This window comes from Escherichia sp. MOD1-EC5950, assembly GCF_002965345.1.
In the GTDB taxonomy this organism is placed as follows: domain Bacteria; phylum Pseudomonadota; class Gammaproteobacteria; order Enterobacterales; family Enterobacteriaceae; genus Escherichia; species Escherichia marmotae.
Genome location: NZ_PTSR01000016.1, coordinates 1 through 98,825, shown reverse-complemented (window position 1 = coordinate 98,825; position 98,825 = coordinate 1). Strand labels below are relative to the sequence as shown.

The window sequence follows — 98,825 nt, the reverse complement described above, 5'->3', positions numbered from 1 at the left end:
AGTGGTGGCGCATTATAGGGAGTTATTCCGGCCTGACAAGAGGAAATTTAAAATAATTTTCCGAATGCGTGTTTTTTATTCTTTATGCTTATTTCATCATCGGTTTGTTGGTTAAATGGGCGATTTCTCGGGCAAAATTCGCTACCTGTTCCCAATCGGTATAGACAACTTCTTTGCGCGTATCCGTTTCTCCGCCAGACATCTTCATAATCAGCTTGATCATAAAGCGGTCGTACCAACGGTAGCGTGGATAACGCAGCGCCCCAGCGATAACCGCGCAGCGATCGGGACGCCATTGTGAGTTCATCAAAAACTTCCGCGCGTAGCTGTTGGTCTGCACAGTACGCTTCTCCGGTTTGCGCGCCACCAGGTTCACCGAGTAAAAGGCGCTCGGCATGGAGTTCAGGCGTGTGGCATGCGTTTTGACAAACTCCTGGAACGCAGAATGGTAATGACCGTAGCGAATAGATGCACCAATTACCACGCAGTCGTAGTTTTCCCATTCTGGTTCTTCGGTGCGATGCAAGTTGACAACATCCGCCTGGCTCCCCAGTTCTTTCAATTCCGAAGCCAGATACGAGGCAATCTCGCGCGTTTGTCCATCCCTTGTTGAGAAAAGAATTAATGTTTTCACGTATTACTCCATCATTCACGCCAGAAAGTCGGGGTAAAGAGCACCAGCAATGTAAAGACCTCGAGACGACCAAATAGCATATTGGCAATCAGGATCCATTTAGCCACCGGATTCATGCTGGTAAAGTTATCAGCAACCACACCAAGCCCTGGCCCCAGGTTATTCAATGTCGCAACAACCGACGCAAAGGCAGAAAAGTCATCCACGCCAGTGGCGATAATCGCCAGCATACTGACAATAAAAACTAACGCATAAGCAGAGAAGAATCCCCACACGGCTTCAAGGATGCGTTCCGGCAATGCGCGGTTCCCTAGCTTAATGCTATAAACAGCATTCGGATGCACCAGACGTTTCAGCTCACGGTTCCCCTGTTTGAACAACAGCAGAATGCGGATCACTTTCAGGCCACCGCCCGTTGACCCGGCGCAACCACCGATAAATGCAGAGCACAACAGTAGTACCGGCAAAAAGAGCGGCCAGCGGGCAATGCTGTCGGTCGTAAACCCGGCGGTCGTCGCCATCGACACTACCTGGAAAAATGCCTGGTTAATCGTCATCAGCGCCGAACTGTAGACATTATGAAACCACAGTACGAGTGTACAAATAACCACCAGCGTAAACTGTACGCCGATAAACATGCGAAATTCCGGATCGCGCCAGTAAACCTTCAGACTACGCCCACTTAACAGCGAGAAGTGCAGACCGTAGTTACAGCCGGAGATCAGCAAGAAAATAGCAATAATAGTGTTAATGGTCGGGCTATCGAAATAGCCAACACTAGCATCATGTGTCGAGAAACCACCAATAGCGATTGTCGCAAAGCTATGACCGATGGCATCAAAGGCATCCATTCCAGCAAACCACAGCGCCAGCGCACAGGCGACGGTCAACAGAACATAAATCAACCACAAAGTTTTTGCCGTTTCCGCAATACGCGGGCGCATTTTGTTATCTTTCAGCGGGCCGGGCATTTCCGCGCGATAGAGCTGCATTCCACCTACACCGAGAATAGGCAGTATCGCGACTGCTAACACGATGATCCCCATCCCGCCAAACCATTGCAGCATCTGGCGATAAAAGAGGATGGCATGAGGGAGTGAGTCCAACCCCACCAGCGTCGTTGCGCCTGTGGTGGTCAGACCGGAGAAGGATTCAAAAAACGCATCTGTAATGGTGAGGTTCGGGCTTTCCGAGAAGATAAAAGGGAGCGCACCGACACTACCCAGCACGGTCCAGAACAGCACCACAATCAGAAACCCTTCGCGGGATTTCAGCTCGCCCTTCTCTTTACGGTTCGGCCACCACAGCATGGAGCCAATCGCGAGGGCGACAAAAAAGGTCTGGGTAAATGCGCGGCCCGCCCCATCCCGGTAGATGAGCGCTACCAGCCCAGGGATAATCATGGTCCCTGAAAATAAGATGACCAGTAGTCCAACGATTCGGGTTATGGCGCGAAAATGCATCTCTGCCGCTTCCTTAGTTCTGCAAAATGAAGTGGGGATTATTCTTCAATCGCTAACAATTGCAATGAACCACGGCTAAAATCCGCCAGCTTTGCGGAAAATTCAGCCACTTTCGCCGCCGGAAGCGCCACCCGCAGCAGAACGAATGCCTGATAATCGCTGGTAATAACTTTGCCGTCACACTGCCCCAGCAACGCTTCAATACCGGTTAACTGACTATATTCACATTGCAAAGTATATTCGGTTAATGGCGTCTTGCGTTGGGTCGTTAGCTGGCGCAGTGCCTGATTCACGCCGCCGCCATAAGCTTTCACTAACCCACCGGTGCCCAGCAATATGCCGCCGTAGTAGCGCACCACCACGGCGGTAATTTCCCCGACGCCGCTGCCCATCAGTTGGGCGAGCATCGGTTTACCTGCCGTTCCCGCCGGTTCACCGTCATCGGAGAAGCCCAGTTGTTGTGAATCGTCAGGCGCCCCCGCCACCCACGCCACGCAATGGTGGCGAGCATCGGGGTGTTCTGCCCGTACTGATTCAACAAACGCTTTCGCCGCCTCGACGCCATCGGTATGTGCCAACAGCGTAATGAAGCGGCTTTTTTTGATCTCTTCAACGACCGTGACCGGTGCCGCAGGAATTAACCAGCTTTCCATCACGCCAGCTTCAAATCCCGGGTCATGTTTTCCACGTTATTTTCGTGGATCACCACGTTGTCTTCGATACGAATGCCGCCGAACGGTTTCAGTGCTTCAATTTTCTGCCAGTTGAAGTGTTTGCTGAACTGCCCTTCACGCCACGGAGCCAGCAGCGATTCGATGAAGTAGATACCCGGTTCGATGGTTAACACCATCCCCGGCTGGAGAATACGAGTGCAGCGCAGGTACGGATATTTTGCCGGTGCCGCGAGATGCGTACCACTATCATCCTGCATAAAACCGGCTACGTCATGCACCTGCAGGCCAAGCGGATGCCCGATACCGTGCGGCATAAACGGCCCGGTAAGATCGTTTTCGACCATCGCTTCTTCACTCATATCAGTGATGATTTGGTGTTTACGCAACAGTTTAGCGATGCGCTGATGGAACTGGATGTGGTAATCCACATAGCTGACACCCGCCTTCATGGTGGCGATCAGCGCCAGTTGTTCATCATTAACGTCTTTCACCAGTTGCGCATAGTCATTGTCGCTTTTTGCCGACCAGGTACGAGTCAGGTCAGCCGCATAGCCGTTATATTCGGCCCCGGCGTCCAGCAGGAAGCTGCGCATCTCTTCCGGCGCCTGATGATCCAGTTTGGTGTAATGCAACACCGCAGCATGTTCGTTAAGCGCCACAATGTTGCTGTAAGGTACGTCGGTATCACGATGGCCGGTCGCGGTCAGGTAGGCGATGTTGATATCGAACTCGCTCATACCGGAACGGAAGGCTTCTTCTGCCGCGCGATGACCATTGACCGCCATTTTCTGCGCTTCACGCATACAGGTCAGTTCGTACTCGGTTTTGAAAGAACGGTAGTAATGCAGGTAGTCAATGACCCCTTTCGGGTTGATGTTGCTGGCCTCAATGCCCAGTTGCAGCGCACGTTCCGGCACCGGACCAATATAACCGATATTGCCGCGCGCGGCAGGCAGTTGGCTACCAATACCATCAGCTTTCGGCAGCGCGATCACTTCCACATCTTCAGTCCAGAAGGAGGTCGGCAGCGGTTCGACGTTGTGCCAGTAATCAACCGGCAGATAAAACCACAGTTTCGGTTTGTTCACGCCATCCACCAGCAACCAGCAGTTTGGCACCTGAGTTACCGGCACCCATGCTTTGAATTGCGGGTTCACTTTAAACGGATAGGGATGATCGTCGAGAAAAACGTTGAACAGCTCGCCAGAGTGAATAAGTAATGCATCCAGCTTGAAGCGCGCCAGCGCATCGCGAGTCCGTTCTTGCAAGGTAGCTATATGATTTTTATAAAGCGAGGCCAGTGATTCCATTTTTTACCCTTCTGTTTTTTGACCTTAAGTCTCCGCATCTTAGCACAACGTTCATACAGAGCGTGATTTCTGCCGAGCGTGATCAGAACGGCATTTCTTTAATCTTTTATTTGCATATTTTTAACATAAAACACACACTTCAAGCCATCTGGTACGACCAGATCACCTTGCGGATTCAGGAGACTGACATGCTTTACAAAGGCGACACCCTGTACCTTGACTGGCTGGAAGATGGCATTGCCGAACTGGTGTTCGATGCCCCAGGCTCAGTTAATAAACTCGACACTGCAACCGTCGCCAGCCTCGGTGAGGCCATCGGCGTGCTGGAACAACAATCAGATTTAAAAGGGCTGCTGCTGCGTTCGAACAAAGCAGCCTTTATCGTCGGTGCTGATATCACCGAATTTTTATCGCTGTTTCTCGTTCCGGAAGAACAATTAAGCCAGTGGCTGCATTTTGCCAATAGCGTGTTTAATCGACTGGAAGACCTGCCGGTGCCGACCATTGCCGCGGTCAACGGCTACGCGCTGGGCGGTGGCTGCGAATGCGTGCTGGCGACCGATTATCGTCTGGCGACGCCGGATCTGCGTATCGGGTTGCCGGAAACCAAACTTGGCATCATGCCGGGCTTTGGCGGCTCCGTGCGTATGCCACGAATGCTGGGCGCTGACAGTGCGCTGGAAATCATTGCCGCCGGTAAAGATGTCGGGGCCGAACAGGCGCTGAAAATCGGTCTGGTTGATGGCGTAGTCAAAGCAGAAAAACTACTTGAAGGCGCGATGGCAATTTTACGCCAGGCCATTAACGGCGACCTCGACTGGAAAGCGAAACGTCAGCCGAAGCTGGAACCGCTGAAACTTAGCAAGATTGAAGCCACCATGAGCTTCACCATCGCTAAAGGGATGGTCGCACAAACAGCGGGGAAACATTACCCGGCCCCCATCACCGCAGTAAAAACCATTGAAGCCGCCGCCCGTTTTGGTCGTGAAGAAGCCTTAAACCTGGAAAACAAAAGCTTTGTTCCGCTGGCGCACACCAAAGAAGCCCGCGCACTGGTCGGCATTTTCCTTAACGATCAATATGTAAAAGGCAAAGCGAAAAAACTTACCCAAGACGTTGAAACACCGAAACAGGCCGCTGTACTGGGTGCGGGCATTATGGGGGGCGGCATTGCTTACCAGTCCGCGTGGAAAGGCGTGCCGGTTGTCATGAAAGATATCAACGACAAGTCGTTAACCCTCGGCATGACCGAAGCCGCGAAACTGCTGAACAAGCAGCTTGAGCGCGGCAAGATCGATGGTCTGAAACTGGCTGGCGTGATCTCCACGATTCACCCAACGCTCGACTACGCCGGGTTTGACCGCGTGGATATTGTGGTAGAAGCGGTTGTTGAAAACCCGAAAGTGAAAAAAGCCGTGCTGGCAGAAACTGAGCAGAAAGTACGTCCGGATACCGTGCTGGCTTCTAACACTTCAACCATTCCTATCAGCGAACTGGCCAACGCGCTGGAACGCCCGGAAAATTTCTGCGGGATGCACTTCTTTAACCCGGTGCACCGGATGCCGTTGGTAGAAATTATTCGCGGTGAGAAAAGCTCCGACGAAACCATCGCAAAAGTTGTCGCCTGGGCAAGCAAGATGGGCAAGACGCCGATCGTAGTTAACGACTGCCCGGGCTTCTTCGTTAACCGCGTGCTGTTCCCGTACTTCGCTGGTTTCAGCCAGTTACTACGTGACGGCGCGGATTTCCGCAAGATCGACAAGGTGATGGAAAAACAGTTTGGCTGGCCGATGGGTCCGGCATACCTGCTGGATGTCGTGGGGATTGATACCGCGCATCACGCCCAGGCAGTGATGGCAGCGGGCTTCCCGCAGCGGATGCAAAAAGATTATCGCGACGCCATCGATTCATTGTTTGATGCCAACCGCTTTGGTCAGAAGAATTGCCTCGGTTTCTGGCGCTATAAAGAAGACAGCAAAGGCAAGCCGAAGAAAGAAGAAGATTCCGCCGTTGACGGCCTGCTGGCAGAAGTCAGCCAGCCAAAGCGTGATTTCAGCGAGGAAGAGATTATCGCCCGCATGATGATCCCGATGGTCAACGAAGTGGTGCGCTGCCTGGAAGAAGGCATTATCGCCACTCCGGCAGAAGCGGATATGGCGCTGGTCTACGGCCTGGGCTTCCCTCCGTTCCACGGCGGCGCGTTCCGCTGGCTGGACACCCTCGGCAGCGCGAAATATCTCGATATGGCGCAGCAATATCAGCACCTCGGCCCACTGTATGAAGTGCCGGAAGGTCTGCGTAATAAAGCGCGCCATAACGAACCATACTATCCCCCGGTTGAGCCAGCCCGTCCGGTTGGCGACCTGAAAACGGCTTAAGGAGTCACAATGGAACAGGTTGTCATTGTCGATGCAATTCGCACCCCGATGGGCCGTTCGAAGGGCGGTGCTTTTCGTCACGTGCGCGCGGAAGACCTCTCCGCTCATTTAATGCGTAGTCTACTGGCGCGTAATCCGGCGCTGGAAGCAGCGGCTCTCGACGATATTTACTGGGGTTGTGTGCAGCAAACGCTGGAGCAGGGTTTCAACATCGCCCGTAACGCGGCGCTGTTGGCAGAAGTGCCGCATTCCGTCCCGGCGGTTACCGTCAATCGCTTGTGTGGTTCATCCATGCAGGCATTGCACGACGCGGCACGAATGATCATGACTGGCGATGCGCAGGCATGTCTGGTCGGCGGTGTGGAACATATGGGTCATGTACCAATGAGCCACGGTGTCGATTTTCACCCAGGTCTTAGCCGCAATGTTGCCAAAGCGGCGGGCCTGATGGGCTTAACGGCAGAAATGCTGGCGCGTATGCACGGTATCAGCCGTGAAATGCAGGATGCCTTTGCCGCACGGTCACACGCTCGTGCCTGGGCCGCCACGCAGTCGGGCGCATTTAAAAATGAAATCATCCCGACAGGTGGTCACGATGCCGACGGTGTACTGAAGCAGTTTAATTACGACGAAGTGATTCGCCCGGAAACCACCGTGGAAGCCCTCGCCACGCTACGTCCGGCGTTCGATCCAGTCAGCGGTACGGTAACGGCGGGCACGTCTTCTGCGCTTTCCGATGGTGCTGCAGCCATGCTGGTGATGAGTGAAAGCCGCGCCCGTGAATTAGGTCTTAAGCCACGCGCCCGCGTGCGTTCGATGGCGGTTGTCGGTTGTGACCCGTCGATTATGGGTTACGGCCCGGTTCCGGCCTCGAAGCTGGCGCTGAAAAAAGCGGGGCTTTCTGCCAGCGATATCGGCGTGTTTGAAATGAATGAAGCCTTTGCCGCGCAGATCCTGCCGTGTATTAAAGATCTGGGGCTGATGGAGCAGATTGACGAGAAGATCAACCTCAACGGTGGCGCGATCGCACTGGGTCATCCGCTGGGCTGTTCCGGTGCGCGTATCAGCACCACGCTGCTGAATCTGATGGAACGCAAAGATGCCCAGTTTGGTCTGGCGACGATGTGTATCGGTCTGGGCCAGGGCATTGCGACGGTGTTTGAGCGGGTTTAAACACTTGCCGGATGCGGCGTGAACGCCTTATCCGGCCTACGGTTCAGGACTCTTTGTAGGCCGGATAAGACGCGACATAGAGTAATGCCACTGAATAAAGCTTTAGTTGCCGTTTTTCCCGCCTGTCAGGGGCGGGTTTTTTAACCCTTAGATAAACGCAAACGCATCGCCAAACAGGCGATCTTCCCGCGCATTACGCTCATTGCAGAACAGGTCTCGGGCGATTTTCGCCATCTCAAAACGTCCAGCGATATAGATATCATGCTCTGCTAACGTACCGTGATCCTGCAACACCGCCGTTAATACCGTACCGGTACGCCCTCGCCAACCCGCTTCCGGCTGTTCAACCACCGGCACCACTTGTAAACCAGGATGCTTAAGCGAAAGCGCCTCAAGCTCAGAAAGATCGTACAGATGTTGCTGCTCACGCCCGCCCCAGTAAATAGTGATATTACGATTGGGATTACGCGCCAGCGCCGTCAGCAAAATAGAACGGGCATAAGAGAAGCCCGTGCCGCCGGCAATAAGAATCATTGGACGCTCTTCATCATCGCGCAGCCAGGCTTCACCGTGGGGGATATCGACTACGATTTGATGATCTTTAAGGATGCGGTCCATGACAGCTTTCGCGTAAAGATTGATTTCAGAAGCACCGATATGCAACTCGATAAATCCTTTTTCATCAGGCGTTGAGGCCATTGAAAATGGGCGTTTATCGCGCTCGTCCATCACTACCATCAAATACTGACCTGCACGGAATGAAAAGGCCGCATCTGGCACGATTCGAACACGGTATACGGTATCCGTGATAGCTTCTACCGAGGTCACTTTACAGCTTAAGGTTGTCATGCGCTTTCTCTGTCGGATCAATAAATAGGGCAAAACAAACGCGCATCAGGCGCTTTTACCGTTGTTAAAGATGGCCAGTTCATCCCAGATTGCGTCAATATGCGCAACAACATCCGGATCTTTTTTGATAGGACGCCCCCACTCACGCTGGGTTTCCCCTGGCCATTTATTCGTGGCATCCAGCCCCATTTTTGAACCCAGCCCGGAAACAGGCGAGGCAAAGTCCAGATAATCAATAGGCGTATTTTCAACCAGCACCGTATCCCGCGCCGGGTCCATGCGGGTAGTAATCGCCCAAATCACATCGTTCCAGTCGCGTGCGTTGACATCATCATCGCAGACGATCACAAATTTAGTGTACATAAACTGACGTAAGAACGACCAGACGCCCATCATGACGCGCTTTGCGTGTCCAGCGTACTGTTTTTTGATCGTCACTACCGCCAGTCGATAAGAGCAGCCCTCCGGCGGCAGATAAAAATCAACAATTTCCGGGAACTGTTTTTGCAGAATCGGCACGAACACTTCGTTCAGCGCCACGCCCAACACCGCAGGTTCATCTGGCGGACGACCGGTATAGGTGGAGTGGTAAATCGCATCTTCACGCTGGGTAATGTGCGTTACGGTAAAGACAGGGAAGCTATCAACTTCATTATAGTAACCCGTGTGGTCACCATATGGGCCTTCTGCAGCCATCTCACCCGGGTCGATATACCCTTCCAGCACGATTTCTGCACTGGCAGGTACTTCGAGGTCATTAGAAATGCACTTCACCACTTCGGTTTTGGTGCCACGTAACAATCCGGCAAAGGCGTATTCCGACAACGTATCCGGCACTGGCGTCACCGCGCCGAGAATCGTCGCAGGATCAGCCCCCAGAGCAACAGAGATCGGAAAACGTTCACCCGGATGCGCCGCGCACCACTCCTGATAATCCAGCGCACCGCCGCGGTGCGACAGCCAGCGCATAATCAGCTTGTTTTTACCAATCAACTGCTGGCGATAAATGCCAAGATTTTGCCGCTCTTTGTGCGGCCCCCGCGTCACCGTCAACCCCCAGGTAATCAACGGAGCAGCATCTTCCGGCCAGCAGGTCATAATGGGAATGCGGTTGAGATCGACATCATCACCAGAAACAATTTTTTGCTGACAGGGCGCACCACGTAACCGTTTCGTCGGCATGTTCAACACCTGCTTAAACTGCGGCAGCTTATCAAACAGATCGCGAAAGCCTTTTGGCGGCTCCGGTTCTTTCAGAAACGCTAATAATTTACCGACTTCCCGCAACGCCGAAACATCCTCTTGCCCCATACCCATAGCGACACGTTTCGGCGTACCAAACAGGTTGCACAGCACCGGCATTGAATAACCTTTAGGATTTTCAAACAACAGCGCAGGTCCACCGGCACGCAATGTGCGGTCGGCTATTTCAGTCATTTCCAGATGCGGATCCACCGGGAGCGTGATACGTTTTAGCTCACCCTGCTGTTCAAGCAAGGTCAGGAAGTCGCGTAAATCGTTATATTTCATGGCGTCCATTGTAGCCTCTTAATCTGCGCACATTATACGGCGTTCATCTTTACGATGCTGTAAATTTGTTAAATTAGCGTGAACTCAGGCGGTATAACGCAAACCCGGGAATATAATTAACTTAACGCATCGCTTTTGCTATTCTTGCGCCCCGATTAAACGGATAAGAGTCATTATGCAATCCTGGTATTTACTGTACTGCAAGCGCGGGCAACTCCAACGTGCCCAGGAACACCTCGAAAGACAGGCGGTTAATTGCCTGGCGCCGATGATCACCCTGGAAAAAATCGTACGAGGCAAACGTACTGCAGTCAGTGAGCCATTGTTCCCCAACTACCTGTTTGTGGAATTTGATCCAGAAGTGATTCATACCACCACCATCAACGCCACTCGGGGTGTCAGCCACTTTGTCCGTTTTGGCGCATCGCCAGCGATAGTCCCATCGGCGGTGATTCATCAGTTATCGGTGTATAAACCGAAAGACATTGTCGATCCGGCAACGCCATATCCAGGTGATAAGGTGATTATTACCGAAGGTGCTTTCGAAGGTTTTCAGGCCATTTTCACCGAACCCGACGGTGAGGCACGCTCTATGCTCTTGCTTAATCTTATCAATAAAGAGATTAAGCACAGTGTGAAGAACACCGAGTTCCGCAAACTCTAGAACGCAATCCCAAATAACTTTTTGACATTGGCATCCGTGGTGGCAGCCAGCCATGCGGCATCTTCCCCACGCCAGTGCGCAATACGTTGCAAAATATGGGGCAAACAGGCTGGCTCGTTGCGCCGGGAGGATGGCTTCGGCGTGAGATCGCGCGGGAGCAAATACGGTGCATCAGTTTCAATCAGTAGTTTATCTGCCGGAATCAACGGCAACAGTTCTCGCAGTTCCAGTCCGCGTCGTTCATCGCAAACCCAACCAGTAATGCCAATATAAATGCCTCGCGCCACACATGCCTGCATCTCTTCGCGTGTGCCAGTAAAACAGTGCAACACCGCGCCAGGTAGTTTATCCAGCCACGGCTCCAGCAATGTAATAAACCGCTCATGGGCATCGCGACAGTGCATAAACACCGGCATGTTTAATTCTGCGGCAATACGCAACTGGGCAACAAAGGCACGTTCCTGTTCTTCTGGCGTAGAAAAGTTGCGGTTAAAGTCGAGGCCACACTCACCCATCGCCACCACTTCTGGCTGCGAGGCCAGCTCCACAAGCACTTCTTCTGTTGCATCTTGCCACTGGCTGCTGTCGTGAGGATGCACGCCTGCCGTTGACCAACAGTGCAGATACTGACGCGCCAGTTTTTGCGCCTGTTGGCTTTCGTGCAGGTTAGTACCGGTGATGAGTAGCCCATCAACACCCGCAGCAAAAGCGCGTGCCACAACATCATCGCGGTCTTTCGCAAATTGCGAACTGGTCAAATTAACGCCGATATCAAACATCCTGCTCTCCATATGACAACCGCCCTGACGGGCGGTTGAATTTATTCTTCAGTTTTTTCGCTTTCTGCTTCAGCGTCGTTTTCTTCTTCCCGGTTTCGGCCTTTACCAACGTAAAAGCGTGAGAAGAAGACACCGATTTCAAACAGGCAGTACATCGGGATCGCCAGCAGCGTTTGCGAGAAGACATCCGGCGGCGTCAGTAGCATCCCGACAACAAATGCGCCAACCAGCACATACGGGCGTTTTTTGCGTAAGTCTTCTGGAGAGGTAATCCCCATCCAGCACAGCAGCACAATTGCCACCGGTACTTCGAAGGAGACGCCAAACGCCATAAACAACGCCATAACGAAGCTTAAGTAGCTGGCGATGTCGGTGGACACCTGTACCCCTTCTGGCGCGGTATTGGCAAGGAAGCCAAATGCCAGCGGGAAGACCACAAAATAGGCAAACGCCATACCGATATAAAACAGCAGAGAGCTGGAAACCAGCAACGGCACCACCAGACGACGTTCGTGCTTATACAGCGCGGGAGCGATAAACGCCCACACCTGATAGAGAATCACCGGCGCTGACAGAATCAGCGACACCATAAAGGTCAACTTGATCGGCGTAAAGAACGGCGAGGCCACGTCGGTGGCGATCATCGTTGAACCTTGCGGCAACTGCTTGATCAACGGCGCGGATACCAGGTGATAGATATCATTGGCGAAATAGACCAGGCACAGAAATATCACGATCACCGCGATAATGCAGTTCAGCAGACGCTTACGCAGCTCAATCAGATGCGTGATAAGCGGTTGAGTATCTTCTACAGACATGTTTACGGTTTATCACTCGATGAAGGGGAAGATGCAGCGGTTTTCGGTTCAGCGTCCGCAGCAGGTTTTACCACCGGCTCTGGCGTGGCTTCTGGCTTCTGTTCCGGCGAACTGGCCTGAGTTTCCGCAGCGGCAGGCGTGACGCCTTCATGCGCAGCCTCATTGTCTTTCACCACCGGGTTATGGATGGTGTGCGCTTCATCACTCACCTTTTCAGGATCGTTTGCGACGTAGGAACGTTTCATCGACTCCGCGGCCTGGCGCAGTTCATCCATCGACGCTTTCAGTTCGGGTGTCAGGTTAGTGAGACTCGCCTTTTCAACCTTTTTCAGGCTGTCCTGAAACTCCTGGAGTTTTAACTCCTGGGTCAGTTCGTTCTGCACCGTTGTCGCCAGTGAACGCAACGCACGAATCCAGCCCGCTACCGTTTTTACCGCCACAGGCAGTCGTTGCGGCCCCAGAACGACGAGGCCGATGATGAATACCAATAGCAGTTCGCTAAAACCGATATCAAACACGGATTACACCTGCTCTTTATCGTGGCGCTTCGCGTCTTCTGTTTTAGCCTGTTCCTGGTTCGTATCCGCCTGCTTATCGACGATAGTTTTCGCAGTAAAATCAGCATCCTGACTGGTTTTATCCTGCTTTGGTTCATCATCGCTCATTGCTTTTTTAAAGCCTTTGATCGACGCACCAAGATCGGAACCGATGGAGCCGAGCTTTTTGGTGCCAAAAAGCAGTACAACGATGACGGCAATAATCAATAACTGCCAAATACTGATACCACCCATACATGTTCCTCTGTGGTAGATGATGATTAAACAAGGCCGCATTATACGTTACACGGCCCGCCTTGAGCGATGAAAAAATCAGCGTGTTTTGCGCCAACCGACAAACCAGGCGCTCAGCCCCCCCGCCATTAACCAGGCGGGCATCAACCCAAATTCAGGTCGACTGACCAACAAGAATGTGCCACTTAATACTAATGTCGCACCAATTCCGAGAAAATAACGGGATTGTCCCTGACGCACATGATTCGACTGTAACTCGCGCGCAATCTTATCAACACTGTGCTGTAAATACTTGCCCTGGCGCAAACTGTCATAAACCAATTCAGGCAGTTCTGGCATTTTTTCGATCCAGAACGGCGCTTTTTCCTTAAAGGCTCTCACCAGCGCAGGAATACCAACCTGATCTTTAATCCACGATTCAAGGAAGGGTTTTGCAGTTTTCCATAAATCGAGCTGTGGATAAAGTTGCCGTCCAACGCCTTCGATATAGAGCAACGTTTTCTGAAGTAACACCAGTTGCGGCTGCACTTCCATGTTGAATCGACGCGCCGTATTAAACAGATTTAACAGCACATGTCCAAACGAAATTTCCGCCAGCGGTTTTTCAAAGATAGGCTCGCACACGGTACGAATGGCAAATTCAAAATCTTCCACGTTGGTATCTGGCGGCACCCAGCCTGAATCAACGTGCAACTCCGCCACTTTGCGATAGTCACGGTTAAAGAAGGCGATAAAGTTTTCCGCCAGATAGCGTTTATCTTCTTTGTTTAGCGAGCCAACAATCCCGCAATCAATACCGATATACTTCGGGTTTTCCGGGTGTTCGAAGCTTACGAAGATGTTGCCTGGGTGCATGTCGGCATGGAAAAAACTGTCACGGAAGACCTGAGTAAAAAACACCTGCACGCCGCGTTCCGCCAGCAATTTCATGTTGGTGCCGTTTTTCTCCAGCGCCGCGACATCAGAAACCGGAATGCCGTAGATGCGCTCCATCACCATCATCCCTTCGCTGCAATAGTCAGGGTAAACTTCCGGAATGTAGAGCATCGGGCTGTTTTCAAAATTGCGCCGCAACTGGATTGCGTTAGCGGACTCCCGCAACAAATTCAGTTCGTCGATCAACGTTTTCTCGTACTCGCGAACCACTTCAGTTGGGCGCAGACGACGTCCATCCGGCAGTAAGCGCGGCACCCAGCGGGCGAGACGATAAATAAGTTTCAGATCCGCTTTAATAACCGGCAAAATATCCGGGCGGATAACTTTAATCACCACCTCTTTGCCATTCGATTTCAGCCGCGCAGTATGTACCTGCGCAACGGAAGCCGATGCCAGGGGCGTAATGTCAAAATCATCAAACCACGCTTCCACCGGCAAGCCGCCCATCGCCGCTTCAATTTGTGCTTTCGCCAGTTTGCCATCAAACGGTGCGACTTTGTCCTGCAATAACGCCAGTTGGTCGGCAATATTCGGCGGGAAAAGATCGCGGCGGGTCGATAACATCTGCCCAAACTTGATCCATACAGGACCCAGTTCTTGCAGCGCCAGTCGTAGCCGCTCGCCTAATGGTTTATCTTTATGCCGATTCGGCATCCAGAACAATGAGTATCGCCATAACCGCAGCGGCAAAGTGATACGCATTTTAGGAATCAGTTCATCAAGTCCGTAGCTTAAAAAAGTGCGAATGATGAAATACAGGCGCCGTACTTCACCTGGCGTCATTAAACTGCCTCCAGTTTTTCCAGCCGTTTGGTTAGCGCATCAACGGCACGTTCAACGGCGGCTGTCTCTTCCGCAAACCAGGCCACTTCAAGCGGACCTGGCGCCATACGCCACTCTTCGGTAATTGCTTCAGCCACATAACGTTGCTGGCGTTTAATACCGTGATGCAGGAACTTCGCGCCACCACGCAGGGCTTTGCTGATGCCTTCGGCAGCGATATCACCAGTATAAGGAGCCAGCAGCTCCGCTGGGTCAAACTCCGCGAGATCTGCCAGTGCAACGAAGTTCTGTACTACCTGAATATCGCCCTGCACTTCCAGCTCGCCGCTGCGGATTAACGCGGCAAGCTGCTGGCGATCGCGGAGTTTCGGTAACACGCTGGCATAAGCAATGACGGTACAATCAGCATCACCCGCCCATTCTCCCAGAACATCGACCTGACGTTCGCTAAATACCAAAATCAGCGAGGTCGAAAAGCCTTTTACCTCTATGCGCAATACTTTGCCCAACAGACGCGAGCGGGCAGTTTTCAGCGCGGGTGAGCGATACAGGAAGGTGTTGAGCAGACTTTCTATTCCTGCCGTCACTAAAGGTTTAAAAGGCATAGTCGTACTCCTGTCAGAACTTATAACCACGGTGCAGCGCCACAACGCCAGCCGTCAGGTTGTAATAATCGACACTTTCGAATCCGGCATCTTGCATCATGGCTTTCAGGGTATCCTGATCGGGATGCATACGGATGGATTCTGCCAGATAACGGTAGCTGTCGGCGTCATTCGCCACCAGCGAGCCAATACGCGGCAACACATGGAAGGAGTAAGCGTCATAAGCTTTGCTTAGCGGCTCGATAATCGGCTTCGAGAACTCAAGCACCAGCAGACGACCGCCGGGTTTCAGCACGCGATACATCGAACGCAGCGCTTTATCTTTGTCAGTGACGTTACGCAGACCAAACGAAATGGTGATGCAATCAAAGGTGTTATCCGGGAACGGTAGAGCCTCGGCATTTGCCTGAACATACTCAACGTTGCCAATCACGCCGATATTACGCAGCTTCTCGCGCCCCATTTTGAGCATGGATTCATTGATATCAGCGAGGACCACTTTGCCAGTTTCACCGACCAGGCGGGAGAATTTCGCCGTCAGATCGCCAGTGCCGCCAGCCAGATCCAGCACGGTCTGCCCACGGCGTACGCCGCTACAATCGATCGTGAATCGCTTCCACAAACGATGAATACCAAAGGACATCAAATCGTTCATGACATCGTATTTCGATGCCACGGAATGGAAAACGTGGGCGACCATGTCCGCTTTTTGTTCCTTCGCGACGGTCTGAAAACCAAAGTGCGTCGTTTCTTGTGACTTATCCACCATCTCAATGCCTGCTCATCAAAAAATTGTTCCAGAAGTGTAACAGATTGGGCGTCGTTGCCCTAGATTTCTACCCGGCTTAGCTACCCCTAATGGGCTAACGCGATTGCTGATTATATTCATCATCACGTTGATAAGCTTCACCATTCGGCTGCTCCGGAACCGACCGCAATCGGTACTCTTCGTCCTGGCTTACCGCCTGATCGGCCAAATCCGGATTAATCTCGCGTTTAATTTCTACCCCTAAACCACGAAACGCTTCTGCCTGCGCCAGCACATTTCCGCGACCTGAAGAAAGTTTTTTCATCGCCTGGCGATAGTTATCCTGCGCTTTATCCAGACTTTGACCAATCGCAGACATATCATCAACAAACAGGCGCATTTTGTCGTACAGCTTGCTGGCACGATCAGCGATTTGCTGAGCGTTACGGCTTTGATGCTCATAACGCCACAGGTTGGCGATAGTACGCAACGCCACCAGCAGCGTGGTGGGGCTAACCAGCATAATATTGTTTTTCAACGCTTCGGTGATTAGCTCCGGCTGCCTGTCCAGCGCCAGTAAGAATGCCGGTTCGACGGGGATAAACATCAGCACGTAATCCAGGGTTCTTAGCCCCGGAAGCTGCTGATAATCTTTACGCCCCAACAAGCGGATATGGTTACGCACCGACGCGATATGTTCCTGCAATGCGCTTTCGCGGGTGTAGTCGTCTTCCGCATTGAAGTAGCGTTCATACGCGACCAGCGTCATTTTGGCGTCGATAACCACATCTTTCCCCTGTGGTAAGCGCACGATGACATCTGGTTGCATCCGCGAGCGGGCGTCATTTTCGATGCTGACCTGGGTTTCATATTCATACCCCTCACGCAACCCGGAAGCCTCCAGTACTCGCGTTAATACCACTTCGCCCCAGTTACCCTGGGTTTTATTGTCGCCTTTTAGCGCCCGTGTCAGGTTGATTGCTTCCTGGGCCATTTGGGCGTTGAGTTGTTGGAGATTGCGAATTTCGTGGGTCAGGGTATGGCGTTCTTGTGCTTCTTTACCAAAACTGTCCTGAACCTGACGGCGAAAACCATCCAGTTGTTCACGCAGCGGCGACAAAAGGCTGTTCAGACTCTGGCGATTTTGTTCATCAACCCGGCGATTGCTGTGTTCAAAAATACGGTTAGCGAGGTTTTCAAACTGCTCGCTTAAACGCTGTTCGCTGTTGATCATCTGGCGAATTTTATCGTCAGCATGTTGCTGTGCGGCTTCCATCCGCGTGGTCACTTCACGCAGATCGGCCTCCAGCGAGGCGTTAATACTTTGCAGGCTGCGCACTTCGTTATTGAGTAGTTCACACTCTTCACGCCAGTGCTCACTTTGGGTAATTTGTTGTTTTGCCGCACTTAACTCCGCAACCATCTCTTCACGTTCGGCTAGTTGCTCGGCTTTTTGCTGTGCATGTTGATAACTGGCAAACAGCCAGCCGATGGCCACACTGACCAGTGCAATAATGGCATAAACAATGATTGAGAAATCCACAAAGCCTCCTGACGCAACAACTTACCCGCACAAAATAGAATTGTGCTGTACAAACGTCCAGTTGGAAAGGCATTTCCTGCGAGGCGCTACGCAAAAATACAAAAGGCCGAACGTATCGGCCTTCAGACAGGAGAAGAGAATTACAGCAGACGACGCGCCGCTTCCACCACGATTTTCACCGCATGGCTTTCGGTTTGTTTCATCGTCTCAGCATTCGGGATCTCTTGCTGGGTGCGGTTAACAATAACGCCAGCTACCATACCGGCACGCAGGCCCTGGCTTGCACACATGGTCAGCAGAGTTGCAGATTCCATCTCATAATTCATTACGCCCATCGCCTGCCACTCTTCCATAGAGCCTTTAAAGTGACGGACTACACGGCCAGAATAAGTGTCGTAACGTTCCTGGCCCGGGTAGAAAGTGTCAGAAGAGGCAGTCACACCCACGTGAGTGGTTGCACCAATAGACTTCGCTGCTTCAACCAGCGCGGTAGTACATTCGAAATCAGCCACTGCCGGGAATTCCAGCGGTGCGAAATGCAGGCTCGCGCCATCCAGACGAACAGACGCCGTAGTAACCAGTACATCACCAACATTAATATGCGGCTGAATAGCGCCAGTCGTACCGATACGCAGGAAAGTGCGAATGCCAAGCTGTGCCAGTTCTTCAACGGCAATAGAAGTCGACGGACCACCGATACCGGTAGAACAAACGATAACAGGTTTACCATCCAGCTCTGCACGCCAGGTGGTGAATTCGCGGTGAGATGCCAGTTTAACCGGCTTATCCATTAGCGCGGCGATCTTTTCCACACGATCCGGGTCGCCAGGAACGATGGCTAGCGTAGCCCCTTGTAAATCGTTTTTAGTGAGGCCGAGATGAAAAACATCAGACTTGGACATATACAACTCCTCTGTGAATCGGTTTAGTCAGAAGAAGCAAAAAGATACTTTACCGAAGGGATTAACATTTTTTCGTGATAATCATCACTATGATGCAAATGTGTTGCATACATTTACTCATCAAAAGTGACTTAAATCACATAATTTGCTCTTAAGTCAGTAAGGCTGCTTAAAAGATGAGCCATTTGAGGCAATGTGAATTGTTGCATGCTGACTATAGTTAACATTGCGCAAAATTTTCATAAGGGTACGGAGAATCCCATGACAACAACACAACAATCCGGATTTGCACCTGCTGCATCACCCCTCGCCTCAACAATTGTTCATACCCCGGACGATACGATTGTGGCAGGGTTCACCTCTATCCCTTCACAAGGGGATAACATGCCTGCTTATCATGCTCGTCCAAAGCAGAGCGATGGCCCACTACCTGTGGTCATTGTAGTGCAGGAAATTTTTGGTGTGCATGAACATATCCGCGACATTTGTCGCCGTCTGGCGCTGGAGGGGTATCTGGCTATCGCACCAGAACTTTACTTCCGCGAAGGCGATCCGAATGATTTCACCGACATCCCGACGCTGTTAAGTGGTCTGGTAGAAAAAGTACCTGACTCACAGGTGCTTGCCGATCTCGATCACGTCGCCAGTTGGGCGTCACGCAATGGCGGTGATGTGCATCGCTTAATGATCACTGGATTTTGCTGGGGTGGGCGAATCGCCTGGCTGTATGCCGCACATAACCCGCAACTGAAAGCGGCGGTGGCGTGGTATGGCAAACTGACGGGCGACAAAACATTAAATTCACCGAAACAGCCTGTTGATATCGCGACTGACCTTAATGCCCCGGTTCTCGGGTTGTACGGCGGTCAGGATAACAGCATTCCGCAGGAGAGCGTTGAAACCATGCGCCAGGCGCTGCGGGCAGCGAACGCGAAAGCGGAGATTATCGTTTACCCGGATGCCGGACATGCATTCAACGCCGATTATCGCCCGAGCTATCATGCCGAGTCTGCGCAAGACGGCTGGCAGCGAATGCTGGAATGGTTTACGCAGTATGGTGTTAAAAAGTAACGCCATTGCCGCTAAATCTGATGATTAAGCTCACACAATTTCAACGATTTTTTTAATCTCAAAAACATACAGCATCAAAAAATTTGTTGCTGTATGCCACTATTTGACCCCCTTCACATTCGTCATCACACCACCTGCTGAATGCAAAAATTTCGTTGCTGTGCGGCAAACTTTTTTCCTGTTTTATACCGCTTTTCTCCTGAATACTCGCTCTCAGAACAACCGGATCGTTTAAACATCAGACAGGAGATTTACCATGACGCAATCCATTTTTCAGGCCCAACCCTTTGAATTACCTTTTGATCCGTGTACGACTGCACTGGTCATGATCGACATGCAGCGTGACTTTGTCGAGGCAGGAGGCTTCGGTGAGGCATTGGGTAATGATGTTTCGCTGGTTCGCACGGCTATCGCGCCATGTACAGAGGTGCTGGCAGCCGCACGTCAAAAAGGAATTATGGTTATTCATACCCGTGAAGGCCATCGCGCTGACTTAAGCGACTGCCCACCAGCCAAACTGACACGCGGTGGTAAAACCTTTATTGGTGAACCAGGACCGATGGGACGCATTCTGGTCAGAGGTGAAGCAGGTCATGACATCATTCCTGAACTGTACCCGGTAGCAGGCGAACCGGTGATTGATAAACCTGGCAAAGGCGCTTTTTATCAAACCGACTTACATCTGATTTTGCAAAACCACGGTATCAAGACGCTGATTGTTTGTGGTGTGACTACCGAAGTTTGCGTAACCACCACCGTGCGCGAAGCAAATGACCGTGGCTATGAATGCATCATCCCGGAAGATTGTGTTGGCTCCTATTTCCCGGAATTCCAGAAATACGCCCTGGAAATGATCAAAGCACAAGGTGCCATTTTCGGTTGGGTGACTGATTCCAAAGCCATTATTGCAGGTCTGGAAGGCTAACACCGATGGTACAGGTTACGCTTTGCGCATCGTCGTTGGGGTATCTTTTTCCGCGGAATGAAACGCAAAATTTACGTCTGCATAGTGCTTTTAAGCATGCGGTAAATCTGTCTTCAGAAGCGGGAACATTCATCACCCTGCTGTGTGCGCAAACGTATCTGAATCTCCCTGATGCCGCCAGAGTCATCCTGCCTGAGCGTTGGGACTGGCGAAGAGAGATCGCCCGTTCAGATCCTGTTCAGTTAACCCCTGGCTTGCTACAAACACCTCGCTTTTACGTGGTGCTTCATAACACAACACTCTGGCAGCCGCCATTTGTGGGGGGAATGTTGACACTTGAGGCGTTCCCTTTGGTTTTACAGCACTACCCAACAATGGCATCGCAACGGCTTTTATTTTGTCTGGAGCATAACGTTCAAAGCACATTGCACCTGCCGGATAGCCTCATGCACGAGGGATTAGAGATTATGGAACATCCAGATGCGCTGGAACGCCAGGTGCCACAACTGATCGGCTTTGGCAAAGGCTTAACGCCCGATGGTGATGACTATTTGCTGGGCTATCTGGCGGCGCTCTGGTTATGGCAACTACCTGCACCACTTGCCGATCATCAATACCGGTTGCAGCAGGCAATTAACCAACATGCACACAACACCACGGATATTAGTCGTCATTATCTGGAGCGTGCACTTCAGGGACATTTTTCAGAACCGATTTGCCAGTTACTCGCACAACTGGTTGGGGGCGCATCGGCAATGACCATCGCATCTTGTGCTGAACGGGTCATGCAATTTGGCGCAACGTCAGGAGTGGACTGCCTTGCAGGAATGCTGCATGGCTTTCGAACCCTGAACACCATGAATTGATTTCAACCTTTTCTCCCGTAGCCCGTTTATGGCGCTACACGGGGATGCTTTGCCCGAATTTTGCTATCGGGCGGAATGAAACAGGCATAACAGCATGAAAGTTAAATATAAAGTTTTCAGCAATCTTTATCAGGACTCAGTGTCTCTGATGCAGATTTCCGCGCAAATCAGCAAGTTGCCCGGTATTCAACAGGCCTCGGTCGTCATGGGAACGCCCAATAATCTCGAACAATTGCGCGATGCGGGTCTGGGCGACGAAATCAACGCCAGCCCCAATGATTTAGTGATCGCGGTTATGGGTGAAGAAGAGATTTGCAATGAAGCACTGGTGCTGGCCCAACAACGTCTGACCAGCAAGCCTGATGATGAAACGGATAGTGGCATTAAAACACCGGAAAAGGTCAGTCTGGAAATGGCACTGGAAGCCGAACCCGAAGCCAACCTGGCACTCATTTCTGTACCGGGAGACTACGCCGCCGCCGAAGCGATTAAAGCGTTAAACCTCGGAATGAACGTGATGATGTTCAGCGATAACGTCAGTATCGAGCAGGAAAAATCCATCAAAACTCTAGCCCGGGAACGTCAGCGCATCGTAATGGGGCCGGACTGTGGAACCGCCATTGTTAACGGAATTCCGTTAGGCTTCGCCAATGTGGTGAAACGCGGAGCAATTGGTGTTATCGGTGCATCCGGCACCGGGTTACAGGAAGTGACTTGCCGAATCGACCGGCTCGGAGCAGGCATTTCTCAGGCTCTGGGAACAGGTGGGCATGATCTCCATGAAGAGATTGGTGGAATATCGATGCTCTTTGCTTTAGATGCACTGGCGCAAGATGATGAAACGCGCGTGATTGTGCTGATTTCAAAACCGCCGTCACCCATCGTTGCCCAAAATATTCTGGAGCGTGCCGAGGCTTGTGGAAAACCCGTGGTAGTGAATTTCCTCGGTGCAAATCCGCACGATCTGGCACGCCCCAATATCACCGCTGCCACCACGCTGGCCAGCGCTGCGGATATCGCCGTGGCGTTGCTAAATGCTCAGCCTCTTCCGGCTGTTGAGACAGAGGTTTCCTCTGCCGACCTCGCAATGTTAGAACACGCCAGCCAACATCTGTCAGCCCATCGCCAGGCGATACGCGGAGTTTTCGCCGGAGGAACCTTCTGTTACGAAGCGCAACTTATCTGCCAACAAAAGGGATTCAGCGCAGCCTCCAATACGCCAGTTGCGGGTAATCGCACACTGGCAAATATCTGGCAAAGCGAAGAACACACGCTGATCGATATGGGCGACGATGATTTCACCCGTGGCAAACCGCATCCAATGATCGACCCGACTCTGCGCAATCAACGTCTGCTCAACGAACTCAACGACTCACACACTGCCGTCGTGTTATTCGACCTGGTACTTGGTTATGGCGCTTCCGCTATGCCTGCCAGCGAATTACTGGAGCAACTTTCACACATCAACATGAATAACGCACCGTTGCTGATTGCGCACGTTTGCGGAACAGAAGCTGATCCACAAGTACGCAGCCAACAGATAAGTGCGCTGCAAAACGCAGGCGTCATCATCGCCGGCAGTAATGCACAGGCGGCGCTATGGGCCAGCACCGTTGCGCAGACTCAGTTGCAGAAAAAGGGGCTAAACGCATGAACACCTTATTTAATCAGCCTTTGAAGGTCGTGAACGCGGGACTACACAGTTTTGCTGACAATATTCAACACGCCGGGGGAAGCGCAATTGCCCTCAACTGGCAGCCACCAGCACAAGGCGATATTGACGCTGGATTGGATCTGGCATCGTTGCTACGTCATCCACTGGTAGAAAATGCCAACCAAATCGCCATGACACGTTATCTCGAAGCACAACCTGTGCTGGTGGATGTCATGCTCGCTAAAGAGGCCATTCCAGCAATGGCTGAACAAAAACGTATTTTGCACTCTGGTCCGCCGATTGCCTGGGAAGAGATGTGTGGTCCGGTAAAAGGAGCGATTATTGGTGCCATGCTGTACGAAGGTTGGGCCACCAACCAGCAAGATGCAGAAAACCAGATAACCGCAGGCGATATCGACCTTGCCCCTTGTCATCATTATCACGCGGTTGGCCCAATGGCAGGCATCATCAGCCCGTCAATGCCGTTATGGGTGGTAGAAAACAAAACCAACGGCCACCGTACTTTTAGCAATTTCAATGAAGGTCTGGGTAAGGTTCTCCGTTTTGGTGCCAATAACGACGAAGTTCTCAATCGTCTGGCCTGGATGCGCGATGAGCTGGCTCCGGCAATGAAAGCAGCAATCGCACAACACGGCGAGCTGGAACTCAAGCCATTAATGGCGCAGGCGCTGCATATGGGGGATGAAGTTCATAATCGCAATGCCGCTGCTACCGGTTTGCTGATTAAGCGTCTTCTTCCGGCATTGCTGGCCAGCTCTCTTCCACAAGAACATATCCAGCGCGCCGTGGCATTTATCACCAGTAACGATCACTTCTTCCTTAATCTGTCGATGGCTGCCTGCAAAGCGATGATGGATGCCGCCGCCAATGTACCGTTCAGTTCAATGGTTACGGTAATGGCGCGTAACGGGGTGAATTTTGGTATTCGGCTTTCCGGTACTGGCGATCGCTGGTTCCAGGCTCCCGCCAATGCAGTTGAAGGTCTGTTCTTCCCCGGATTTGGCGTTGACGACGCCGCTGCTGACCTGGGCGATAGCGCAATTACCGAAACCGCAGGTGTGGGTGGCTTCGCGATGGCGTCATCTCCGGCGATCGTCAAATTTGTGGGAGGCCCCCCTGCCGATGCCACCAATAACAGCCGCCGGATGCAGGCAATCACCCTCGGCGGCAATCCCGCATTTACACTTCCGGCTCTCAATTTTGCCCCCACCGCAGCAGGGATTGATGCGCGTAAAGTGACCGACCGCGGCATTTTACCGGTCATCAATACGGGTATCGCCCACAAACAAGCGGGGGTCGGGCAAATTGGTGCCGGGATCACCACTGCGCCAATGGCCTGTTTTGTCGCCGCTGTACGTGCACTGGCTGAGATCGTCGCAAAGGAGAATCATCATGGTTAAGCCTCTGGCTGTTGTCGCGGTTGGCGGCAATGCGCTCATCCAAGACGATCAGCACAATAGTATCCCCGATCAATATGTTGCAGTGATGGAAAGCGTGCAGCATATCGTTGATATGGTTGAAGCCGGATGGGATCTGGTGCTAACCCACGGTAATGGGCCGCAGGTGGGCTTTATTCTGCACCGCTCAGAACTTGCCAGTAACGAAGTTTCTCCGGTTCCGCTTGATTACGCCGTGGGTGATACACAAGGTGCTATTGGCTACATGTTCCAGAAGGCACTGCATAACGAACTGGCTCGCCGTGGCATAAACAAACCGGTAATTGCGCTGGTGACACAAACGCGAGTCAACCCACATGACGATGCTTTCACCAGCCCCAGTAAACCGATTGGCGCATTTCTCGATGAAGTAACGGCTCAACAACGCCAACAACAACTCGGCTGGACTCTGATGGAGGATGCCGGGCGCGGATGGCGGCGTACGGTTCCCTCTCCTGCGCCACTGGAAATTATTGAACATGGCACCATCGCTCATCTGGTGCGCCAGGGATATCTAGTCATTGCCTGCGGCGGTGGTGGTATTCCGGTGGTGCGAGACGGGCAACAACTGAAAGGTGTGGAAGCTGTGATCGATAAAGATCTGGCCTCCGCGCTGCTCGCCAGTCAGTTGGCCGCGGATCTACTGGTGATCCCCACCGGTGTAGAAAAAGTGGCGATTAACTTTGGTACACCACAACAACAGTGGCTCGATGCTATCAGCGTTGCCGAAGCACAAACGCTGTTGCGGGAAGGTCAATTTGGTATCGGCAGTATGCAACCAAAAGTGGAAGCCATTGTTGATTTCATCAATACCAGCCTGCAACAAGGCAAACAGGCCAGCGGCCTGATTACTTCACCGCAAACCATAAAAGCAGCCCTTTCGCATCAGAGCGGCACATGGATAACCCTTTAATTCTCTGGAGAACTCAATGACTACAACACTTTTAGCCGTTAACGGAACGCTGATGCGCGGCCTGGAACTCAACCCAAATATGCAAAAAGCGGGCGGCATTTTTGTCCGTGAAGACCGAACTGACGCCCATTACCGGTTGTGGAGTATTGACGATCGCCATCCGGGAATGATTCGCGTGAATGAAGGGGGAACACACGTCGACGTAGAAATTTGGCAACTGCCACTGGCCAGTTTTGCCGCTCTATTAATGAGCGAACCTGCCGGACTGGCAATTGGCAAAATCAAACTTGCCGATGGTAGCGAAGTGCTGGGCGTACTGGCAGAAAACTGGCTGACCGAAGGCCAACGGGAAATTACAGAACTGGGTAGCTGGCGCAAATACACCGGGCATTTTCATACTGTGTAACGCGCATTTATAAAGGGAACATACTATGCGTAAAAAAGAAGAGAATCTGAATACGGCATCAGGATTGCGTATTGCCATGATTTTGCTGGGTATTGCCGTCACACCTGTGCTGTTGTCATCCTCAAGCCTCGGCAATCAACTTTCCAGCGGCAGTTTAATTAGCGTCGTATTGTTAGGCGGCGTCATTCTGACCTTACTTTCTACCATCACCATTAGCGTTGGAGAAAAAGCCCGCCTGCCAACGTATGGCATTGTGAAATATTCGTTTGGCGAAAAAGGGGCCATTGCCATTAACATTTTGATGGCGATAAGTCTGTTCGGCTGGATTGCCGTTACCGCCAATATGTTTGGTCATTCGGTACATGACTTACTGGCCCAGCATGGGCTGGAAGTTCCACTGGCACTGTTAGTGGCGCTTGGTTGTGTCATTTTTGTCGCCTCTACGGCATTTGGTTTTGCCGTTCTGGGAAAAATTGCCCAGATTGCCGTGCCGGTTATCGCGCTGGTGCTGTGTTACATCCTCTATGTGGCAACCCATACCGAAGTAGCAGCACCAGCAGCGATAGTGGAGATGAATACGGGTGTCGCCGTTTCCACCGTTGTTGGTACGATTATTGTACTGGTTGCCACACTGCCTGATTTCGGTAGCTTTGTGCATAACCGCAAACATGCGCTGATTGCCGCAGGCGTGACGTTTCTGGTTGCCTACCCTCTGCTCTACTGGGCGGGTGCAACGCCGAGCGCCATTAGCGGTCAGGGATCTTTACTGGGTGCAATGGCGGTATTCGGTGCGGTTCTGCCCGCGGCGCTGTTATTGATTTTCGCCTGCGTCACCGGTAACGCGGGCAATATGTTCCAGGGCACGCTGGTGGTTTCCACGCTGCTTACCCGCTTTCCAAAATGGCAGATTACCGTGGCGCTGGGTATCCTTTCCGCCATCGTAGGCAGTCTGGATATTATGGCGTGGTTTATTCCGTTTCTGCTGTTCCTCGGTATCGCCACGCCACCCGTTGCCGGAATTTATATCGCTGACTTTTTCCTTTATCGCCGTAATGGCTATCAAGAGTCAGTATTAGCCCAGGAGTCACAGATTAAAGTGCTGACATTCGCAGCCTGGATCATAGGCGCTGCGGTTGGCTTTATGACGGTAAAAGGCTTATTCACCCTGACGACGATCCCTTCGGTGGACTCTATTCTGGTGGCATGCATCGCGTATGCGATTCTCAGTCGGGTAAGTCAACACCGCTAATTCCTGGGTATACTCAAGCAATGATTACGGCTGAATCTGGAGTGATTCAGCCACTTTACCACTGACCAGGGAGCCTTATGTTCATCTCAGATGAAACGCTTCGTGTTATTCATCTGGTCGCCAGACACCAGAGCATTACCACCGCAGCCGAGCAGTTAAATAAAGTTCCTTCCGCCATCAGCTACACCATTAAGAAAGCGGAAGAGAGTCTGGGCGTTGAACTGTTCATTCGTAAGGGACGCTATATTGAATTATCTCCGGCCGGGAGTTACTTCATCGAACATAGCAAAACTATTCTGGGCGACCTGGAAGCATTAAAGCGCAACACAGTGCTGATTCACGATGGTATTGAACGTGAACTGACAATTGCGGTGAACAATATTATTCCTGGTGATTTGCTGGTGGCATTCATTCGAGATTTTGAACGGCAATTCACATCAACAACACTGACGGTAGATCTTGAGGTATACAACGGCTGCTGGGATGCGCTGTACAGTAAGCGTGCCGATCTGGTCTACGGTGCTCCTCATGCAGTGCCAAGCAGTGAAGGCATCATTAGCGAACCGGTCGGACAAATGGAATGGGATTTTGTCGTCAGCCCACTCCACCCACTGGCAGCGAAGCGGCATCCATTAGAAAACAGTGAATTGCGTCATTATCCGGCGGTTTGTATCCGCGATACCTCCGTTAATTTCCCCCCGATGCAAGCCTGGCTACTGGAAGGACAAAAACCCATTTTTGTTCCTGACTTCACTACGGCAATCGCCTTAATAGAACAAAACGTCGGTATTGGTTATATTCCACATCATCTGGCATTGCCGTTATTAAATAGCGGTAAATTACTGAAAAAGCCGATGCGCGAACATAAACACGCCACCAAGTTATTTCTTGCCGCTCGTTCCGATGGTATGGGCAAAGCCTGTCAGTGGTGCATTGAGTATTTAAGAAATCCGCAATTAATTTTCTGCTCCTGAAGATCCACTTAATACCAGGCACACATAGCAAAATGGCTTCCAGTGCTGGAAGCCATCATCGTACTGCAATTTACAGTGACTCGTTAATACTCATCACCCCCGACGCAAATTCTGCGCCGCCTGCACCATGTTCGCCAGTGCCGCGCGGGTTTCTGGCCAACCACGCGTTTTCAGGCCGCAGTCCGGGTTGACCCACAGGCGCTCTGCCGGAATACGTTGTGCCGCTTTCTTCAGCAGGGATTCAATCCATTCCACGCTCGGTACGTTTGGCGAGTGAATGTCATAGACGCCAGGACCGATTTCATTCGGATAATCAAACTCTTCAAACGACTCCAGCAACTCCATGTCGGAACGCGAGGTTTCAATGGTAATGACGTCTGCGTCCAGCGCCGCAATCGAATCCATGATGTCGTTGAACTCGCAATAACACATATGGGTGTGAATTTGCGTTTCATCCTTCGCCACGGCGGCGTTGATACGGAAGGCCTCTACGCCCCACTGGAGATAGGCATCCCAGTCGCTGCGACGTAGCGGTAAACCTTCGCGCAGTGCCGGTTCGTCAATCTGGATGATGCCAATTCCAGCGGCTTCCAGATCCGCCACTTCATCACGCAGCGCCAAAGCGATCTGTTTAGCGATGGTTTCACGGCTGACATCTTCACGCGGGAACGACCAGCAGAGAATCGTCACCGGCCCCGTCAGCATCCCTTTCACCGGTTTGTCAGTCAGCGATTGCGCATACTTTGCCCACTCAACGGTAATCGGCGCCGGACGGCTAACGTCACCAATGACAATCGGCGGCTTAACGCAGCGGGAACCGTAGCTCTGTACCCAACCGTTTTGTGTGAAGACAAAACCGTCGAGATGCTCGCCAAAGTATTCCACCATGTCGTTACGTTCAGCTTCGCCGTGCACCAGCACATCCAGTCCCAAACGTTCCTGCTCAACAATGGCCTGCTTGATATGTTCCGCAATACCCGTGCGGTAGTTGTTGGCGTCAAGATTGCCCTTTTTGAAATCCAAACGCAGGGTACGAATTTCCGTGGTTTGCGGGAAGGAACCAATCGTGGTGGTCGGCCATGCGGGCAGTTTAAAACGCGCACGCTGGGCTTCAGCACGCACTTCATAGACATTCGCACGCTGACTGTCCTGGGCGGTAATGGCTGCCAGACGTTTTTCTACCGCCGGATTATGTACGCGGGTTGAGTGACGGCGCGCCTGAATCGGTGCGCTCCACTCTGCCAGAGCTGCCGTGTCACCACTGTTCAACGCATCGCGTAGCAGTGCCAGTTCATGACATTTTTGCAGGGCGAAGGCAAACCAGCTTTTCACTTCTGCATCAAGGCGCGTTTCCACGCTCAGGTCGATAGGGCTATGAAGCAGTGAGCAGGAAGATGCCACCCATAAATCACGTTTACCGACAATGTCCTTAATTTGCGCATATTTCTCGGTGAGATCGGCGCGCCAGACGTTACGACCATTGACCAGTCCGGCAGACAGCAGCCAGTCAGAAGGCAGGCGCTTGTGTAGTTCTGCTACATCATCTTTGCCATGTACGAGGTCGACATGCAGACCCTGAACAGGCAGCGCAGTAATCGTGTCGAGGTTCGGTGTTACGCCTTCAAAATAGGTGGTCAACAGCAGTTTCACCTGCCCCTGCAGTGCATCGTAAGCAGGTTTATACGCGTCCAGCCACGCCTGCGGCAGTTCCAGTACCAGCGCCGGTTCGTCGATCTGTACCCACTCAATGCCACGTTTTGCCAGTTCCGCCAGAACTTGCTGATAAACCGGCAGAATGTCATTCAGCAGACTCAGGCGATCAAACTGTTCACCTTTCACTTTACCCAGCCACAGGTAGGTGACCGGTCCCAGTAGCACAGGTTTCACCTTGTGACCCAGCGCCTGCGCCTCATCCACTTCATCCAGCAACTGCGTCCAGGTCAGTTTGAATTGCTGCCCTTTAACGAACTCCGGCACCATGTAGTGATAGTTGGTGTTAAACCATTTGGTCATTTCCGCCGCCGCCGCAGGTTCGCCAGTTGGCGCACGTCCACGACCAATACGGAAAAGGGTGTCGATATCTACAGAACCATCTTTGTTCTGATGACGCGCCGGAACGTTACCCAGCAACAGGCTGGTGGTCAGAACATGATCGTACCAGGCAAAGTCGCCCACCGGCAGCAAGTCGATACCGGCCTGCTTTTGTTGATCCCAGTGACGGGCACGCAATTCACGCCCCACCGCCAGTAATTCTTCACGCGTGGAGTTCCCCGCCCAATAACTTTCTTGTGCTTTTTTCAGCTCGCGACGCAGGCCAACGCGAGGAAAACCGAGGGTGTGATTAAGAATTGTCATTATATGCCCCTTATGGAATTTTTAGTATTTAGACGTCCAGATGTTTACACATCCATAATTGGCGGTTACTGTATATTCCTCAAGCGCAAATTATTCATGCCGAAGTGAAGGACTTTCATGATCGAAGTAAAACACCTGAAAACGCTACAAGCGTTGCGGAACTGCGGCTCGCTCGCAGCCGCTGCGGCGACGTTGCATCAGACGCAATCCGCCCTGTCTCACCAGTTTAGCGATCTGGAACAACGTCTTGGCTTCCGGCTATTTGTGCGTAAAAGCCAGCCGCTACGCTTTACGCCGCAGGGAGAAATCCTGTTACAACTGGCAAACCAGGTACTGCCGCAAATCAGTCAGGCACTGCAAGCCTGCAATGAACCGCAGCAGACTCGCCTGCGTATCGCCATCGAATGTCATAGCTGTATTCAGTGGCTGACGCCCGCGTTAGAAAACTTTCATAAGAACTGGCCGCAGGTCGAGACGGATTTTAAATCGGGCGTAACCTTTGACCCGCAGCCCGCGTTGCAACAGGGCGAGCTGGATCTGGTGATGACATCCGATATTCTGCCGCGCAGTGGCCTGCATTACTCGCCAATGTTCGATTATGAAGTGCGTCTGGTGTTAGCACCTGACCATCCACTGGCTGCGAAAACGCGGATCACGCCGGAAGATCTCGCCAGCGAGACGCTGTTAATTTATCCGGTGCAGCGTAGCCGACTGGATGTCTGGCGGCATTTTCTTCAGCCCGCAGGCGTCAGTCCGTCACTGAAAAGCGTCGATAACACCTTATTGTTGATTCAGATGGTTGCCGCGCGGATGGGTATTGCCGCCCTGCCGCATTGGGTGGTGGAGAGCTTTGAACGCCAGGGTTTGGTAGTGACTAAAACCCTTGGCGAAGGATTGTGGAGCCGACTGTACGCCGCCGTTCGCGATGGCGAGCAGCGTCAGCCGGTTACGGAAGCGTTTATTCGCTCAACGCGCAATCACGCCTGCGATCATCTGCCGTTTGTGAAGAGCGCGGAGCGACCCACTTACGATGCACCCACAGTGAGGCCAGGATCACCAGCGCGCCTGTAATAAACGTTGGCCAGTGCGGCTGTTGGTGCCAGATTGCCAGGTTAACCAGCAGCCCTGCCGGAACATGCATATTATTCATAATACCCAGCGTTCCGGCGTCCACCTGAGTCGCGCCGTAGTTCCACATAAAGTAACCAATCCCGGAGGCCACCACGCCAAGAAACACCAGAATGCTCCATTGCAGCGTAGTTTCCGGCATTTTCTGCGTATTGCCCAGCAAGAACCATGCAATCACCGCCACCAGGAACGCGCCGAGATAGAACCACGCAAAGGCGTTATGCTGCGGCATCGGGCGGGTTTCCATCAGGCGTTTATAGCCCACCATACCAATCGCGAAAGTGATATTGGAGAGTTGCACCAGCAGCAGGCCAGTCCAGAAATGGTCAGTGACCTGATCGTAACGAATAATCCCGGCACCAATAACTGCCAGCAAGGCGCTAAAAGCGTAGCCCCAGCGCAGACGGCGCTTACTCATGATGTCATAAATCAGCGTGATGTAGAGCGGCGTCAGGACGGTAAATAACAGCAATTCAGAGACAGTCAGGTAAAGATAGGCACGGAAACTAAGCATATACATAATGCCAAGCTGCATCGCGCCCACCAGCATATACAGGCCAATGGTTTTCAGGCTATTGCCTCGGGTACGCAGGAACGGCAGGAAAACGAGCGCCGCCAGGCCAACGCGTACCAGCACCGAAAAATAGCTGTCGACGTGCCCCGCAAGGTACTCGCCGTAAAAGCTAAAGGAGAAGGCCCACAGAATAGTGGTGATGATTAGTAGCGCCACAATGGAAAACTCTTTGATTAACGAGTATCCATTGTAGCGAAGTATCAGGTTGACAACTGAACAAATAAAGAACGATTACGATAAATAGAGCTTACGCAGATAATGCGGCACCGCGTCTTCGGCATTAGTCCCAATGACTTCCAGTTCCGGATGCAGATCTTTCAGACGCTGGTGCGCGCTGCCCATAATGCAACCTTTCCCCGCCATCGACAGCATTTCGGCGTCGTTCATCCCGTCGCCAAAGGCAATGCAATCCTTCAGACTGTAACCCAGTTTCTTCGCCACCGCTTCCAGCGCATGGCCTTTAGAAACACCGCCAGCCATCACTTCCAGACAGGTTAAGGTAGAGAAGCTGACGTTGACGCGATCGCCCCAGCGAGCATTGATTGCTTGCTCAAGTGGTAACAATTTTTCATGAGAATCGCAGGTGAAGAATACTTTGCTGACGCCTTCCGGCTCCAGCAATCCCGGCTCATACAGAGCATATTTGAATACCGCTTCTTTAAAAAAGCGCATCTCTTCCGGGCGGTGGCGGTTCATAAACCATTCATCATCACGATAAACGTTAGTAATGATGTCCGGGTTGTCGTTGACCACGCCAAACAGATCGCTGGCAATGTCATGATCCAGGTTATGAGCAAAAATCAGATTGCCATCGAGGTCGTGAACGCGCGCGCCATTGGAGGTGATCATGTACGACTTAATCTCCAGATTATCGCGAATTTGCCCCACATCGACGTGGTGGCGACCGGTCGCAAACACAAAGTTGATACCGCGCGCAGTGAGCAATTTCAGCGTTTCTTTGGCGTAAGGGGACAACGTATGGTCGGGGGAAAGTAACGTACCATCTAAATCAGACGCAACAACCTGATACATAAGAAATTTAAACCTCTATAACGAGCGACTTCCGCTGGATGTGTTATGCCGGTCGAAAAATTCGACGATGGCGTGGAGCGCGACTGAGCGCATTGCGTCCTTTTCAAAAAGGATCTCGTGGTACGCACCTTTAATTACCAGCGGTCGCCCCCCTTCTACAGGATGACCCGCTGCGGCGCGGAGTTCACAAAAACGGTCGTGCATACGGTTATCTACCACACGTTCTTCTTCGGCCTGCAAGAGAAGCGTTGGTGTGGCGTCATCACCCGCACCGGCTAACACCTGTTCGCCAGCCAGAATACTTTCGCGTACCCAATGGTAGGTCGGCCCACCGACGCGAATCGTTGGATCATCAGCATAGAAGCGTAAATTACGTCGATATCGCTGTCTGCTGTGGGTCAGTACATTGATGGCAAACGGCAGCGCGCGCCAGCGACCGGTGCCTATTGCATAGCCATCACGAAAACGTGGGTGCGCTTCAGCCCAGTTAAGGATTTTCCGCGCCATAAATGACGGCATACGAATCACAATACCGAACATTGGTGCAGTTAGCGCAATGGCGTCACATACACCTGGATGGCGTTGCAGAAATAATGTGGAGATCGCGCCGCCCATCGAATGTGCCAGTATATAGCGTTTACGCCACGGGCCTGGCTGGATCTCTTGTTGCCAGAATGCCGCCAGGTCATCGACATAATCATTAAACTGATTCACGTGTCCGAGATGCGGATCGGCTAACAGACGACCGGAGCGTCCCTGCCCTCGATGGTCGATGATTAACACATCAAACCCCAGATGGAACAGGTCATAGGCTAGTTCGGCATACTTTACATAGCTCTCAATGCGCCCTGGACAAACGACGACTACCCGGTCATGTTGCGGAGCGCAAAAACGGACAAAGCGCACCGGAATATCATCCACGCCAATAAACTCTGCCTCGTCCCGCTGACGCCAGAAGTCAGTCAGTGGCCCCATCGTAAAAGCAGCAAACGCTTTTTCTCTTGTTTCCCAGTCTTTTTGCTGCTGAAACATCGGGTAATCTGCCTCTTAAACCACGTAAAATCGTTTTTTTAAGCGTGTCTGACACAACGCCGCGACAGTAGCGTATTGTGGCACAAAAATAGACTATCCGGGAGATTCCCATGACCTTTGAATGGTGGTTCGCCTACTTGCTGACATCGATCATTTTAAGCCTCTCGCCAGGCTCTGGCGCAATCAACACCATGACGACCTCACTTAACCACGGTTATCGCGGTGCGTTAGCGTCTATCGCTGGACTGCAAACCGGACTGGCGATTCATATTGTATTGGTTGGTGTGGGTTTGGGTACGCTATTTTCACGCTCGGTTATTGCTTTTGAAATATTAAAATGGGCAGGTGCCGCCTACCTGATTTGGCTGGGAATTCAGCAATGGCGCGCCGCCGGAGCTATCGACCTCAAGTCGCTGTCCCCAACCCAATCTCGCCGTCATCTGTTTCAGCGAGCCGTGTTTGTGAATCTTACTAATCCCAAAAGTATTGTGTTTCTGGCGGCGCTATTTCCACAATTCATCATGCCCCAGCAGCCACAACTGATGCAGTATATCGTGCTCGGCGTCACCACCATTGTGGTCGATATTATTGTGATGATCGGTTACGCCACCCTCGCCCAACGGATTGCACTCTGGATTAAAGGGCCAAAACAAATGAAGGCGTTGAATAAGATTTTCGGCTCGTTGTTTATGCTGGTGGGAGCACTGTTGGCATCGGCCAGACATGCCTGAAAATCATGTCGGATACGGCGAAACGCCTTATCCGACTTACTCTGATGACGCGTCAGGTATCAACGCGAAATAATCAAATGTATGCCAAATCCGGCAAATAACGCTCCGGCAAAACCATCGATCCACTTCGACAGGCGCTGATAACCACGGCGCATCTTCGGCAAGGCAAACAGGCTGGCAACGACGGTAAACCACGCCAGCGTTTCGATAATGATCAGCGCGAAAATGCCCCAACGAGCGGTGGTGCCGACGTTATCACCGACAAACAGCGAGAACACCGAACCAAAGTAGATAATCGCTTTAGGATTGGCGAGATTCGTCAGCAAACCTTTCAGGAAACTGCGTCCACTTTTCGCCAGTTCCACCTGTGGTGCAGGCGCGGAAACCGTCTCTTTTTTCAGTGCGCCGCGCAGCATCTGGTAACCCATCCAGCAGAGATACAGCCCACCGCCAACCATAATCAGCGTATGCAGCCAGGCCATTTTTTCGATAATCAGATGCAAGCCAAGCAGCGCGATCCCTGCCCAAACCATTACACCACAGGTAATACCCAACACGCCCATCATCGCTTCTTTACGGGAACGACTAACGGCAGTCTGAGAGACAAAAAAGAAATCGGGACCGGGACTCATAAGCGCCACAATATGCACCATGGCAACGGTGAGGAATAACATCAACATACATTTGACTCGTGGGGAAAACGTTTACGGAATATTCATCCTGGCACTTTTTTATGCCGATGACTACTCTTCGTCGTCGCCGTCGACATGCGCGCGGATCAGCGTCATAAACGGTTTGCCAAAGCGTTCCAGCTTACGCATCCCGACACCGTTAACGCTCAACATTTCGCTGGCGGTGATCGGCATCTGCTCTGCCATCTCAATCAGCGTTGCATCGTTAAACACGACATATGGCGGAACATTGCTTTCATCAGCAATAGACTTCCGCAGTTTGCGTAATTTGGCGAACAGCTTGCGGTCATAATTGCCGCCGAATGATTTCTGCATCACCTTCGGTTTAAGCGCCACAATACGCGGCACGGCGAGTTGCAGAGGGGATTCGCCACGCAGCACCGGGCGCGCGGCTTCTGTCAGTTGTAGGGCAGAATGCTGGGCGATGTTTTGTGTCACCAGACCGAGGTGAATCAGTTGGCGAATTACGCTCACCCAGTGCTCATGGCTTTTCTCACGCCCCATGCCATAGACTTTCAGTTTGTCGTGACCGTAGTCGCGGATACGCTGGTTATTGGCACCGCGAATCACTTCCACCACATAGCCCATACCAAAACGCTGATTCACCCGGCCAATGGTGGAAAGCGCAATCTGCGCATCGGTTGAACCGTCGTATTGTTTCGGCGGATCGAGGCAGATATCGCAGTTACCGCACGGCTCCTGACGACCTTCGCCAAAATAGTTCAGCAACACCAGACGGCGACAGGTTTGCGCTTCGGCAAATGCGCCCATCGCATTGAGTTTATGGCGCTCGATATCCTGCAACTGCCCTTGTGGCTTTTCTTCCAGACAACGACGCAGCCACGCCATATCGGCCGGATCGTAAAACAGCATCGCTTCCGCTGGCAGGCCATCACGCCCGGCGCGACCGGTTTCCTGATAATAGGATTCAATGTTGCGCGGAATATCAAAATGCACCACGAAGCGAACGTTAGGCTTGTTGATGCCCATGCCAAACGCCACGGTCGCCACGACAATTTGCAGATCATCGCGCTGGAATTTCTCCTGCACATCGGCGCGGACATCGTTTTCCAGTCCGGCGTGATACGCTGCTGCGCTAATCCCCTTGCTTTGCAGACGCGCGGCGGTGTCTTCCACTTTCGCCCGACTGTTACAGTAAATAATGCCGGACTTACCCCGCTGTTCCTGCACGTAACGCATCAGTTGATCGAGTGGTTTGAACTTCTCCATCAACATGTAGCGAATATTCGGGCGGTCAAAACTGCTGATTTGAATCAGCGGATCGTTCAACCCGAGCAGGCGCACAATATCTTGTCGCGTGGTGTCGTCGGCGGTGGCTGTCAGCGCCATAAATGGCAGCATCGGGAAACGCTGGCGCAGTTGACCAAGCGCGGCATATTCCGGACGGAAATCGTGTCCCCATTGGGAAATACAGTGCGCTTCATCAACGGCTAATAAGACAGGATTCCAGTGCGCCAGATGCTCAAGGAAGTTATCCAGCATCAGGCGTTCTGGTGCGATATACAGCAGGCGAATTTGCCCGGTACGGCAGCCAGTCATCACTTCAAGCTGCTGCTCGCGGGTTTGCGTTGAGTTAAGGCACGCCGCCGCCACACCGTTGGCTTGCAGTTGATCCACCTGGTCTTTCATCAACGAAATCAGTGGTGAAACAACAACGGTCAGGCCGTTCAATAACAACGCAGGAATTTGATAACACAGAGATTTGCCACCGCCGGTTGGCATAACGACGAGGCAATCGCGACCGGAAAGTACGGTGTCGATAATTTCTTCCTGGCCTGGGCGAAACTGTTGGTAGCCAAAGGTTTCTTGTAAAACCTGTTTAGCTCCGGACTCCAGATTCAACACTTCCGCCTGCGCCACATTCACCCCGATTGCCTGAAATAAAAACAGGCGCTATTTTCAGCGCCTGAGCGAGAAACTGCAATGCTTTTAGCGCCAGGATGGATAACGTTGGAAGTAAGATTCCAGTTTTGCCTGCCGCTCAACTCGCATTAGAACAGGTCGTTTAGCATAACCCCCACACCGACGCGGGTCTGGTTAAAGTTATAGTCGATAAGTGATTCGCCGTAACCGCTGTAGACCTGAGTATAAAGACGCACATGTTTGGTGATTGGGTAACTTAAGCCTAACTCTGCGCCGCCGTAACCGGTGTTCCAGTTATACTGCCCTTTCGCGCTCAATACCGCATCACCGAGGTGATAGCCGATTTTAAGCTGGTAGTAACCCATATATTTGGTGATATCCGGGTTATCGTCCGTATTACCCACCACATACCACGGCTTCACTTCTACCAGCCAGTTACCGTTTTCTGCCATCAGGCGGGTATAAAGGCGGTTCCAGCTACGGGACGTCGGGTCAGAACGCCCGTTCGAGTCATGGTTGTAGCCCATCTCCACATCGCGCAGTGTCCAGCCTGCAAAACGGTAATCGGTAGCAAAACCGAGGAACAATTGCGGTTCATAGTTGGTTTCACGAAACGGCGATGACTCTTCGCTATTAGAAAGCTGCCACCAGGATTTCTGGGTGTAGGAAGCGCCCAGTACAGAGTTTGGCCCCAAAATCCCCCGCCACAACGGAAACGCCAGACTCAACTGGAATTTCACTTCATCCTTACGCGCGTTTTCTGCCCAGTCGTAGCTGGCAATCGCTTCTTTATTCAGATCGCTGGTCTGGGTATAGATGATGTAGTTGGTGTCATAAGGATAAAGGGTGAAAGGATTATCATGCTCCTGCAACATATTGGCGATAATGCTGCCACGTACTGCAGGCGCATCATGCACATCTTTCACCGTTGCCTCTTGCGCATTTGCCACTATCGGCAGCATACACACCGGCAACAAGCAGCCCAGTAGAGTCCGCATCGATCGTGTTCTCCGTAACGAATTATTGATTAGATGAATATTTTTTCTGCGGGCTATTTTACATACTTAACTCAATTGCCGTTAGTTATCCCTTCCTAAAGTAGAAACCAACAACAAAGAAGCATAAAATCAACATTTCATTAACCACTGAAGTGTAAGGATGATATGTCTGCCGTACTGACTGCCGAAAAAGCCCTGAAATTAGTGGGTGAGATGTTTGTTTATCACATGCCGTTTAATCGGGCATTGGGGATGGAACTGGAGCGTTACGAGAAAGAATTTGCGCAACTGGCCTTTAACAATCAGCCAATGATGGTTGGTAACTGGGCACAAAGCATTTTGCACGGCGGGGTGATTGCGTCGGCGCTGGATGTCGCCGCTGGCCTGGTATGTGTAGGTAGTACCTTAACCCGCCACGAAACCATCAGTGAAGATGAACTGCGCCAGCGGTTATCGCGGATGGGAACCATTGATCTTCGCGTCGATTATCTGCGCCCAGGCAGAGGCGAGCGTTTTACAGCCACCAGCAGCCTGTTACGTGCGGGTAATAAAGTCGCCGTCGCCCGCGTTGAACTGCACAATGAAGAACAACTTTATATTGCCAGTGCTACCGCCACCTATATGGTGGGTTGAAAATCTAAAAGCAGGTAAACTGCTGAGACTGATAACAAACGCAAATTGCCTGATGCGCTACGCTTATCAGGCCTACCAGAGAAATGCAATATATTGAGTTTGCATGATTTTGTAGGCCAGATAAGGCGTTAACACCGCATCCAGCATGGGCAAAGCGCACTTTGTCAGCAATCTGAGCAGGTAAGCTGCCGTTAACAATTAAAAATGAGTTTTTCCAATGGATACCAAACAAACGCGGCAGGGCGTATTACTCGCTCTTGCCGCTTATTTTATTTGGGGTATTGCTCCTGCGTACTTCAAGCTGATTTATTACGTACCTGCTGATGAGATCCTGACGCATCGTGTAATCTGGTCGTTTTTCTTTATGGTGGTGCTGATGAGCATCAGCCGCCAGTGGTCCTATTTAAAAACCCTGATTCAGACGCCACAGAAAATCTTTATGCTGGCAGTCTCTGCTGTGCTGATTGGTGGCAACTGGCTACTGTTTATCTGGGCAGTGAACAATCACCATATGCTGGAGGCGAGTCTCGGTTACTTTATTAACCCGTTGGTGAACATTGTGCTGGGAATGATTTTCCTCGGTGAGCGGTTCCGCCGGATGCAGTGGCTGGCGGTAATTCTGGCGGTGTGTGGTGTGCTGGTCCAGCTCTGGACTTTTGGTTCGCTGCCAATCATCGCGCTGGGTCTGGCATTTAGCTTTGCCTTCTATGGTCTGGTGCGTAAGAAGATAGCGGTAGAAGCACAAACTGGCATGTTAATCGAAACCATGTGGCTGCTGCCCGTGGCGGCGATTTATCTGTTTGCTATTGCTGACAGTTCTACCAGCCATATGGGGCAAAACCCAATGTCGCTGAATTTACTGCTGATCGCTGCTGGAGTTGTCACCACCGTTCCGCTGTTGTGCTTTACCGCCGCCGCCACGCGCCTGCGTCTCTCCACTCTGGGCTTTTTCCAGTATATTGGCCCGACGCTAATGTTCCTGCTGGCAGTAACGTTTTATGGTGAAAAACCGGGTGCCGATAAAATGGTGACATTTGCCTTTATTTGGGTGGCACTGGCGATTTTTGTAATGGATGCGATTTATACGCAGCGTAGAACGACCAAATAAAAAATAAATATATTCTGAAAAAATATGCCTGCTCTTGCACGAGAGTGGGCATATTGTCATGCTGGCAGGAGATTAAGACAAGGATGTAAAATTAATGTTACGTGTATTTATTCCAACATCTGATGGTAGGATTTCAAGACGCCATTATATATTGTCATTTACTTTGACAAACCTAATTTGCACCTTCCTTATTGTCTTCTTTGCAAATGTGGAAGCAAATTTTCTTGTTATAGCCTCTACTCTCTTACTCCATTATCTCGTCATCAACATGAGTTGCCAACGACTCCGTGATAGTGGGTTCACGTATATAAAAACTTATATTTTTGGTACATTAGCAGTCTATATCGTCTCTTTCATCACAATGATTGCCGAACATTTTGACTGTTCAGGCACTGGTTCTATGATTTTCTTAATTTGCTACTTTTCCACTTTCAGTATGCTAATGCTTGCACCTACTGATTCATCAAAACAATAGTTAAGGGAGTATTTATGAGTAAGGAATATATGAACGATGGTTCATTAACTGAAAAATGGAAATTTCGATTTAATTTTTATGAAAAACATGGTTTTCCTGGATTCTGGGGAGCAACACCTGAATATAAAACAGCATATAAAGAATTAAAAATAAGACAACGATTAACTATTCAAATGAATTTTATTGCTTTCTTCTTTTCCTGGATATATTTATTTGTTCTCGGGTTATGGAAAAAAGCGATTATAGTTCTATTACTTGGCATTTTATCTCTATTTGTCGGTGCATTAATTGGCGTTAACATTCTGGGAATTGTTGTAGTAGCCTATGTTGCTGTTAACACGAATAAATGGTTCTATGAGAAAGAGGTAAAAGGATTAAATACCTGGAGCCTTTGAATGACCGGTGGCTTAGCCTGGCTAAACCACCATTCTCGTTTTTTACAACCAGTTCTTCCGCTTAAAGTACAGATACGGCGCCAGGCCCGCGAGGATCATAAAGATAATTGCGCCCGGGTAGCCGAAAGTCCACTTCAGTTCCGGCATAAACTCGAAGTTCATCCCGTAGCTGGAAGCGACCAGCGTCGGCGGCAGGAACACAACGGATACCACCGAGAAGATCTTGATGATGCGGTTCTGCTCGATGTTGATAAAGCCCATCGCCGCCTGCATCAGGAAGTTCACCTTCTGGAACAGAGACTCGTTATGTGGCAACAGGGATTCGATATCTCGCAGGATCTCGCGCGCCTGCTCCAGTTGCCCACCCGGTAAGCGCGCTTTGCGCACCAGGAAGTTGAGCGCACGCTGGGTATCCATCAGACACAGGCGAACTTTCCAACCGATATCTTCCAGTTCTGCCAACGTGGAGAGCGCCTCGTCGTACTCATCGCCCTGACGCCCTTCCATAATCACCCGGCTCAGTTGCTCCAGATCGCTGTAGATGTTTTCAATTTCATCTGCCAACTGTTCAATTTTGGTTTCGAACAAATCCAGCAGTAACTCGTAGGCGTTACCGTCAACCATCGACTGGCTACGGGCGCGCATACGATACAGACGGAATGCAGGCAACTCACGCTCACGCAGGGTAAACAGGCGGCCATCACGGATGGTAAATGCCACGGTGGAGTTACCGGCGTGATCTTCCGCATCTTCAAAGAAGAAGAAGGAGTGAATATGCAGGCCGTCATCGTCTTCAAAGAAACGTGCCGATGCTTCGATGTCTTCCAGTTCCGGGCGAGTTGCCAGGCTCTGGCCAAGTTCAGATTGTACGCGCAGTCGCTCGTCGTCATCCGGTTCGACAAGATCAATCCATACTGCATTGACAAGGGGTTGTGACTCTTCGACTTCCAGCCGGGTCAGTCGGTTATTTTCCAGTTGAAATGCGCTCAGCATGACCGGGACTCCCAATGCTTAAAATATCGGACAGTTCGGTGGGCACACAGAAACATATTGGGTTTCAGACCATTAAACAGCCTGACTCAGCGCGACGGGAAAAATTGAGGTCGCTGACAACCGCTAAGGCTATCAGCAAAAGGGGATAGCCTTAGGAGTTGATCCTGGATGACAGGATAGTGAGCCAGTATCTACTGGGTGTGTCCAAGGCGAATGTCCTCTTAGAGTGATCGTGCGCGCATGTTACGCCAGCAAAATTTTGCCGTCAACACGCAACGGAACACCACAGAACAATAGTTGAACTTCGCGCTTTTCGGTACTCGTCAAGGTCATTAACAGGATAAAAAAATCCCACATCCAGAACCTATAATGGCGCATTGACTACTCATTGGTAAAGGAATGATCACCTTGAATCTCAAACGGATTTTTCTCACTCTCACCTTACTCCCCTTGTTTGCTGTTGCCGCTGATGACTGCACGCTCTCCGATCCGACGCTGACCGTACAAGCGTATACCGTCAATCCCCAGACAGAACGGGTGAAAATGTACTGGCAAAAAACTAATGGCGAAGCATGGGGAACATTTCATGCGCTGCTGGCTGATGTTGACAGCCTGGGGCAAGTGCAGATGGTGATGAACGGAGGTATTTATGATGAAGGTTATGCGCCTCTCGGTTTGTACATCGAAAACGGTCAACAGAAGGTAGCGTTAAATCTCGCCTCGGGGGAAGGTAATTTCTTTATTCGTCCTGGCGGTGTGTTTTATGTTGCGGGAGATAAAGCCGCTATCGTTCCGCTGCAGGCATTTAAAGTCAGTAAAGATATTCAGTTTGCGGTGCAGTCGGGGCCGATGTTGCTGGAGAATGGCGTGATAAATTCGCGTATTCACCCCAACGTCGCGTCGCGCAAAATCCGTAACGGTGTAGGGATTAATAAACAAGGTAACGCAGTATTTTTGCTCAGTCAGCAGGCGACAAACTTTTATGATTTTGCCTGCTATGCCAAAGCGAAACTGGATGTCGGGCAGTTGCTTTATCTTGATGGCACTATCTCACATATGTATGTGAAAGGCGGCACGATCCCCTGGCAACGTTATCCCTTCGTCACCATGATTTCCGTCGAGCGGAAAAGTTAGAACGATAGTTTTATGTCAGATACTGAATATGGTGCAGATGCCGGATGCGGCGTAAACGCCTTATCCGGCCTACATGACGTTGCAATTTATTGAATCTGCATGATTTTGTAGGCCGGATAAGGTGCGCAGCACCGCATCCGGCAACGGAATCGTAAATTACACCGTCTCCAGCCGGGCGTAAGCCGCCACCAGCCATTTAATACCCTGGCCCTGGAACGCCACCTGCAGGCGGCTATGCTCGCCGCTGCCTTCCATATTGACGATAGTCCCTTCACCAAACTTGGCATGGCGCACACGCTGGCCGAGTTTGTAACCGCTGTCGTTCTCAGCCAGTGGCGTACCCATACGCTGATGACTGACCGGACGACTCACCGTAGCGCGTAATCGCACCTCTTCCACACATTCTTCCGGCAGCTCACCAATAAAGCGCGACGGGCGATGGTAAACCTCTTTGCCATACAGACGGCGAGTTTCCGCATAGGTCAGCGTCAGTTTCTGCATCGCACGGGTTACCCCAACGTAGGCCAGACGACGTTCTTCTTCCAGACGCCCACCTTCATCCAGCGACATCTGGCTGGGGAACATTCCCTCTTCCATACCGACGATAAATACCTGCGGGAACTCCAGCCCTTTCGCTGAGTGCAAAGTCATCAACTGCACCGCATCCTGCCAGGTATCCGCCTGCCCTTCACCCGCTTCCAGTGCCGCATGCGAGAGGAAAGCCTGCAGCGGCATTAAATCTTCATCTTCTTCGTTGTAGCTGAACTGGCGCGTTGCTGTCACCAGTTCCTCTAAGTTTTCAATACGCGTCTGGCCTTTTTCGCCTTTCTCCTGTTCATACATGGTACGCAGGCCAGAGTCTTTAATTACCCGGTCAGTCTGTACATGCAGCGGCATATCGGCAGTTTCTTGCGCTAAGGCGTCAATCAGTTCCATAAACCGTTGCAAGGCGCTGGCAGCGCGCCCAGCGAGGGCTTTTTCCTGTAACAGTTCACGACACGCCTGCCAGAGAGTTAGCTGGCGATCGCGCGATGTCTGGCGAACTACGTCCAGCGTCCGATCACCAATACCCCGCGTTGGCGTATTCACCACGCGCTCAAATGCCGCGTCATCGTTACGGTTGGCAATCAGGCGCAGATACGAGAGCGCATCTTTGATTTCCTGGCGTTCGAAGAAGCGCATACCGCCATAAATACGGTACGGCATACTGGCCTGCAATAAGGCCTCTTCCAGCACACGCGACTGGGCGTTGCTACGGTAGAGAATGGCGCACTCAGCGAGCGCCCCGCCATTGTCCTGCCAGGTTTTGATGCGGTTAACCACAAAACGCGCTTCATCGAGTTCGTTAAAGGCACAATAAAGGGAAATCGGCTCACCGTCCGCGCCATCGGTCCACAATTTTTTACCTAAGCGTCCATTGTTGTTTTCAATCAGGGCGTTGGCGGCGCTCAGAATGTTACTGGTGGAGCGATAGTTCTGCTCCAGACGAATAGTTTCGGCACCTGGGAAATCATTGAGGAAACGCTGAATATTCTCGACCTGCGCGCCGCGCCAGCCATAAATTGACTGGTCATCATCACCGACGATCATCACTTTGCCGGTATCCCCCGCCAGCAGGCGGATCCACGCGTACTGAATGTTGTTGGTATCCTGGAATTCGTCCACAAGGATATTGGTAAAACGTTCGCGGTAGTGCTGAAGGATATGCGGCTTGTTAAGCCACAGTTCGTGGGCGCGCAGCAGCAGTTCAGCGAAGTCCACCAGGCCCGCGCGGTCACACGCTTCCTGATACGCCTGATAAACCTTCTGCCAGGTTTGCTCTACCGGGTTACCGTAGCTCTGAATATGATGCGGCCGCAGGCCTTCATCTTTCTGGCTGTTGATGTACCACATTGCCTGGCGCGGCGGCCACTGCTTCTCGTCGAGGTTCATCGCTTTGATCAAACGCTTGAGCAGGCGCAGTTGGTCTTCGCTATCGAGGATCTGGAAATCCTGCGGTAGGTTAGCGTCCATATGGTGCGCACGCAGCAGGCGGTGCGCCAGCCCGTGGAAGGTGCCAACCCACATGCCGCCCTGGCTGGTGCCCATCAATTGCCCGATGCGATGGCGCATTTCCGCCGCCGCTTTGTTGGTAAACGTCACCGCCATAATCGAGTACGGCGAGCAGTTTTCCACGCTCATCAGCCACGCAATACGATGCACCAGAACGCGCGTCTTACCACTGCCCGCGCCCGCCAGCACCAGAAGATTGCTGCGTGGCGCGGCCACCGCTTCGCGCTGTTTGTCATTAAGGCTTTCGAGCAGGTAAGAAACGTCCATTGGCACCGCCGCGTAAAAATGTTGGGGCGGAGAAGCGCAACGCCCTCCGCCAAAAAGCTGGGTATATATACAGAGTTGCTGATTATATCAGCGAGGTCAGAGATGCCAACCGGGAAATTTCCAGATGCGGCAGTAAACGGCTGTCCCAGGTTTGCATCAGATCGCCATTTTCCGGTTTGATCCAGCACGCCTGCATTCCGCTGCGAATTGCCCCACCAACGTCGGTGGTGAGATCATCGCCAACATGCAGGATCTCACCGATCGGCACATTGAGTTTTTCTGCCGCCAGAAAGTACATATCGCTGAACGGTTTCGAGCGCCCGTGCGGGCCAGCACGCAGCACGAACTCAAAGTAATCGCCCAGGCCAAACAATTCAGGCTGGGCATTACCGTTGGTGATCGCCACCAGCGGCCATTTCTTCGCCAGTTGTTTTAAGGTGTCGTGAGTTTGCTGCGGCACATCAATACGGCTGCGCCATTTAGCAAAGTTGATCATCGCCGCGTGTGCGCCTGCACTGGCCTCTTCGGCACTCAGCCCGGCGTCGAGCATGGCTTGTTCGATAGAACGAAAACGCCAGCGCGTCACATCATGATAAATCTCTGGTTCCGCTTCCCGTACCGCCTGGCGCAGACGTTGCAGATCTTCATTCTGGAAGCTACGCAGCGCCGGATGATAATTTTGCACAAAGATAAGTGCTTCTTGCTCGGTACGTTGGATCACCGGACGGTTATCGTAAAGGGTATCATCCAGGTCAAAAGTGAGCGCCGAGATGCGCCCCAAAGGCCGGTAAAAACGCATTATTTCCCCCGTTTAGCGCGTGGATGCGCCGCATCGTACACCGAGGCAAGGTGTTGAAAATCAAGATGAGTATAGATTTGCGTGGTGGAGAGGTTGGCATGGCCCAGCAGCTCCTGCACACCACGAAGATCGCCGCTCGACTCCAGCATATGCGTGGCGAACGAGTGACGTAATTTATGCGGGTGAACGTGATTATTCAGCCCTTGTTTTATGCCCCATTCGGCAAAGCGTTTTTGCACATTACGCGCGGATATGCGTTTCCCCTGTTTCGACAGGAAAAGCGCATCGTCTTCGCAACCAAACAGGTCACGCAAATCAAGCCAGTGCTCAATCCACGCCACCGCGTTGCGACCAATCGGCAAACGACGTTCTTTGCTGCCTTTACCCATCACCCATACTTCACCGGACTCCAGGTCGAGGTGTTTGATGTCCAGCCCCACCAGTTCGGAAAGACGCAGGCCTGCACCGTACATCACTTCCAGCATTGCCCGGTCGCGCACGGCGAGGGGATCATTGATATCGATATCCAGCAGCCGATTCATATCATCGACATCGATATTTTTTGGCAGATGGCGTGCCGCTTTCGGTGCCGAAACACCTTTCGCCGGGTTGGCTTTGAGTTCGTTCTGGCTGACCAGCCAGTCAAAAAAGCTACGTAGCGCAGAGAGGCGTAATGCGAGGCTTGCTGCTCCCAGCCCTTTACGACGACTGCGTACAGCAAAATTACGCACCATCGTCACATCACATTGTTGCCAGCTTTGCAGGTCGTTTTCACTGGCAAAATTGATGATCGCCTCAAGCTGGCGTCGGTAGTTAAGCAGAGTTATCGGGCTAAGTTGACGCTCCACGCTCAGATAGCGTAGATAGCGTTCCACATCGGTATGTAAATCGATCATACGCGTTCAATCCAACGCTCCAGAAGCTCCGGCATCATCAGCGCAATTTCATGGAGTAACTGCGTTCCTTGCCCTTGTTGATAGTGACTGGCATCCCGGCTGGTGAACAGTACGACACCTAAATCAGCATCACTTCCCAACATCGACATCGCTACTGATCCCACCGCTTTCGCTTCCGGCAGCACCACCAGCAGTTCAGGCCCGTTAAGCGGCCCCAGATAATGCTGTTCCTGCCCCAGACGCTGAATACGCAGTGGTTCAAAAGCCTGACGACTCAATGCCAGATAGGTATAGTTCGACGGCGCGCCTAAACGCCAGCGATCCGGGAACAGACGCAGACTCGCGCCCGCCAGACCGAGATCGCGTGCCCAACGGTGAAAGCGCATTAGCATATCGTCGAGACTGCTGGCAGCAGTGAGAGTGCGCTGCAGATAAAGTAAGCGATAAAACAGGCCTTCGTTGGCGGTAGCCTGTTCCATCAACAGCGCCATATTCTCTTCCAGAACATGAATATGGTTACGCGCGCGGGCCATATGCCATTCGACGAGCGAAACGGTGCCACGTACCGGATGCGGCACCCGAATTGCCTCTACTGCGTGCGCATTGCGGATAAAAAACTCAGGATTTTTAATCAGATAATCGACAACCGCTCGGTCATCAAGCTCCGTGAGTGTTTCCTGTAGTTCTTCCCCTGGTTGCTTCATAGATGAATAAATCCGTCGTAAACATGTACTGCCGGACCCGTCATATATAACGGATGACCCGGACCTTTCCAGGCGATATCAAGGCGACCGCCAGGGAGTTCCACACGTACTTCTTCGGCCAGCAAACCTTGCTGAATCCCTACCGCTACTGCCGCACACGCGCCGCTGCCACAGGCCTGAGTTTCTCCTGCCCCACGTTCATAGACTCGTAAACGAATATGCTCGCGCTTAACCACTTGCATAAAACCGATATTGGCACGTTCCGGGAAGCGTTCGTGGTTTTCCAGAACAGGGCCTAGTGTTTCTACCGCCGCAGTATCGACATCATCGACCTGAATCACGCAGTGTGGATTACCCATTGACACCACGCCGCATAAGATTGTCTGCTCGGCGGCGCGCATAATATAGGTCTTTTCCGCTTTGTTGGCGCGAAACGGCACGGCGGAAGGTTCGAAATTTGGTTCGCCCATATTTACCCGCACCAGATCATCATCGGTGACGGTCAGCACCATCCGACCATTGGCGGTGCTAACGCGAATATCGCGCTTATTGGTCAGCCCTTTCAGGCGTACAAAGCGGGCAAAGCAGCGTGCGCCGTTGCCGCACTGCGCCACTTCACTACCGTCAGCATTAAAAATACGATAGTGGAAATCGAGTTCTGGATCGTAAGGCGGCTCGACCACCAATAGCTGATCAAAACCTACACCCAGGTGCCGATCCGCCAGACGACGAATCAGATCCGGTGAAAAAAAGACATTCTGCGTTACCGCGTCGACGACCATAAAATCGTTGCCAAGGCCATGCATTTTCGAGAACTGCATTATCTACTCCATTCACGCGGGTACAGAAATTGACTTTTAGTAATTCACCTGAGATGGGCCATCGCCAGTGGCGCGGTCGTTTTTATCCGGCAACGTGGATTGCGTTTGCGTATCTACCGGTTTGGTCGGCGGTGGCGCGTTTTTATCTGCGGGCGGGAAATAGAGCGGACCTTTCAGACCGCAGCCCGTCAGGCTGAAAAGAGTCAGTAATACAGTGAGTGCCTTAAACACGTTTTTCATTATGGATTGCCTGTAAAGTTCATCGCTTTCTGCTTTCTATCATCGCAGGAGAAGACGTAAAAGCAAGCGTTTAGCGACTCTTTATGAAGTCTGAAAAGTGAGGAATTGCTGCGAGTATAACGCTTACACGCAGGGATTTATGTTTTGCTGGTGGTTTCGTGATCGACACCTCGCGCCAGGATGGCTTTATGCACTATCGCAATGTGGTTTGTTTGTTGTCTTGTTCGCTGTTCTTATCATCGGCATGGGGCTTTTGAGAGAGTGGCGAAACATGAAATTTCGTTGTCTGACCTTAGTCGCCAGTGACATACAACGTTGCCAACCAGGTGATAAGAGGGAATAAAATCTGATGGGGCTATTTACCCGACTGGAAAAATTTGACCAAAAGCTTACGCGCGGTTATGCCCGCTGGGGGCGCTGGGTGTGGCGGATGCTGATCGCCGTGCCAGTACTGGTCGTGTTGTGGAATATAGGGCAGGCAGTATGGGGAGGTCCAAGAGGTGGAGTGATTCTGGAAATCCACAGTGAAATTGACCGTCCGATACTGGGATTCAGTGTTAACGGCGTGGCGGGCGCGAATGCTTTTGCGAATGGTGGAGGTTCAACAACCTGTTGTGGTGATGTCAGTGGGGATACGGCAGAGGTTATCTGGACATTAAGTACTACTCGTACACAGTATAATGCTGGAATGCGTCTGGAGAAACGTAACAAGACTTTGCCTCTCCCAAAAAGAGAATGGGGAGAAAATTATCTGCACGTGCATTTTATGCCTGGCGATAAAGTGTTGCTGGGGTGGAGTAAAGATTCTTTTTCTCCGTATGAAGATCTTCACAACGGGGGGTACAAAACCCGCGTTCGGCAGGATGTGAAAGATAAACTTTATGGCACAGGGAAAATGAATTGATAGATTTCTGTAAAAATCACGTTCAGCAGGAGACGTAATAATGTGGGGAATGTTAGATACCGGTGGTGGAATTCGGGCACAACTCGCGGAAGACAACAAAGTAGGTAACGGTGGGCAGAGTCGTATGTTGAAACCCTTCCCGGCGTCAATCCGGAATATTTTAATGTGATTAGCCGTACTATGAGGCAGTTCCGGGATGGTGTTTATATCGTGAGTGAAAACATCACCTTTACCCCAACAACTATCAGAAAATAGCGATGGCCTTTATGGATTCTGAAAAGTGACGATTTGCCGCAAAAGTTACGCTTACGTGCGGGGAATTATGTTCTGCTGGTGGTTTCGTGATCGGCACCTCGCGCCAGGATGGCTTTATGCACTATCGCAATGTGGTTTGTTTGTTGTCTTGTTCGTTGTTCTTATCATCAGCATGGGGATGTCGGCTTGATGAGCCGGAACATAATATTTACCAGAAACAGGGAAAAGGCGTGGTGTACCTGCGCCCTTATGAAAAGACCAATCTTTCGCTACCGCAGATTAACTACAAGCGTCTGCATCTGTTACCGAATTTGTTAATTGACCCAACAAAACTGGAAGATTGGGAAACGGTGCCCCCGGCAACCGATCTCACGACAGACGTTGTCTACAGCGGCGTAAACGCAACATTTCCCCATTACTCTTACTATAGCGATGGTCGCGCTATTCTCTACGCTGGTGAGGTGGTGCAAAACCCTCCAGGCACGCCGCCAGTCGATATCTCGTCATTTCAGGCATGGGGGGATTTTGCCGCAGATAAGTACAGCCTCTATTACGAAGGCAAACGCACCGATAGCAACCAGCAACTAAACCGCCGAACGTTGCGTCAGGTAGAATTTAACCCGCAATGGAAACCAGACTGGCTAGGTTTGATTCTCCGTGACAAGCACTATCTTTACGCAAATGGTCAGCGCCTTGATGATCCCAACACCTTTACGGTACTGGCACAAAAGTCATGGGATCAGCGCGGTAAATTCTCTACAGCATTCAATCCCTGCCTTCCTGCCCCATTTGGCCCCTGGGATACCCTTGCCCGAACACGGACCAAAATCCTGATCAACGGCGAACAACTGGATGCCGACCCGGACACCTTTTCCGTCGTGCGCTGGATGCCCGGCTCACTCTTGACCTGGCGTGATAAAAACGGGCTGCAGCGTAAGGTCCTCGACAAGGAAAATCTGGCCTGGTATGAGGATTTAACAAAGCACTGTCTGGATTTTTCTCTGCTGGAAAAGAAAGTGTTCTGGCGTAAAGGGCCTGCTTGTAAACAGGAAGAATTACCCGGACTCGATCCTGAACAGTTCCACCCCATCAGTGATGCTGTCGCCCAGTATCAGGACTCGCTTTATACCATCATCGAAACAGAGTCTGGTGACCGCAAGCTGGAGATCGTGAAACTTGATGATCCCAATCTTATTATCAACAAACGTTTCAACGCCGGGAAGCGCCACGGCTATTTACTTACGCGTGCCGAAGGGTGGCCAAACCATTCCAGTTTACACGTGTTTGAATCTGACGGACCGCTGATCTTACTGGATAACCGCTCTCCGGATGAACGCGAAGCCCATCTTAATGACCATCCCTTTTTACGCAGATGGTATGCCCGCGATAACCGCTACGTTTACAGCTTTGATGGCGCGCAGCTCTGGCGATACCGCACCGCTGATCCGAAACAAGTTCGCTTAATCTGGAAGGAACAACATTCGGGATATGGCTATGGCGTAGATTACAAAACGGGATATCTGGACGGAAAAATTACCGATGACGGCGAATTTATTCCTGCCCCGCGCAATGAGGCGACAAAATGAATAGTCAAATAATCACACTTGCACTCATCCTGTTGGGGCACGTATTTCTGACACCTGCCGTACAGGCCATAGGGTTCGACTATTACAATGATCACGGTGTCATGTCTTACGGTAAAGGTAATTGGGAGGATAAGAAAATCATTGCCCAATTTCCGGAGATGAACAGGGCCGATTTGCGCCTTGTGAAAAATATATCCGGGGAGACGGGTTATATACCTTCCGATGAAATAAGCATAGAAAATGAGGAATACCACTGGGTGACAGATGGCCGCGTTATTCTCTGGCGTGGCAAAATTGTTAGCAACCCACCGGGAACACCTACTGTCGATATTGCCAGCTTTCAGGCTATGGGCCGCTTTGCGGTCGATAAATATAGCCTCTATTTTGACGGACAACGCACCGAAAGTAATAGCGGCGCGTCACGTGTTGATCTGGCGACGCTAAAATCTATCGAAGGTAACACTACCACGTTGGTGGATAGTAAAAATCTCTATTTGTCTGGTCGACGTCAGGGAAGCAGCAGTGATGTTACTGTATTAGAAAAAAGATGGTGGGGTATTAATCCACGTCTTATGGGTGTAAACAGAGAAATGTATTCCAATGATCTGCTTATCCGCAGTGGGCAGAACATTTATTTAAATGGTGTTCGCCTTGCAGCGAATGCAGACTCATTTGAGATAATTCGCTGGATACCTCATTCACTGCTGGTTTTTCGCGACAACAATGGTTTGCATCGTTATCCCTTTGGTCAATTATCAGGCAAGGCAATACCCGTAGATGATGACGTCTCTTTTGAAGTAGGGGAAAGTCGCGTTCGCTGGCGTAAACAGCTCACGCCCGACCGTCAGTGGAGCCAGTGGATAGACCTACCAGGTATTGAACCTGAACAATTTCATCTGATTACTGGCAATATTGCGCAGTATAAAGATCGGCTGTATGTAACAAAATTATCGACATTTGGTGAAGACCAGCTTGAGATAATCCCGCTGGATACGCCAGACCTGGTCATTGATCGCTCATTTAATAGCGGCAAACAACATGCTTATTTTATCCGCCAATTACGGTCAAAAAGCGTGCAAATTATTCCAGTTAACGGTCCGCTAACTAAAAACGAGCGCTTTGCTTATGACGATCGCAATGTTTATACATGGACCGATACAGAGGTAAGGATTACACCCTCCCCCTGCCCGGCGAAAACACGCGTCAGAGAAGAGAATGTCCGTGAAATTCATAACAACGACATTATGATTATTACAGAGGAACCAGGATGCAAAAAATAGCCTTACGGATTGGCATAGCTCTAAGCATAATGGCCGCAAGCAGCTTCAATTACGCGGCCACAAGCAAGATACAAAAACTAAACGTCATCCTGGATACAACGACATTAAGCACTGACAGCGATGAGATTAGCCGTCCCCTCGACATTAATGATGATGGCATTTCCGAAACGCTTAACTGCACGTATTCACCTTCCACGCCTCCCGCTGCCTGCGGGAAAGATGATTGTGGATATACCGCGAGTGACGCACCAACTATGGCTTGCAGTATTATGACCCCAGATAACTCCAGAATTAACATTGATTATTTTTGTAGCAAAATTAGCCTGATGAAAGAAAAGAATCATGGCCTACACGACCTGTTATGCGACGAGGATACAATCTTGCGTTGGAATGGGACGAGGTATGAAGGTTAAGTTTTATAGCCGAACCATGTTGATTTCACTGTTAGACGAAACAACTTATACTGCCGCCATCACTTAAAAACAGGATACAACAATGAACGACAGTGAATTTCATCGCCTGGCAGATCAACTGTGGCTGACCATTGAAGAACGCCTGGACGACTGGGATGGCGACAGCGATATCGACTGCGAAATCAACGGCGGCGTGCTGACCATTACCTTTGAAAACGGCAGCAAAATCATTATCAACCGCCAGGAACCGCTGCACCAGGTGTGGCTGGCAACCAAACAGGGCGGCTACCATTTTGACCTGAAAGGCGATGAGTGGATTTGCGACCGTAGCGGCGAAACCTTCTGGGATTTGCTGGAACAGGCCGCGACGCAGCAGGCAGGAGAAGCGGTGAGCTTCCGCTAAAATTCTTTGCCGGATGCGGCGTAAACGCCTTATCCGGCCTACAAATCCTGCAAAATTATAGAGTTGGGTGAAAAGCGCATTTAGCGGATCATATAGGGAGTTTGCCGCTATACATCAGCTTCGCCATCTGGAATAACCACTCGCCACCGCGAAAATCCCCCCCCCAACAAGAGCCACTATAAAAAAAAGAAAACCTGCTCCATATAACCACCAACTCAATTCATACAAAACGTGGTAGTTATCACAGGAAATCAGCACGTCGGGGCACTCAACACCGTACTTACCGCCATCACCCCATCGTTCATAATAAGACTCTCGCCATACCAGAATACTTACTCCACTCGCTACGAGCGATAACAAACAACCCGCCCATAACTTACGAAATATTGGGTAACTAAACATAAAGATGACGCTGAGCAGCGCCTCTATGACACCCCAAATAATAGACAGGCTCGTCATTCCCCAGTCACTGTGCATAATGTCCTCTCCCTGATGTAATTTCAGGGAGCAACTTTAGTGAGGGAAAATGAAATCAGCGTGAAGTCAGAGGCGGAAATTGAATTATCCGGCACGCTCATCACGAAAAATACTGCTGTAACAGCGGCGTATCGTTGTCCTGATTGGCTGGCGGCATGTTACCGATAGATTTGGTACGGAACGGAATGACCTGTTCGCGACCATCGACCTTCACAATCTGGTAAAACTGCGGCAGGTTAAAGTTGATGAAACTGGAGCCGTAAGTGAAACGATCGTGCGATGACGAGTAGAAGCGACTGACATCACGCACCAACTCCTCTTTGCTACCCTCGCAGTGGTGATACACCTCAACGCGGTTACTTTCGTCGAGAATGTAGATATTAAAGCCGTTCTCATCGTGTGTTTCTTCGAAGAAGAACTGGATGATCCCTTCGCTGGCGAAGCCGTCCACCACCGCCGGTAATTTAACGTGATTAGTCTCAACCTGCACTGACAAACCATGCAGTTTGTTATGCGAGATCGCGCCATAAAACTCGATGGCATTTTCCAGTTTCTGTACCGATACATTCAGGCGTTCGAAGAACAAACCCCAGGTCTGGCCAGAAACGCGCAACGCTTTAAAGCGCCCGGTTTCCTGGCGGGTGCTGGAAAGACGCAGTTCAATGCACTCAGAAACCAGTTGCTGCACGCGAGTACGGATTAATCCGCGCAAATGCTGGCTATAACAGAACACTTCCACGCTATCAGGGGGTGCAGCGTCCTGATGCATTTTGCCGAGGATGGTTTTCAGGGCTTCAATCATCGACTGCTCGCCGTTGAAATGCAGCGTGCGCACTTCATTCCATGAGTTGCGATACAGCAGGTCAACACTACCCACCAGACATTTTTGCTCTTCGCCAAAGCTGAAGACGTCCAGCTTACGGAAATCGAAATGTACTACCTGATTACGAAACGCTGTCGTCGGGTCATATTCCAGGTTGACGATAATCGCCAGATGGCGGATCTCACAAGGACTGTAGAGCGCTTTCGGTGTCGGCGCAGGTAAGCGCAACGGGAAATGGTGCGACACATCAGCCACCATCTCTTGCAGCTTAGGCAGATCGACAATGCCGTTGCCTTTAATGTACAAACGGGTGCGCGAGGTCAGCAGTCCGTTAAACCATGCCCACGCCACCAATTTGTTCAGGTAACGGTTATATTCCAGCGGTTGATGGCTGATGATCGACTCAATTGTCGGCGCACGGTTATACAAATACCAGCCAGAGCGATTAGCACGCCCCGGCGGTACATAAATAAAGGTCAGATTTGGCTCGGAAAGATCCGGTGAAATCTGCGGGTTTACCAGCGTCACTTTCCCCGGTAATGCTTCAAACGCAGCGTACAGTTTACGCGTCAGCACACCGATATCCTGCGGGCTGGCAGAAACGCTAAGGTTATTGCGACGCGCAAAGCGGATCAGATTACGGTAACTCTGCATCATCGCATCGAGCAGTTCGTTGTGCGCTTCACGCACCTGATCAATCTTCCAGTTAGCGCGGTTATCCAGCATCGTCAGGCGAGATTCGTCCCAACTCCACTCTTTCACCAGTTGGCTTAACACTTCACGACGCCAGCCCACGCAGGCGCGTTCGCGGCTTAATTTTTCGCACACTTTTAAATAAAAGCAGCGGCGCACCAAATCCAGACGGGTGAAATCTTCAATCGCCGTCAAATATTCGGTAACGCGCTCCAGCATCATGCAGTACGGATCGAGGCCAAATGACACTATCTCGCCGTCGTGCAAACGCTGTTTGATATCTTTCGCCAGCAGGCGTGGATTAGGGTATTCCCAGGAATAGGCTTCCAGCAGCAGTGTTTTCAGCACCGCTTTGTACGGGGAGTCGATACTTTTGTAGAGCTGCCAAAGGCTGGCACCGAAGTACTCTTCAGCAGAAAGCGAGCTTAAACCACCGAGATCCAGCCATTCATTTGGCGTCAGTACGCCCTGCGCGTAAAGCGTCATTACATAATCATCGTAATGCTCTTCTTCGTCGCACGGCACCATATTCCACAGAATACGCTTACCGGCGAGACGCACGGCGGTACGGTAAAATTCATCAAGTAGCAGTATATGCTGGGTGGAGCCACAATCTTCGCCCCCCAGACTGCCACTTTCGTTGTGGCGGAAACGGTTTTCATCAATCAGGAAGAAGCTAACTTCCACCCCCAATGAGGCGGCCCAGCTTTCCAGCAAGCTGCATTTACGTTGCAGTAACTGACGCTCTTCGCTATCCAGCCACGATTGATGGCAGACCCAGATATCCAGATCAGAGGAACAACTTTGCCCTATGGACGAGGTGCTGCCCATTGTATATACGCCAGTAATTGGAAGCTCGCCTTTTGGCGGGTCCTGTACTGACATTCCACGATACAGTTCCAGTTCGTTCAGGTAGTGGCGTTGGGTTTCATCAGGCGTATAAAGGCAAATGCCCTTGGGAACGTTACCATCAAGGTAACCCGGCATTAGCGGATGGTGATAGTGCAACAATGTCGGCAGCAGACTGTAGACCTGTTGGAATGCAGGCCCCATAGCAGCAAGCGCGCGATCCACGCGCAATTGATTTATGGCATCCAGTCTCTGTTTCAGAGTCTCAATATAGAGGTACAAGACGTATCGCCTGATTTGCTACCCGTCATGTCTGTGATTCCGGCAACATCAACGGAAACACGCGGCATTCGGGATATTTCGTATGTCAAAGGTAACCGTACCACTTTCCGCGCCTGGTTTTTTTAGTTTCACGAAGAAAAAATGGTCTAAAACGTGATCAATTTAACACCTTGCTGGTTGACCGTAAAGAAAGATGCGCTACATACAAGTGTAGCACTGTTTATTCTCTGTAAATTCCTTATTACGACGGCTTGAAGCGCCTGTCAGGATCCACCGCCTGGCTATATTTTACGTTTTGCTCAGGCATCTACGTTTCACCACAACACTGACATCGCTCCGGCAAGGATGTTAGGATGGACCATGGATGATAATGACGGTAACAAGCATGTTAGACAATGTTTTAAGAATTGCCACACGCCAAAGCCCACTTGCACTCTGGCAGGCACATTATGTCAAAGACAAGTTGATGGCGAGCCATCCAGGGCTGGTGGTTGAACTGGTGCCGATGGTGACGCGCGGCGATGTGATTCTTGATACGCCGCTGGCGAAGGTAGGCGGGAAAGGCTTATTTGTGAAAGAGCTGGAAGTCGCGCTCCTGGAAAACCGTGCCGATATCGCCGTACATTCAATGAAAGATGTACCGGTTGAATTTCCGCAAGGTCTGGGGCTGGTCACCATTTGCGAGCGTGAAGATCCTCGCGATGCCTTTGTCTCCAATAACTATGACAGTCTGGATGCGTTACCTGCGGGCAGCATCGTCGGAACTTCCAGCTTACGCCGTCAGTGCCAACTGGCTGAACGCCGTCCGGATCTCATTATCCGTTCTCTGCGCGGCAATGTCGGTACTCGTCTGAGTAAACTGGATAATGGCGAATACGATGCCATTATTCTTGCCGTGGCTGGCTTAAAACGTTTAGGGCTGGAGTCACGCATTCGCGCCGCGCTGCCGCCAGAAGTTTCTCTTCCGGCTGTAGGACAAGGTGCGGTGGGCATTGAATGCCGCCTTGATGATACGCGCACCCGCGAGCTTCTTGCCGCGCTCAATCACCACGAAACTGCACTGCGCGTCACCGCCGAACGCGCCATGAATACCCGTCTTGAAGGCGGTTGCCAGGTGCCGATTGGTAGCTACGCCGAACTTATTGATGGCGAAATCTGGCTGCGTGCACTGGTCGGCGCACCGGACGGTTCGCAGATTATTCGCGGTGAACGCCGTGGTGCGCCGCAAGATGCCGGGCAAATGGGCATTTCGCTGGCAGAAGAGCTATTGAATAACGGCGCACGTGAAATCCTTGCTGAAGTCTATAACGGAGACGCTCCGGCATGAGTATCCTGGTCACCCGCCCGTCTCCCGCTGGAGAAGAGTTAGTGAGCCGTCTGCGCACACTGGGGCAGGTGGCCTGGCATTTTCCGCTGATTGAGTTTTCCCCTGGTCGGCAATTGCCACAACTTGCCGACCGGCTGGCGGAGCTGAGCGAAGGCGATCTGTTGTTTGCCCTTTCGCAACATGCCGTTGCTTTTGCCCAGTCACAGCTACATCAGCAAGGTCTTAAGTGGCCCACCCTACCCACTTATTTCGCTATTGGCCGTACCACGGCGCTGGCGCTGCATACCGTGAGCGGACATGAAGTTCGTTATCCGCATGATCGGGAAATCAGTGAAGTCTTGCTACAATTACCTGAATTACAAAATATTGCGGGAAAACGTGCGCTAATTTTACGTGGCAACGGCGGTCGTGAGCTGATTGGGGAAACCCTGACGGCACGCGAGGCTGAAGTTACTTTTTGCGAATGTTATCAACGATGCGCCATTCATTACGATGGTGCAGAAGAAGCGATGCGCTGGCAGTCCCGCGAAGTGACAACGGTCGTTGTTACCAGCGGTGAAATGTTGCAACAGCTCTGGTCGCTGATTCCACGATGGTATCGTGAGCACTGGTTACTACGCTGTCGACTACTGGTCGTCAGCGAGCGTCTGGCGAAACTCGCCCGGGAACTGGGTTGGCAAGACATTCAGGTCGCTGATAACGCTGACAACGATGCGCTTTTACGGGCATTACAATAACTCTCATAACAGGAAGCCATAATGACGGAACAAGAAAAAACCTCCGCCGTGGTTGAAGAGACCAGGGAGGCCGTGGACACCACGCCACAATCTGTCACAGTAGAAAAAAAGAGTAATAACAGTACTGCTCTGATTTTAAGTGCGGTGGCTATCGCTATTGCTCTGGCTGCAGGTGTCGGTTTGTATGGCTGGGGTAAACAACAGGCCGTCAATCAGACGGCCACCAGCGATGTCCTCGCTAACCAGCTCACTGCGCTACAAAAAGCCCAGGAGAGCCAAAAAGCAGAACTGGAAGGTATCATCAAACAACAGGCTACGCAGTTAGAGCAGGCAAACCGTCAGCAAGAAGCGTTAGCAAAACAACTGGATGAAGTTCAACAAAAGGTCGCCACCATTTCCGGAAGCGATGCTAAAACCTGGCTGCTGGCGCAGGCAGATTTTCTGGTGAAGCTCGCCGGACGTAAGCTGTGGAGCGATCAGGACGTCACCACCGCCGCTGCGCTACTGAAAAGCGCAGATGCCAGCCTGGCCGATATGAATGACCCAAGTCTTATTACCGTTCGCCGGGCAATTACCGATGACATCGCCAGCCTTTCTGCGGTATCACAGGTCGATTATGACGGTATCATCCTCAAGTTGAATCAACTTTCTAATCAGGTAGATAACCTGCGTCTGGCCGACAATGACAGTGACGGTTCACCAATGGATTCCAATGGTGAAGAGCTTTCCAGCTCCATCAGCGAATGGCGTATCAATCTGCAAAAGAGCTGGCAGAACTTTATGGATAACTTCATTACGATTCGGCGTCGTGATGACACCGCCGTACCCCTGTTAGCGCCGAATCAAGATATCTACCTGCGCGAAAATATTCGTTCCCGTCTGCTGGTCGCAGCACAAGCTGTACCGCGTCATCAGGAAGAAACCTACCGCCAGGCGCTGGAAAACGTCTCTACCTGGGTACGTGCTTATTACGACACTGACGATGCCACTACCAAAGCGTTTCTCGACGAAGTGGATCAGCTAAGTCAGCAGAATATTTCGATGGATCTCCCGGAAACCCTGCAAAGCCAGGCAATGCTGGAAAAGCTGATGCAAACCCGCGTGCGTAATCTGTTGGCACAGCCTGTAGCACCAGCAACGGAAGCTAAATCTGCACCTGCACCTGCACCTGCACCTGCACCTGCACCTGCACCGCAAGCTGATACTCCGGCAGCCGCGCCGCAAGGAGAATAACCATGCTAAAAGTGTTGTTACTCTTTGTTCTGCTTATTGCGGGGATCGTGGTTGGTCCGATGATTGCCGGGCATCAGGGTTACGTACTGATTCAAACCGACAACTACAATATCGAAACCAGCGTCACGGGTCTGGCGATCATTTTTATACTGGCAATGGTGGTGCTGTTTGCTATCGAGTGGCTACTGCGACGGATTTTCCGCACCGGCGCGCACACCCGCGGTTGGTTTGTCGGGCGTAAACGCCGCCGCGCACGTAAGCAGACCGAACAGGCGCTGCTGAAACTGGCGGAAGGTGATTACCAGCAGGTTGAAAAGCTGATGGCGAAAAATGCCGATCACGCTGAACAACCGGTAGTGAACTACCTGCTGGCTGCTGAAGCCGCACAACAACGCGGCGATGAAGCGCGCGCCAATCAGCATCTGGAACGCGCAGCAGAGCTTGCAGGCAATGACACCATTCCGGTAGAAATTGCCCGCGTGCGCCTGCAACTGGCACGCAATGAAAATCATGCTGCACGCCACGGCGTAGATAAGTTGCTGGAAGTCACGCCACGCCATCCTGAAGTGCTGCGTCTGGCGGAACAAGCTTATATCCGCACCGGTGCGTGGAGTTCGCTGCTGGACATCATCCCGTCAATGGCAAAAGCTCACGTTGGTGATGAAGAACATCGCGCAATGCTGGAACAACAGGCATGGATTGGCCTGATGGATCAGGCTCGTGCTGATGACGGTAGTGAAGGTTTGCGAAACTGGTGGAAAAATCAAAGCCGGAAAACGCGTCATCAGGTGGCGTTGCAGGTGGCAATGGCAGAACATCTTATTGAGTGTGACGATCATGACACCGCCCAGCAAATTATCATCGACGGCCTGAAACGCCAGTATGACGATCGCCTGCTGCTACCAATCCCACGCCTGAAAACCAATAATCCAGAACAACTGGAAAAGGTGCTGCGCCAGCAGATTAAAAACGTGGGCGATCGCCCGCTGTTGTGGAGCACATTGGGTCAGTCGCTGATGAAGCATGGCGAATGGCAGGAAGCATCCCTCGCCTTCCGCGCGGCGCTGAAACAACGTCCGGACGCCTACGATTACGCATGGCTTGCCGATGCGCTGGACAGACTGCACAAGCCGGAAGAAGCCGCTGCAATGCGCCGCGACGGTTTGATGCTGACGTTACAGAACAACCCACCGCAGTAATCCTTTCTCACCTGGAGGCGCAGAGCCTCCGGGCCTTTCCTGAATAGATAAAAAAACGCCTGCTCTTATTACGGAGCAGGCGTTAAAACAGGTCTGTATGACAACAAGTGGGTGCTTCACTCAACGTTGTGTCCATGGTGTCTGATGAGGCAAAAGCGACATCTGTCAGTGGACGATAAGCACCGTAAACGGCTCTGCGTCATTCCTGAGTTTATGAGGCACTAAGGCGAACATAAGAGATGGAATGAGCATCTACTCAGTTATTATGCCACAGAGGATGGGGTAATAACATCCCCTAATACTTGTTATGAGAAAAATCTGTAACCCTTTTTTCTTCATATTTAATAAATTACCGAGTAAATCCTTCCCTTAGCCTGATGCTTTTTTATATGTGATATGAATGATTAAATATAAGCAATTAATGACACGCATATTAATTACAGACAAAACTAAAAACAGCATCAATAATCAACGCGATATAATAAACACGCCTTACATATCGCATGCACGGGGGGTAGGATTGAAAACGCTCTCCTGATATTTCAATTTATTCTTAAGATAAATAGATAATTTATTTTCATCATCATTATTTATGAAATCATCCTGTCAGGGAGAGGGACCTCAATTATCAATGCTTAACTACGCCATCATTTTGATGACATTAAATCGGAGCATTTTGCATGGAATTTTCGTTCTCACCCAAGCTTCTTGTTGTCGCTGTCGCCGCCGCTCTTCCATTAATGGCCAGCGCTGCAGATACCCCGTCAACCGCCACCGCACGCAAAGGATTTGCTGGTTACGATCACCCAAATCAATACCTGGTTAAACCGGCAACCACCATTGCCGATAATATGATGCCGGTAATGCAGCATCCGGCGCAGGATAAAGAAACTCAGCAGAAGCTGGCAGAATTAGAGAAAAAAACCGGTAAGAAACCGAATGTGGTTATTTTCTTGCTGGATGACGTGGGCTGGATGGATGTTGGCTTTAATGGTGGCGGTGTGGCGGTGGGTAACCCAACACCAGATATTGACGCCGTTGCCAGCCAGGGGCTGATTTTAACCTCCGCGTATTCTCAACCCAGTTCTTCACCAACCCGCGCGACGATTCTCACCGGACAGTATTCTATCCACCACGGCATTTTGATGCCGCCGATGTACGGACAACCAGGTGGTCTGCAAGGGTTAACTACCCTGCCGCAATTATTGCATGATCAAGGTTACGTCACTCAGGCCATCGGTAAATGGCATATGGGAGAAAACAAAGAGTCGCAGCCACAGAACGTCGGCTTTGATGATTTCCGCGGCTTTAACTCGGTGTCTGATATGTATACCGAATGGCGCGATGTTCACGTCAATCCGGAAGTCGCCCTGAGTCCGGACCGTTCTGAGTACATCAAGCAATTACCGTTCAGCAAAGATGACGTTCATGCGGTGCGCGGCGGTGAGCAGCAAGCCATTGCCGATATTACGCCGAAGTATATGGAAGATCTTGATCAACGCTGGATGGAATATGGCGTTAAGTTCCTCGACAAAATGGCGAAGAGCGATAAACCATTCTTCTTGTATTACGGTACGCGCGGCTGCCACTTCGATAACTACCCGAATACCAAATATGCCGGTAGTTCTCCGGCACGCACCTCTTACGGCGACTGCATGGTAGAAATGAACGATGTGTTCGCTAATCTCTATAAAGCACTGGAGAAAAATGGTCAGCTTGATAACACGCTGATTGTCTTTACCTCCGATAACGGTCCGGAAGCCGAAGTGCCACCGCACGGTCGCACACCGTTCCGTGGCGCGAAAGGTTCTACCTGGGAAGGCGGCGTTCGCGTACCCACCTTCGTGTACTGGAAAGGCATGATCCAAGCGCGTAAATCCGACGGTATTGTCGATCTGGCCGATCTCTTCCCAACCTCGCTGGATCTGGCAGGGCATCCTGGAGCGAAAGTGGCGAATTTAGTGCCGAAAACGACCTTTATCGATGGCGTAGACCAGACCTCTTTCTTCCTCGGAACAAACGGTCAGTCTAACCGCAAGGCTGAACACTACTTCCTCAACGGCAAACTCGCCGCTGTACGTATGGATGAGTTCAAATATCATGTTCTCATTCAGCAACCATACGCGTATACACAGAGCGGATATCAGGGTGGATTCACCGGTACGATAATGCAAACGGCCGGATCGTCGGTGTTTAACTTGTACACCGATCCGCAGGAAAGCGACTCTATCGGCGTGCGGCATATTCCGATGGGTGTACCTCTACAGACCGAAATGCACGCGTATATGGAGATCCTGAAAAAATATCCGCCACGCGCGCAGATTAAATCTGATTAATTCAGCGCTATCGCTACATCGGGCTGCGCTGCCCATGCCGGATGAGGCGCGAACGCCTTATCCGGCCTACAAATCTTGAAAATTCAATATATTGCATCATTCTGTAAGCCGGATAAGATGCGTCAGCATCGCATCCGGCAATCAATCACTTTTTACTTATTCACCACCATCAAATGTGCCTGCATAATGTCGCTGGCCGGGCGGCCGTGCGCCAGCAAATCAGCCATTGCTTTAAGATACGGAGGCAAATGGCGGAAATAGCGTTGATATCCGGCACACAAATAATTCAGCCCCGGTTTGCCGCTGGCATCGAGCATAAAGCGGTGTTTCGGGCAACCTCCCCAGCACGCTTTTAACACGTTGCAACTGCGACACTGCGCCGGTAACTGCTTAAATTTATCTTCACCAAACGCCTGCTGTTGCGGGGAATCTACCATTTCTGCAATCGTCTGCTGAAGCATATTCCCCAGTCGATATTGCGGATAGACAAAGTGATCACAGGTGTAAACATCGCCGTTGTGCTCAACAATCACCGAACGCCCGCAGGTTGGCTGATGATGGCAAACCGCGCCAGGCGCGCCGACAAAATTGGCAAATGCCCATTCGATATTCATCACGAAAATCTTACCGACGTCGCGTTTGATCCAGTGATCGAAAATCGTCACCAGAAATTCACCGAACTCTTGCGGGCGCACCGACCATTCCGTCAGTTCCCCCTGAATATCGCCAGGCGCTCGTAATTTCAGTCCGTCGTGGGCTGCTGTTTCATCTGCCAGACGTTCCACCACCGGAATAAACTGGATGAACTCAACGCCCGCATCACGCAAAAATTCATAGATCTGCAACGGTTGCAGCACGCTGGTGCGATTGACGCACGCCAGAACGTTATAATCAACGTGATATTTTTGCAGTAGTTTAAGCGCGCGCATCACCAGTTTATGCGTTGGTCTGCCGCCTTTGGTAACGCGGTATTGATTATGGATCTCTGCCGGGCCGTCCAGCGATAAGCCAACCAGAAAATGATTTTCTGCCAGAAACGCACACCATTCGTCATCCAGCAGCACGCCGTTAGTCTGGAAGCTGTTACTTACCCGCCTGCCTGCACCATATTTTGCCTGTAGTGCCACAGCGCGGCGGTAAAATTCCAACCCCGGCAGCGTTGGCTCTCCGCCTTGCCAGGTAAAAGCAACTTCGTTTTGTGGTTCACTGGCAGCGATATAGTGGCGGACATACGCTTCCAGCGTGTCATCGTCCATATGTGTGACAGGATGTTCGCGGTAGAGAGAGTGTTTTTCGAGATAAAAACAGTAGTCACAGTTCAGATTACAATCGGAACCGCTCGGTTTCGCCATCACATGAAAAGCACGCGTTGGAACCTGTTGCAGCATAGTCGCTCCTTGCCTGAAATCGTCCTTCAATAAGTTAAGGGCGAAATCATACCGTGTGGCAATGAGTTACTACGGGCGTTTATTGCGAAGGGAGAGTGATGGAATACACAGAAAACAAAAAACCCCGCCGAAGCGGGGTTCAAAATTGGTCGGCGAGAGAGGATTCGAACCTCCGACCCACTGGTCCCAAACCAGTTGCGCTACCAAGCTGCGCTACTCGCCGAAATACTGCTTTTTGAATTTTTAGTTCAATTCTTTAAAGTCGTGGTGCGAGGGGGGGGACTTGAACCCCCACGTCCGTAAGGACACTAACACCTGAAGCTAGCGCGTCTACCAATTCCGCCACCTTCGCATTTTCACAACTTCTAATAATGGGGTGGCTAATGGGATTCGAACCCACGACAACTGGAATCACAATCCAGGGCTCTACCAACTGAGCTATAGCCACCACTACAAATCTTGTTACGCGGTATTACTACCACCGCAGCTCAAGCGCCGGGACTAAATGGCGCGCCCGACAGGATTCGAACCTGAGACCTCTGCCTCCGGAGGGCAGCGCTCTATCCAGCTGAGCTACGGGCGCTTAGCGCCGTTGCGGGGGTGGATAATACGGACTTCCCACCCCTCTGTCTAGTCCCTTTTTAAATAAAATGCGCGTTTGGTTACGCTTTGCGCATTTTGCTGCTTATTCCTCCAGTTTATGCGCTTTACCGTGGCGATTAAGCCCAAAAACTTTGTAAATCGCCGTCACCGCCAGCATGAAGATGATGCCGACAAACAGCGACATACGAGTATCTTCATTAAAGTACATGCCGATCAAAACGCAAATAAGGAACGCCATTGTCACATAATTTGCCCACGGGAACAGAATGGAGCGGAACGGATGGCTGGCAATCGCCGCTTTGTGCGCACGACGAAAACGCAGTTGGCTTATCAGGATCACAAACCACGGCACCATCCCCGGCAGCACGCTGGCGCTGTAGACGTAAACAAACACACGCTGCGGATTGGGAATGATGTAGTTCAGGCACGAGCCAATTAACAGGATGGCAATGGATACCGCTACTCCCGCAACCGGCACGCCGTGACGAGAAACTTTTGCCATCGCCGCCGGTAACTGACGGTTTTTCGCCAGTGCATAAAGCATACGTCCGCAACTGTACATACCGCTGTTACAGCCAGAAAGCGCCGCCGTCAGTACCACAAAGTTGATAATACCCGCGGCTGCGGTAATGCCAATTTTGGCGAAAGTCAGTACAAACGGGCTGCCATTGCTGCCAATTTCATTCCACGGGAAGATGGTGACGATAACGAAGATCGCGCCTACGTAGAAAATAAGGATTCGCCACAGCACTTTGCCTACCGCACTGCGCAACGTCACCTGCGGATTTTTCGCTTCACCGGCAGTAATGCCAATCAGCTCCACACCCTGGTAGGACGCCACCACGATACACAGCGCCGTCAGGAACCCTTTCCAGCCACCCGCAAAGAAACCGCCATGCTCAGTGAGATTGCCAAAACCAATCGACTGCCCGCCATTGCCAAAGCCAAAGAAAATCACGCCCAGGCCAATGACTATCATAACGATGATCGTGGTGACTTTGATCATCGCGAACCAGAACTCGATTTCACCATACAGTCTGACCGCCGCCAGATTCGCCAGCGCCACCAGCGCCACCGCGATCAATGCAGGTATCCACTGTGCCATCTCCGGGAACCAGAACTGGACGTAGACGCCAATGGCAGTGATTTCCGAGATCCCCACCGCCATCCACATGAACCAGTAAGACCAGGCAGTGAGATAGCCAAAAAACGGGCTCATATAACGATGTGCGTAAACGGCGAACGAACCGGTAACCGGCTCAAGGAATAACATTTCGCCCATTGAGCGCATGATGAAAAAGACGAACAGCCCGGCGATGATATAGGCCAACAATACAGATGGCCCAGCCCATTTTAGGGTGCTGGCGGCCCCCATAAACAGACCAACGCCAATGGTGCCCCCCAGGGCGATGAGTTCGATATGTCGAGCTTCCAGCCCACGCTGTAGCTCTGGTTTGTTATCTGCCATAAATCCTCGTGTTGTGTTTGCATGTTTTTCCGGTGTTACCGGTTATCGTTATGGGTACATCGAGTGTTGCGAATGTTTTCGTAATTCAGGAGAAATGGCAAATGAAGCATTAAAAATTTGAATGCTTTGTGTAATAAAACAGCAGGGAGGTGAAGAACAGGCGACATTGTGAACACTTATGCCGCCAGCAAGAGAGGGAAAATCAGAGGTTACCGGTGTAATGCCAGCGTAAATAGCGCAGTAAACGGAGCTGACGCTTAATGCGACTCGGCTGCGAAAGCAGGCGATAGAGCCACTCCAACCCCAGTTTTTGCCAGATTTTCGGCGCGCGTTTCACATGGCCAGTAAAAACATCGTACGTTCCGCCAATGCCCATATAAAGCGCATCAGGATGCACCTGACGGCAGTCGCGCATGAAGATTTCCTGTTTTGGCGATCCCATTGCGACAGTGACGATTTGCGCGCCACTGGCATGGATACGCTCAAACAGCGCCTGACGCTGCTCGGGTTTGAAATAACCATCCTGGCTGCCAACGATATTCACATTCCACTGGCCGCGCAGTTTAGTTTCGGTCTGCGCCAGTACTTCAGGTTTGCCGCCAACAAGAAAAACGGGCGTCCCTTCTTTTCCTGCGCGAGCCATCAGCTCTTCCCAGAGATCGGCTCCAGCTACGCGGGAAACCTGTGACTGAGGATATTTTTTACGTACCGAACGCACGACGCTAATGCCATCGGCATATTTAAATTCGGCAGCGTTAATTAACGCCCTGACCTCGGCGTTATCTTCAATGGTCAGCATTTTTTCGGCATTAATGGCAACCAGCGTTCCCTGCTTAAGCTGCCCATCAGCGAACAGATAATCGAGGGCATGCTGCATATCACGCCAACCGATCAACTGTAAGCCACGCAGCGTATAGGTCGGTGCTGTGGTGTTGTTATTCATTGTTATCCTTCAATCTGCGTCCGGAGCGATGATTTTATTCGTTTATGAATGAGTCCGGCGCTATCAAAAAGCCAGTACAGTAGTTTTGCAATCATCAGGCTTGCACCGAAGACCACGATAAAAAAGACCACCCGCGAGACAAATGAATCCAGTCCTTCGCGCGCCAGCACGATCATATTGAAGATCGCCCCAAAGCAGAAACTGTGCAAAATCGCTGCCTTATAGCGATTGGTTTCGCGGTTGCCCAGCTCATACAGCCAGTCGAACCATTTTATAATCAGGCCAACCACAATCGCCCCAAGCGGAATAAACAACACACCGCCCATCACCACCAGTGAGCCGATAAGCGTAGGTGAGATAGCCAGCCCGGAGTGATTATTCAGCACTTCCCAGGTGAAATAGTTGGCGGAGTTCAGCACCATACTGGGCCGACCCGGCCACAGCCAGGAAGGAATAAAGACATAGAAATCACGGACAATCGGTGCCAGCCCCTGGAAGTCGATGTTGTCGTAGTTCTGCAATAGCAACGCCAGATTCTCCCACGGCGAGAAAGTGTCGCGGGTGAGATAGAGAAACGTGTAGAAAGCTTCATCACCGCTCACGTTCATTCCGTAGCGTTTTAGCGCCAGCCAGAACATACCGACAATCCCCAGCACGCCTGCCGCTGCCAGCATCCACAGTGAAATCCAACCGCGAATAATGCCGATAAACAGGAAGATAGCGAACGCGATAATGATATTGGCGCGAGTGCCACCGACAATCATGTAGGTCAGCAATCCAAAGGCAACGGTACTGACGAGGAAAAACAGCCACGCTTTGCTGTCCTGGCGCAGAAAATAGACCACCAGCATCGCCGGGATAAAAAAGTAAAAGAAGCGCTTTAACGCCACGCCGGAGACTTCACTGGAAAAGATCTGACTGTAGGAGTTAAGTCGGAACAACAAAAAGCCGTTGTGCATGAAGAAGATGCCGACACTGACCAACGCGATGCCCATCAGGAGAAACCAGGTAAGATTGGTTTCCACGCGATTCATGGTAAACACTGGACGGCGCGGTGCATCGGCAACACTTTTGCGTAAGCGGGTTTTGTAGGTGACGTAATAAACCGCGTAAAAGCAGCCCGCAGAAAGCAACGCCTGCAACAAGATTTCTGGCGGCGCGACACCAACATCAAAGCGGAATACCAGTACGCTGGTCAGCGGAAATCCGAAGAAAAACGTCAGCAAAAAAAGCAATGAAAAGAAGATATTGAAGTTAAATCGCACGCGGCGAAACTCAAACCAGGTCAGCGTGGCGATAAACAGCGTACAGAGCAGCCAGACAACAAACAGGCCGCTGAATTGCAGCAGGCTCATGCGACCTCCCCAGCGGCAATTGCCAGCGCCCGATGCCAGCCTTGCAGATAGTTTGGACTAAAAAAGGCAATGTGGTTTTTATCTACCGACGCCAACTGGCGCTGCGCTTCACGCACAATATCCTCGTTGAGATCGTCAGTGGTAAATAGCACCGGCAAATGTTGCTCCGTCATATCCTGCCAGAACGGGTTTTCCCGATTAAGTACGCAGGGAATACCAGCCTGAATCAACAAGCACAGCGTACCGATACCCTGCTGACGGGCAAAAATAAAGTAGCCGAGATCGCACTGGCGAAGTAGTGCCAGATAAGCGTCAAAATCCATTTTTTCGCTCAGAATTTGCAGATTTTCTTCGCTGAATAATTCCAGCCCCGCCTGACGAACTTCGTTGATATACGCATCGTTGTTGGCCGGATATCCCATCGGCACCACCACTTTCACCGTATCGCCAAACTGCCGATGCACAGCGCGTAAGGCAGCGATGTGTTCATTACTGCGATCGCCGGAGTTCCCCACCAGAATAGTCATTTTCCCTTCACGTTGCCGATCGTTAGCCATCGTATTGAGAGAAGGATCCATCCGGGTTGGGAAGTAAATCAGTTCGCCTCGCACCTTTGGATGCGTTCTGGCAAAAAAGCTCAAGTCTCCCCGAGTGGCAAATACACAGCCCACCCGCTTTTGTGCCAGGCGGCGCAGCGGATAAAAGAGCTTATATCTCAAGCCACTGGAAAGTTCATACAAATCAGCGCCCCATATATGCCAGTAAAACTGGCTGGGCTTGATTCCGCCGCTAAGCAGCGCCAGCCATAGTTTTGGATTGAACTGGCCATGGAAGAAAAACCGCTGTTGACGGTTAGCTTTCGCTTTCGCGATAACCGCTTCAGCCAGTGATTTTTTGTCTGCAAAAAAGCGGATAGTGAGCGCCGGACAGCTATCACTTAAGCCGTCGTCCTTGCCTGCAACCATAAACTCGCGCGCGTGCTCGCTTGTCGCAGCCAGCGCGTCGTTGAAAAACCGCAAAACGGTTTGGTTATGGTGAGGGATATCCGATCCCAAAACGTGAATCAGTACAGTCATGCCCGCCTACGCCAGAGTAAAAACACGCCACAACAAAGAGAAAAATAGACGATATAGGTTGCCATATATGCCTGCGCCGCGCCCAGCGCGCCATGCGCGGGGATCAACCAGTGGGCAAATACCATCAACAACGTGAACTGACTGACTTCCGCCAGAATATAAAACCGGAGCGACGCTTTGGCGATCACCAGATAACCAAAGACATAAGCGCCCACTTTTAACACATCGCCAACCAACTGCCAGGCAAAGAGATCGCGCATGGCGGTAAATTTGTTCGATAAAAGTAGCCAGATGGCAAAGTCACGCAGCAACCAGACTGTAAAACTCGCCGCTGCCACCGCCGGTAGAACGAATTTCAGCGACTTCACCACTTCGCGGGTGATATCGCGCTTTTCCGTTAGCCGCGACAGAGTGGGCAGTAAATACACGCTAAAAGAGGCGGTAATGAATTGCAGGTAGGCGTCGGAAATACTACTTACGCCTTGCCAGATCCCCACCTCATCCCAGCTATACTGCGCCGCCAGTAACTTACGCATCATGATGTAAGCAACGGGCAAGGTCACCGAAGTAATCAGCGCCATTAACGTGAACTTACTCAACTGCCCCGCCAGACCGCTATCCCAACTGGGTTTCAGATAGCTTAACGGGATAGCGCCACGTTTGATCAACATGATGGCAGCCGGAATCACCACCAACGCAGGAATCAGCGCCAGCCCAAGCAACGCGCCTTCATAGCCACCAAAACGGTAACTGACGTAGTAAGCGATAACACCAATCAGGCTGCCAACAATCAGCGATAACGCATTACCCGCGGCATCGCGAAAGCCTTTCATCAGCGCCAGCAACAGGTTGCCCCAGGCGATACCCATTTGCACCAGCGCCACTAAACGTACCAGCCCCTGGTAGTCAGTATTCCCGAACAATCCCTGGCTGATCGGAGCGGCTGCCAGCACAAAAATCAGCGCCATCAGCGTGGAGAAACCAAGCACCATCGCTGATGATGTACCCACCACACGACGTAGCTGCTGCGGATTATCATGATACTGGGCAACGTATTTGGTTACGCCGTTAAAAATGCCCGCCCCGGCAAGCACGCCGAGTACGGTAATCAACTGACGGAAGTTAGCCGCCAGCCCCAGCCCTGCCGGACCAAATGATACCGCCAGCAGCTTACCGACCAGTAACCCGGCACCAATCTTGACCAGCGTACTGGCCGCCGTCCATAAGGACGCTTTCGCCAGCGACATATCAGGAGAAGTAGTTCAGCAAGGTCGCAATTACCGTGCGTTGATTGACGGGCGACAGATTGTAGAACAGCGGCAGACGCAGCAAGCGCTCGCTCTCTTTGGTGGTGTAGCGATCTTCACCGTGGAACTCACCAAACCGTTCACCCGCCGGGCTTGCGTGCAGCGGAATATAATGGAACACCGCCATGATTTCTGCTTCTTTCAGGAAGTTAATCAACGCATTCCGGTCATCAATATCACGCAGCTTAATGTAGAACATATGCGCGTTCTGCACGCAGCTATCCGGAATCGACGGCAGTTCGATACGCCCGGCTTTCGCCAGTGGTGCCAGTGCATCGTAATAGTTTTGCCACAGCGCCAGACGCTGCTGGTTGATACGATCCGCTGCTTCCAGTTGCGCCCACAGATATGCGGCTTGCAGATCGGACATCAAATAGCTGGAGCCGATATCGCGCCAGGTGTATTTATCCACCTGACCACGGAAGAACTGGCTACGATTAGTGCCTTTTTCACGGATGATCTCGGCGCGCTCAATCAATTTTTTATCATTAATCAACGTAGCGCCGCCTTCACCACCCGCGGTGTAGTTTTTGGTTTCATGGAAGCTAAAGCAGCCAATATGACCAATGGTTCCCAGCGCACGCCCTTTGTAAGTGGACATCACCCCCTGAGCGGCATCTTCCACCACAAACAGGTTATATTTTTTCGCCAACGCCATAATGGTGTCCATTTCACAGGCCACGCCCGCGTAATGCACCGGCACGATAACGCGCGTTTTGTCGGTGATCGCCGCTTCAATCAGCGTTTCGTCGATGTTCATAGTGTCCGGGCGAACATCCACAAAAACGATTTTCGCTCCACGCAGCACGAAGGCGTTGGCGGTGGAGACAAAGGTATAACTCGGCATGATCACTTCATCGCCAGGCTGGATATCCAACAACAGCGCCGCCATCTCCAGAGAAGCGGTGCAGGACGGCGTCAACAGCGCTTTGGCGCTGCCAAAACGTTGCTCCAGCCACTGCTGGCAGCGACGGGTAAAACCACCATCGCCACACAGTTTGCCGCTACCCATTGCCGACTGCATATAATCGAGTTCGGTTCCCACCACCGGCGGTGCGTTAAATGGAATCATGTGATCACCTGTATAACCAGTACGCGGTGCTTTCTACATTTGCACCACTTTTTATGTATCGTTTAAGCGCGGCGGTGTTGCCCATCTGGGTCGCCACCCGCAATGTTGTTTTACCGCGAGCATACGCCCAGTTTAGCGCCGTTTGCATCAGCTCTGCACCTGCACCGCGTCCTGCCAGCAGGCCAATACGCACGTCTGTCGCATTGAGCTCACGTAAAGAGACATAGCCACGAATATCGCCGGATGGCATGCGTAAGATCAGACATTGATGATCAAAGGTGCCGTGAACGGCGTTTTCAATCCACTGCGCATAAAAGCGCCCACTGGCTTCAGGCGCATACCACGGTGCACGAAAACGGCTTTGCGCAAATGCCTCACTCGCTAACTGGCGTAGTACTGGAATATCTGTCTCTTGTGCCACTTCTGCGCCGCTATCACTGGCTCTGGTCACGGGTAGCGCCAAATCAACTTCACCTTCTACCAGTGAGAATCCCAACTGTTGCAGGGCATCCAGTTCACCGATATTTGATGCGACTATTTTGGCCTGCACCCGTGACCACGGCGCTAAGGCATCTGGTGTCAGGAGTGGCGCGTCAGGGTTAATACGCACGATGGCGCTATTAACACCAAAGAAGGCATTTTCCCAGGTGAGTGGCTCAATACTGGCGCGGACGGGCATAGTGTGGCTCCCTCAAAACAGTCATTCACTGCAATCTGTATCAGCGCCAGACCCCTTTGGTATCGACTACATACTGCTGCTTAACATGATCGCCGCTGATGGCTTTGAACTGACTGTGATCGACCAACATCACCAGCACGTCTGCCGTCGCCAGCGCTTCGTCAAGCTGCGCCAGCGTGCAAAGCCCGGCCAGTTTTTTCGGCAACTGGTGAATGTTCGGTTCAACGACCAGCGTCTCGCCGCTATGCCACTGGGCGATCAGTTCAGCGATTTCCATCGCCGGGCTTTCGCGCAGGTCATCAATATTCGGTTTAAATGCCAGCCCAAAGCAGGCAATTTTCACTTCGCTGGCGCGTTTATCGGTAGCGGCCAGGCAATCGGCAACCGCCGCTTTCACCTGATCAATTACCCAAAAAGGTTTGTGATCGTTCACTTCCCTGGCAGTACGGATAAGCCGCGCCTGCTGCGGGTTCTGCGCTACGATAAACCACGGGTCAACGGCAATACAGTGGCCGCCCACGCCCGGGCCTGGCTGAAGAATATTGACGCGAGGGTGGCGATTCGCCAGACGAATCAGCTCCCAGACGTTAATTCCCTGCCCGGCGCAAATCAGCGACAGTTCGTTAGCAAACGCGATATTCACATCGCGGAAGCTATTTTCGGTGAGCTTACACATTTCCGCCGTCCGGGAGTTAGTGACAACACACTCACCTTCGAGGAAAATTTTGTACAGTTCACTGGCGCGCGCCGAGCAAACCGGTGTCATGCCACCTATTACACGGTCATTTTTAATCAGCTCGACCATCACCTGCCCCGGTAACACGCGTTCCGGGCAATAGGCAATATTCACGTCGGCCTGTTCGCCCACCTGCTGCGGGAAAGTCAGGTCCGGACGCATTTCTGCTAACCATTCTGCCATTTTCTCGGTTGAACCCACCGGAGAGGTGGACTCAAGGATCACCAGCGCACCTTTTTTCAGCACTGGCGCAATGGAGCGGGCAGCCGATTCGACGTAAGCCATATCCGGCTCATGATCGCCTTTAAACGGCGTTGGTACAGCAATCAGCCAGGCATCAGCCTCAACGGGCGTTGTGCTCGCTCGCAAAAAGCCACCTTCTACGGCAGTTTTTACTACACTCGCCAAATCAGGCTCGACGATATGGATTTCGCCACGATTGATAGTATCAACCGTTTGTTGGTTGATATCGACACCAATCACCTGTTTTTGCCGTGAGGCAAACGCAGCGGCTGTCGGCAGCCCAATGTAACCCAGTCCGATGACAGAAATGGTCGCAAAACTCATAGTGATATCCGATTATTTTTTAACGCTTCCAGAATGCGAGAGCATGCCTGACCATCACCATAGGGGTTATGGGCGCGGCTCATCATTTGATATTCGTTGTCGTCGTTGAGAAGACGTGTCACTTCCTCAACGATCCGTTGTTTATCCGTCCCCACCAGACGCACCGTTCCAGCGGTAACAGCTTCCGGGCGCTCGGTGGTGTCACGCATCACCAGCACCGGTTTACCCAGCGAAGGCGCTTCTTCCTGAATACCGCCAGAGTCAGTCAAAATCAACCATGCGTGATTCATCAGCCAGACAAACGGTAAATACTCCTGGGGATCGATCAGAATGACGTTTTTTACGTGCCCCAGAATGCGACTAACCGGTTCTCTGACATTCGGGTTGAGATGTACCGGATAAACAATCTGGATGTCCTGATGAGTGGTGGCTATTTCTGCCAGCGCATGGCAAATCTCCTCAAAGCCACGACCGAAGCTTTCACGCCTGTGACCGGTCACCAGAATCATCTTCTTATCAGGGTCGATAAACGGGTAATTTGCCGCCAGTTCTGAACGCAGCATCTCGCTGCTCATCACTTGATCGCGCACCCACAACAAAGCGTCGATAACTGTATTGCCGGTAATGAAGATTCGGCTATCAGCGACGTTTTCACGTAGCAGGTTTTGCCGTGAGGTCTCAGTTGGGGAGAAATGGTACATTGCCAGATGACCGGTCAGCGTGCGGTTAGCTTCTTCCGGCCACGGCGAGTAAAGATCGCCCGTGCGTAGCCCGGCCTCAACGTGACCAACAGGAATGCGCTGATAAAACGCCGCCAGACTGGTGGCCAGCGTCGTGGTGGTATCGCCGTGTACCAGTACAACGTCTGGTTTGAACTCGGCAAGAATAGGTTTTAATCCCTCAAGAATTCGACAGGTTATCTCTGTCAGTCCCTGTCCTGGCTGCATTATGTTGAGATCGTAGTCAGGTACAATGGAAAAGAGTTTCAGCACCTGATCGAGCATCTCCCGATGCTGCGCAGTGACGCAAACTTTAGCCTCAAAAAAAGGATCTTTTGCCAACGCATGCACCAACGGCGCCATCTTGATGGCTTCCGGGCGCGTACCAAATACAGTCAGTACTTTCACATCGATTCTCTTTGAATAAGCGGCGAGCGCCTTTGTGCTCACCGCAACTGTGTTGCTATTTCGAGCAACGGCGGGTTAATGCGACACCAGCCCCGATCAGCCCCCCGACAATGCCCCACATAATCATCAGGAAGGCACGGCGTGGGCTATCGCGTTTTACCGGTTCTTCCGGTGTACGCAAATAGCGATAGGTCTGAAAACGCGGATCCAGGGTTGGACCAACATTAAGGGTGTTTAACATGGCCCGATTCTGATCATAGTCGAGATCAAAGGCCGGGCCGACGGCCTGTAAATTTTCTAATCGCGCCTGCAGCATCGGGCGACCCAACAAAAACATTTCTGAATCAGGCAATTCATCCGCCGGGACATCTGTCGCGCTGCGAGAGATATTATGTTGCTCAGCGATTTTGAGTGCCTGCTCAATGCTGTTTACCCGGCGGTCGTAGATCGCTTTCGCGACTTCTTCCTGACGCTTCACCTGGGCTTTCATTTGGATAGTGCGCGCTGCCCATGCACCTTTCAGCTCATCATTCAGATGGCTGGCCGCGCGCTGACTGGCGAATGCGACATATTGACGCAGCAGATTATTGGCATCGGGGGCAGTTTCAGCAATCAATTTAACGTTATCGTTGATCGCTCGGGTGAAATCACCGGGAATAAACTGGATGTTGTTGATCATTTCATCCAGCAGAGCCGCATCGGCTTTGCTGTTGCCAACCATCCGCTGTTTGTAATAGTCGGTCTGCAACCAGAAATCGCGGCGGGTGTCCCACGACGCCAGTTGCATAACAAACTCTTTATAGGCTTCGTCCATGACCGATGGTTGATCGGCAGAAGCCATGTTCGAACGAGCATCCAGGTTACGTAGAAACTGCTGTTGCGAGTAGTATCCGCCCAGCATATTGACCGTTGGACGATCGGTAATCGCCGTCGCGCTCCACTCCTGACGGGCGAAAAATGTATACGCCAGCGCAATTAACGCAAACGCCAGCCCCATGCCAACAATCCACAGCTTCCCAGCCCACAAGGTACGAAACAACCCACGAATATCCAGTTCATTTTCAGCATTTTCGGCTGGTTTCCCAGGCATTGGTTGCGTCATTACATCCTCGTTTATTTGGTTAAGTTGGGGCTGCCACCACGATTTCTGCGCAGTCGGCGTTTCACACGCTTAATAAAGCGAGCAACCTTCCAGGCGCGCTTAATGCAATAGCCATAGAGGAAGAATGCTAGCAAAAAGAGCACCAGCATGACCCATTCAGGGACAAAATGAGAATATTCTGCCAGTACGCCAATGGAAGCAAGCAGTGCAGCAGCAAGGGTAATCAGCACAAATGCCTGACGAGAAGTAAAGCCGGCACGCATGATCAAATGATGAATATGCTGGCGATCAGGCGAGAATGGACTCATGCCTTTACGCAGGCGACGATACATAATCGCCACCATATCCATCAGCGGAATAGCGATAATCCATAATGCAGTCACCGGGCTAATCGGATGTGTTTTGCCCTGAGTAGTTTCAAGCAGGATCCAGATTACGGTAAAACCAATCAATGTACTGCCCGCATCGCCCATAAACACTTTGTAGCGACGCCCCAGAATACCGAGGTTGAGCATGATGTATGGCAGGATGGCGGCGATCATCGCAAAGCACCAGATAGCGAGGCTGGTTTGCCCGTCGAACCACAAAATCATGCCAATTGCCGCAAACGAGACGCAGGACAACCCACCCAGCAGACCATCAATGCCATCAACCATGTTGAAAGCATTAATTGCCGCCCAGACGGCAAACAACGTCAGGAAATAACCAAACGGCCCAAGCACCATCTCCCAGGAGCCAAAAATATAGCCCAGGCTACTGAGATAAAGTTTGCCAAACACCATCATAACGATGCCAACAGCAGCCTGTATGGTGGCACGGATTTTTACACTAATATCGAAACGGTCATCCAGTGCGCCGATGAACACCAGGACGCCCGCACAGGCGAGGTAGAGAGCTGCATGCGGAATGTAGTAATCAACAATTCCGAACGTAAAGCAAATCCCTGCGAAAACTGAAATACCCCCAACGAGCGGTATCAATCCCTGGTGACGTTTGCGGAAGTTAGGTTTATCCACTAAACCGACTTTTTTTGCCACCTTACGGGCAAAAAACAGAAACAGTGTCGTGAATAAAAAAATACTGATGAGATCAGTACTCACTGTCAGTAAATTCACAATGCATGCTCTCAGAGAAAATTATTAGCAGAAGTATACCCACGAAGACCTTTATTCAGAAGGGAAACTCCTTTCTGAGCCTATCAGACCTGTGCAAAAATTAATCATTCACCACAAAAATTGTATAAAATACCCGCAATAACCAGGAATTTTCCCACTATCACAGGCATGCCGCTAAGATTACAGATATAAAAGCAAAACGCCACGTAAACACGTGGCGTTTTTGGCATAAGACAAATTTATGAACGTTTCATCATATCGAAGAAATCGTCATTGGTCTTGGTCATTGCCAGTTTATTAATGAGGAATTCCATTGCATCGATTTCGCCCATCGGGTGAATGATTTTGCGCAGAATCCACATTTTCTGTAGCTCTTCCTGAGTGGTGAGCAACTCTTCTTTACGCGTACCGGAACGGTTGTAGTCGATAGCCGGGAAGACGCGTTTTTCTGCGATCTTACGAGAAAGGTGCAGTTCCATGTTACCTGTACCTTTAAACTCTTCGTAGATAACTTCGTCCATTTTGGAACCGGTGTCGATCAACGCCGTCGCGATGATGGTCAGGCTGCCGCCCTCTTCTACGTTACGCGCCGCACCGAAGAAGCGTTTCGGACGGTGCAGTGCGTTAGCATCCACACCACCGGTCAGCACTTTACCAGACGCAGGAACAACAGTGTTGTAGGCGCGCGCCAGACGGGTGATGGAGTCGAGCAGAATGATAACGTCTTTCTTGTGCTCAACCAGGCGTTTTGCCTTCTCGATCACCATTTCCGCAACCTGAACGTGGCGAGATGCCGGTTCGTCGAAGGTAGAAGCGACAACTTCACCTTTAACCAGACGCTGCATCTCGGTTACTTCTTCCGGACGTTCGTCGATCAGCAGAACCATCAGCACACAGTCTGGGTGGTTGTAAGCAATGCTCTGGGCGATGTTCTGCAGCAGCATGGTTTTACCCGCTTTCGGCGGTGCCACAATCAGACCACGTTGGCCACGCCCGATTGGTGAAGCCAGATCCAGCACGCGTGCGGTCAAATCTTCAGTAGAACCGTTACCACGTTCCATACGCAGACGAGAGTTTGCGTGCAGCGGGGTTAAGTTCTCAAAGAGGATTTTGTTGCGAGCGTTTTCAGGTTTGTCGAAGTTAACTTCATTAACTTTCAGCAGCGCAAAATAGCGTTCACCTTCTTTCGGCGGGCGAATCTTACCAGAGATGGTATCACCAGTGCGGAGGTTGAAACGGCGGATTTGGCTGGGAGAAACGTAGATGTCATCAGGACCGGCGAGGTAGGAGCTGTCTGCGGAACGGAGGAAACCAAATCCATCCTGCAATATCTCCAGTACGCCATCACCAAAGATATCTTCGCCACTCTTTGCGTGCTGCTTCAGGATGGCAAAAATAATGTCCTGCTTACGCATACGGGCCAGATTTTCCAGCCCCATATTTTCGCCGAGAGTGATCAGCTCAGAAACCGGCGTATTCTTTAATTCGGTAAGATTCATAGTGGTGTGAGTTCTTAAACTTGGGGTAAATCTCGAACTTAATGTTGTGAATGGTATGGCAGGATCATCCATGCCTGTTTACGGTCATCGACTCATGTCTTTTCGCTGTCTGGTCACAGGAGAGTACGCAGAACTGAAACGACAAGACGGATTGAGTGACAAACCAGAAATCTGTTCACTTCGCATTAGATAAAAACGGGAAGCGTTGGATATTACAAGATTCAAACTTAATAAGGTAAGTTTAATACGAAGTCAACATTAAGTTAGCATGGCTCACGCCGGGCGTCCAGTTTTTAGCGACGGGGCACCCGAACATGACGTTCCCTTATGCCAGGTTGGCGTCGAGGAACTCTTTCAACTGACCTTTGGACAGTGCACCCACTTTGGTTGCCGCGACTTCACCGTTTTTGAACAGCAACAGAGTCGGGATACCACGGATGCCATATTTCGGCGCAGTGCCAGGGTTTTGATCGATGTTCAGTTTTGCAACGGTCAGTTTACCCTGATATTCGTCAGCGATTTCATCCAGAATCGGGGCGATCATTTTGCACGGACCGCACCACTCTGCCCAGAAATCGACGAGGATCGCCCCGTCCGCTTTGAGTACATCCGTATCAAAACTGTCGTCAGTCAGGTGAATAATTTTATCGCTCATATATAACTCCACAGGAATAAGCCTGGCGTGTTGGTTTCGTTGTTGGTGTAACATTAACCAACTAAAGGTTGACTTTATTTCACCGGATACGCTTTCGTAAAGCAATAGTAAGCTGATATTCTATCACACTATGAGCAAAACACATTTAACAGAACAGAAGTTTTCCGACTTCGCCCTGCATCCGAAAGTTGTAGAAGCCCTTGAAAAAAAAGGGTTTCATAACTGTACGCCCATTCAGGCACTGGCCCTTCCGCTAACGCTGGAAGGTCGTGACGTAGCCGGGCAGGCGCAAACCGGTACTGGGAAAACGATGGCGTTCCTGACGTCAACGTTTCATTACCTTCTCTCTCATCCCACCATTGCCGATCGCAAGGTGAACCAGCCACGTGCCTTAATTATGGCACCGACGCGTGAACTTGCCGTGCAGATCCACGCCGACGCGGAGCCGCTGGCGCAAGCTACCGGTCTGAAGCTGGGCCTGGCTTATGGCGGCGACGGCTACGACAAACAGCTAAAAGTGCTGGAAAGCGGCGTTGACATCCTGATTGGCACCACGGGTCGTTTAATCGACTACGCCAAACAGAATCACATTAACCTTGGCGCTATTCAGGTCGTGGTGCTGGACGAAGCCGATCGTATGTACGATCTGGGCTTTATTAAAGATATTCGCTGGCTGTTTCGCCGTATGCCGCCAGCAAATCAGCGCCTCAACATGCTGTTCTCCGCCACGCTTTCGTACCGGGTACGTGAACTGGCGTTCGAGCAGATGAATAACGCCGAATACATCGAAGTGGAACCGGAACAGAAAACGGGCCACCGCATTAAAGAAGAGCTTTTCTACCCTTCTAACGAAGAAAAAATGCGTTTGCTGCAAACGCTGATCGAAGAAGAGTGGCCAGACAGAGCGATTATTTTCGCCAACACCAAACATCGTTGCGAAGAGATCTGGGGTCACCTGGCGGCAGATGGTCATCGTGTCGGGCTGTTGACGGGCGATGTGGCGCAGAAAAAACGTCTGCGTATTCTTGATGAATTTACCCGTGGCGATCTGGATATTCTGGTTGCTACCGACGTAGCCGCACGTGGTTTGCATATTCCGGCCGTAACCCACGTCTTTAACTACGATTTACCCGATGACTGTGAAGATTACGTTCACCGTATCGGCCGTACTGGCCGCGCTGGTGCAAGTGGTCATTCCATCAGCCTGGCGTGTGAAGAGTATGCATTGAATTTGCCTGCCATTGAGACCTATATTGGTCATTCTATTCCGGTAAGCAAATACAATCCGGACGCATTGATGACCGATCTGCCAAAACCGCTACGCTTGACGCGCCCGCGCACAGGCAACGGTCCGCGTCGTACAGGCGCTCCACGTAATCGTCGTCGTTCAGGTTAAATAAATAATGTCATACTCAAAATCATTCAAACTGCATCAAGATGGCAAGAGAATGAATCCCGAATCACTTACTGTAGTAAGTGATTCGGGTGAAAGAACACAGCCAACGCAGAGACAGATTGAAGGATGAAGAGTATGAGTTCCACCTCGTCGCTTTATGCAGCCATTGATCTCGGTTCGAATAGTTTTCATATGCTGGTTGTGCGCGAGGTGGCTGGTAGTATCCAGACGCTGACGCGAATTAAACGCAAAGTACGTCTGGCTGCTGGTCTGAACAGCGAAAATGCCCTGTCTAATGAAGCAATGGAGCGCGGCTGGCAATGCCTGCGCCTGTTTGCTGAACGTCTGCAAGATATCCCTCCTTCGCAAATTCGCGTTGTTGCTACGGCGACGTTACGTCTTGCTGTCAACGCTGGTGATTTTATTGCCAAAGCGCAGGAAATTCTTGGTTGTCCGGTGCAGGTGATCAGCGGTGAAGAGGAAGCTCGTCTGATTTATCAGGGCGTTGCTCACACTACCGGTGGAGCCGATCAGCGCCTGGTGGTGGATATCGGGGGAGCCAGTACTGAACTGGTAACCGGCACGGGTGCACAAACCACCTCTCTGTTCAGTCTGTCGATGGGCTGCGTCACCTGGCTGGAACGCTATTTTGCCGATCGTAATCTGGGGCAGGAAAATTTTGATGCCGCAGAAAAAGCGGCACGCGAAGTGTTACGTCCGGTTGCCGATGAATTGCGTTATCACGGCTGGAAAGTGTGCGTTGGCGCTTCCGGAACCGTGCAGGCCTTGCAAGAAATCATGATGGCGCAGGGAATGGATGAACGCATTACCCTGGAAAAGTTGCAACAACTGAAACAGCGCGCCATTCATTGCGGTCGGCTGGAGGAGCTGGAGATCGACGGGCTGACGCTGGAACGCGCGTTAGTATTCCCGAGTGGTCTGGCGATCCTGATAGCCATTTTTACCGAACTGAATATTCAGTGTATGACGCTGGCTGGCGGCGCACTGCGTGAAGGCCTGGTTTACGGCATGTTGCATCTGGCCGTCGAGCAGGATATTCGCAGCCGTACGCTGCGTAATATTCAGCGCCGCTTTATGATCGATATTGATCAGGCACAGCGCGTAGCCAGCGTTGCGGCTAACTTCTTCGATCAGGTGGAAAATGCATGGCATCTTGAAGCAATTAGCCGCGATTTGCTAATCAGTGCCTGTCAACTTCATGAAATTGGCCTGAGCGTTGATTTCAAACAAGCGCCGCAACATGCTGCTTATCTGGTGCGAAACCTGGATCTTCCTGGTTTTACTCCCGCGCAGAAAAAGCTGCTGGCGACGCTGTTGCTCAACCAAACTAATCCGGTCGATCTCTCATCGCTGCATCAACAAAATGCCGTCCCTCCGCGCGTTGCGGAACAACTCTGTCGTTTACTGCGCCTGGCCATCATTTTTGCCAGCCGTCGCCGTGACGATTTAGTGCCGAAGATTCAATTACAGGCCAGCCATGAACAGTTGACCTTGACGCTGCCGCAAGGGTGGTTAGCCCAACATCCGCTGGGTAAAGAGATTATCGAGCAAGAAAGCCAATGGCAGAGTTATGTTCATTGGCCGCTGGAAGTATATTAACGAGTAATGTGCTGGATGCGATGCTAACGCATTCTATCCGGCGATAATTCCGTGCCCCTTAACTATTTCCCTCGTTTTGCTGCCATCATCGCTTTCAGATTTGCCAGATGGCTTTGCCCTTTCTGCATCCGTTCTTCCGCGCTGACCACTTTGCGCTCCTGCTCCCAAATCAGATCATCCTGCGGTAACTCTAACAGGAAGCGACTCGGCTCCGGGCGCACCAGTTCACCGTACTGACGACGCTCTTTACACAGCGTAAAGGTCAATTCCTTCTGGGCGCGGGTGATCCCTACATAGGCCAGCCGCCGCTCCTCATCAATATTGTCTTCATCGATGCTGCTCTGGTGCGGTAAAAATCCTTCTTCCATACCGACCATGAAAACATAGGGAAACTCCAGCCCTTTCGATGCGTGGAGAGTCATCAGTTGCACCTGATCCAGTTCTTCCTCACTTTCACCTCGCTCCATCATGTCGCGCAGAGTAAAGCGCGTCACCACCTGGGTTAACGTCATCGGCTCATCCAGTTCGCTGCCTTCCAGCATCTCCGTCATCCAGCTAAACAGTTGGTTGACGTTCTTCATGCGCATTTCGGCGGCTTTCGGGCTGGGCGATGTTTCGTACAGCCAGGATTCATAATCCATGCCGTGGATCAGATCGCGCACCGCAGCAATCGGCTCCCGCTCCGCCAGACGCTGGATTTCCGCCAGCCAATGAGTAAAGCGAGTCAACGCTTCATAACCACGCCCACTCAGTGTTTGACTCAATCCCATATCAAAACTGGCGGTAAACATACTTTTATTGCGGGTCATCGCCCACTCGCCCAGCTTTTTCAGCGTTGCCGGGCCAATCTCTCGTTTCGGCGTGTTGACGATACGCAGGAACGCACTGTCATCGTCCGGGTTAGTCAGCACACGCAGATAAGCCAGCAAATCCTTGATTTCCGGGCGGGAGAAGAATGAAGTACCGCCGGAAATTTTGTACGGGATGCGGTTTTGCATCAGGAATTTTTCAAACACTCGCGACTGATGATTACCGCGATAGAGAATGGCGTAATCTTTGTACTGTGTTTTATTGACGAAGTGATGCGCAATCAGCTCGCCAGTAACGCGCTCGGCTTCATGTTCTTCATTATTCGCGCTTAATACTTTTAGCTCCGCGCCGTAGCCCAGTTCGGAGAACAGGCGCTTTTCAAAGACGTGCGGGTTATTAGCGATAAGGATGTTGGCCGCTTTCAGAATACGTCCGGAAGAGCGGTAGTTCTGCTCCAGCTTAATCACCTTCAACGCCGGGAAATCCTGGCTCAACAGCACCAGATTTTGCGGACGGGCACCACGCCATGAGTAGATTGACTGATCGTCATCGCCCACCACGGTAAAGCGCGCGCGGCTACCCACCAGCAGTTTCACCAGTTCATACTGGCTGGTGTTGGTGTCCTGATACTCATCCACCAGCAGATAGCGAATTTTGTTCTGCCAGCGTTCGCGTACTTCTTCATTGCGTTGCAACAACAACGTTGGCAGCAAAATCAGGTCATCGAAGTCGAGAACGTTGCACGCTTTCAGGTGCGCATCATACAGTCCATAACAATGGGCAAAAATACGATCCCGCTCGCCCTTTGCCTCTGCCGCTGCCTGCGCCGGAGTTTTCAGATCGTTCTTCCAGTTAGAGATGGTCGAAATCAACTGTTGCAGGAGAACTTTGTCATCTTCAATCAGACCCTCGGTCAGCTCTTTGAGCAACGCCATCTGATCGGTATCGTCAAACAGCGAAAAGTTCGCTTTCATTCCCAGCGCCGCATATTCGCGCTTGATGATATCCAGCCCTAATGTATGGAAGGTGGAGATCATCAACCCACGCGCCTCTTTGCGCCCCAGCGTCTGCCCAACACGCTCTTTCATCTCGCGTGCCGCCTTATTGGTAAAGGTCACCGCTGCAATATGTCGCGCCTGGTAACCGCAACCGCGGATCAGATGGGCGATTTTATTGGTGATAACACGAGTTTTACCGGAACCCGCACCCGCCAGCACCAGGCAGGGGCCGGTAACGAATTCGACAGCTTGTTGTTGGCCGGGGTTTAGACGCATAGAAAAATCGCTCAATGAAAGTCGGGAGGGGAAAATAACAGCGTGGTAGTATAGCCAGCCTCATCCATACCACTCAAGGCACGATCATGGCAAAAACGGCAGCAGCACTGCATATCCTTGTAAAAGAAGAGAAACTGGCTCTGGAACTTCTGGAACAGATTAAGAACGGCGCTGATTTCGGCAAGCTGGCGAAGAAGCACTCCATTTGCCCGTCAGGCAAACGTGGCGGTGATTTAGGTGAGTTCCGCCAGGGTCAGATGGTTCCGGCATTCGATAAAGTGGTTTTCTCTTGTCCGGTACTGGAGCCAACCGGCCCGCTGCATACCCAGTTCGGCTATCACATCATTAAGGTGCTGTACCGTAACTAACAAAAAAACCCGGTGCATTTGAACACCGGGTTTTTGCCTGATGGCGCTGCGCTTATCAGGCCTACAGAACGTGCACTTTTTGTAGGCCGGATAAGGCATTTACGCCGCCATCCGGCACCGTATGTAGCCGCTTAGCCTGCAACCGCAATACGTTTCATATCCGTCATATAGCCACGCAGTTTCTTACCTACCTGCTCGATAGCATGGCTGCGAATGGCTTCATTCACATCACGCAGTTGCGCGTTATCAACGGCACCTTCCGGAATAGCTTTACCCAGGTCGCCCGGTTGCAGCTCTGCCATAAACGGTTTCAGCAGCGGCACGCAGGCGTAAGAGAACAAGTAGTTACCATACTCGGCGGTATCAGAGATAACGACGTTCATTTCGTACAGACGCTTACGGGCGATAGTGTTGGCAATCAGCGGCAGTTCGTGCAGTGATTCGTAGTAAGCCGACTCTTCAATGATGCCGGAATCAACCATGGTTTCGAACGCCAGTTCAACGCCTGCTTTTACCATCGCGATCATCAGTACGCCTTTATCGAAGTACTCCTGCTCACCGATTTTGCCTTCAAACTGCGGCGCGGTTTCGAACGCGGTTTTGCCGGTCTCTTCACGCCAGGTCAGCAGTTTCTTATCATCATTGGCCCAGTCAGCCATCATGCCGGAGGAGAATTCGCCGGAGATGATGTCGTCCATATGTTTCTGGAACAGCGGTGCCATGATCTCTTTCAGTTGTTCAGAGAGCGCATAAGCACGCAGTTTTGCCGGGTTAGAGAGCCTGTCCATCATCAGGGTGATGCCACCCTGCTTCAGCGCTTCGGTGATGGTTTCCCAACCGAACTGAATCAGTTTTTCTGCATATGCCGGGTCGGTGCCTTCTTCCACCAGCTTGTCGAAGCACAGCAGAGAACCAGCCTGCAACATACCGCACAGTATGGTTTGTTCGCCCATCAGGTCAGATTTCACTTCCGCAACGAAGGAGGATTCCAGCACGCCCGCACGGTGACCACCAGTAGCCGCAGCCCAGGCTTTGGCAATCGCCATACCTTCGCCTTTCGGATCGTTTTCCGGGTGAACGGCAATCAGCGTCGGTACGCCAAACCCACGTTTGTACTCTTCACGCACTTCAGTGCCCGGGCATTTCGGTGCAACCATCACCACAGTGATGTCTTTACGGATCTGCTCACCCACTTCTACGATGTTGAAGCCGTGGGAGTAACCCAGCGCCGCACCGTCTTTCATCAGCGGCTGAACAGAACGCACTACGTCGGAGTGCTGCTTATCCGGCGTCAGGTTAACCACCAGATCCGCCTGCGGGATCAGCTCTTCGTAAGTGCCGACTTTAAAACCGTTTTCGGTCGCTTTACGCCAGGAAGCGCGTTTCTCAGCGATCGCCTCTTTACGCAGGGCATAAGAGATGTCCAGACCAGAATCACGCATGTTCAGGCCCTGGTTCAGGCCCTGTGCACCACAACCGACGATGACCACTTTTTTACCCTGAAGGTAGCTCGCGCCGTCAGCGAATTCTTCGCGGCCCATAAAGCGACATTTACCCAACTGCGCCAGTTGCTGGCGCAGATTCAGTGTATTGAAGTAGTTAGCCATGGTGATTCCTCATGATGTTGTGCTTCTTATTGTTCGGTTCGCGTTTGCGAGATTAAATTCACTATATGTCAGGAAACTTATTGCGGAAATTGATATATTCACAACGTCACATTGCAATTTCTGCAACGTCAAAATCGAGGGCTGTGCCTGTGGATTTACGCGATCTGAAAATGTTTCTACATCTGGCGGAAAGCCGTCATTTTGGGCGCAGCGCGCGGGCGATGCACGTCAGCCCATCGACACTTTCACGGCAGATTCAGCGCCTGGAAGAAGATCTCGGCCAACCGCTATTTATACGCGATAACCGGACGGTAACGCTGACCGAAGCGGGCGAAGAGCTGCGTGTTTTCGCCCAGCAAACGCTGTTGCAATATCAGCAACTGCGCCACACCATCGACCAGCAAGGGCCGTCGCTCTCTGGCGAGTTACATATTTTCTGCTCGGTGACCGCTGCTTACAGCCATCTTCCGCCGATTCTTGATCGCTTCCGCGCGGAACACCCGTCGGTGGAGATCAAGCTCACCACCGGTGATGCGGCGGATGCGATGGAAAAAGTTGTCACCGGCGAAGCGGATTTGGCGATTGCCGGTAAGCCAGAGACGTTACCCGGTGCAGTGGCATTTTCGATGCTGGAGAATCTGGCGGTAGTGCTGATCGCACCTGCGCTGCCCTGCCCGGTTCGTAATCAGGTATCTGTAGAGAAGCCGGACTGGTCGACGGTGCCGTTTATCATGGCCGATCAGGGACCAGTGCGCCGCCGCATTGAACTGTGGTTCCGACGCAATAAAATCAGCAACCCGATGATTTACGCCACGGTCGGCGGGCATGAAGCGATGGTATCGATGGTGGCGCTAGGCTGTGGCGTGGCATTGTTACCGGAAGTTGTGTTGGATAATAGTCCTGAACCTGTACGCAACCGTGTGATGATTCTTGATCGCAGCGATGAGAAAACACCGTTTGAACTGGGCGTTTGCGCACAAAAAAAGCGGCTACATGAGCCGCTGATTGAGGCGTTCTGGAAGATTTTACCCAACCACAAATAACGTTGACGCGTGGGTAGGCCTGATAAGCGAAGCGCCATCAGGCATTTTTCCCTAACCCGCCAAAAAGAACCTGAACGCCGGGTTATTGGTTTCGTCGTGACAATCGTAGCCCAGCTCATTCAGCCGGGTTTCGAAATCCGGTTCATGGTCGCCAAGTTCGAACGCCGCCAGTACGCGCCCGTAGTCGGTGCCATGACTGCGATAGTGGAACAAAGAGATATTCCAGTGCGTACCCAGCGTGTTAAGAAAGCGCAGCAGCGCGCCCGGTGATTCCGGGAATTCGAAGCTGTAGAGGCGTTCCTGCAACGGATGCGATGGACGCCCGCCGACCATATAGCGCACATGTAGCTTCGCCATTTCGTCATCGGAGAGATCAACCACGCTGTAGCCGCCTTCGTTGAGCATCTGCAAAATTTCTTTGCGCTCCTCAAGGCCGCGGCTTAAGCGCACGCCGACAAAAATGCAGGCATTTTTGGCATCTGCAAAGCGATAGTTGAACTCTGTGACCGAGCGCCCACCGAGTAGCTGGCAAAATTTAAGGAAACTGCCTTTTTCTTCCGGAATGGTCACCGCCAGCAATGCTTCGCGCTGTTCACCCAGTTCGCAACGTTCCGAGACGTAGCGCAGGCCGTGGAAATTGACGTTAGCTCCCGAGAGCACATGCGCCAGGCGCTCACCGCGAATGTTGTGCTGGGCGATATATTTTTTCATTCCCGCCAGCGCCAACGCGCCAGACGGCTCCGCCACCGCGCGCACATCTTCGAACAGGTCTTTCATCGCCGCACAGATGGCATCGCTATCAACGGTGATGATGTCGTCGAGATACTCCTGACACAGACGGAACGTTTCGTCACCAATGCGCTTGACCGCGACCCCCTCAGCAAACAAACCTACGCGCGGCAGGTCAACAGGATGACCTGCATCCAGCGCCGCTTTCAGGCAGGCTGAATCTTCCGCTTCCACGGCTATCACTTTGATTTGCGGCATCAGTTGTTTGATCAGCACCGCCACACCCGCCGCCAGACCGCCGCCGCCGACCGGCACAAATACGCGATCAAGATGGGCGTCCTGCTGGAGCAATTCTAGCGCCAGCGTGCCCTGTCCGGCAATCACCATCGGATGATCAAATGGCGGAACCCAGGTGAAGCCCTGCTGCTGCGACAGTTCAATCGCTTTGGCTTTTGCTTCATCAAAGTTCGCACCGTGAAGCAACACTTCGCCGCCGAAGCCGCGTACCGCATCAACTTTGATATCAGCGGTGGCGGTTGGCATGACGATTAGCGCCTTCACGCCTAATCGTGCGGAGGAGAACGCAACGCCCTGCGCGTGGTTACCCGCAGAAGCAGTGATCACGCCGTGCGCTTTCTGTTCTTCCGTCAGACCCGCCATCATGGCGTATGCGCCGCGCAGCTTAAAGCTGTGCACTGGCTGGCGGTCTTCGCGCTTTACCAGAATGACGTTATCAAGACGCGACGAGAGTTTTTCCATTTTCTGCAGCGGCGTGACCTGCGCCGCTTCATAGACCGGCGCGCGTAGCACCGCCCGTAAATACTCAGCGCCTTCCGGTGCGCCAGACAGGGGTAGTGAGTCTGCCATTATTAACCCCCCAGTTTCGATTTATCGCGTACCGCACCTTTGTCGGCACTGGTCGCCAGGCTGGCGTAAGCGCGCAGAGCAAAGGAGACCTGACGTTCACGGTTTTTCGGCGTCCAGGCTTTATCACCACGGGCTTCCTGCGCTTCACGACGTGCCGCCAGTTCTGCATCACTTACTTGTAACTGAATGCTGCGGTTCGGAATGTCGATGGCGATCAGGTCACCGTCTTCAATCAGGCCAATGCTGCCGCCACTTGCCGCTTCCGGTGAGACGTGACCGATGGAAAGGCCAGAGGTGCCGCCAGAGAAGCGACCGTCGGTGATCAGTGCACAGGCTTTACCGAGGCCCATCGATTTCAGGAAGCTGGTTGGGTAGAGCATTTCTTGCATCCCCGGACCGCCTTTCGGCCCTTCGTAGCGGATCACGACTACGTCGCCTGCCACAACTTTGCCACCGAGGATCGCTTCTACCGCGTCGTCCTGACTTTCATACACTTTCGCCGGACCGGTAAATTTCAGGATGCTGTCATCGACGCCCGCGGTTTTAACAATACAGCCGTTTTCCGCGAAGTTACCGTAAAGTACAGCCAGACCACCGTCCTGGCTGTAGGCGTGTTCCAGTGAGCGGATACAACCGTTAGCACGGTCGTCATCGAGGGAGTCCCAACGGCAATCCTGCGAGAACGCCTGGGTGGTACGGATACCCGCCGGGCCTGCACGAAACATATTTTTTACCGCATCATCCTGGGTCAACATGACGTCGTAGTGTTCCAGCGTTTGCGGCAACGTCAGACCGAGCACGTTTTTCACATTGCGATTCAGTAATCCCGCGCGATCCAGTTCCCCGAGGATACCGATAACGCCACCAGCACGGTGAACATCTTCCATATGGTATTTCTGAGTGCTCGGCGCAACTTTGCACAACTGCGGGACTTTGCGTGAAAGTTTATCGATATCACTCATCGTGAAATCGATTTCTGCTTCCTGCGCCGCTGCCAGCAGATGGAGAACGGTGTTAGTGGAACCGCCCATCGCGATATCCAGCGTCATGGCGTTTTCAAATGCCGCTTTGCTGGCAATATTACGCGGCAGGGCGCTTTCATCGTTTTGCTCGTAGTAACGTTTGGTCAGCTCGACAATGCGTTTACCGGCGTTAAGGAACAATTGCTTACGGTCAGCGTGGGTTGCCAGCAGTGAGCCGTTACCCGGCTGCGACAAGCCCAGCGCTTCGGTCAGGCAGTTCATCGAGTTGGCGGTGAACATCCCGGAGCAGGAGCCGCAAGTTGGGCAGGCTGAACGCTCAACCTGATCGCTCTGGGAGTCAGAGACTTTCGGATCTGCCCCCTGGATCATCGCATCAACCAGATCAAGTTTGATGATCTGATCGGACAGTTTGGTTTTTCCGGCCTCCATCGGACCACCGGAAACAAAGATCACCGGAATATTCAGGCGTAGGGAGGCCATCAGCATCCCTGGGGTGATTTTGTCGCAGTTGGAGATACAGACCATCGCGTCGGCGCAGTGGGCGTTCACCATATACTCAACGGAATCAGCGATCAGTTCGCGAGATGGCAGTGAATAAAGCATGCCCCCGTGGCCCATGGCGATCCCATCATCCACCGCAATGGTGTTGAACTCTTTGGCAACACCGCCAGCCGCTTCAATTTGTTCAGCGACCAGTTTACCGAGATCGCGCAGATGGACGTGGCCCGGTACAAATTGGGTGAACGAGTTCACAACCGCGATAATCGGTTTGCCAAAATCGGCGTCGGTCATTCCGGTGGCGCGCCACAGCGCACGAGCCCCCGCCATATTACGGCCATGAGTGGTGGTGGCGGAACGGTACTTAGGCATACTTTATTTACTCCCAGTGTCTGTCTCGTAAATGGGACGGTGCGTGCCATCCCATTTTTGTATTTATTGATTAACTTGATCCAACCAGCCCCATTTATCTTCGGTTTCGCCGGTGAAGAGGCCAAAGAAGGCTTGCTGAATACGTTTGGTAACCGGGCCACAACGACCTTCGCCTACCTGAATACCGTCTACACTGCGCACTGGCGTGATTTCAGCCGCAGTACCGGACATAAAGACTTCATCTGCCAGATAGAGTGATTCGCGCGACAGAACTTGCTCACGCACTTCAATTCCCAGCTCTTTCGCCAGTTTGATGATGGCGTCACGGGTAATGCCCGGTAATGCGGATGAGGTAAACGGCGGGGTGAACAGCACGCCATCTTTCACTTCAAACAGGTTTTCGCCTGCACCTTCAGAGATGTAACCATTCACATCCAGCGCGATACCTTCCTGATAGCCATGGCGGCGCGCTTCGCTACCCACCAGCAGGGAAGAGAGGTAATTACCACCCGCTTTCGCCGCAGTTGGGATGGTGTTTGGTGCTGCGCGGTTCCAGGAGGAAACCATCGCATCAATCCCCTGCTCCAGCGCTTCTGCGCCCAGATACGCTCCCCACGGGAAAGCGGCGATAATCACGTCGGTGGAGTATCCCGCTGGCGGGTTTACGCCCATGCCAACGTCACCGACAAAAATCAGCGGACGGATATAGGCACTGGTGAGATTATTTTTGCGGATTACGTCGCGGCAGGCTTCCATCAGCTCATCAATACTCTGTGAAACAGGGAAGCGATAGATTTTTGCGGAGTCATGCAGACGCTGCATATGCTCACGATGACGGAATACAACCGGTCCTTTATGTGAGTCGTAGCAACGGATACCTTCAAAAACCGAGGTGCCATAGTGCAGCGCGTGCGACATTACATGCACCTTCGCGTCTTCCCAGCGAACCATCTCCCCATTGAACCAAATGTAATCAGCTTTCTTCGTGGTCATTTTTATATTCCTTTTGCGCTCAGGCGCGGATTTGTTGTGATGTTGTTGTGCTCTGGCAGATGGCAACGTGTGCGACGTCCACCAGTTTATTTAACTGACTAAACAGTAAGTCGACCGACCGTGGGCTGGCAACGGTCAATTCGATATTTATATTTTGTGCATCACTGGCGGCGGCCATATTCATTGAGCAAACATGGAAACCACGATGGCGCACCACGCGTAAAACACGTTCTAAGGTTTCCGGATTGAAGCGAGCCGATACATTAACCTGATGTTGCATCATGATAATTTCTCCAACATTTCTGAATTACTGGCACCAGGCGGCACCAGTGGCCAGACGTTCTCAAGTTCGTCGATTGAGACATGAAGCAGGTATGGCCCATCACTGTTCAGCATGGTGTCGAGTGCCGCTTCAACCTGGTCTTTACGGGTGATGTGTTGGCCAGGGATACCGAAGGCTCTGGCTAACATGAGGAAATCGGGGTTATCGGTAAGGGTGGTTTCGCTGTATCTTTCCTGGAAAAACAGTTGCTGCCATTGTCGAACCATCCCTAACCGTTGGTTATCGAGTAAGACGATTTTCAACGGTAATTGCTTGCGTTTTACGGTGCCCAACTCTTGCACATTCATCATGAAAGAGCCGTCACCGGAGATACAAACAACGGTATCGTTCGGTCGCGCGACTTGCGCGCCAACCGCCGCTGGTAAACCGAAACCCATGGTGCCTAACCCACTGGATGTGATGAAATTTTCCGGGCGAGTATGGGCAATGTGCTGCGCGGCCCACATCTGATGCTGTCCCACATCCGTGGTCACAACACAATCCGCAGCCTTACGATCCGACAGTTGTTTTAACAACAACGGCGCGTAGATAGCCTCTCCGGGGTGATCGTAGCGCCAGGCATGTTCATCACGCAGTTGTGCGCAATATTGCTGCCAGCCATTGATATTTAACGACTGCTGTAATGCCGGTAACAAAGCATTCAAATCGCCCTGTAATGCCACATGCGCCTGACGCAGTTTGTTCATTTCTGCTGGGTCGATATCCATATGGATCACGCAGGCATGTGGTGCGAAGGTATTCAGTTTGCCGGTAACCCGGTCATCAAAACGTGCACCCACGGCGATCAGCAGATCACACTCCTGTACCGCGAAGTTCGCCGCTTTGGTGCCGTGCATCCCCAACATTCCCAGATAGTACGGATAATCCGTCTCGACTGCGCCCAGCCCTTTCAACGTACAGGTGACAGGCATTTTTGTGGTCGTGAGAAACTCACGCAGAGCAGGAACAGCCTGCGCCATACCGACACCGCCGCCGACATACAACATCGGCTTTTGCGCTTTAGTCAGCATCTGTCGCGCTTGCTCAACTTCTGCATGTGGAAAAGTCACTTCGTTTTCAACGGTGGTGAACCACGGTTCCAGATCGCCACTGGCTAACTGAATATCTTTTGGGATATCAACCAGAACCGGGCCGGGACGACCTGAGCTGGCGACATCAAACGCTTCCGCCATGATGCGTGGTAATTCTTCCAGCGACTGCACCAGGAAGCTGTGTTTGGTACAGGCTAACGACAATCCCAGTACATCCACTTCCTGAAATGCGTCGGTGCCGATAAACGGTGCGGACACCTGACCGGTGATGGCAACAACCGGAACAGAATCTAACAGCGCATCCGCCAGTCCGGTGATCAGATTGGTTGCACCAGGGCCAGACGTGGCAATGCATACACCGGTTTTGCCGGTAGCACGAGCATAGCCGATAGCTGCCATTGCCGCCCCTTGCTCATGTCGGCACAACAAGTGCTCCACGCCGCCGTCATACAATGCATCATAAACCGGCATAATTGCGCCACCCGGATAACCAAAAACGGTATTCACCCCCTGTGCCCGCAACGCATGTACCACCCACTGTGCGCCATTCATAGTTAGTTCCCCGTCCTGAATCTTGAGAAACAGAATTTTGTGCTGTTATTCATTGTCTGCTTCTCGGTTATGTTTTTAAGGTCAAAAAAAAACCCCCGGACCTTTCGGTGCGGGGGGCTTAGTTCGTTAAGGCTTGATCTCTAAGCCTTTCCTCGTCCAAGTGCAGCCCCGCACGGTGGGATAATAATCACCACCACGCTAATCACGACCAGGCTAATCACTCGTAGAAGGGCTGTCATTTTGTCTTTTCTTGCATCTTGTTCGAAGGAATACCTAAAGAGTTACCATAGATTTTGCGAATGGCACAAGATATTTTTTGGTCGCTTTTTATGACAAATATAATAATTTCTATAAAAACCATTGTTTTTTATATAAAAAATAGTGGATGAAAAAAATTCAATTTCCGTATAATTCTTGCCCTTTCTTAAAGACTAATTCTTGCACGCCTCATTTTTGCGAGCGTTAATCCATCGCTAATACAACTCAAATCACTTTGCATAAATAAACAGGAATCTACCGCCAAATAACACAATTTAGCAGGCTACAGCAGCGATCTCTTATGTTCATAATGGTGACTTAAGGAGGACTTATGTCACTGTCAATTGTTCATACCCGTGCCGCGCTGGGAGTAAACGCTCCGCCGATCACTGTTGAGGTACATATCAGTAAAGGTCTACCCGGATTAACGATGGTGGGCTTACCAGAAACAACGGTAAAAGAAGCACGCGATCGCGTGCGTAGCGCCATTATCAATAGCGGATATGAATATCCGTCGAAAAAAATCACCATAAATCTTGCGCCTGCCGATCTACCGAAAGAAGGTGGAAGATATGATTTACCTATCGCCATTGCGTTGCTGGCTGCCTCTGAACAGCTTACAGCCAATAAGTTGGATGAATATGAATTAGTTGGGGAACTGGCGCTTACAGGCGCTTTGCGTGGCGTTCCCGGCGCAATCTCCAGTGCAACTGAAGCTATTAAGTCGGGCAGAAAGATTATCGTCGCGAAAGACAATGAAGCGGAAGTAGGGCTAATTAACGGTGAAGGATGCCTGATAGCCGATCATCTACAAGCGGTCTGTGCATTTCTGGAAGGTAAACATGCTCTCGAACGCCCAAAACCAACAGATGCGGAATCCTGGGTATTACAACATGATCTCAGTGATGTTGTCGGTCAGGAGCAAGGAAAGCGAGGGCTGGAAATTACCGCCGCTGGCGGGCACAACCTTTTACTGATTGGGCCGCCGGGAACGGGTAAAACAATGCTCGCCAGCCGTATTAATGGTCTGTTGCCAGATTTAAGTAATGAAGAGGCACTGGAGAGTGCTGCGATATTAAGTCTGGTAAATGCCGAATCGGTACAAAAACAGTGGCGGCAACGCCCGTTCCGTTCACCACATCACAGTGCGTCGTTAACTGCGATGGTTGGCGGTGGTGCAATTCCCGGGCCTGGTGAAATTTCGCTGGCGCATAACGGCGTGCTTTTTCTTGATGAGCTACCTGAATTTGAACGGCGTACATTGGATGCCTTGCGGGAGCCCATAGAGTCAGGCCATATCCATCTTTCACGCACGCGAGCGAAAATAACCTATCCGGCACGTTTCCAGCTTGTCGCGGCGATGAATCCCAGCCCTACCGGACATTATCAGGGGAACCATAACCGCTGTACGCCAGAACAAACATTACGTTATCTCAACCGACTCTCAGGTCCCTTTCTCGACCGCTTTGATCTCTCACTGGAGATCCCTCTCCCACCGCCCGGTATTCTGAGTAAAGCGGTAGTTCTGGGGGAAAACAGCGCCACCGTTAAACAACGCGTAATAGCTGCCAGAGAGCGCCAATTTAAGCGGCAGAATAAACTGAATGCCTGGCTGGATAGCCCAGAAATACGACAATTCTGCAAGCTTGAGAGTGAAGACGCACAGTGGCTGGAAGAAACGCTGATCCATCTGGGATTATCTATTCGTGCCTGGCAGCGGTTACTGAAAGTATCAAGAACCATTGCGGATATTGATCAGTCTGAGACCATCACACGCCCGCATCTGCAGGAGGCGGTTAGCTATCGAGCTATCGACCGCTTGTTAATCCATTTGCAAAAACTACTGGCATAAAAAAAGGGCATTTCGCCCTTTTTTATTAATCGTCGGAATCGGTGTAGTCTTCAGCACCTTCGACCTGCGGTTTACCGCCGGAAAGAGTGTGAAAACGTTTTGGACGCTTGATACGCGTCATATATTTAGACCACACGCGTTCTGCTTCTGTCACTGGCTCACGTTCGCCACGGCATACTGCTACGAAGAGTTTCTCTTCTTCGGTCACCGGCTCGCGTTTACCGAGATCCAGCTCATTGAAGGCATAACCATGACGTTCAAGCAGTTGTGCCTCTTTGATGGTGAAATCACCATGACGAGAGAACCCACGTGGATAATGTTTATTGTCGAAATATCGATTAGTCGTCGTAAAGCTTTCCGCCATCCTGCACGCTCCTAATTCTTTGACCGAGCTAGTTATGGCGCGGAGTATTAGTTACGCTTGACAGAGTGTAAAACAAAACATTTAAATCATAACGACAAATAATTTTGCGGAGAGCACTGTGGATACGGAATTGTTAAAAACTTTCCTGGAAGTTAGCCGAACACGTCACTTTGGTCGAGCGGCTGAATCGCTCTATCTGACCCAATCAGCTGTGAGTTTTCGGATCAGGCAACTGGAAAATCAACTGGGTGTGAACCTTTTCACCCGCCACAGGAATAATATCCGTTTGACCGCTGCAGGAGAAAAGCTCCTGCCTTATGCAGAAACGCTCATGAGTACCTGGCAGGCCGCCCGTAAGGAAGTGGCACATACCTCACGACATAATGAGTTCTCCATCGGTGCCAGCGCCTCGTTGTGGGAATGTATGCTTAATCAGTGGCTGGGACGTTTGTATCAAAATCAGGATGCCCACACAGGGTTGCAGTTCGAAGCGCGGATCGCCCAACGGCAGTCACTGGTAAAACAACTGCATGAACGTCAGCTTGATCTTCTTATTACCACTGAAGCGCCCAAAATGGACGAGTTTAGTAGCCAGTTGCTGGGGCATTTTACTTTGGCACTTTATGCCAGCACCCCTTCTAAATTAAAAGGAGATCTTAACTATCTGCGACTGGAATGGGGGCCAGATTTTCAACAACATGAGGCCGGTTTAATCGGTGCTGATGAAGTTCCAATCCTGACAACCAGTTCTGCCGAACTGGCACAGCAACAGATTGCAATGCTTAATTGTTGTACCTGGCTACCAGTAAGTTGGGCTCGCAAAAAAGGCGGATTGCATACTGTTGTCGACAGCACAACGCTTTCACGTCCTCTCTATGCTATATGGCTGCAAAATAGTGATAAACACGCGTTGATTCGCGATCTATTGAAAATTAACGTTCTGGATGATGTGTATTAATTAAAATAGCTGGCAAGGATGCCGGAAGAAGGTTTTACTTTGGATGAGTTTATTACAGATAAAAAAAATCCTTAGCTTTCGCTAAGGATGATTTCTGGCAGGGGCGGAGAGACTCGAACTCCCAACACCCGGTTTTGGAGACCGGTGCTCTACCAATTGAACTACGCCCCTAATTAGGGTGGCGGAACGGACGGGACTCGAACCCGCGACCCCCTGCGTGACAGGCAGGTATTCTAACCGACTGAACTACCGCTCCACCGAATTCTTTTACAACCACCAGTTTTATGACCGGCTTACTGCTAAATTTGATGCCTGGCAGTTCCCTACTCTCGCATGGGGAGACCCCACACTACCATCGGCGCTACGGCGTTTCACTTCTG

92 protein-coding genes and 6 tRNA genes are annotated in these 98,825 nt (G+C 51.5%); 36 read left to right on the top strand and 62 right to left on the bottom strand.

From position 1 onward, the window contains the following. Window positions 1–88 precede the first annotated feature (88 nt). Genes hemG through pepQ form a run of 4 tightly spaced genes read right to left on the bottom strand, consistent with a single transcriptional unit; the run spans window position 89 to window position 4,081 of the window. On the bottom strand, window positions 89–634 hold the full coding sequence (gene hemG, locus BEA93_RS16050; protein ID WP_000853977.1) for a menaquinone-dependent protoporphyrinogen IX dehydrogenase: 546 nt from the start codon (window positions 632–634) through the stop codon (window positions 89–91). An 11-nt stretch (window positions 635–645) separates the two neighbouring features. Then, window positions 646–2,097: a Trk system potassium transporter TrkH gene (gene trkH / locus BEA93_RS16045; RefSeq protein WP_000545680.1), complete on the bottom strand. Its 1,452-nt coding sequence runs from the start codon at window positions 2,095–2,097 to the stop codon at window positions 646–648. A gap of 38 nt (window positions 2,098–2,135) precedes the next feature. Continuing rightward, window positions 2,136–2,750 carry an IMPACT family protein gene (locus BEA93_RS16040; protein ID WP_001517360.1) on the bottom strand — a complete coding sequence of 205 codons (615 nt, stop codon included), beginning with the start codon at window positions 2,748–2,750 and terminating at the stop codon, window positions 2,136–2,138. Beyond that, window positions 2,750–4,081, bottom strand: a complete 1,332-nt coding sequence (pepQ, locus tag BEA93_RS16035; RefSeq protein ID WP_001517361.1) for a Xaa-Pro dipeptidase — start codon at window positions 4,079–4,081, stop codon at window positions 2,750–2,752. Before pepQ ends, BEA93_RS16040 begins: the two co-directional genes overlap by 1 nt. Window positions 4,082–4,269: 188 nt before the next feature. On the opposite strand from pepQ, the gene fadB reads away from it, so the two are divergent. After that, window positions 4,270–6,459 carry a fatty acid oxidation complex subunit alpha FadB gene (fadB, locus tag BEA93_RS16030; RefSeq protein WP_016249457.1) on the top strand — a complete coding sequence of 730 codons (2,190 nt, stop codon included), beginning with the start codon at window positions 4,270–4,272 and terminating at the stop codon, window positions 6,457–6,459. A gap of 9 nt (window positions 6,460–6,468) precedes the next feature. Next, complete coding sequence (gene fadA, locus BEA93_RS16025; protein ID WP_000438693.1) at window positions 6,469–7,632, top strand: acetyl-CoA C-acyltransferase FadA; 1,164 nt, start codon at window positions 6,469–6,471, stop codon at window positions 7,630–7,632. A gap of 147 nt (window positions 7,633–7,779) precedes the next feature. Here fadA and fre read toward each other — a convergent pair whose 3' ends face one another. Further along, window positions 7,780–8,481 carry an NAD(P)H-flavin reductase gene (gene fre, locus BEA93_RS16020; RefSeq protein WP_001517365.1) on the bottom strand — a complete coding sequence of 234 codons (702 nt, stop codon included), beginning with the start codon at window positions 8,479–8,481 and terminating at the stop codon, window positions 7,780–7,782. A gap of 45 nt (window positions 8,482–8,526) precedes the next feature. Beyond that, a complete protein-coding gene (ubiD, locus tag BEA93_RS16015; protein ID WP_000339824.1) occupies window positions 8,527–10,020 on the bottom strand; it encodes a 4-hydroxy-3-polyprenylbenzoate decarboxylase in 1,494 nt (497 codons plus the stop codon). Window positions 10,021–10,186: 166 nt separating this feature from the next. On the opposite strand from ubiD, the gene rfaH reads away from it, so the two are divergent. After that, window positions 10,187–10,675, top strand: coding sequence for a transcription/translation regulatory transformer protein RfaH (rfaH, locus tag BEA93_RS16010; protein ID WP_001192396.1), 489 nt, complete (start codon window positions 10,187–10,189; stop codon window positions 10,673–10,675). On the opposite strand, the gene tatD is transcribed toward rfaH, so the two are convergent. From tatD to udp, 9 genes are all read right to left on the bottom strand, one after another. Further along, window positions 10,672–11,454 (bottom strand): 3'-5' ssDNA/RNA exonuclease TatD, encoded by a 783-nt coding sequence (gene tatD / locus BEA93_RS16005; protein WP_010377432.1) that lies wholly within the window; start codon window positions 11,452–11,454, stop codon window positions 10,672–10,674. The genes rfaH and tatD overlap by 4 nt on opposite strands. Window positions 11,455–11,495: 41 nt before the next feature. Continuing rightward, window positions 11,496–12,272, bottom strand: coding sequence for a Sec-independent protein translocase subunit TatC (tatC, locus tag BEA93_RS16000; protein WP_000109943.1), 777 nt, complete (start codon window positions 12,270–12,272; stop codon window positions 11,496–11,498). A 2-nt stretch (window positions 12,273–12,274) separates the two neighbouring features. Further along, window positions 12,275–12,790 carry a Sec-independent protein translocase protein TatB gene (gene tatB / locus BEA93_RS15995; RefSeq protein WP_000459603.1) on the bottom strand — a complete coding sequence of 172 codons (516 nt, stop codon included), beginning with the start codon at window positions 12,788–12,790 and terminating at the stop codon, window positions 12,275–12,277. A gap of 3 nt (window positions 12,791–12,793) precedes the next feature. Beyond that, a complete protein-coding gene (gene tatA, locus BEA93_RS15990; RefSeq protein WP_001517367.1) occupies window positions 12,794–13,063 on the bottom strand; it encodes a Sec-independent protein translocase subunit TatA in 270 nt (89 codons plus the stop codon). Between the two features lie 78 nt (window positions 13,064–13,141). After that, window positions 13,142–14,782 (bottom strand): ubiquinone biosynthesis regulatory protein kinase UbiB, encoded by a 1,641-nt coding sequence (ubiB, locus tag BEA93_RS15985; protein ID WP_000187550.1) that lies wholly within the window; start codon window positions 14,780–14,782, stop codon window positions 13,142–13,144. Beyond that, a complete protein-coding gene (gene ubiJ / locus BEA93_RS15980) occupies window positions 14,782–15,387 on the bottom strand; it encodes a ubiquinone biosynthesis protein UbiJ (protein ID WP_001116105.1) in 606 nt (201 codons plus the stop codon). Before ubiJ ends, ubiB begins: the two co-directional genes overlap by 1 nt. A 13-nt stretch (window positions 15,388–15,400) precedes the next feature. Then, window positions 15,401–16,156 (bottom strand): bifunctional demethylmenaquinone methyltransferase/2-methoxy-6-polyprenyl-1,4-benzoquinol methylase UbiE, encoded by a 756-nt coding sequence (ubiE, locus tag BEA93_RS15975; protein WP_000227958.1) that lies wholly within the window; start codon window positions 16,154–16,156, stop codon window positions 15,401–15,403. A 94-nt stretch (window positions 16,157–16,250) separates the two neighbouring features. After that, on the bottom strand, window positions 16,251–17,678 hold the full coding sequence (gene rmuC / locus BEA93_RS15970) for a DNA recombination protein RmuC (RefSeq protein ID WP_105224760.1): 1,428 nt from the start codon (window positions 17,676–17,678) through the stop codon (window positions 16,251–16,253). A 140-nt stretch (window positions 17,679–17,818) separates the two neighbouring features. Next, window positions 17,819–18,580 (bottom strand): uridine phosphorylase, encoded by a 762-nt coding sequence (udp, locus tag BEA93_RS15965; protein ID WP_000045177.1) that lies wholly within the window; start codon window positions 18,578–18,580, stop codon window positions 17,819–17,821. A gap of 261 nt (window positions 18,581–18,841) precedes the next feature. On the opposite strand from udp, the gene BEA93_RS15960 reads away from it, so the two are divergent. The 9 genes from BEA93_RS15960 (at window position 18,842) to BEA93_RS15920 (ending at window position 28,095) form a co-directional block, all read left to right on the top strand. Further along, entirely contained in the window at window positions 18,842–19,651 is an 810-nt protein-coding gene (locus BEA93_RS15960) for a dienelactone hydrolase family protein (RefSeq protein WP_010377425.1), read from the top strand. Between the two features lie 256 nt (window positions 19,652–19,907). Continuing rightward, window positions 19,908–20,576, top strand: a complete 669-nt coding sequence (locus BEA93_RS15955) for a cysteine hydrolase family protein (protein ID WP_001517370.1) — start codon at window positions 19,908–19,910, stop codon at window positions 20,574–20,576. Window positions 20,577–20,581: 5 nt separating this feature from the next. Next, window positions 20,582–21,442: a DUF2877 domain-containing protein gene (locus BEA93_RS15950; protein ID WP_016249452.1), complete on the top strand. Its 861-nt coding sequence runs from the start codon at window positions 20,582–20,584 to the stop codon at window positions 21,440–21,442. Window positions 21,443–21,536: 94 nt separating this feature from the next. Further along, on the top strand, window positions 21,537–23,096 hold the full coding sequence (gene fdrA, locus BEA93_RS15945) for an acyl-CoA synthetase FdrA (protein ID WP_105224761.1): 1,560 nt from the start codon (window positions 21,537–21,539) through the stop codon (window positions 23,094–23,096). Next, the gene (locus BEA93_RS15940) at window positions 23,093–24,517 is read left to right on the top strand and encodes a DUF1116 domain-containing protein (RefSeq protein WP_085449424.1); all 1,425 of its coding nucleotides are present in this window, start codon (window positions 23,093–23,095) and stop codon (window positions 24,515–24,517) included. Before fdrA ends, BEA93_RS15940 begins: the two co-directional genes overlap by 4 nt. Then, window positions 24,510–25,466 (top strand): carbamate kinase, encoded by a 957-nt coding sequence (gene arcC, locus BEA93_RS15935; RefSeq protein ID WP_105224762.1) that lies wholly within the window; start codon window positions 24,510–24,512, stop codon window positions 25,464–25,466. The genes BEA93_RS15940 and arcC overlap by 8 nt, the downstream gene beginning before the upstream one ends. A 16-nt stretch (window positions 25,467–25,482) precedes the next feature. Continuing rightward, complete coding sequence (locus BEA93_RS15930) at window positions 25,483–25,872, top strand: allophanate hydrolase-related protein (RefSeq protein WP_001517374.1); 390 nt, start codon at window positions 25,483–25,485, stop codon at window positions 25,870–25,872. 25 nt (window positions 25,873–25,897) lie between these two features. Then, window positions 25,898–27,121: a cytosine permease gene (locus BEA93_RS15925; RefSeq protein ID WP_001227359.1), complete on the top strand. Its 1,224-nt coding sequence runs from the start codon at window positions 25,898–25,900 to the stop codon at window positions 27,119–27,121. A 77-nt stretch (window positions 27,122–27,198) separates the two neighbouring features. Next, on the top strand, window positions 27,199–28,095 hold the full coding sequence (locus BEA93_RS15920; protein ID WP_000470721.1) for a LysR substrate-binding domain-containing protein: 897 nt from the start codon (window positions 27,199–27,201) through the stop codon (window positions 28,093–28,095). A gap of 93 nt (window positions 28,096–28,188) precedes the next feature. Here the strand turns inward: BEA93_RS15920 and metE are convergent, their stop codons facing one another. Next, on the bottom strand, window positions 28,189–30,450 hold the full coding sequence (gene metE / locus BEA93_RS15915) for a 5-methyltetrahydropteroyltriglutamate--homocysteine S-methyltransferase (RefSeq protein ID WP_000153915.1): 2,262 nt from the start codon (window positions 30,448–30,450) through the stop codon (window positions 28,189–28,191). A gap of 117 nt (window positions 30,451–30,567) precedes the next feature. Between metE and metR the strand changes: the two genes are divergently transcribed. Next, entirely contained in the window at window positions 30,568–31,521 is a 954-nt protein-coding gene (metR, locus tag BEA93_RS15910) for an HTH-type transcriptional regulator MetR (RefSeq protein WP_000573631.1), read from the top strand. Here metR and bioP read toward each other — a convergent pair. From bioP to pldB, 3 genes are all read right to left on the bottom strand, one after another. Continuing rightward, on the bottom strand, window positions 31,409–32,308 hold the full coding sequence (bioP, locus tag BEA93_RS15905; protein ID WP_001196250.1) for a biotin transporter: 900 nt from the start codon (window positions 32,306–32,308) through the stop codon (window positions 31,409–31,411). The genes metR and bioP overlap by 113 nt on opposite strands. 75 nt (window positions 32,309–32,383) lie before the next feature. Beyond that, window positions 32,384–33,184: a sugar/pyridoxal phosphate phosphatase YigL gene (yigL, locus tag BEA93_RS15900; RefSeq protein WP_000285344.1), complete on the bottom strand. Its 801-nt coding sequence runs from the start codon at window positions 33,182–33,184 to the stop codon at window positions 32,384–32,386. A 15-nt stretch (window positions 33,185–33,199) separates the two neighbouring features. Further along, window positions 33,200–34,216: a lysophospholipase L2 gene (gene pldB, locus BEA93_RS15895; RefSeq protein ID WP_016262690.1), complete on the bottom strand. Its 1,017-nt coding sequence runs from the start codon at window positions 34,214–34,216 to the stop codon at window positions 33,200–33,202. 110 nt (window positions 34,217–34,326) lie between these two features. Between pldB and rhtB the strand changes: the two genes are divergently transcribed. Further along, window positions 34,327–34,947 (top strand): homoserine/homoserine lactone efflux protein, encoded by a 621-nt coding sequence (gene rhtB, locus BEA93_RS15890; RefSeq protein WP_000142511.1) that lies wholly within the window; start codon window positions 34,327–34,329, stop codon window positions 34,945–34,947. 59 nt (window positions 34,948–35,006) lie between these two features. Here the strand turns inward: rhtB and rhtC are convergent, their stop codons facing one another. From rhtC to pldA, 3 genes are all read right to left on the bottom strand, one after another. Continuing rightward, window positions 35,007–35,627, bottom strand: coding sequence for a threonine export protein RhtC (gene rhtC, locus BEA93_RS15885; RefSeq protein WP_000928833.1), 621 nt, complete (start codon window positions 35,625–35,627; stop codon window positions 35,007–35,009). A 63-nt stretch (window positions 35,628–35,690) separates the two neighbouring features. After that, window positions 35,691–37,520 carry an ATP-dependent DNA helicase RecQ gene (gene recQ, locus BEA93_RS15880; RefSeq protein ID WP_024191924.1) on the bottom strand — a complete coding sequence of 610 codons (1,830 nt, stop codon included), beginning with the start codon at window positions 37,518–37,520 and terminating at the stop codon, window positions 35,691–35,693. 131 nt (window positions 37,521–37,651) lie between these two features. Further along, on the bottom strand, window positions 37,652–38,521 hold the full coding sequence (pldA, locus tag BEA93_RS15875; RefSeq protein ID WP_001259597.1) for a phospholipase A: 870 nt from the start codon (window positions 38,519–38,521) through the stop codon (window positions 37,652–37,654). A gap of 165 nt (window positions 38,522–38,686) precedes the next feature. Here pldA and yigI point away from each other — a divergent pair, with 165 nt between their 5' ends. The 4 genes from yigI (at window position 38,687) to BEA93_RS15855 (ending at window position 41,132) form a co-directional block, all read left to right on the top strand. Further along, window positions 38,687–39,154, top strand: a complete 468-nt coding sequence (gene yigI / locus BEA93_RS15870) for an acyl-CoA thioesterase YigI (RefSeq protein ID WP_001277134.1) — start codon at window positions 38,687–38,689, stop codon at window positions 39,152–39,154. A gap of 217 nt (window positions 39,155–39,371) precedes the next feature. Beyond that, the gene (gene rarD, locus BEA93_RS15865) at window positions 39,372–40,262 is read left to right on the top strand and encodes an EamA family transporter RarD (protein ID WP_000380004.1); all 891 of its coding nucleotides are present in this window, start codon (window positions 39,372–39,374) and stop codon (window positions 40,260–40,262) included. A gap of 94 nt (window positions 40,263–40,356) precedes the next feature. Next, window positions 40,357–40,737 carry a hypothetical protein gene (locus tag BEA93_RS15860; protein ID WP_001517380.1) on the top strand — a complete coding sequence of 127 codons (381 nt, stop codon included), beginning with the start codon at window positions 40,357–40,359 and terminating at the stop codon, window positions 40,735–40,737. A 14-nt stretch (window positions 40,738–40,751) separates the two neighbouring features. Next, a complete protein-coding gene (locus tag BEA93_RS15855; protein WP_000032592.1) occupies window positions 40,752–41,132 on the top strand; it encodes a DUF2628 domain-containing protein in 381 nt (126 codons plus the stop codon). A 42-nt stretch (window positions 41,133–41,174) separates the two neighbouring features. On the opposite strand, the gene corA is transcribed toward BEA93_RS15855, so the two are convergent. Both corA and ysgD read right to left on the bottom strand, forming a co-directional pair. Further along, the gene (corA, locus tag BEA93_RS15850; RefSeq protein WP_000947160.1) at window positions 41,175–42,125 is read right to left on the bottom strand and encodes a magnesium/cobalt transporter CorA; all 951 of its coding nucleotides are present in this window, start codon (window positions 42,123–42,125) and stop codon (window positions 41,175–41,177) included. A gap of 151 nt (window positions 42,126–42,276) precedes the next feature. Beyond that, window positions 42,277–42,333 (bottom strand): protein YsgD, encoded by a 57-nt coding sequence (gene ysgD, locus BEA93_RS25735; RefSeq protein ID WP_211180520.1) that lies wholly within the window; start codon window positions 42,331–42,333, stop codon window positions 42,277–42,279. A 191-nt stretch (window positions 42,334–42,524) separates the two neighbouring features. Between ysgD and BEA93_RS15845 the strand changes: the two genes are divergently transcribed. Further along, window positions 42,525–43,259 carry a phosphodiester glycosidase family protein gene (locus tag BEA93_RS15845; RefSeq protein ID WP_236942061.1) on the top strand — a complete coding sequence of 245 codons (735 nt, stop codon included), beginning with the start codon at window positions 42,525–42,527 and terminating at the stop codon, window positions 43,257–43,259. A gap of 156 nt (window positions 43,260–43,415) precedes the next feature. On the opposite strand, the gene uvrD is transcribed toward BEA93_RS15845, so the two are convergent. The 6 genes from uvrD to lptM all read right to left on the bottom strand — a co-directional run bounded on the left by uvrD (window position 43,416) and on the right by lptM (window position 49,038). Next, entirely contained in the window at window positions 43,416–45,578 is a 2,163-nt protein-coding gene (gene uvrD, locus BEA93_RS15840; RefSeq protein ID WP_001517382.1) for a DNA helicase II, read from the bottom strand. 82 nt (window positions 45,579–45,660) lie between these two features. After that, a complete protein-coding gene (yigB, locus tag BEA93_RS15835; protein ID WP_001213593.1) occupies window positions 45,661–46,377 on the bottom strand; it encodes a 5-amino-6-(5-phospho-D-ribitylamino)uracil phosphatase YigB in 717 nt (238 codons plus the stop codon). Then, window positions 46,377–47,273, bottom strand: a complete 897-nt coding sequence (gene xerC, locus BEA93_RS15830; RefSeq protein ID WP_000566225.1) for a tyrosine recombinase XerC — start codon at window positions 47,271–47,273, stop codon at window positions 46,377–46,379. Before xerC ends, yigB begins: the two co-directional genes overlap by 1 nt. Next, window positions 47,270–47,977: a DUF484 domain-containing protein gene (locus tag BEA93_RS15825; protein ID WP_001517383.1), complete on the bottom strand. Its 708-nt coding sequence runs from the start codon at window positions 47,975–47,977 to the stop codon at window positions 47,270–47,272. Before BEA93_RS15825 ends, xerC begins: the two co-directional genes overlap by 4 nt. After that, window positions 47,974–48,798 (bottom strand): diaminopimelate epimerase, encoded by an 825-nt coding sequence (dapF, locus tag BEA93_RS15820; protein WP_001160644.1) that lies wholly within the window; start codon window positions 48,796–48,798, stop codon window positions 47,974–47,976. The genes BEA93_RS15825 and dapF overlap by 4 nt, the downstream gene beginning before the upstream one ends. A gap of 36 nt (window positions 48,799–48,834) precedes the next feature. After that, on the bottom strand, window positions 48,835–49,038 hold the full coding sequence (gene lptM / locus BEA93_RS15815; RefSeq protein ID WP_000799886.1) for an LPS translocon maturation chaperone LptM: 204 nt from the start codon (window positions 49,036–49,038) through the stop codon (window positions 48,835–48,837). A gap of 349 nt (window positions 49,039–49,387) precedes the next feature. Here lptM and BEA93_RS15810 point away from each other — a divergent pair, with 349 nt between their 5' ends. The 6 genes from BEA93_RS15810 (at window position 49,388) to cyaY (ending at window position 53,879) form a co-directional block, all read left to right on the top strand. Next, window positions 49,388–49,942 (top strand): DUF3304 domain-containing protein, encoded by a 555-nt coding sequence (locus BEA93_RS15810; RefSeq protein WP_001517384.1) that lies wholly within the window; start codon window positions 49,388–49,390, stop codon window positions 49,940–49,942. Between the two features lie 40 nt (window positions 49,943–49,982). Then, window positions 49,983–50,111: a hypothetical protein gene (locus tag BEA93_RS26110; RefSeq protein ID WP_001517385.1), complete on the top strand. Its 129-nt coding sequence runs from the start codon at window positions 49,983–49,985 to the stop codon at window positions 50,109–50,111. Between the two features lie 202 nt (window positions 50,112–50,313). After that, a complete protein-coding gene (locus BEA93_RS15805; protein WP_016262693.1) occupies window positions 50,314–51,783 on the top strand; it encodes a hypothetical protein in 1,470 nt (489 codons plus the stop codon). Next, complete coding sequence (locus BEA93_RS15800) at window positions 51,780–53,063, top strand: DKNYY family protein (protein ID WP_105224763.1); 1,284 nt, start codon at window positions 51,780–51,782, stop codon at window positions 53,061–53,063. Before BEA93_RS15805 ends, BEA93_RS15800 begins: the two co-directional genes overlap by 4 nt. After that, entirely contained in the window at window positions 53,051–53,476 is a 426-nt protein-coding gene (locus BEA93_RS15795; RefSeq protein ID WP_105224764.1) for a hypothetical protein, read from the top strand. The genes BEA93_RS15800 and BEA93_RS15795 overlap by 13 nt, the downstream gene beginning before the upstream one ends. An 82-nt stretch (window positions 53,477–53,558) precedes the next feature. Continuing rightward, complete coding sequence (cyaY, locus tag BEA93_RS15790; RefSeq protein WP_001517388.1) at window positions 53,559–53,879, top strand: iron donor protein CyaY; 321 nt, start codon at window positions 53,559–53,561, stop codon at window positions 53,877–53,879. 577 nt (window positions 53,880–54,456) lie between these two features. Here cyaY and cyaA read toward each other — a convergent pair. Then, a complete protein-coding gene (gene cyaA, locus BEA93_RS15780) occupies window positions 54,457–57,003 on the bottom strand; it encodes a class I adenylate cyclase (protein WP_001517390.1) in 2,547 nt (848 codons plus the stop codon). Window positions 57,004–57,388: 385 nt separating this feature from the next. On the opposite strand from cyaA, the gene hemC reads away from it, so the two are divergent. The 5 genes from hemC to aslA all read left to right on the top strand — a co-directional run bounded on the left by hemC (window position 57,389) and on the right by aslA (window position 63,835). Further along, a complete protein-coding gene (hemC, locus tag BEA93_RS15770; protein ID WP_010377386.1) occupies window positions 57,389–58,330 on the top strand; it encodes a hydroxymethylbilane synthase in 942 nt (313 codons plus the stop codon). After that, window positions 58,327–59,067 (top strand): uroporphyrinogen-III synthase, encoded by a 741-nt coding sequence (gene hemD / locus BEA93_RS15765; RefSeq protein WP_000026081.1) that lies wholly within the window; start codon window positions 58,327–58,329, stop codon window positions 59,065–59,067. Before hemC ends, hemD begins: the two co-directional genes overlap by 4 nt. A 21-nt stretch (window positions 59,068–59,088) precedes the next feature. Then, the gene (gene hemX, locus BEA93_RS15760; protein WP_085449421.1) at window positions 59,089–60,300 is read left to right on the top strand and encodes a uroporphyrinogen-III C-methyltransferase; all 1,212 of its coding nucleotides are present in this window, start codon (window positions 59,089–59,091) and stop codon (window positions 60,298–60,300) included. A gap of 2 nt (window positions 60,301–60,302) precedes the next feature. Beyond that, window positions 60,303–61,499, top strand: coding sequence for a protoheme IX biogenesis protein HemY (gene hemY / locus BEA93_RS15755; RefSeq protein ID WP_061090336.1), 1,197 nt, complete (start codon window positions 60,303–60,305; stop codon window positions 61,497–61,499). A gap of 680 nt (window positions 61,500–62,179) precedes the next feature. Next, the gene (aslA, locus tag BEA93_RS15750; RefSeq protein WP_016262696.1) at window positions 62,180–63,835 is read left to right on the top strand and encodes an arylsulfatase AslA; all 1,656 of its coding nucleotides are present in this window, start codon (window positions 62,180–62,182) and stop codon (window positions 63,833–63,835) included. Between the two features lie 152 nt (window positions 63,836–63,987). Here aslA and BEA93_RS15745 read toward each other — a convergent pair whose 3' ends face one another. The 19 genes from BEA93_RS15745 to trxA form a co-directional block, all read right to left on the bottom strand. Further along, window positions 63,988–65,223, bottom strand: a complete 1,236-nt coding sequence (locus tag BEA93_RS15745) for an anaerobic sulfatase maturase (RefSeq protein ID WP_105224765.1) — start codon at window positions 65,221–65,223, stop codon at window positions 63,988–63,990. Between the two features lie 146 nt (window positions 65,224–65,369). Continuing rightward, a tRNA-Pro gene (locus BEA93_RS15740) sits at window positions 65,370–65,446 on the bottom strand. Between the two features lie 42 nt (window positions 65,447–65,488). Beyond that, window positions 65,489–65,575, bottom strand: a tRNA-Leu gene (locus BEA93_RS15735). A gap of 20 nt (window positions 65,576–65,595) precedes the next feature. Beyond that, window positions 65,596–65,671 (bottom strand) — tRNA-His (locus tag BEA93_RS15730). Window positions 65,672–65,729: 58 nt separating this feature from the next. Then, window positions 65,730–65,806 (bottom strand) — tRNA-Arg (locus BEA93_RS15725). 102 nt (window positions 65,807–65,908) lie between these two features. Further along, window positions 65,909–67,294 (bottom strand): bifunctional threonine/serine APC transporter ThrP, encoded by a 1,386-nt coding sequence (thrP, locus tag BEA93_RS15720; RefSeq protein ID WP_000774725.1) that lies wholly within the window; start codon window positions 67,292–67,294, stop codon window positions 65,909–65,911. Window positions 67,295–67,496: 202 nt separating this feature from the next. Continuing rightward, window positions 67,497–68,237 (bottom strand): lipopolysaccharide N-acetylmannosaminouronosyltransferase, encoded by a 741-nt coding sequence (wecG, locus tag BEA93_RS15715; RefSeq protein ID WP_001064030.1) that lies wholly within the window; start codon window positions 68,235–68,237, stop codon window positions 67,497–67,499. 2 nt (window positions 68,238–68,239) lie between these two features. Further along, window positions 68,240–69,592, bottom strand: a complete 1,353-nt coding sequence (gene wzyE, locus BEA93_RS15710; protein WP_000055110.1) for an ECA oligosaccharide polymerase — start codon at window positions 69,590–69,592, stop codon at window positions 68,240–68,242. Continuing rightward, window positions 69,589–70,668, bottom strand: coding sequence for a TDP-N-acetylfucosamine:lipid II N-acetylfucosaminyltransferase (rffT, locus tag BEA93_RS15705; RefSeq protein WP_001517399.1), 1,080 nt, complete (start codon window positions 70,666–70,668; stop codon window positions 69,589–69,591). The genes wzyE and rffT overlap by 4 nt, the downstream gene beginning before the upstream one ends. Then, window positions 70,665–71,915 (bottom strand): lipid III flippase WzxE, encoded by a 1,251-nt coding sequence (gene wzxE, locus BEA93_RS15700; RefSeq protein WP_016262699.1) that lies wholly within the window; start codon window positions 71,913–71,915, stop codon window positions 70,665–70,667. The genes rffT and wzxE overlap by 4 nt, the downstream gene beginning before the upstream one ends. Window position 71,916: 1 nt before the next feature. Next, on the bottom strand, window positions 71,917–73,047 hold the full coding sequence (gene rffA / locus BEA93_RS15695) for a dTDP-4-amino-4,6-dideoxygalactose transaminase (RefSeq protein WP_016249437.1): 1,131 nt from the start codon (window positions 73,045–73,047) through the stop codon (window positions 71,917–71,919). Between the two features lie 4 nt (window positions 73,048–73,051). Beyond that, complete coding sequence (rffC, locus tag BEA93_RS15690; RefSeq protein ID WP_105224766.1) at window positions 73,052–73,726, bottom strand: dTDP-4-amino-4,6-dideoxy-D-galactose acyltransferase; 675 nt, start codon at window positions 73,724–73,726, stop codon at window positions 73,052–73,054. 40 nt (window positions 73,727–73,766) lie between these two features. Next, window positions 73,767–75,029 (bottom strand): UDP-N-acetyl-D-mannosamine dehydrogenase, encoded by a 1,263-nt coding sequence (gene wecC / locus BEA93_RS15685; protein ID WP_000006637.1) that lies wholly within the window; start codon window positions 75,027–75,029, stop codon window positions 73,767–73,769. Beyond that, complete coding sequence (wecB, locus tag BEA93_RS15680) at window positions 75,026–76,156, bottom strand: non-hydrolyzing UDP-N-acetylglucosamine 2-epimerase (RefSeq protein WP_001517404.1); 1,131 nt, start codon at window positions 76,154–76,156, stop codon at window positions 75,026–75,028. Before wecB ends, wecC begins: the two co-directional genes overlap by 4 nt. A 55-nt stretch (window positions 76,157–76,211) precedes the next feature. After that, window positions 76,212–77,258, bottom strand: a complete 1,047-nt coding sequence (wzzE, locus tag BEA93_RS15675) for an ECA polysaccharide chain length modulation protein (RefSeq protein WP_001517405.1) — start codon at window positions 77,256–77,258, stop codon at window positions 76,212–76,214. 11 nt (window positions 77,259–77,269) lie between these two features. Then, window positions 77,270–78,373 (bottom strand): UDP-N-acetylglucosamine--undecaprenyl-phosphate N-acetylglucosaminephosphotransferase, encoded by a 1,104-nt coding sequence (wecA, locus tag BEA93_RS15670; protein WP_001050950.1) that lies wholly within the window; start codon window positions 78,371–78,373, stop codon window positions 77,270–77,272. Window positions 78,374–78,612: 239 nt separating this feature from the next. Then, the gene (gene rho / locus BEA93_RS15660; protein ID WP_001517407.1) at window positions 78,613–79,872 is read right to left on the bottom strand and encodes a transcription termination factor Rho; all 1,260 of its coding nucleotides are present in this window, start codon (window positions 79,870–79,872) and stop codon (window positions 78,613–78,615) included. A gap of 84 nt (window positions 79,873–79,956) precedes the next feature. Further along, window positions 79,957–80,058: a rho operon leader peptide RhoL gene (gene rhoL / locus BEA93_RS15655; protein ID WP_001445787.1), complete on the bottom strand. Its 102-nt coding sequence runs from the start codon at window positions 80,056–80,058 to the stop codon at window positions 79,957–79,959. Window positions 80,059–80,197: 139 nt separating this feature from the next. Further along, entirely contained in the window at window positions 80,198–80,527 is a 330-nt protein-coding gene (trxA, locus tag BEA93_RS15650) for a thioredoxin TrxA (RefSeq protein ID WP_001280776.1), read from the bottom strand. Window positions 80,528–80,657: 130 nt separating this feature from the next. Here trxA and rhlB point away from each other — a divergent pair, with 130 nt between their 5' ends. After that, window positions 80,658–81,923, top strand: a complete 1,266-nt coding sequence (gene rhlB, locus BEA93_RS15645) for an ATP-dependent RNA helicase RhlB (protein ID WP_000047512.1) — start codon at window positions 80,658–80,660, stop codon at window positions 81,921–81,923. Window positions 81,924–82,058: 135 nt separating this feature from the next. Next, entirely contained in the window at window positions 82,059–83,543 is a 1,485-nt protein-coding gene (gene gppA, locus BEA93_RS15635) for a guanosine-5'-triphosphate,3'-diphosphate diphosphatase (protein ID WP_001517408.1), read from the top strand. A 62-nt stretch (window positions 83,544–83,605) separates the two neighbouring features. Here gppA and rep read toward each other — a convergent pair whose 3' ends face one another. Then, window positions 83,606–85,627: a DNA helicase Rep gene (rep, locus tag BEA93_RS15630; protein WP_001238901.1), complete on the bottom strand. Its 2,022-nt coding sequence runs from the start codon at window positions 85,625–85,627 to the stop codon at window positions 83,606–83,608. 86 nt (window positions 85,628–85,713) lie between these two features. Between rep and ppiC the strand changes: the two genes are divergently transcribed. Continuing rightward, entirely contained in the window at window positions 85,714–85,995 is a 282-nt protein-coding gene (gene ppiC, locus BEA93_RS15625) for a peptidylprolyl isomerase PpiC (RefSeq protein WP_001140258.1), read from the top strand. A 131-nt stretch (window positions 85,996–86,126) separates the two neighbouring features. Here ppiC and ilvC read toward each other — a convergent pair whose 3' ends face one another. After that, window positions 86,127–87,602, bottom strand: coding sequence for a ketol-acid reductoisomerase (gene ilvC / locus BEA93_RS15620; protein ID WP_001517409.1), 1,476 nt, complete (start codon window positions 87,600–87,602; stop codon window positions 86,127–86,129). Between the two features lie 149 nt (window positions 87,603–87,751). Between ilvC and ilvY the strand changes: the two genes are divergently transcribed. Beyond that, window positions 87,752–88,645 carry an HTH-type transcriptional activator IlvY gene (gene ilvY, locus BEA93_RS15615; protein WP_000365754.1) on the top strand — a complete coding sequence of 298 codons (894 nt, stop codon included), beginning with the start codon at window positions 87,752–87,754 and terminating at the stop codon, window positions 88,643–88,645. A gap of 51 nt (window positions 88,646–88,696) precedes the next feature. Here ilvY and ilvA read toward each other — a convergent pair whose 3' ends face one another. The 7 genes from ilvA to ilvL all read right to left on the bottom strand — a co-directional run bounded on the left by ilvA (window position 88,697) and on the right by ilvL (window position 95,252). Next, window positions 88,697–90,241, bottom strand: coding sequence for a threonine ammonia-lyase, biosynthetic (ilvA, locus tag BEA93_RS15610; protein ID WP_000785507.1), 1,545 nt, complete (start codon window positions 90,239–90,241; stop codon window positions 88,697–88,699). Between the two features lie 2 nt (window positions 90,242–90,243). Next, window positions 90,244–92,094 (bottom strand): dihydroxy-acid dehydratase, encoded by a 1,851-nt coding sequence (gene ilvD, locus BEA93_RS15605; RefSeq protein WP_001127407.1) that lies wholly within the window; start codon window positions 92,092–92,094, stop codon window positions 90,244–90,246. Window positions 92,095–92,157: 63 nt separating this feature from the next. After that, window positions 92,158–93,087: a branched-chain-amino-acid transaminase gene (ilvE, locus tag BEA93_RS15600; RefSeq protein WP_000208520.1), complete on the bottom strand. Its 930-nt coding sequence runs from the start codon at window positions 93,085–93,087 to the stop codon at window positions 92,158–92,160. Between the two features lie 19 nt (window positions 93,088–93,106). Beyond that, window positions 93,107–93,370: an acetolactate synthase 2 small subunit gene (ilvM, locus tag BEA93_RS15595; RefSeq protein WP_000983255.1), complete on the bottom strand. Its 264-nt coding sequence runs from the start codon at window positions 93,368–93,370 to the stop codon at window positions 93,107–93,109. Then, on the bottom strand, window positions 93,367–95,013 hold the full coding sequence (gene ilvG / locus BEA93_RS15590; protein ID WP_001012639.1) for an acetolactate synthase 2 catalytic subunit: 1,647 nt from the start codon (window positions 95,011–95,013) through the stop codon (window positions 93,367–93,369). The genes ilvM and ilvG overlap by 4 nt, the downstream gene beginning before the upstream one ends. 2 nt (window positions 95,014–95,015) lie before the next feature. Continuing rightward, window positions 95,016–95,066, bottom strand: coding sequence for a peptide IlvX (gene ilvX / locus BEA93_RS15585; RefSeq protein ID WP_001387183.1), 51 nt, complete (start codon window positions 95,064–95,066; stop codon window positions 95,016–95,018). Window positions 95,067–95,153: 87 nt separating this feature from the next. Beyond that, window positions 95,154–95,252 carry an ilv operon leader peptide gene (gene ilvL, locus BEA93_RS15580; RefSeq protein ID WP_001311244.1) on the bottom strand — a complete coding sequence of 33 codons (99 nt, stop codon included), beginning with the start codon at window positions 95,250–95,252 and terminating at the stop codon, window positions 95,154–95,156. 350 nt (window positions 95,253–95,602) lie between these two features. Here ilvL and BEA93_RS15575 point away from each other — a divergent pair, with 350 nt between their 5' ends. Continuing rightward, the gene (locus BEA93_RS15575) at window positions 95,603–97,123 is read left to right on the top strand and encodes a YifB family Mg chelatase-like AAA ATPase (protein ID WP_105224768.1); all 1,521 of its coding nucleotides are present in this window, start codon (window positions 95,603–95,605) and stop codon (window positions 97,121–97,123) included. 25 nt (window positions 97,124–97,148) lie between these two features. Here the strand turns inward: BEA93_RS15575 and maoP are convergent, their stop codons facing one another. Further along, the gene (gene maoP / locus BEA93_RS15570) at window positions 97,149–97,487 is read right to left on the bottom strand and encodes a macrodomain Ori organization protein MaoP (RefSeq protein ID WP_000841001.1); all 339 of its coding nucleotides are present in this window, start codon (window positions 97,485–97,487) and stop codon (window positions 97,149–97,151) included. Window positions 97,488–97,605: 118 nt separating this feature from the next. On the opposite strand from maoP, the gene hdfR reads away from it, so the two are divergent. Next, window positions 97,606–98,445 (top strand): HTH-type transcriptional regulator HdfR, encoded by an 840-nt coding sequence (gene hdfR, locus BEA93_RS25460; RefSeq protein WP_000379233.1) that lies wholly within the window; start codon window positions 97,606–97,608, stop codon window positions 98,443–98,445. Window positions 98,446–98,540: 95 nt separating this feature from the next. Here the strand turns inward: hdfR and BEA93_RS15560 are convergent. Continuing rightward, window positions 98,541–98,616, bottom strand: a tRNA-Trp gene (locus tag BEA93_RS15560). 8 nt (window positions 98,617–98,624) lie between these two features. Then, window positions 98,625–98,701 (bottom strand) — tRNA-Asp (locus BEA93_RS15555). Window positions 98,702–98,825: the final 124 nt, after the last annotated feature.

Coding starts and splice junctions, on each gene's coding strand:
- hemC (WP_010377386.1), top strand. CDS start 57,389: ATGTTAGACAATGTTTTAAGAATTGCCACACGCCAAAGCCCACTTGCA.
- tatD (WP_010377432.1), bottom strand. CDS start 11,454: ATGTTTGATATCGGCGTTAATTTGACCAGTTCGCAATTTGCGAAAGAC.
- uvrD (WP_001517382.1), bottom strand. CDS start 45,578: ATGGACGTTTCTTACCTGCTCGAAAGCCTTAATGACAAACAGCGCGAA.
- ilvG (WP_001012639.1), bottom strand. CDS start 95,013: ATGAATGGCGCACAGTGGGTGGTACATGCGTTGCGGGCACAGGGGGTG.
- arcC (WP_105224762.1), top strand. CDS start 24,510: ATGGTTAAGCCTCTGGCTGTTGTCGCGGTTGGCGGCAATGCGCTCATC.
- BEA93_RS15940 (WP_085449424.1), top strand. CDS start 23,093: ATGAACACCTTATTTAATCAGCCTTTGAAGGTCGTGAACGCGGGACTA.
- wzxE (WP_016262699.1), bottom strand. CDS start 71,915: ATGTCGCTGGCGAAAGCGTCCTTATGGACGGCGGCCAGTACGCTGGTC.
- ilvA (WP_000785507.1), bottom strand. CDS start 90,241: ATGGCAGACTCACTACCCCTGTCTGGCGCACCGGAAGGCGCTGAGTAT.
- ppiC (WP_001140258.1), top strand. CDS start 85,714: ATGGCAAAAACGGCAGCAGCACTGCATATCCTTGTAAAAGAAGAGAAA.
- ilvL (WP_001311244.1), bottom strand. CDS start 95,252: ATGACAGCCCTTCTACGAGTGATTAGCCTGGTCGTGATTAGCGTGGTG.
- BEA93_RS15810 (WP_001517384.1), top strand. CDS start 49,388: ATGGGGCTATTTACCCGACTGGAAAAATTTGACCAAAAGCTTACGCGC.
- ubiE (WP_000227958.1), bottom strand. CDS start 16,156: ATGGTGGATAAGTCACAAGAAACGACGCACTTTGGTTTTCAGACCGTC.
- BEA93_RS15800 (WP_105224763.1), top strand. CDS start 51,780: ATGAATAGTCAAATAATCACACTTGCACTCATCCTGTTGGGGCACGTA.
- yigI (WP_001277134.1), top strand. CDS start 38,687: ATGTCTGCCGTACTGACTGCCGAAAAAGCCCTGAAATTAGTGGGTGAG.
- ilvC (WP_001517409.1), bottom strand. CDS start 87,602: ATGGCTAACTACTTCAATACACTGAATCTGCGCCAGCAACTGGCGCAG.
- cyaY (WP_001517388.1), top strand. CDS start 53,559: ATGAACGACAGTGAATTTCATCGCCTGGCAGATCAACTGTGGCTGACC.
- ilvE (WP_000208520.1), bottom strand. CDS start 93,087: ATGACCACGAAGAAAGCTGATTACATTTGGTTCAATGGGGAGATGGTT.
- udp (WP_000045177.1), bottom strand. CDS start 18,580: ATGTCCAAGTCTGATGTTTTTCATCTCGGCCTCACTAAAAACGATTTA.
- rhtC (WP_000928833.1), bottom strand. CDS start 35,627: ATGTTGATGTTATTCCTCACCGTTGCCATGGTGCATATTGTGGCGCTT.
- rffC (WP_105224766.1), bottom strand. CDS start 73,726: ATGCCCGTCCGCGCCAGTATTGAGCCACTCACCTGGGAAAATGCCTTC.
- BEA93_RS15575 (WP_105224768.1), top strand. CDS start 95,603: ATGTCACTGTCAATTGTTCATACCCGTGCCGCGCTGGGAGTAAACGCT.
- BEA93_RS15930 (WP_001517374.1), top strand. CDS start 25,483: ATGACTACAACACTTTTAGCCGTTAACGGAACGCTGATGCGCGGCCTG.
- wecG (WP_001064030.1), bottom strand. CDS start 68,237: ATGAATAACAACACCACAGCACCGACCTATACGCTGCGTGGCTTACAG.
- BEA93_RS15955 (WP_001517370.1), top strand. CDS start 19,908: ATGACGCAATCCATTTTTCAGGCCCAACCCTTTGAATTACCTTTTGAT.
- hemY (WP_061090336.1), top strand. CDS start 60,303: ATGCTAAAAGTGTTGTTACTCTTTGTTCTGCTTATTGCGGGGATCGTG.
- dapF (WP_001160644.1), bottom strand. CDS start 48,798: ATGCAGTTCTCGAAAATGCATGGCCTTGGCAACGATTTTATGGTCGTC.
- hemD (WP_000026081.1), top strand. CDS start 58,327: ATGAGTATCCTGGTCACCCGCCCGTCTCCCGCTGGAGAAGAGTTAGTG.
- pepQ (WP_001517361.1), bottom strand. CDS start 4,081: ATGGAATCACTGGCCTCGCTTTATAAAAATCATATAGCTACCTTGCAA.
- wecC (WP_000006637.1), bottom strand. CDS start 75,029: ATGAGTTTTGCGACCATTTCTGTCATCGGACTGGGTTACATTGGGCTG.
- fadA (WP_000438693.1), top strand. CDS start 6,469: ATGGAACAGGTTGTCATTGTCGATGCAATTCGCACCCCGATGGGCCGT.
- pldA (WP_001259597.1), bottom strand. CDS start 38,521: ATGCGGACTCTACTGGGCTGCTTGTTGCCGGTGTGTATGCTGCCGATA.
- metR (WP_000573631.1), top strand. CDS start 30,568: ATGATCGAAGTAAAACACCTGAAAACGCTACAAGCGTTGCGGAACTGC.
- rho (WP_001517407.1), bottom strand. CDS start 79,872: ATGAATCTTACCGAATTAAAGAATACGCCGGTTTCTGAGCTGATCACT.
- BEA93_RS16040 (WP_001517360.1), bottom strand. CDS start 2,750: ATGGAAAGCTGGTTAATTCCTGCGGCACCGGTCACGGTCGTTGAAGAG.
- rhoL (WP_001445787.1), bottom strand. CDS start 80,058: ATGCGAAGTGAACAGATTTCTGGTTTGTCACTCAATCCGTCTTGTCGT.
- BEA93_RS15925 (WP_001227359.1), top strand. CDS start 25,898: ATGCGTAAAAAAGAAGAGAATCTGAATACGGCATCAGGATTGCGTATT.
- corA (WP_000947160.1), bottom strand. CDS start 42,125: ATGCTGAGCGCATTTCAACTGGAAAATAACCGACTGACCCGGCTGGAA.
- fdrA (WP_105224761.1), top strand. CDS start 21,537: ATGAAAGTTAAATATAAAGTTTTCAGCAATCTTTATCAGGACTCAGTG.
- BEA93_RS15950 (WP_016249452.1), top strand. CDS start 20,582: ATGGTACAGGTTACGCTTTGCGCATCGTCGTTGGGGTATCTTTTTCCG.
- trkH (WP_000545680.1), bottom strand. CDS start 2,097: ATGCATTTTCGCGCCATAACCCGAATCGTTGGACTACTGGTCATCTTA.
- BEA93_RS15825 (WP_001517383.1), bottom strand. CDS start 47,977: ATGAAGCAACCAGGGGAAGAACTACAGGAAACACTCACGGAGCTTGAT.
- rffA (WP_016249437.1), bottom strand. CDS start 73,047: ATGATTCCATTTAACGCACCGCCGGTGGTGGGAACCGAACTCGATTAT.
- BEA93_RS15805 (WP_016262693.1), top strand. CDS start 50,314: ATGCACTATCGCAATGTGGTTTGTTTGTTGTCTTGTTCGTTGTTCTTA.
- lptM (WP_000799886.1), bottom strand. CDS start 49,038: ATGAAAAACGTGTTTAAGGCACTCACTGTATTACTGACTCTTTTCAGC.
- aslA (WP_016262696.1), top strand. CDS start 62,180: ATGGAATTTTCGTTCTCACCCAAGCTTCTTGTTGTCGCTGTCGCCGCC.
- thrP (WP_000774725.1), bottom strand. CDS start 67,294: ATGGCAGATAACAAACCAGAGCTACAGCGTGGGCTGGAAGCTCGACAT.
- tatC (WP_000109943.1), bottom strand. CDS start 12,272: ATGTCTGTAGAAGATACTCAACCGCTTATCACGCATCTGATTGAGCTG.
- ilvM (WP_000983255.1), bottom strand. CDS start 93,370: ATGATGCAACATCAGGTTAATGTATCGGCTCGCTTCAATCCGGAAACC.
- fadB (WP_016249457.1), top strand. CDS start 4,270: ATGCTTTACAAAGGCGACACCCTGTACCTTGACTGGCTGGAAGATGGC.
- BEA93_RS15845 (WP_236942061.1), top strand. CDS start 42,525: ATGATCACCTTGAATCTCAAACGGATTTTTCTCACTCTCACCTTACTC.
- rep (WP_001238901.1), bottom strand. CDS start 85,627: ATGCGTCTAAACCCCGGCCAACAACAAGCTGTCGAATTCGTTACCGGC.
- BEA93_RS15860 (WP_001517380.1), top strand. CDS start 40,357: ATGTTACGTGTATTTATTCCAACATCTGATGGTAGGATTTCAAGACGC.
- tatA (WP_001517367.1), bottom strand. CDS start 13,063: ATGGGTGGTATCAGTATTTGGCAGTTATTGATTATTGCCGTCATCGTT.
- BEA93_RS26110 (WP_001517385.1), top strand. CDS start 49,983: ATGTGGGGAATGTTAGATACCGGTGGTGGAATTCGGGCACAACTCGCG.
- BEA93_RS15960 (WP_010377425.1), top strand. CDS start 18,842: ATGACAACAACACAACAATCCGGATTTGCACCTGCTGCATCACCCCTC.
- wzyE (WP_000055110.1), bottom strand. CDS start 69,592: ATGAGCCTGCTGCAATTCAGCGGCCTGTTTGTTGTCTGGCTGCTCTGT.
- wzzE (WP_001517405.1), bottom strand. CDS start 77,258: ATGACGCAACCAATGCCTGGGAAACCAGCCGAAAATGCTGAAAATGAA.
- gppA (WP_001517408.1), top strand. CDS start 82,059: ATGAGTTCCACCTCGTCGCTTTATGCAGCCATTGATCTCGGTTCGAAT.
- BEA93_RS15795 (WP_105224764.1), top strand. CDS start 53,051: ATGCAAAAAATAGCCTTACGGATTGGCATAGCTCTAAGCATAATGGCC.
- ubiB (WP_000187550.1), bottom strand. CDS start 14,782: ATGACGCCAGGTGAAGTACGGCGCCTGTATTTCATCATTCGCACTTTT.
- ilvD (WP_001127407.1), bottom strand. CDS start 92,094: ATGCCTAAGTACCGTTCCGCCACCACCACTCATGGCCGTAATATGGCG.
- fre (WP_001517365.1), bottom strand. CDS start 8,481: ATGACAACCTTAAGCTGTAAAGTGACCTCGGTAGAAGCTATCACGGAT.
- xerC (WP_000566225.1), bottom strand. CDS start 47,273: ATGATCGATTTACATACCGATGTGGAACGCTATCTACGCTATCTGAGC.
- ubiJ (WP_001116105.1), bottom strand. CDS start 15,387: ATGCCTTTTAAACCTTTAGTGACGGCAGGAATAGAAAGTCTGCTCAAC.
- pldB (WP_016262690.1), bottom strand. CDS start 34,216: ATGTTTCAGCAGCAAAAAGACTGGGAAACAAGAGAAAAAGCGTTTGCT.
- rfaH (WP_001192396.1), top strand. CDS start 10,187: ATGCAATCCTGGTATTTACTGTACTGCAAGCGCGGGCAACTCCAACGT.
- rhtB (WP_000142511.1), top strand. CDS start 34,327: ATGACCTTTGAATGGTGGTTCGCCTACTTGCTGACATCGATCATTTTA.
- BEA93_RS15745 (WP_105224765.1), bottom strand. CDS start 65,223: ATGCTGCAACAGGTTCCAACGCGTGCTTTTCATGTGATGGCGAAACCG.
- hemX (WP_085449421.1), top strand. CDS start 59,089: ATGACGGAACAAGAAAAAACCTCCGCCGTGGTTGAAGAGACCAGGGAG.
- rarD (WP_000380004.1), top strand. CDS start 39,372: ATGGATACCAAACAAACGCGGCAGGGCGTATTACTCGCTCTTGCCGCT.
- yigB (WP_001213593.1), bottom strand. CDS start 46,377: ATGCGTTTTTACCGGCCTTTGGGGCGCATCTCGGCGCTCACTTTTGAC.
- trxA (WP_001280776.1), bottom strand. CDS start 80,527: ATGAGCGATAAAATTATTCACCTGACTGACGACAGTTTTGATACGGAT.
- BEA93_RS15920 (WP_000470721.1), top strand. CDS start 27,199: ATGTTCATCTCAGATGAAACGCTTCGTGTTATTCATCTGGTCGCCAGA.
- BEA93_RS15855 (WP_000032592.1), top strand. CDS start 40,752: ATGAGTAAGGAATATATGAACGATGGTTCATTAACTGAAAAATGGAAA.
- maoP (WP_000841001.1), bottom strand. CDS start 97,487: ATGGCGGAAAGCTTTACGACGACTAATCGATATTTCGACAATAAACAT.
- rffT (WP_001517399.1), bottom strand. CDS start 70,668: ATGACTGTACTGATTCACGTTTTGGGATCGGATATCCCTCACCATAAC.
- yigL (WP_000285344.1), bottom strand. CDS start 33,184: ATGTATCAGGTTGTTGCGTCTGATTTAGATGGTACGTTACTTTCCCCC.
- metE (WP_000153915.1), bottom strand. CDS start 30,450: ATGACAATTCTTAATCACACCCTCGGTTTTCCTCGCGTTGGCCTGCGT.
- rhlB (WP_000047512.1), top strand. CDS start 80,658: ATGAGCAAAACACATTTAACAGAACAGAAGTTTTCCGACTTCGCCCTG.
- ubiD (WP_000339824.1), bottom strand. CDS start 10,020: ATGGACGCCATGAAATATAACGATTTACGCGACTTCCTGACCTTGCTT.